Source organism: Paenibacillus luteus, assembly GCF_006542765.1.
Classification (GTDB): Bacteria; Bacillota; Bacilli; order Paenibacillales; family Paenibacillaceae; genus Pristimantibacillus; species Pristimantibacillus luteus.
Genome location: NZ_SKCD01000020.1, coordinates 1 through 115,343 on the forward strand (window position 1 = coordinate 1; position 115,343 = coordinate 115,343).

Below are 115,343 nucleotides of genomic sequence, written 5' to 3' on the forward strand. Positions count from 1 at the left end.
TGACTGTCTTTTCTTTATACTCATCACTAAACCGCTGCCTGCTCTCACCCATACTAGACACCTCTTCCTCTTTGTTGTTTATTATCTGCATTCTCTTATGAGGTGTCCACTTTTTATTCTAGCTGCAATATGCGCTTACAGAGCGAAAGCAGGGGGTGCATGGAGCTGGAGAGTGCCTGTAAGCGCATATAGGTTCTTACAGCGGGCGAAGCATATGCTAGAGCGTAATTCACAACTGGGCGTGAGCTGTATGTGCGAGGGAGACAAGCTCTTTTTCCCGTTACGGATAAAAGAGGGGATGGAAGTGCGTGCAAAACGATTCAGAATGGAGAGGTTCTGCAAAAGTAAGGTGAATTTGCTTCCGGTATAAGGCATTCTTATCAAACTTATCATTTTTTTGAAATTAAGTATTGACAGTATACAGGGAGCGCTGGTAAGATTCTTCCATAACCAACTAATCGGGTAGGATTAATGGTTTCCGACCGGACGAACCGGAGTAAACACTTATCACGAAGAAACGCGGCAGATTAACGTCAGGATCATACTCGCAAGTGTTTCTGTAAGCCTGTAAAAATTAAAAGGGGTGTATGAAATGTTGAAAAAAGTGACTCATTTTCGTTCGGTAGTTATCCTATTTGCTTTAGTGCTGGTACTCGCTGCTTGCGGTCAAGGCGGCAACAACGCTGCTAACAAAGAAACGAACAAACCCGCTAACGAGGGTGCGGCAACGAACACGGCAGCGACGCAGGAGCCGGCAAAGGAAGAGCCTAAGCCGCCAGTTGAACTGCTAAATGTATCGTATGACCCGACTCGTGAGCTTTACGTAGCTTATAACGAAGCGTTCTCGAAGCATTGGAAAGCTGAAACCGGCCAAGAAGTGACGATCAAACAATCGCATGGCGGTTCCGGCAAGCAAGGTCGCGCAGTCATCGACGGTTTGAAAGCCGATGTTGTAACGCTAGCACTTGGTTATGACATTGATGCGATCGTAGAGCCGGGCTTGATTAATGCAGACTGGCAATCTAAATTCGAGCATAACAGCTCCCCGTATACATCGACAATCGTGTTCCTTGTTCGCAAAGGAAATCCGAAGGGCATTAAAGACTGGAATGATTTGATCAAGGATAAGGTTGAGGTCATTACGCCTAACCCGAAAACATCCGGCGGCGCACGTTGGAATTACCTCGCTGCATGGGGCTACGCTTTAAAGCAAAATGGCAACGATGAAGCAAAAGCGCAAGAGTTTGTTACTGAATTGTTCAAACACGTACCGGTGCTGGATTCCGGCGCACGCGGTTCAACGACTACATTCGTAGAACGCGGGATCGGCGATGTATTGCTGGCATGGGAAAATGAAGCATTCCTATCCATCAATGAGCTTGGACCAGATAAATTCGAAATTGTATACCCATCGTTGAGCATTTTGGCGGAGCCTCCGGTTGCTGTAGTTGACAAGGTAGTTGATGACCGTGGAACTCGTGAAGTGGCAGAAGCTTACCTGAAATACCTGTACTCGGAGGAAGGCCAGGAGATTGCGGCTAAAAACTACTACCGTCCCATCTCCGAGACTGTAGCAGCCAAATATACGGAACAGTTCAAAACTCTTGAGTTGCTTACAATCGACAAAGACTTTGGCGGCTGGAAAGAAGCACAAACCAAACACTTTGCAGATGGCGGAGTGTTCGACAAAATTTATACGCCAGGCTCATAATGCAGGAATTGAACAAGATTGGAGCTGACTTCACATGAAAGGTTCCAAGTCCCGTAACGTACTTCCGGGTTTTGGTTTATCGCTGGGATTCACATTGTTCTACCTGAGCATCATCGTCCTGATTCCGCTGGCTGCCGTTTTCTTCAAAACGGCAGAGCTCAGCTGGTCCGAGTTCTGGAGCACGGTTACGAATGCGCGTGTCGTGGCTTCCTATCGGATCAGCTTCTTTACCGCCTTTTTTGCAGGGCTGGTCAATGCGGTATTTGGTCTGTTGATCGCATGGGTATTGGTGCGTTACCGTTTTCCTGGCAAGAAGATCATTGATAGTCTAGTCGATTTGCCATTTGCTCTCCCAACTGCGGTAGCAGGCATTGCGTTAACGGCCATTTATGCGCCGAATGGATGGGTAGGTTCTCTCTTGGCACCGCTAGGCGTGAAAGTGGCTTATTCACCTATTGGAATCACGATCGCACTTATATTTATCGGTCTTCCCTTTGTTGTTCGCACGGTGCAGCCTGTGCTGCAGGACATGGAGAAAGAGACAGAAGAGGCGGCAGTCATGCTGGGCGCTTATCGGCTGCGCACGTTTTGGAAGGTCATTTTGCCTGAGCTGATGCCAGCTCTCTTAACAGGCTTTGCCTTGGCATTTGCGAGGGGCATTGGCGAGTATGGATCTGTGGTGTTCATATCCGGCAATATGCCGCTCAAGACGGAGATTACGCCTTTGCTCATTATGACAAAGCTGGAGCAATACGATTATGCGGGTGCTACGGCCATCGCTCTTGTTATGCTGGTGGTTTCCTTCTTGATGCTGCTAGTCATTAATTTACTGCAGTGGCGAATGAATCGCCGCACAGTATCGGACTAAGAAGGGGGCATATCCACTATGGCTGGTGCAGTAACCGTTCATACAAATGAAGAAGCATCCAAACGGCCGAAGCATATTACAGAGTCAGCACCTGTCAAATGGCTGCTGATCGGGATTGCTGTACTATTTCTCGCGCTGATTGTTTTGCTGCCGCTGGCATCGGTATTCGTTGAGGCGTTCAAGAAGGGCGTAGGCGTATACATAGATTCCATCACGGAGCCAGATGCTCTATCTGCCCTTAAGCTTACGCTTATCGTTGCCTTGATCGCCGTTCCCGTGAATACGATCTTTGGCGTGGCTGCAGCATGGGCGATCAGTAAGTTCCGTTTTCGGGGCAAAAATATTTTAATTACGCTTATCGACTTGCCATTTGCCGTGTCACCAGTTATCTCGGGCTTAATTTACGTGCTGCTATTCGGCGCACAAGGCTTTCTCGGTCCGTGGCTGGATGAGCGCGGCATTCAAATTATATTCGCAGTACCGGGTATCGTCCTCGCGACGGTATTCGTCACAGTACCTTTCGTAGCCCGCGAGCTTATTCCGCTTATGCAGGCGCAGGGCGTTCAGGAAGAGGAAGCAGCCGCGAGCTTGGGAGCGAAGGGGTGGCAAATTTTTTGGAAAGTGACCCTGCCTAATATTAAATGGGGACTGTTATATGGCGTCATTTTATGTAATGCACGCGCAATGGGAGAGTTCGGTGCGGTCTCCGTCGTTTCCGGCCATATTCGTGGCGAGACGAATACGCTGCCGCTCCATATTGAAATTTTGTATAATGAGTATCAATTTTCAGCTTCATTTGCAGTTGCTTCGCTGCTAGTCATGCTGGCAGTCGTCACGTTGATCGTAAAAAGCATTGTGGAATGGAAGTCGGGTCAGCAAAAGCCTGTAGAAAAAACAGTATGAATTAATGTTAATAATGGAGGGGTTGCCCGTGGCAAAACCATTAGAAGTGGATCAACAATGGCTGGAACGAATTGCAGAGCAAGTCAGTGGTCTACATTATGGAAACGTGACGATCACCGTTCATGACGGCAGAATCGTTCAGATCGACCGGACCGAGAGAACCCGCTATGACGGGTCTGCTCAGAAACAGCAGGATCCGCCTGAGTTCAAGAAGCAAGCTCAGCAGCGTGAGTCTCTGCCACATGGCGAGCAGCTCCGTATCGTTCAGTAGTTAGTCTATTCATTACTCGAGTAAAAAGGTGTGCGCAATGGTTTCACGGCATACAGCAAGCCATACAGCAAGCCGCACCTCCATGCCTGTTCAGGCATGGGGGTGTTTTTATTTGCGATTACCCGTGGTTTATTGCTTTCTATCATTGCACAATGCTGCTTTGTTTTCTAGAATGGAGGAAAGAAGCTGAGAAGCAAACAAGGAGAATGACAATGCCCGATTGGTCTTATCAGACATTATTTCGTCCTTTATTATTCAGGCTTCCAGCCCGGCTGAGCAGGAATCTGACCTTAAAGGCTATTGGCTCATTAAGCAAAATACCAGGCGGAGCCTTCGTTATCCGCACCTTCGGCCATATGGAGCCATCGCCGCTGCTGGAGCGGAATTTAGCGGGAATTACGGTCCATTCACCAATTGGATTGTCTGGAGGCCTTGATCCGCAAGGAATAGCCCATCGCGCTTTGGCGCAGTTTGGAATCGGTTTCATCGAGCATGGCCCGATTACGGTGGATGAGATCCAGAATGATAAACCCATTCGCAATGATCGCTTAAATGAAATGATAACCTATCCAGATTACTTCGAAAATGACGGCGTGGAACGCTTCGCTGCACGAATCGCCAAGCCCAATCATCGCTTGCCACAGCTGGCGCGCATTTCACCGATGCCGGGAGCCGCGCCAGTGCAAGCTCTTCGCGAGCTTGAGCGCATGATGGCGAAGCTGAGCCAGGCGGGGGCTGCCGGTTTTTATATTGATGTGCTGCATGGAGAGCAGCGCTTAGACGATGCCGTTGCTATTCTTCGGGGCTTGTCTGAGGTTTTTGCCACAGGCAGGTACCGAGAGTTCCCTCTATTTTTATATATCCCCTCCGGGCTTGCCGATGAGCAACTGCATGAGCTGATTAAGATAACAGGTGAAGATATGTGGAGCGGCATCGTGATCGGAGAGGGAGTAGGCTTGGGAGCAGGGGAAGGCTCTGCCACCATGACTGGGAAGGCTTCAAAGGTCGATACGTTGTCCAAAATCAAGCTGATCCGAAGCCACTTCAATCCAAATTGGCTGATCAAGGCAGGCGGAGGCGTGCATGAACCGCAGGATGCTCTTGACCTGCTGCATGCGGGAGCGGATACGCTTATGCTTCATAGCGGCCTTGTCTATGCCGGGCCGGGCCTTCCTAAACGGATCAATGAAGCGATTATCTATGAGCAAGTCAGAAGGATGCCTGAGCCGGCGGTACCGTCGTTTTGGAAGCATTGGGGCTGGATGTGCCTGCTGGGCATCGGAATGATTATCGGCGGCATTCTATCCTGGATCATAGCGGCTACTACGGTGCTGCTCCCGTATGATTTATCTTTTATTGATATGACGTTGGATGAGCTTCACCTAACGAACCATAATCTGCTGCATTTTATGTCGCATGACCGGATCACGCTCTCGGGCACAATGATTTCCATAGGCATCATTTACTTCATGCTGGCTTGGCACGGTCTAAGGCTTGGTCTGCACTGGGCGAGGACCGCGCTGCTTACTTCCGGCATCGTCGGTTTTTTAAGTTTTTTCTTATATCTCGGTTATGGGTACTTTGATCCGCTGCATGCAGCCGCAGCTGCTGTGCTGCTTCCGATGTTTTTGCTCTCGATGCGCAGCAATCCAGATCGGCCATCTCGGCAGCCTGTCAACCTAACGAATGATTCCGTTTGGCGCCATGCGATGTGGGGGCAGCTTTGCTTAGTCGTACTGGGGTTTGCGTTAGCAGCAGGAGGCATGACCATTTCGGGCGTAGGTATTACGAATGTATTCGTACAGACGGATCTCGTGTATTTGGACACCTCGCATACGCAGATTAATGATGCAAATACGAAGCTTATCCCGCTTATTGCCCATGATCGGGCAGGCTTTGGCGGCGCGCTTCTATGCGATGCGCTCGCCATACTCATCATCGCCTTATGGGGCATTCAACAAGGGGCAAGGTGGCTATGGTGGACATTGCTGCTTGGCGGCATCCCCGGCTTTTACGCAGGGCTAAGCGTCCATCTCTCTATTGGCTATATCGACTTCTGGCATTTATCGCCCGCATTTTTTGCGCTGCTGCTTTATGTGCTTGGCCTTCTATTCTTGTATCCTTATTTGATGAGAAGCCCGAGGGCCGGTAAGGGAAATGATATCTAAAGTCGAAGTAAAGAGTGACACCTTCCGATGCTTGAGTTGGAGAAAATTATGTTACTGCACTAAGCTGAACTAAAGTTTCTCGTTTGGTCGTTGCGCGAGTGGATCATTTGAAGGAGTCGCGGTTGCAGCCAGATTCTTAGATTGACTAAGACATATAGAGGTAAGAATCCGGCTGCTATTGCGAAAACTTCGTTTCTCTAGAACATTCCATACAATCCGCTCGCTTCGCATATTCTTCATAGCTTTCGTTCAACTTATTCTTATCTCCAAGTCCCATCCAAAACCGCAGCCAAATCCTGCCTATTTGGAGCCGCTGGGTTAGATTAGATCTATTTTTTAGATCTATTTTATCTGTTTCGGCTACTTACGCCAGAATAGATCTATAAATTAGATCTATTTCCCAAAACCGCAGCCAAATCCTGCCTATGTGGAGCCGCTTTGCTAGATTAGATTACTTTTTAGAGCTATTTCATCCATTTCAGCTTTTTCCGCCAGAATAGATCTAAAAATTAGATCTATTTCCCCAAACGCAGTCAAATCCCGGCTTTACGGAGCCGCTGGGTTAGATTAGTTCTACTTTTAAGCTCTATTTCATCTGTTTTAGCTAATTTTGTTGAATTTACGAGACAAGTGATGAGCAGGGAAATCGAAACAGCAGACCATCAGAGTCTGAAAAACGGCAGAGATTACAAAATACAAAAAAACGCCGGTAATACAATCGCGATTACGACGAGATATCCAACAACTGCTATTGAAGACAGTAATACGATATACGATTTTTTTGAATAAATATCCAAAAATTAATGAACTATCATTGATGAACGACAGTACGTCCATAGGTGCTCTTCTTTTAGAATCTCATGGAGTCTACAATCATTAGTTGAACTTATCTAGCAGGCAACAAAAAAAGGAGCAGCACGCTGCTCCTTTCTTTCTTACGAAATGACGAATTTTACGATTACAGCAATGGCGAAAATAACGGTCATAAAACCGAGCATGCCACCAAAGCCGAATACGACGTCCATCAAGTCATGGCGAGGCTCTTCGTTAAAATGCTCGCGCGGGTCTCTAACGTTTTCCATCGTTGACGTCCTCCTTGAAAAAGACCGATTGCTTCAATTACAACCTAAAGCGGTCGTCTTTATGTAGTATCGGTTTATTCAACTTATCTTAGTATACCCAAACAGCCAAAGAGTTGTAAAGCGGTTACCGGTGACAATTGTAAAACAAAATGGCGTCCATTTATGCTAAAATGTGTACAGAATCTTTAGGCAGTCGGAGGCGAGAGCATGGATCAACAACAAACGGATCGGGAGCTGGCGGAGCAGCAGCTTGCAGTGGCAAAAGAAACGATACGGAACAAGCTAGCTTTGCTCCCCGACCAATCAGGCTGTTACCTCATGAAAAACAGCGAAGGCGTCATTATATACGTAGGCAAGGCGAAGGTGCTTAAGAATCGCGTGCGTTCGTATTTCAACGGCAGCCACAACGGGAAAACGCAGCGGCTCGTATCGGAAATCCGGGATTTCGAATTTATCGTTACGTCCAGCAATATGGAAGCACTCATTCTTGAATGCAATTTAATTAAACAATATCATCCCAGATATAATGTCCTGCTCAAGGACGACAAAACCTTTCCTTATATTAAAATAACGAACGAGAAACATCCGAAGCTCGAAGTTACGAGACGGATCATCAAGGATAAAGGAAAATACTTCGGCCCTTATCCGAACGCCTACGCGGCCCAGCAGACGAAGAAGCTGCTGGACCGCTTGTATCCGCTGCGCAAGTGCAAGACGCTGCCGGATAAAGTGTGCTTATATTATCATCTTGGACAGTGCATCGCGCCATGCGAATTCGAAGTGGAGCAGTCGGAGTACGACCGAATGACCCAGGAAATTTCGCGTTTCTTAAACGGCGGGCAGGATGTGGTCAAAATCGAGCTGCAGCGCAAAATGGAAGAGGCGGCAGAGAAGCTGGAGTTCGAGCGGGCTAAGGAGCTTCGTGACCAACTGATTGCCATCGACGCGGTGATGGAGAAGCAGAAGATTACGATGTCGGATGCGCTCGACCGGGATATTTTCGGCTTTGCCGTCGACAAGGGCTGGATGTGCGTTCAAATTCTGTATATGCGGCAAGGCAAGCTTATTGAACGCCACGGAACAACCTTCCCGTATTATGGCGAGGCTTATGACGACTTCATGACATTCGTCACCCAATATTACAGCGACAACCCGGCACTGCCGAAGCAAATTTTGCTGCCGATCCCACCTGAGCTCGAGCAGCTTGAGGCCGAAGGCAAGGCGGCGGAGGATGAGGCGGCAGCGTCGCATGCAGACGATGTCATTGCTTCCCTGCACAGCTGGCTGAAGGTTAAGGTGCTGATGCCGCAGCGCGGCCGCAAGAGCGAGGTCGTAACGATGGCGACGAACAATGCGAAGGTCATGCTGGACGAGAAATTCCGGCTGATTGAGCGGGATGAGGAGCGGAGCGTTAAGGCTTCGGAGTCATTGGCCGACTGGCTGGGGCTTGAGCAGGTTCGGCGGATCGAAGCGTTCGATAACTCGAACATTCAGGGGACGAACCCTGTCTCTGCGATGGTCGTTTTCACTGATGGCAAGCCGGACCGCAAGGAATACCGCAAATACAAGGTGAAGACGGTAAAGGGACCGGATGATTACGAGACGATGCGCGAGGTCATACGGCGCCGTTACGAGCGTGTGTTGAAGGAAGAGCTGGCCGCTCCGGACCTGATCGTCGTCGATGGCGGGAAAGGGCAAATATCGGCGGCACTGGACGTGCTGGAGAACGAGCTGGGTCTGTACATTCCGGTTTGCGGCCTAGTCAAGGATGCCAAGCACAAAACGGCACAGCTCATGACCGGCGACCCTGCCGAGATCGTTCCGCTGCCGCGCGACAGCCAGGAGTTCTATTTGCTGCAGCGCATTCAAGACGAGGTGCATCGCTTCGCGATTACGTTCCACCGGGAGCAGCGGGGCAAGTCGATGGTTGAATCGAGGCTTGACTCGATTCCGGGTATCGGAGAAAAACGCCGGAAGCTGCTGCTGAAGCATTTTGGCTCGGTCAAAAAAATAAAAGAGGCCTCAGTCGAAGACTTTCGGCCTCTATCTATTGGGGATAAATTAGCTTCGCAAATTATAGCTTCTCTAGCTGAGGAGCCGTCGTAACCGGCGGCTTCTTTTCTTTTTTGGCGCTAAAATATTTGAGGACGAAGGCAATAAGCACCGGCAGTACCGAGAAGACGATTGCCGAAATGATATTCTCCGCCTTCCCGATCGTGAGCAAGGATATGCCGACGGCTACGCTGTTGAAGATCGCATGCGTGAACATCGATGTAATGAAGCCGTATCTGACAAAGATAAAGCTGAATGCGAGCCCGATAATCATCAGCTCAATCAACCGGGTTGATGACGGGTAGAACGGATACATGACGTGCCCAAGCGCCCAGAACAAGGTTGGCAGCAGGGCTGCGGCGAACGTGTTTTTGAACCATTTGCGGAACAATCCGATGCCGAAGAAACGGAAGACGGCTTCCTCGGAGATCGCAGCAGCCCAAGCGAGCACGGGCATCAGCCACAGAATGCTCATATTGTAAGGCGACTGCGTGACATCCGAAGTGTCCCAAGTGCCAATCGACAGCCTTAAGGCGATAAAGATGATGGCCTGTACGGCGAACAGAATAATTGCGAACATATACGATAATCCCATGCTGCGCCACACGTAATCGCCATAGCCTTTTTGCCCGAAGCGCGGCCATAAGGAGCGTCCCTGCGCCTTCCAGAGCGCATCGCCCGCAATGATAGAGAAGTAAATGGATGCAGCCATCGGAATGGTTAGAAGCACCGTGAAAATAGCCGTAATCGTAGTGGCTTGGCCGGCAATTTCGTTCTCGCCCAGCGAAGCCCGAATGCCATCAAGCACATTCAAGTTCATAATAATGTAGGTAATCAAATAAACGACGGTTAAGATAATTCCGTATTTAAACGAAGTCAATCTTCGGTAGAGCACCGCGTAAATGATCGCAAGTATAAACAGCACAATGCTCATAAAGAAATAGCCGAAGCCGGTCAGGAAGCCTGCGAGCTTATCTTGTTTGGTTACATAGCTGATATAATCATCGGGCGCGATGAAAGCAGGCTTGTACTTGGAAATGATTGTACGCCCGTCTACGCTAAGCGCTTCAATCTCAAGGGAGAGCTTGGCATCCTTGATCGAATAAAGCCCAGACGACTTGCCGAGCCATTCGCCGCTTACGTTTGTTTGTTGTTTCTTGAAGTCGTTAGGACTCAAGCTTTGAGCGGTCAGGAAAGCTTCGATTTGCTTCGTATTGTCCGGAGTATTCAATGCTTCTCCACCGACACGCAAATTCCACGCAACGATTTTTTCGCTTTGCATATGTACGTAAACGAAGCCGCTTCCGCCGCCCACGAACTTCAGATCGACCTGAAAGGTATCGGTGGGAAAGCTCGGGTCATATTTATCGCTATACGTTTTAAGCAATTTGTTTTTAGATAAATAGCCGTTCAAAATTTTATCGGTTTGATGCACGGCTTTGGCCGACTTTACTTCGAGGCCGGTCTGCTTTTGCGCAAAATCGGACGCCCGTTCTTCTGCTGCAGACTTCTCGATGACCTTCGTGTTCATGTCTCCGGAGACGATAGACGCAATCATTGGGCCGATCTCTACCGCCGTATAAATGACGAAGCACGCAATTGCCGCCCATAGAAAACGTTTCCATTCAAAAGGCTTGATAGAATCAATCATTCGTTCACCTCAACTGTCTTTATAATGAGTAGCTTCTTTCCTTACCTTAACATACTAATCCCTGAATTATCCAATGAAAAAGAGCAATTGCTTTCAATAACGAGCGAAATAAAGATGTCCGTCAAGCTTAATGAGGGCTGTATTCTCCCCATGCCCTTTTTTGGTCTAAAATCGTCTTTAACGTGCCAAACCCCTCCTTTATATGTGGACTGCTTTGGGATTATAATCGTTAACGTCATACTAATTGAATAGCAAAGCCGAATTTCCTATGGAAAACGGGGGAACCATAAAGCTGTCAGAAATCGTATAGCCAGAAAGCGCTCTGGTCATTCCGAAGTGACAGCATGGGGTGAATTTTTGCAGCCGGACATCGTCCTGCTGCGAGATAGGGCTGCCTGTCCAGGCCCGAATCCGTCAGCTAACCTCGTAGGCAAACTGGAACAGGACTCATCGCACAGAGCACTTGAGTTTCAGTGCTTTTTTTTATGCTTATATATAACTAGATTGGTAAAGACATAACGGAAAAAGAGGCTAGGGAATGAAGGTTGATTGGAATGTGCTTAAGTGGTCGCCCCCGCGGATATTAGTCAGCGGCTTTGCTCTTATTATATTGCTGGGGGCCTTATTATTATCCATGCCTTTTGCTTCAGCAAACGGCGATCGCCTGCCTTTTCTCGACGCACTGTTTACGGCGACGTCAGCCACCTGCGTGACGGGGCTGGTCGTCGTAGATACCGGAACCTATTTTTCGGTACCGGGCCAAATCATTCTCATGTGCCTGTTCCAACTGGGCGGACTTGGCTTTATGACCATGGCGACGTTGGTGGCACTTGTGCTGCGCAAGAAGATTTCGCTGCGGGAGCGGCTTCTGCTTCAAGAAGCGATGAACCAATCGAGCATGGAAGGCATCGTGCGGTTGATCCGGCGCGTCATTGTTTATTCATTGTCTATTGAGCTCGTGGGCGCTGCGCTATTTGCTTCAAGGTTTGCCTTTGATATGCCGCTCGGCAAAGCGATTTATTTCGGCGCATTCCATGCCGTATCCTTGTTTAATAATGCTGGTTTCGATATTTTTGGCAATTATCTCAGCTTAACGCAGTATGTATCAGATCCAATCGTCAACTTAACCGCCATGCTGCTGATCATTACTGGAGGTTTAGGCTTTGTTGTTATGTCGGACTTGATGGAATATCGCAAAAACCGCAGGCTTTCCCTGCATAGCAAGGTTGTCCTGTCCATGACGGGAACCTTGATTGCACTTGGTACAATCGTCATATTCATCTTTGAGTTTTCTAATTCGAAGACGCTGGGCTCTCTGGATTTTGGAGGCAAGGTGCTCTCTTCTTTCTTTCAATCGGTCACGCCGCGGACCGCGGGGGCGAATACGCTCGACTACACAGGGATAAGGCAAGCGACGATGTTTTTTACGATCATCTTGATGTTTATTGGCGCATCGCCTGGATCGACGGGCGGGGGAATTAAGACAACGACCTTTACGACGTTGGTCGGTGCCGTGTTTGCCATGATTCGCGGACGCGAGGATATCGTGTTTTTCCGGCACAGGCTTGGAAAGGACCGTATTTTTAAAGCACTGACCATTACCCTCATTTCGCTAGGGCTTGTCATTATTGTAACGATGGTCTTATCGATGACGGAAACCCAGCCGTTCATTCATTTATTATTCGAAGCGACCTCGGCATTCGGTACGGTAGGCCTATCGATCGGCGTAACGCCGGAATTAAGCGCGGTTGGTAAAATGGTTATTGCATTAACGATGTTTGCCGGACGGCTCGGTCCTTTGACGCTGGCTTATGCGCTGGGGCCCCGCACAGAAAAAGAATTGTACCGGCATCCCGAAGGCAAAATTACGATTGGATAGGAGATACAGCAGGTGGGAGCAAAAAAGAAGCAATTTGTCATTATCGGGTTAGGGAGATTCGGTTCAAGTTTGGGCCGAGAGTTGATTGAGCTGGGCAATGAGGTACTGGGTATTGATAAGGACGAGGAAGCCGTTCAGGAGATGAGCAGCGTGCTCACCTATGCGGTATCCGCCGATTGTACAGACGAGGAAGCGCTCCGCTCGCTGGGCGTTCGCAATTTCGACTGCGGCGTGGTCGCGATTGGCGACGATATTCAGGCCAGCATCCTGACGACCATCTTGCTCAAGGATTTGGGCGTAAAGCAGGTGGTAGCTAAGGCGATGAGCGAGCTTCACGGGCGCGTCCTTGAGAAAATCGGCGTCGACCGTGTCGTTTATCCGGAGCGGGATATGGGTATCCGCGTGGCGCATCAGCTTGTTTCGCCAAACCTGCTTGATTACATCGAGCTCTCCAAGGAATATACGATTGCGGAGCTTGCGGTTCCGCAATGCCTGAACGGAAAATCTTTGCATGATCTTAATCCTAGGGCTAGATTTGGCTGCAGCATCGTTGCGATCAACAAACCAAGCGGCATTATTATCGCTCCAACAGCAACAGATGTGCTCGCAGAGCGCGACGTGATGGTAGTCATTGGCACAAACGAGCAAATCGAAGAATTCGAGGCAACCGTTATTCGTTAGGCGCATAAGCAGGCGGATTTAGAAGCGTAATATTGGAAATGCTGAGGACAGCGGCCATTTTTAGAAGCTGCTGTCCTTTTTGCCGGGAAAACGTGCGGCGAGTTCGTTGATCCATAGCCTCACCGAAGGGCTGAGCGCCGCTGCATCCGCATGGATAAGCGAGGTCGTGCGCTTCGTATCCTCCAGCTCGCGAATCGGGATAACGGCGAGGTCATTATCCTCAAGAAGCTGCTTGCGCATATAGGAACGTGGCAGCAGCGTCGCAGCTCGGCACGTGTGAAGCAGGCGAAGAATCGCTTCGAACGAATCGATTTCCATCCGGACGTCGGGCTGGAGATGGTATTTGTCAAAGAGTTCGTCCGTAAGCAGCCGGTACCAGGTGCCTTTGGAGAAGAGGATCATCGGCATGCCGGTCAAATCCTGAATGCCGAGCGTCCCTTTGTCCGTAATGACCTGATTGCGCGGCAGCACGAGCGACAGATGGTCCTCGAACAACGGAATGCAGCGCAGCGTCGAATCTTCAATACTGGATGCGACAATGCCGATATCGGCTTTGTTGTCACGTACAAGGGACACGATTTCATGCGTTTTTCCTGTAATGGCTTTGATGTCAATCTCGGGATGGGTAGCGGTCAGCGTTTGAATTAAATCAGGCAAAGTGGTTTGCAGCGTCGTCAGGCTGGCGCCAATCGTGAGCGTCGTATGTCTCGCCATCGTAAACTCCGAAACCGTTTGCAAATATTTGCGGTGAAGCTGGCGCAGCTCCAGCGCATATTCATACGTCATTTGCCCGATACGAGTCAGCTCCAGCCGCTTGCCGATGCGGCGAAACAAAGGGGAGCCGATCTCCTGCTCAAGCTTTGCGATTTTGCGGGATATTGCCGGTTGGGACAAGTTGAGCAGCACAGACGCCTTATTCATGCTGGATTGCTCGACAATTACGGTAAAGACATGCATTTCTTCATTCATGGATGAAGCTCCTTATGTCATTTTGTTATAAGAAATTATAAAAAATAAGCAATTCCATTATAAGCTGAAAAGGAGTAGGATTGAAAGTGTGGCTGATATGTGTCGACTTTTGTTGACGGGGGTACATGCTGGGGTTACAATGTAGAATGATTTGCCAAGCGTAAACTGCTATGTAATGCCATTGGCGGTATAGCGTTCGTTTTGCGCTGAAATATAAGCAATGTATACAGGATAACCGATACATTCTTATATTTTAAAATGAAGCATGTTAGCACTCACAGTTTTGAAAGGAGAAGGAATGACATGAAAGGAAACTCGTATTTCTCGCGCAAGCTTCACTCGCTGCTCGGAATCATTCCGCTCGGCGGCTTTATCGTCGTGCATGGACTGACCAACTACCAGGCGTTTGAACGCGGACCGGAAGGCTTTAGCAACGGTGTACATTTTATCAACAGCTTGCCCGTGATCCCGCTGCTCGAGATTTTCGGCATTTACCTCCCGCTATTGTTTCATGGTATTTACGGCTTGTACGTCGCTTACCAATCGAACACGAATACGGGACGCTTCAAATACGGACGGAACTGGGCGTTTACCGCGCAGCGCGTAACAGGGGTACTTACCTTTGTCTTCGTATTCTGGCACGTATACCAAACTAGGATTCAAGTTTATCTGGGACACATCACACATGAAGAGCTCGGGTCAACGATGAACCTAATCGCCAGCAACCCTACTTATTTCGTTCTTTATGTCATCGGCGTGCTTGCTGCTGTGTTCCACTTCAGCAACGGCCTATGGGCATTCCTGATTAGCTGGGGCATTACGATCGGCCCTAAAGCTCAGCGTATTTCTTCTTACATTTGCATGGGCATTTTTGTTATCGTTTCCGCGCTGTTCATTCTTTCGCTGGTTGCGTTTAGAGGCGATGAATTCAAGGAAGCTGCAAGTGCGGTATTGACACTCACGAATATCGGTTAGTTTGTAGACAAGGAGCGAAGCGTTATGGCTAAAAATAAAATTATCATCGTTGGCGGCGGTCTGGCCGGCTTGATGGCGACCATCAAAGCTGCAGAAGCTGGCGTACACGTTGATCTCTTTTCACTGGTACCAGTCAAACGTTCCCACTCGGTATGTGCGCAGGGCGGCATTAATGGCGCTGTAAACACGAAAGGTGAAGGCGATTCTCCATGGGAGCATTTTGACGATACGGTATACGGCGGGGATTTCCTAGCAAATCAGCCTCCGGTAAAAGCAATGTGCGATGCGGCACCTGGCATCATTCACTTGATGGACCGCATGGGCGTTATGTTCAGCCGTACATCTGAAGGCTTGCTCGACTTCCGTCGCTTTGGCGGCACGAAGCATTCCCGCACAGCATTCGCGGGCGCAACGACTGGCCAACAATTGCTGTATGCACTCGATGAGCAAGTTCGTCGGTGGGAAGCTGCAGGACTAGTCAACAAATACGAGCACTGGGAATTCCTTGGCGCTGTTGTTGACGATGACGGCATTTGCCGCGGCGTTTCGGCGCAGGATTTGCGCACGATGGAAGTACACACGATTCGTGCCGATGCGGTTATCCTTGCATCAGGCGGTCCTGGCATTATTTTCGGAAAAACAACAAACTCGGTTATCAATACGGGAACTGCAGCTAGTGCGGTGTACCAACAAGGCGTAAACTATGCGAATGGCGAGTTTATCCAGATTCACCCGACGGCGATTCCAGGCGATGACAAATTGCGCTTGATGTCTGAATCGGCTCGTGGTGAAGGCGGCAGGATCTGGACATACAAAGACGGCAAGCCATGGTACTTCCTTGAGGAAAAATACCCGGCTTACGGAAACTTGGTTCCGCGTGACATTGCAACGCGCGAAATCTTCAGCGTGTGCGTCGATCAGAAGCTCGGCATCAACCAAGAAAACATGGTTTACCTTGATCTATCTCATAAAGATCCAAAAGAGCTTGATGTTAAGCTTGGCGGTATCATTGAAATTTACGAGAAGTTCATGGGCGACGACCCGCGCAAGATTCCAATGAAAATCTTCCCAGCGGTCCATTATTCCATGGGCGGCATGTGGGTCGATTACAATCAAATGACGAACATTCCTGGTCTGTTTGCAGCCGGTGAGTGTGAGTACCAATACCATGGAGCTAACCGTCTAGGCGCGAACTCCTTGCTGTCCGCTATTTACGGCGGCATGGTCGCTGGACCGAAAGCCGTTGAATACATTAAAGGCTTGAAGAAATCGGCAGAAGACGTTGCTTCCTCTGTATTCGACCGCGAGAACAAGCGTCAAACGGACAAGTACAACAGCATCATCAACATGAACGGCAACGAGAACGCGTATGTCATTCACAAAGAGCTTGGTGAATGGATGACGAACAACATGACCGTTGTACGCTTTAACGACAAGCTGGAGCAAACGATCCACAAGATCAAAGAGCTTAAGCAGCGTTATGCGAAAATCAACATTAACGATTCCGCGCAATGGAACAATGCCAGCGTGGCATTCACGCGCCAGCTTTGGAATATGCTTGAGCTTTCGGAAGCGATGACGCTTGGCGGATTGCTTCGCAACGAGAGCCGCGGAGCCCACTATAAACCGGACTTCCCGGACCGTGACGACGATCATTTTATGAAATCGACGATTGCGAAATGGACGAAAGAAGGTCCGCAAATTTCTTACGAGGATATCGACGTAAGCTTGATCAAGCCTCGTAAACGCGATTACTCGAGCGACAAGAAGAAAGGAGAATAATGATGGCTGAAACGACTGTAGCTACAAAATCGGTTAAGTTTATCATCACACGTCAAGATACTCCTGATTCCAAACCTTATACGGAAGAGTTTGAAGTTCCTTACCGCGCGAATATGAACGTAATCAGCGGCTTGATGGAAATTCAGCGTAATCCGAAGAAGGCTGACGGCGCGAGCACAGCACCAGTATGCTGGGATTCCAACTGCTTGGAAGAAGTATGCGGCGCATGTTCGATGGTCATTAACGGCAAGCCGCGTCAAGCGTGCAGCGCGTTGATCGATAAGCTGGAGCAGCCGATTCGCCTAGAGCCAATGAGCACGTTCCCGGTGGTTCGTGACCTTGTCATTAACCGTGAGCGCATGTTCGGCGCACTGAAGCGCGTTAAAGCATGGATTCCGATCGATGGTACGTATGACCTTGGACCTGGACCGCGGATGGCTGAGACGAAGCGTCAGTGGGCGTACGAGCTTTCCAAATGCATGACTTGCGGCGTTTGCCTTGAGGCTTGCCCGAACGTCAATGACCGCAACAGCTTTATCGGCCCTGCAGCGATATCCCAGGTTCGTTTGTTCAATGCGCACCCTACGGGCGAGATGAACAAAGAAGAACGTCTGGATGCACTCATGACTGATGGAGGCATTGAAGGCTGCGGCAACTCGCAGAACTGTGTTCGTGCATGTCCGAAAGGCATTCCGCTTACGACTTCAATTGCTGCAATCAACAAGGATACGACTAAGCATTTATTCAAAAAATGGCTCGGCATGTAGTGCTAAGCCAGCTTCAAAACCCTCGACTTGTTCGGGGGTTTCTTTTTTTATTTTGTGATATTGATTATTATTATCAATGATAGTGGATGGGCATTCCTTTGTCAATTGGGCTTTAAGCGCTAATGATAAAAATGTTTGCTCGGAGACATGAGATAGGATATGGTTTCTGGCATAGAGATTGAATGAAGCGAATCATAGCATTCAGCATAAATATACCTCTGATCGTACAAATCAAACATGCAGTAGCGAGGCTATATCGAGGCTATGCTGTACATATGCAATAACAATCCACTGTTGAGTGTGAAGGGATGATGATATCCTGCACGTTTGCAGTAGAATGCGTCAATAAAGCGCCTGAGAGTATCGACATGGTCATCTATATTGTATGGAATACAACATAGCAGCAGAATCTGGTGAAAAAGCGGCTCCTATCCTGCGTGTGTACAACATAGCCTGGCTTAGTAGGGAGAATAAGGGGCAAGGTGAAGGTGATCTATGCTGCATAGTATGCAACATAGCAGCAGAATCTGGTGAAGAAGCGGCTCCTATCCTGCGTGTGTACAACATAACCTGGCTAAGTGGGGGAGAGTGAGGGGGAGGGTGAAGGTAAGGGGGAAGACCATTCAGCAAAAGGAGAAAATAAAAAAACCGCCTCAGCGGTTTCTCATTTTACATCCAGTGTTCGCCCCATTTTTGAATGGACTCGATGACAGGCTCTAGCTCCCGTCCTTTGCCAGTCAATTCGTACTCAATACGTACGGGCATCTCAGGGTAAACCTGACGTTTAATAATCGTAATTGATTCCAGTTCTTTCATCCGGTCCGTTAGCATTTTGTCGCTCATTTCGGGAATTTGTTCCTTGATCTCTTTGAACCTCTTCGGTCCTCCAAGCAATACCCGAATAATTCTGCCCGTCCACTTTTTACCTAATATGTCGGCTGCGGCTTCATACTTTGGGCACATTGTCGAATAATCCAACCGTATCACCCCGCTTTTTGTAATCCTATTGTAGCATATGAACGAACTAAAAGTAAGTTCATAACAGTGGGAATACGTGTATTTTTTGAAAAATATATATTTACTATATAAAAGTTAGATTCGTTGCGGTTGTTGATTGTAATCGCTATAAACGAATGATAATCAAACCGGCAAGGGTGCAAGCAAAGGCTGTCCATTGCAAGCCAGTAAGCTTCTCCTTGTAAAAAACAATAGCGCCTGCGGCTACAACAAGGCTGTTCGTTGCGAAGATCGGCGCAGCCAAATTCGCTTGCCCGGTAGCTAGAGCTACCGCATAAAGCTGCAAGCCGCCGTAGGAGAACAGTCCCGCAATAATGCCGAGCCTTAGGCCGGTTCGCTGCGCGGACTTCTCAGCCTTGGTTTTGGATGGGTTCAGGAACCAGCCGAGCGAAAGGGCATAGGCAATAAATAAAATCGGGGCGCTTGGCATGCCGAGTTCTTCGGTTACTTTCAGACCGCCATTGCGAAGGGCGAACATGACAATTGCCACTCCTACAAGAAGGAACCAGCGTTTCTCCGTAATTGTGAGCGGTTCTTTCCTCTTATGGGCGATAAATACAACAGCAAGCAGGAGGAATGTGATACCGACCGCTTCATATGCGCTGAGAGGTTCCCTGTACCACCATGTCGCCAGTGCAATCACTAATATGATATTCATATTGGTAAGCGGAGATGTTAAGCTGGCAGGGCCAAAATGCAAAGCCTTCATAAATAAAGCATTGCCCCAAGCAGATCCAGCTCCGATAATCATGCCTGCGATCCACACCTTCGGATTGCCAAGCATACCGATTGTTCCCTCAAGCGCTGCATGTACGCCAAAACCAAGCGTACCGGATGCGTATAATCCAAGGAGGAGAGTTCGTGTTGAACCGCCGCGCATTTGGGATACTTTCATCCACCAGCCGGCCAGTCCGAACAAAAAAGCGCTGCTGATGGCTGTTATGAGCCACATGGATGTTCATCCCCTCAAATTTGTTACACAAATGAAATAGTTCTGTTATCCTCTCATCACATTATTGGGCTATTATAATAAACAAGACCCCCTTTTTTAATATATCTTTTGGGACCTGCAGCGTGCAGGTCCACTTTTTTTGTCCAGATACTCGCCTATAACGATATCACTACCGGCTGGCGCTTGCGGTAAAACACCCATTGCTTAAAGCCGATCTCCTTCAACCTTTGCTGTACCCGTTCCCAATCATCCCCGACCCGGCTTGGCAGGTGAGCATCCGAACCGAACGTTACATTTACCCCAAAGAATAAAGCACGCTCCAAAATCGCATCCGAAGGATACCAGCCTCCGACGTATTTGGTACTGCCGGACGTATTGATCTCGATCGCAACGCCAGTTTCAGCAATGACCTTAAGCGTTTCGTCAATATCCGAGTCTGCTGGGATATCAGAGAATGCAGGATAGTATCCTTTCATGGCATCGATATGTCCTAAAATTTCGAACATGCCGCTGCGCGCGGATTGTTTAATTAGCTCGTAGTAGCTTTGCTTCACGCTTACATGCTGTGCTTCGTCTAATCCCTTCCAGCGGTTACGGTTGAATATGCTGACCCCGCCAACCTGATGGACCGAACCGATCAGATAATCGAACGGAACACCGTCGTAGGCTTTGCGGTAGCTGTCCAAATGTTCAGGGAAAAAATCGGACTCCATGCCAAGCAGCACTTCGATTTTGCCTGCATATTTTTCCTTCAAGCGAAGCACTTCATTGACGTAGTTGGCAAAGTCGCTTCTGGCCATGGCAATTCCCGGAGACGGCTGATCCTCATCGTGATAAAAATAAGGCGAGTGGTCGGATATGCCAATCACCTGAAGGCCGGCATCAAGCCCGGCAAGTATGTAGTCCTCAATATTTCCGTCGGCATGGCCGCATCTGAGATGATGGGTGTGCAAATCGAATTTCATCGTAATCTCTCCTTTTCTCTCTCTAGATTGTCTTATTCACTGCTGATGAAGTGATGCTCAGGCATGCCTTTAAGATCGCTTAGAAATTGCTGCAGCGCCGTATTGATGTATCGCCCAGATTTATAGACAACACCCACCGGATGGCTAGTTTCCAATTCGTTTACTTTGATCATTTTCAGTGTGCCCATTCGAAGCTCGTTAGCGATAGAAAGCTTGGACACGACGGCGGCGCCCAAATTGATTTCGACCATGCGTTTGACTTCCTCGCTGCTGGATACCTCCATCACAATATTCGGCTGTATATTGTACTTACGGAATATTTTATCGACGAACTTGCGTCCAAGCGTATCGGGAGCGAGCATGATCATTGGGATGTCCTTGAGCGTATCGACGGTTGTATGCGTAAGCCGGCTCATATGGTGAGAAGGCGGGACAACAAGCTCGAACGTATCGTAGTAAAGAACAGAGGAGGTGACATTCGGGTTTTTTTCAGTTAGGTAGGTAATGCCGATATCGACCGATCCATTCTCAACGCTGGCCATGACTTGGGATGAGGGCATGGAATGTATCGTTGTTTTGATTAATGGAAATTGGTTTTGAAAATAAGACATGACGCGGGGCAAAATTTGAATGGCGATGGAGGATGTTGTGCCAAGCAATATATGACCTTGCGGTGTTAGGTTCAAATCGGACAGCTTATGCTTTAATTCCTCAACAATGTTAAGGATTTGCTCTGCGTGCTCCAGAAAAACTTGTCCGTGGTCGGTTAAAGTGACTGGTTGATTACGATCGATAAGGACCGTCTTGAACTCATCCTCCAGACTTTTGATTTGTGCCGATACAGCAGGCTGGGTCAGGTTGAGAAGCTCGCCGGCTTTTCGGAAACTCATCGTCTTGGATATCGTTTGGAGTGTTTCAAGCTGGCTGATGTTCACGTCAATCCCCCTCTCAAAGATACATAATGCTCAAATGCTTATGATACTATTATAATGGATAGCCCTTGGTTCAGCAAAAAAAGGGCCGCCTCCGCTTTAGGCATGATGCCAAGCAGGTGCAGCCCTACAAGCGCTATTCGGAGCAGGCAGCTACAGCCATTCCTTCTTGCGGAAAATAATGAACATGCTTATGCCGAGCAGCAGCATGATGCCGAGCAAAATATAAGACCCCAGCCGCAGATGCAAGCCTGGAATAAAGTCGAAGTTCATCCCATAGATGCCGGTAATAAAGGTGAGCGGCATAAAAATCGTCGTAATTGCGGTAAACACGCGCATGATTTCATTCGCACGGTTGGATACGCTGGATTGGTAGGCCTCGCGCAAGTTGCCCATCAGATCGCGGTACGTATCGAAGGACTCGGCGATTTTCAAAGCATTTTCGTAAATATCGCTGAAATATTTTTGGAGCTGATCGTCGATCAGCTTTAAATCCTTTTTATTAAGCGTTGCAATGACATCGCGCTGCGGGCCGAGCACTTTCTTGAGCCAGAGAATTTCCCCGCGCAAACCGATAATTTCATTCAAATGTGACTTCTTGGTGTGCATCAATATGTCCTCTTCAAGCGCTTCAATACGGTTGTCGATTCGGTCACCGACGAGGAAGTAATTATCCACGACGATGTCGACGAGGTGATAAAGGAAATAATCGGGACGGCTGACTTCCTGTTCCCACAGAACGGGCTTGAGGGAGCGCAGCTCGTTAATTTTTTGCTTTGTAACGGTTATAATAAAGTGGCGGCCGAGAAAAATGTTCAGCGCCCTGAGAAAAATCTCTTCATCATCGAAGCGGATGCTGTTAATAACGATAAAATAATGGCTTTCATAAATTTCAATCTTTGGTCGCTGCTCCTCTTCGCTAAGGCAATCCTCAACAGCTAAGTCATGCATGCTGAACAGCGGTTGCAGTACCGCTAGGTCCTCGACATCGGCATCTATCCAGTAGAAACCTTCTTTCGACGGGACAAGCGTTTCATTAATATCATCAATTGTAGTAAAAATTCCATTGCTAACGAGACGTATTTTCATCCGGAGTCACTCCTTAATTTCAATTAGAGGAAACTGCCGGCTGAATTGGACTTGGCCGGCAGTAACCGTATTCGACTGTTTTCAGGCTTAGGTCTGTCGCCTTCCATGTCCGTTTGCACCCCTTATTCGTGGAATTTGTCGTCATAATTCTTGTCTAGTATACTCCTGCACCAGCTTTACATTCAAGCAAAAAAACTGCGAATTATCGGCTATTTCTTTAGCTTATGCAAATGAACTTCTTGACGCGCTTGACAGAATGCATTAAAGTGGAATTGAAATGTAACCGCGAAAAATTGAATAGACTACTTTCTTATCAAGAGCAGGCGGAGGGACTAGCCCGATGAAGCCCGGCAACCGGCGTATTATACGCACGGTGCTAATTCTTGCGGAGACATTTATGTTTCTGAGAGATGAGAGAGGCGGATGGCTTATTTACTGAGCATACGACCTTTTCTCACAGCAGAAAGGGTCTTTTTCATGTTCAAGCGGTCATACTGCCTAAAGAGGAGTGAAAATCATGCCAATTAAAGTACCCGACAACCTTCCGGCCAAAGAAATTTTAAATCACGAGAACATTTTCGTCATGGATGAGAGCGTCGCTTATCAGCAGGATATCCGGCCGCTCCGCATTGCGATTCTTAATTTAATGCCTACAAAGGAAACCACAGAGACGCAGCTGCTTAGGCTGATTGGGAACACGCCGCTGCAAGTTGAGGTTGTATTGCTGCATCCTAGAACGCATACGTCCAAAAATACATCGGCCGACCATTTGGAATCCTTTTACAAAACGTTCGATGAAATTTCGCATGAGTATTATGACGGGCTCATTATTACGGGCGCCCCGGTTGAGCATATGCCGTTTGATCAGGTCAACTATTGGGAAGAGCTCAAGGAAATCATGGACTGGAGCACAAGGCGCGTAACCTCAACCTTCCATATCTGTTGGGCAGCGCAAGCTGGCCTATACCACCACTACAATGTTCCTAAATATAATTTGGATGACAAAATGTTTGGGGTTTATCCTCATACGATCGAGAAGCGCAACGTGAACTTGCTGCGCGGCTTCGATGAAATGTTTTTTGTACCGCAGTCACGTCACACGGAAGTGCGACGTGAGGATATTGAAACGGTTGAGGAGCTGGATATTTTATCAGAGTCTTCGGATTCAGGCGTGTACATTGTTGCATCAAAGGATGGTCGGCAGATCTTTGTCACCGGCCATTCCGAGTATGACCCAACCTCGCTAAAGTACGAATATGACCGCGACCGGGCTAAAGGGCTTGAAATCGCAGTGCCAAAAAACTATTTTCCAGGCGATAACCCGGCTGGCGCACCGCTGTCCACTTGGCGTGCCCATGCGAATTTGCTGTTTTCGAATTGGCTTAACTACTACGTATATCAACAAACGCCGTTTGATTTGGGCGCAGGCATCTAACCATAGACGAGGGAGTGCGATTTAACCATGAAAATTGAAAGCCATTTAGCTCAAATCGGATCTATTAAAGAGCCTGTAACCGGGGCAGTAAGTTTTCCAATATATCAAGCTACCGCATTCCGCCATCCCAAGCTTGGAGAGAGCACGGGATTTGACTATGCGCGTACAAAAAGTCCGACAAGAGCTGTACTTGAAGAGGCGGCAGCCCAATTGGAGGCTGGCGATGCAGCGTTTGCCTGTAGCTCCGGCATGGCAGCCCTGCAAACGATTTTCGCTCTGTTTAGCCAAGGCGATCATTTGATTGTGTCGCTTGACCTATATGGAGGCACTTATCGTTTGTTGGAGCGGATCATGTCCAGATTTGGCGTTACGGCTTCTTATGTAGATACCAATGACATTGATGCCATGTCCACATTATGGACACCTAATACCAAGGCGGTACTTATCGAAACGCCAACCAACCCACTTATGATGATTACCGATATCGAACGGGTAGCGGCATGGGCAAAATCAAAAGGCTTGCTAACGATTGTTGACAATACGCTTCTGACGCCATTTTTCCAGCGTCCTATCGAGCTTGGAGCAGATATCATCATTCATAGCGCCACTAAATATTTGGGTGGTCACAATGATGTGCTGGCAGGTTTGATCGTAACTAAAGGCAAAGAATTGTCTGACGAAATGGCGTTTCTGCACAACTCGATCGGAGCGGTGCTAGGACCTCAGGATTCATGGCTACTTATGAGAGGGATGAAAACACTGGCTCTGCGCATGGAGCGTCATCAGCATAACGCTACTGCGATTGCTACTTATTTGCTGGAGCACCCAGCTGTCGAGGATGTTTATTACCCAGCGCTTCCGCATCATCCGGGCCATGATATCCAAAGCAAGCAGTCGTCCGGCAATACGGGCATTTTCTCCTTCCGTTTGAAGGACTCACGTTATGTAGAGCCTATTCTACGCCATATTAAGCTTATCGCTTTCGCAGAGAGCCTAGGCGGCGTGGAATCCTTGATGACTTACCCGGCTGTCCAAACTCATGCGGACATTCCGATTGAAATCCGTCAGGCGATTGGCGTAGATGACCGCTTGCTTCGTTTCTCTGTCGGCATCGAGCATGCCGACGATTTAATTCATGATTTGGCGCAAGCGCTGGAAGCAGCCAAACAAGAGATTGGGGAGGTACTGTAAACGATGGGTCACGATAACGACAAAATTGCTCCGCAAGATCGCCGCTTTGCGACTAAACTGATTCACTTTGGTGCTGAAATCGATGAACATACAGGCGCTTCAAGCGTTCCAATATACCAGGCTTCAACGTTCCATCACCATGATATTTTTAATCCGCCGCAATATGATTACAGCCGCTCTGGCAACCCTACTCGCCAAGCGCTGGAGGATTATATTGCACTTCTTGAAGGAGGATCACGAGGCTTCGCATTTGCATCAGGCATGGCTGCCATATCCACGACGTTTCTGCTGCTGTCCGCTGGGGAGCATGTCATCGTAACCGAGGATGTGTATGGCGGAACCTATCGTTTGCTGACTTCGATTCTAGATCGTCTTGGCATTGAGTCCACATTTGTGGACATGACTGATTTTGAAGCGGTCAAAGCGGCGCTTAAGCCGAATACGAAGGCTGTATTTATGGAAACACCTTCAAACCCGACACTTAAAATCACCAACATAGCGGAAACCACTGCTTGGGCGAAAGAGCATGATTTGCTCACTTTGCTCGATAACACGTTCATGACGCCATATCACCAGCGTCCGATCGAGCATGGCGTAGATATCGTACTGCATAGCGCAACGAAGTTCCTTGGCGGACATAGCGACGTACTTGCAGGGCTTGCGGTAACAGCCGATGAAGGGCTTGGCAAGCGGCTGAAGCAGCTTCAGAACGGAATGGGCACTGTGCTTAGCGCGCAGGAGTCGTGGCTGCTGATGCGTGGAATGAAGACGCTCAAGGCGCGTATGGAGTATAGTGAACACAGCGCTCGCAGACTTGCGGAGTGGCTGTCGGAGCACAAGGAAGTTACAGCTGTATATTATCCTGGTTTGGAGAATCATCCAGGCCGTGCTATCCACGAGAAACAGTCGCTTGGTTACGGTGCTGTCGTGTCTTTTGATGTGGGCAGCGGAGAGCGTGCTAAGTCTTTGCTTAGCAAGGTTCAGATTCCACTCGTAGCGGTTAGCTTGGGTGCAGTGGAGAGCATACTCTCGTACCCGGCCATGATGTCACATGCCGCTATGCCGAGAGAAGTGCGTCATGCCCGCGGCATCACTGACGGGCTGGTACGTTACTCAGTTGGGCTTGAAGATATTGAGGATTTGCTTGAGGATCTGGATCAGGCGCTTCGCGGCTAATTAGGACAAAATGAAAGAAAAACACGGGTGGTCTTGCAGACACGCCGTGTTTTTCCTTATTACAGGCCGAGAGGGCAGCATATGGCAAGTGACTTAGGCTGCTCATTTATGTTAGGATAAAGTCATTGAATGTTTACCTAGAATGGAACTAAGGAGGTCTTGCGGAATGGGAACGTTAGACCATATTTTGGATAAAGCGTTGCGCGGCGAGCGAATAGGGCTCGAAGAAGGCATGGAGCTGCTCGCTTCCGATCAGATTGAGAAAATGGGTCATGTTGCAAATCAGATTATGTTAAAACATCATCCGGAGCCAATTACGACGTTTGTCGTTGGGCGGAATGTGAATTATACGAACGTGTGCGATGTATATTGCCGCTTTTGCGCGTTTTACCGCGCACCGGGCTCGAAGGAAGGTTACGTCCTGCCGGATGAAACGATTTTGAGCAAAATTCAGGAGACGGTGGACGTTGGCGGTACCGAGATTTTGATGCAGGGCGGTACGAACCCTAATTTGCCATTTACGTATTATACAGATCTGCTTCGCAAGATTAAGCAGCAATTTCCGGACATTACGATGCACTCGTTCTCACCGGCAGAAATTCAGAAAATGAAGGTTGTATCCGATGGGCTCTCCTTAGATGAAGTGATCAAAGCGCTGCATGAGGCAGGACTCGATTCGTTGCCAGGTGGCGGTGCTGAAATTTTGGATGACCGCACTCGGCGTAAGATTAGCCGGATGAAAGGTTCTTGGACTGACTGGATGGATGTCATGAAGTCAGCTCATCGCCATGGTATGAATACAACGGCGACGATGGTATACGGCCTCGGCGAGACGGTTGAAGAGCGCGCGTTACATATGATGCGCATCCGCGATGCCCAAGATGAATGCATCGCGAACAAATACGATTCGACAGGCTTCTTGGCGTTTATTTCTTGGCCATTCCAGCCGGACAATACGAATTTGAAGCTGGAGAAAGCGAAGCCTGAGGAGTACCTGCGCATCGTGGCTGCCAGCCGGATCATGCTCGATAACATTCCGAATTTCCAATCATCATGGGTAACGATGGGCCCTGAGATGGGTAAGCTGTCGCTGTCTTACGGCTGCAATGACTTCGGAAGCACGATGATTGAGGAGAACGTCGTTTCTGCTGCGGGCACTACGCACAAAGTAAACATTGAACTTATACTTGAACTTATCCGTGAAGTCGGCAAAATTCCTGCACAGCGGGATACGAAATACAACATTTTGAAGATGTACAACGATACCGATAAAGCAGAGCTGGATTTTGTTATGCAAAACTAGAACCGCTTCAGTCGTTAAATCCGCAAATGAAATACGTCTGCAGATCTCCTTTCCATGGAAAGGTACGATCCGCAGGCGTTTTTTTATCTTTATGCTTGTATATGGACAGCTCCCTTACATTCCAATGTCTTCATCGTATATCCCCGTACGCGGCACCATATACTGATAAGGAAAGAAAGGGGTGAGCTCATGGAGCTATATACAGTATCGCTGCCAGCAAGCCTGAAGGCGTCAGCGGGTAAACTAATCCAGCTGTTAACCGATCAAACGAATATTGATTTACATATGGGTTCAGATGAGGCGCAACCAGCCGTCGTTGAAATGATAGCGATATCGGAGCAGGATGTGCAGTGTCAGGCGATATTTCCGCATTTCCAGCTGAAAACGCATGGTCCGGCTACCTATAAAGCAGCAGCTGCGGCCATTGCTGAATTTGTGGTTAGCGAACTGGAACCGGGTATGCTGGCAGCCATCATTCGCAAGAAATATAAGAATCATAATACAAGCGAGACGGCTGCTATTGAGCGGTACTGCCATGACTTGCTGCACGGAAAAGAATGGGACGGCTTAGGCGCGAAATTTCATGACGCTGACCGACTAAGGCGCAAAAATAAAGTGTCGGCAGAGGTCGAGCTTTTTTTAGAGGAAAATACACTGCTTAATATAAATGGCTTCATTCGTTTCCGGTTGGAGCCCTACCGCAAGGAACTGGCCGAGGTTGTTGAATATGCTCTCGATGAGTATGTGCTCGACAAACAATACCAGGAGTTTATCTCCTTGCTGAAATATTTTGTTTTTCTGCAGGACACGAAGCAGCCAATGGTCCATTTGCTGCATAAAGGCGGCCATGACTTCATGCTGTACGATGATGCTTTCGAGCTGTTGGACCCTAATCCACCGGCTGACCGCATTGTAGCAGAAATGCTGGAGACAGAAATGAATATTGAGGATATGGTCATCAGCTCGTTAATTGCCGTATCTCCAAAACATATTACGATTCATACGAGGCAGCAGGATATGCAGGTTATTCGCACCATTGAGACGATTTTTGATCAGAGGGTAACCGTATGCGTACAGTGCGCATCTTGCAGCAGCAGCCTCGATGAGCTTGTACAGCCCTGAGCTGGCGAGGGTCAATATCCTTGACCAAATGAAAGAACGGGGCTATAATTATTTTCATACGAAATCTAATCGGCAATGACAAAGATATGTATCTGCTCATGATGTTTGGTCCAGAGAGAGGAAACAAGGCTGCAATTTCCTTCCACAATGTCTGCAGATATACCCCTTTGAAGCTGTATGGCCTAACCTGTAGTTTGCTCTCGAAGGAGCGGAGCTATGAAAGTAAGCTGTACCGGAAATCTCCGTTAACAGATAATACGAGGACTGCAGCACACTAATGCTAAGCATGCTGTGGCAGTCGAAGTAGGGTGGAACCACGAGCATACAAGCACTCGTCCCTTTTTAGGGATGTGTGCTTTTTTTGTGCGCTTTTTTGCTTGGAACGATGATTTAACGATGTGATTAGAACCAAATTGGAGGATGCAGGAAAATGACAATTCAAATCACTTTGCCTGACGGCGCGGTTAGAGAATATGCTGCAGGCACAACCATTGAAGAAGTAGCGGGTTCGATTAGCACAGGCCTGCGCAAAAACGCGATTGCCGGTAAAATCGACGGTAAGGTCGTAGACGTATACACGCCGATCGAAGGCAATTCGGCTATCGAGATCGTTACACTTGACTCGGCGGACGGCCTAGAGGTATACCGCCATAGTACAGCTCACTTGCTTGCTCAAGCGATTAAGCGCATTTATGGGAATGAAAAAGTGAAGCTGGGCATCGGTCCCGTTATCGAGGACGGCTTCTATTACGATATCGATATGGAACAATCGCTGACGCCTGAGGATCTTATTAAGATCGAGAAGGAAATGGAAAAGATCATTCAGCAAAACTTGGATATTCGCCGCCGGATCGTAAGCCGTGAAGAAGCTTTGGCTATCTTTACTGAACTGGATGACAACCTGAAGCTAGAGCTTATTCGTGACCTGCCTGCGGATTCCGTCATTACGATGTATGATCAGGGCGAGTTTTTTGACTTGTGCCGCGGGCCGCATTTGCCGTCCACTGGCCGCATTAAAGCCTTCAAGCTGCTTAGCGTAGCGGGTGCTTACTGGCGTGGAGATTCCAAAAACAAAATGCTGCAGCGGATTTACGGAACGGCGTTCCCGAAAAAAGCACAGCTTGATGAGCATCTCCATTTCTTGGAGGAAGCGAAGAAACGCGATCACCGGAAGCTTGGCCGCGAGCTGAAAATGTTCACGTTCTCCCGTGAAGTGGGACAAGGCCTTCCATTATGGCTGCCAAACGGCGCAAAGCTACGCAGAACGATGGAGCGTTATATCGTTGATCTTGAGGAAAGCCTCGGCTATGAGCATGTATATACGCCAGTATTGGCTAACGTCGAGCTCTACAAAACGTCCGGTCACTGGGAGCACTACAGCGAGGATATGTTCCCGAAAATGATTATGGACAACGAGGAGCTTGTGCTTCGTCCGATGAACTGTCCGCATCATATGATGGTGTTTAAGAGCGATATGCGCAGTTACCGCGACTTGCCGGTAAGGATTGCCGAGCTTGGTACCATGCACCGTTATGAAATGTCAGGCGCGCTTACTGGTTTGCACCGCGTACGTGCGATGACGCTGAACGACGCTCATATTTTCTGCCGTCCGGATCAAATCAAAGAAGAATTCGCTCGTGTTGTTAATTTGATCCGTAAGGTTTATGAGGATTTCGGCATCAAGGAATACCGTTTCCGCTTGTCTTACCGTGATCCGAAGGATACCGAGAAATATTTCCAAAACGATGAAATGTGGGAGATGTCGCAGCGCATGCTGCGCGAGGTTGTTGAGGAACTGGAGCTTCCGTTCTTCGAAGCGGAAGGCGAGGCGGCGTTTTACGGTCCGAAGCTGGACGTTCAAATTAAAACGGCGCTTGGCAAAGAGGAGACATTGTCCACAGCTCAACTGGACTTCTTGCTTCCAGAGCGCTTCGAGCTTGAGTATGTAGGGGAGGATGGCAAGAAGCATCGCCCTGTTGTCATTCACCGCGGCATCATCAGCACGATGGAACGGATGACAGCGTTCTTGCTTGAGAACTTTGCAGGCGCTTTGCCTCTTTGGCTGTCTCCTGTTCAAGCGAAGGTTATTCCAGTTTCGACTGCATACGAGGGTTATGCTCGCAAAGTGGCTGAGCAATTGCAGCTAGGCGGCATTCGCGTCGAGAGCGATCTGCGCAACGAGAAACTGGGATACAAGATTCGTGAAGCCCAACTGGAGAAAGCGCCTTATATGCTCGTCGTAGGCGAGAATGAGATGCAAGCGGAAGCGGTATCGGTCCGCAAACGCGGAGAAGGCGATCTTGGAGCTATGCCGCTCGCAGAGCTGGTTGAACTGCTTAAGAAGCAAATTTCCGATAAAGAACAATAATAGATCACGCATAAAGCTTGTGCCATCGGGGCATTATTCTTCTGAGGAGGAAGTCATCCGATGGTCACAAGCTTTTTTGATAGGAGAAAAAAAATTACTGCTTTGCTGCTTTTGATTGCACTTGCTTTTGGCATAAATACAGCGAGCCGTCCAGCGCAGGCAGAGGCGGCATCCCCAGAACCCGACAAAACAGCAATTGATGTACTTGCTGGCAACCGTACAGATGCCATGGATTCTGCGGCCGGCATGTCGAAGAAGGCGAAGCCGGATACTGTGGAGGTTATAGCGACCGGCTACACGGCTGGCGTGGAATCGACGGGCAAGCGTCCCGGCCACCCCCAATACGGAATTACCTACTCAGGCGTTAAGGTGCGAAGGGACCAGGTATCTACAATTGCGGCAGATACGAAGCTTTTTCCGATTGGCACCTTGCTCTATATTCCCGGATATGGATATGGCGTTGTGGCCGACACAGGCTCAGCAATAAAGGGAAAGAAAATCGATTTGTATTTTGAAACCATTAAGCAGGTATACGAGCAGTGGGGCAAGCGCACGGTTCAGGTAGAGGTGCTTCGCAGAGGTACGGGAAAGCTTTCACAGGCTTGGCTGAATCAGATCAATTTGGCGATTGAAGCAGGAAAACCGATTCCGCAGACTTATTTGGAATCGTAAAATACTCGTATAATAAACGGCAAGAATGCCATACTATCATTGACACGGGGAGGTGAATACAATGGCTAAAAACAAAAATAATAAAGCCCAAAATAATCAATACAATGCAGAATTCGCTCAAGAATTGAACCAAAACAACGCTGCTGGCAAACAAGCGGCGAACACGGCTCAACAAAAAGCTGAGAAGTAACATTTTTTCCATGTAATGAAAAGAAATAACGGAGGAACCCTTGCGGTTCCTCTTTTCTTTTGCCTAAGGCTGGGATATAATTTAGGGAAATTTTGTATCCGCATGCGAGAGGGGAAAATATCCTGACATGAGTGCCACGTCCCGATGGTTTTCACGCGATAACAAAGCCGGAGCAGCTGGATCTGAAACCGGCGAGCACGCTCGAATGACAATTTTGCTGAATGAATCTGTAGTGATCTCCGATCAACTCCATGCAGCGGTTGACGAGGTGGAGCAAACAACCCGCCATTTAACCGAAATAGCGGATCAATCCGCTTTGCAGGAGCAGAAGCTGCGAACAAATAGCTCGCTTGCGGTAAATCGCATTGAAGAGGCCTTTTCTGCCCTTCAGGAGGTCGCTTCCGCCGCAGAACAAATCAATGATACCTCCGCTCACCTGAATGCTAGGAGCAAGGAAACGAAGGAAGTCGTGCTCGATGTGTGTCGGTCCTTGACAAGCACCGACGAAGTCATGAATGAGCTGAGCCAAAACAATCAGACGATGGAGCAGCATATCAGGCAGCTCATTGAGCAAACCTCTCACATTAATGAAATCAACCAATTTATTCAGGAGATCGTGTCGCAAACCTCACTGCTTGCCTTGAATGCTTCGATTGAAGCGGCGCATGCGGGAGAATATGGACGGGGTTTCTCTGTCGTTGCCCAGCAGATCAAGAAGCTTGCTGAGCAGAGCGGAGAGGCGGTCAAGCGTTCCTCGGCCATCGTGGAGCAAATCGAGCGAGGGGTAACGCAGGTTGTGCATGCGGTGGACGCCGAGAAAAATTCGGTAGAGCGCGGAGTAGCCGAGATGGCAATCAACAAAGATCGTATGGACGTCATATTTGCAAGGATTAACGAGGTAGATGGACTTGTAGAACAGACAAGCATGGCGAGCAAGCAGCAGACCGAGCATATGAGCGAGTCGACAGGGATGCTCAAGGAAGTAGTGGATTCGGTTAATGAAACGCTGCAAAGCGTGGATAGTACGCTCCAAATGACGAAGCTTCAGCGCGAGCAGATCGGCAATTTGAACCGAATCAGCCGAAATCTTCAGAGGTCATCCACGGATTTGTCTGTCGCTATTGATCAAGTGGGAATGAAGAACAATAAGGCGAAGGATGTAAAAGTAAATGCAAGCTCAGTGCAAGAGTGGCTGAAGCAAGCTGCTGTCGATACTCATTTCGTATCTATGGAAGAGAGCTATCATGAATCAAAGCTAAGCTCTATGCTCATAAGCAAGGTGGACGTAGAAGCAATATGGTCGAATCGCCTCGACGGATCTTTTATATTCTCGCTGCCGGAAGCTGGATTACTGAATGCAAAGGGAAGAGATTGGTGGAAAAAAGCGATGTCGGGGCAGGTTTTTCAATCCGAGGTTTACGTATCGGCGATTACCAAGCAGCACTGTGTGACCGTCTCTGTTCCAATACATAATCCTGACGGCAAGGTTATTGGCGTTTTGGGCGCAGATATTTCCATTTCATAAAAAACAGTTTTCAAATGACCCTGGTTTGTTGTATGATAAGACATGTAAGAAATAATAACATGACAAGACAGGTGAAAACTCATGACAGACCCAATCATTCATTCAGGCTTTGTAGTTGCTGCCCATCATCGGAAAGCGGGCGAGGTCTTACCTTTTATAGATGCCTACGTAGCGAAGAAAGAGCAGGAAATTGCTGAAATTGAACAAATGGTTGAGCGTTATGAGAAGAGAAGGATGGCTGAGGAACGCGCCTATCAATCTAAGTCTACTTTAAGAAGAATGCTGTCGGGCAAGAAGCCGGATCATCACTTGGCTGTAGAGTATATCCATTTTGTAAGAAAGCCTATGGAGAAGGTTCGTGCGCTGCGCCTTGAAATAGAAAGCGCCCGCTCGATTAAGAACGTGTCCGCTCCGACGGACATCGTAACGGTATCCTATGAGCTTGCTAGTGAAATGAACAACTAATTTATGTAAGCATCCCACATATGAAAGAACCGTCCAGGCATAGCTGCATGGACGGTTTTTTGTTATAGCGTTATTTGCTATTTTTTAAACGGTCGATGTCCAGGAAGTCATGCTCCTGGCTATATGCTGGAACACCATGAATACCAACGTCAAGACCGATTAGCTCCTCATCTTTAGAGACGCGGACAGGCATTACTTTGCGGATGAGCCACAATGCGCCCCATGTCAGCAAGAAGCCCCATACGCATACGGTAACAAGTCCAAGTGCCTGAACGCCAAGCAACTGAAAGCCGCCGCCGTAAAATAGCCCGTAATAGCCTTTGCCAACGTCAGCGGTTAGTTCAGGAAGGGCGAATAATCCGACAGCTAGTGTACCGATGCTGCCGCTGACGCCATGGACGGCGAAGGCTCCGACCGGATCATCGACTTGCTTGCTCTCCAGCCATTCGGTTACAAGAACCATGGCGATGCCGGATATAGCACCGATGCCAATAGCGGCAATATCGGATACAAATGCGCAGCCGGCCGTTATGCCGACCAGTCCCGCAAGAGAGCCGTTAATGACCATAGGCGGGTCAGCTTTTTTGTAGCGGAACATGGTGAACAGAATACAGGTTGCCCCTCCGGCTGCGGCGGAGAGCATTGTTGTGATGGCGATATGTCCGATTGAGCTGTTGGTGGCACTAAGCGTACTGCCGGCATTGAAGCCGAACCAGCCAAACCAAAGGATAAAGGCGCCGACGGAAGCCAGTGGCAGATTAGAAGGAGGCACGATATTAACTTTGCCATCAGCGCTGAATTTGCCGATTCGCGGCCCGATGAAGATGGCAGCCGCTAGGGCGGAGAAGCCTCCTAGGCCGTGAATAACTGCCGATCCTGCAAAGTCGATCATGCCGAGCGAGCCAAGAAATCCGTTTGCCGACCATACCCAGTGCCCAGCGAGCGGATAAATGAAGCCCGTCATGGCGATGGTGAGCAAAATATAGGCTCTAAAGTTGATGCGTTCAGCTACGGCGCCGGATACGATGGAAATAACGGCAATAACGAACGCACATTGGAATAACCAAAAGGTTTCATGCGTAATATTTAATGCGATGTGAGACAGGTCCCCGTTTATCAGAAAGCCGGTTGTTCCTATGATACCGCCGGCGTCTTGTCCATACATTAGTGCGAATCCAAAAAAATAAAAAACGAGTGCTCCGAAAGCGATGTCCACAAATACCTTCATAATGATGCTGACGGCATTTTTTTGCCTGACAAAACCAGCTTCAAGCAAAGCGAATCCACCTTCCATGAGCAAGATCATGGCTGCTGTCAAGACGACCCAGATCGTATCTAGACCTCTTGACAGTTCGTTAACGTCCATTGCTTCATCCCCTGTCCCTTTTTAGGTGAAAGCGTATACCCGCTTTCTTAAAATATAGGAAAGAATACCATTTCGCTATCCCATCTCTATCTTTCTCGGAATGAAACGCGCTGCGCCGCCAGAGGACGGCGACAGCCGTTTCACCTTCAAATATAAGACTTTTATATGTTACACGCGATAAAGAAGTCTTATATTTCATCGTTAAAGCTCCTTGAGCGTCCAAAGGACGCCGAAGGCGTTTTTGCTTGAAATATAGGAAAGTATATCATTTCGCTATCCCTTCTCTATATTTCTCGGAATGAAACGCACTGCGCCGTCAGAGGACGGCGACAGCCGTTTCACCTTGATCCGTTCATCATTATAAATAGTACAAGTAAACAATGTCAACGCTGTACGTGATGTTTCATGACGTATGTTAGGTTTGAATTGGGTAATATCAACAGTTCCTCGGTCTGGAGACCGATGTGGATTTCAATCGGCCGTCCCTTTTTCTCATGCCTGTTGTCCGGTATACTAAGATTATCAAACGACGATGGAAGCGTAAGGAGCTGGAGCCGCATGAACGGTAATTTCGCAAGCCGGTTATTCACCGGATTGGTAATCATTGCAGTTGGCCTATTGTTTTTGCTAAGGCAAACAGGTCATGTGACCTTTGATATTGGCGATCTTTTCTCTACTTATTGGCCTGTTATTCTTATTATAGTCGGAATCCGCGGCTTGCTTTCAAACCGATCGAACGGTTCAGGCTCAAGCTGGTGGGGAGCGGTCGTTCTGCTGATCGGTTTTGTCTTTCTGGGCCGCAATCTGGAGTTGTTCTCTTGGTCTATAGGAGACATCGTTCCTTATATTTGGCCAGTGGCCGTTATTTTAATCGGAATTAATCTCATCTGGAAACCAAAATCCAAGCGGTATGAGCCGCCTGAGGATGATTGGAAATCATACCGTCCTTTTGCGGAAGATGCATCAGTTCCCCCGGCACCTCCGCTGCATCCTGACCCTACAAAAGAACCGGTCGGCGCGCAGCATCAGGAGGAGAAGCAAGCAGGCGGGAAATCTAACGGCTATGAGGGCATCAATTTAAAGAAGAAGGATTATAAGGAATGGAAGAATCATTATAAGCAGGAATACAAGAAAAACTCGCAGGAGTGGAAACGGAATCACAAAGAGCATGTCGAGTGGTGGAACCATGGCGATTCGAATGTGCAGACCAGATCCGGTTTTATTGGCGATATTCATATCGGCCAGGATTACTGGGATTTGAAGCCGCTGAATATCTCACATTTCATAGGGGACACGGTGCTGGATCTGACGAAAGCACAGGTATCTCCGGGCGAGACAAAAATTAATGTGTCTTCTTTTATCGGAGATGTGAAGGTGTACGTGCCAAATGATTATGAGGTTGGCGTGCAGGTCATTTCAAGCGCGTTTATCGGAGACGTGAAGATATTGGGACAGAAAGAGGGTGGCATGTTCACGAATATTAATATTCAATCGCCTTCCTATCAGGAATCGGACAAAAAAATCAAGCTGATCGTCAGTACGTTTATTGGTGATGTTCGTGTCACGAAGGTAGGGTGACCTCACATGATGGTTCGATTGCTACGGAGCGGGAAATGGGAGCTCATTGGAATGTTTGTCATTGCCTCGGTTACCGCATTTTTTCTCGGAGCGGTGGCCTGGAATGGATTTGCCGCTGATACAGGAAAGACGGAAGTGCGCCTGGTGGCCGCCTCCGTCTTCCTGCTTGTGAGCGCAGCTTTTGGCTATTGGGCAGCGCAGCGTATCGGGCGGCGGATTGATACACTGCATTTGTCGCTCAAGCAGGCCTCCAATGGGAATTTTGGCGTTCGAATCACAGAGAGCGGCCATAACTCGTTTGTTGAGGTATATAGAGAATTCAATGAGCTGGCAGAGCAGATGGAAGACAAGATGAAGTGGCTGCAAATGCGCGGCGAGGAATATGTCATGACCGAGTCCGCTTCCAATGAAGCGGCAGTTCTTGAAGAGCGGAAGCGGCTTGCAAGGGATTTGCATGACACGGTGAGCCAACAGCTTTTTGCAATCCATATGTGCGCTTCGTCGCTTCCAAAGCTTCAGCAGGTCGATCGCGAACGTGCGGATTCCGTGCTTGAGCAGCTTGTGAATATGTCGAACCTAGCACAGAAGCAGATGAGAAATTTCATTGCGCAGCTGCGCCCTATGGAGCTGGAGGGAAGGACATTATATGAAGCGCTCGATAAATGGTTTCCGGATTATTGCCGGCAAAACAACCTTCAAGGAGAGCTCGAGTGGCGGATGAAGGAGCATTTGTCAGAGGCGATGGAGCATCAGTTTTTCCTTATCGTGCAGGAAGCGATGGCTAACGTTGTGAAACATGCGGGAGCATCCGGATGCACGCTTTCAATTGCGGATAATGAACGGCAGGTCGTCATGATTTTGCAGGATGATGGCGTTGGCTTTAAAGCTGATGAGGTCAAGCGTGGTTCTTACGGACTTTCAACGATGCAAGAGCGTGCGCAGAAGCTTGGCGGAGCGGCAGAAATATGGAGCAAGCCCGGAGGCGGGACGAGGGTGAAAGTAACGATACCTAAAATGTTGCGGGGGAGCATGAACCATGAGTGAGGCTGAACTTATAAAAATTATGATCGTGGATGACCATGATATGGTAAGAACGGGGCTTCGCACCTATCTAATGCTGGAGCCAAAATTTGAGGTTATTGCCGAAGCAAGCACCGGACAAGCGGCCATCGATCTGTTGGCAGAGAGTCCTGAGGAGAAACGGCCTCAAATTATACTAATGGATCTGATGATGCCCGGGATGGACGGGATCGAAGCGACGAGAGCGATCGTTGCGAAGTTCCCGACAATGAAAATCGTCATGCTGACCAGTTTTCTGGAGGATGACAAAGTGTATGGCGCAATAGAGGCGGGGGCGGTCAGCTATGTGCTCAAAACCGTGTCTGCGGAAGAGCTTATCTATGCAATTAGCGGAGCGTTCAAGGGTATGCCGGTCATGACTGCCGATGTATCTCAAGCGTTAACGAGAGGCCTAAGGCAGCGCACGGCGCAATCCGGTGATGAGGGACTTACGGAGCGTGAGAAGGAAGTGCTTCTGCTTATTGCGGATGGGCAATCGAACAAAGAGATTGCCGAAGAACTCCATATTAGCATCAAAACGGTAAAAACCCATGTGAGCAATCTATTGATGAAATGCGAGCTGGACGATCGTACGCAGCTTGCCGTCCTCGCTCACCGCAAGGGCTGGGCGAATCGCACATAAAGGAAATGCTGGCAGGGCAGACTAGTTACTAGCGATAACAAGAAATAGCTAATAGCTAGTGTAAAGGGGCAGCTGTCATGATACCGATCACGTCCGTGCTGGAGTCACGGGAGCAACATTTTACGGAGATGAAGGAGCTGCTGGAGACGCAGCAGTTTACGCTGGGCGGCAATTGGGAATACGATGGAGGTTCCTTTGACCGCTCGCTTGATGAGGAACATAAAGTATGGCTTCGCATTCCATTTGAAGTCATCGCCGGTCATATTGATAATGAAGAAGCTGACGATGAAGCTACGATAAAGGTAGGCACGCCCTATGTTCTGAAACATTTATATCGGGAAGGCAACGACCCAGAGGCATCCGTACGCGTGGTCGGCGCATTGTTTGACCAGTTCCAGTCTCCCTCCAATCCAGATGCGGAGGTTGAATCGCAATGGATTGACCGAGCGAAGCAAGCGCTGAATGAGGTTGAACAGCTATTCCCTCACTAAGCGTTTTTTCAAGCATAATTGAGTAAAAAAAACGTGCCAAAATTCCATTTGGTACGTTTTTTTTATTTCTGTTTAAATTCCTTTTAAGTTTGTTTTAAGGTAGAATGTGCATGATAGAACTATATCAAATGAACATGCGCCTACGCACGAGCGGCTATTGGAGCATGATGGAATAATATTCAAGGAGGAGAACGAACATGGACGATCAGAACAAAAAGGACTTTGATGATTTTTTTCGCAAAAACGATGAAGAGCTTGGTGGGGCTGAAAGCAGCGGAAACGAAGTGAAAGCGGACCCGGATCTGACGAAGGAGGCTGCGGACCAATCGGCTAAGCCCTCTTACTACTATTCTTATGGCCCGTTCAAAGCCAATTCGCAGGAAAACGGTGCTTCTTCCTCGTCGGATCATGAGATTGAAAGACCTAAGCTGATTCAGGACCAGCCTTACGGCAATACAGGCAGCTCTGCTTCTTCGTCCTTCAGCCAAGCGCCCGAAGGACAGGATGATTCGTTCAGCGAGCCGGCTCAGCCAGCGCCAAGAGCGCCGCAGCAGTCGCAAATTCGCTCGTTTACGCCATCCCCAGCATCCTCCAAGGGGCCGTGGCAGGTACGTGAGCCTAAACGGACTTCCTTTAAATCGATGTTTATTTCGTTTCTTGCAGGTGTGCTGCTTGTAGGGTCACTGATGTATACGGCCGATATCAACAACTGGTTTACGAAGGAGCAGGCATTGACGGCTAATTCGCAGTCGAGCGGAAGCGGTGCTGGAACTGCGGCTTCAACGGGAACAACTAGCAATGGGGGAGCAGCTACGGTTGCTGCAAGACCGGATAACATTGCGCAGTTGTTCGAAACGGCAAGCCCCGCAGTTGTGAAGATCGAAACTTTCGTCAATACGGCGAAGCGCAGCAATAGCGGAAGCATGCTGGACGACTCGTTCTTCCGTCAATTTTTTGGCGATAGCTACCCAGGTACTCAGCAGCCAGAGAGCGGTCAAAGCGAACAGGGGCAAATGCAGCAATCAGGCATCGGTACCGGATTTTTCTTCGACGCGAGCGGCTACATCTTAACGAATCAGCATGTGATTGGTGAATCGGATCAAATTAAGGTCATCGTTCAAGGCTACGATGAGCCATTCACTGCCGAATTGCTTGGTTCAAGCTATGATTTGGATTTGGCTGTTCTCAAAGTAACAGGAGACAAAGCGTTCCCTACACTTCCGCTAGGAAATTCCGATAACATTAATATCGGCGATTGGGTAGTAGCGATTGGTAACCCATACGGATTCGACCACACGGTAACGGTAGGCGTACTTAGCGCGAAAGAGCGTCCAATCGATATTCAGGATTCGGCGGGAGAGCGTAAATACGAGCACTTGCTGCAAACGGATGCTTCTATCAATCCTGGTAATTCGGGCGGTCCGCTGCTGAATGTAAACGGCGAGGTTGTAGGCATTAATACGGCGGTCAGCTCGCAGGCACAGGGCATTGGCTTTGCCATTCCGACAAGCACGATCCAAGAAGTATTGGAGAACTTGAAAAACAATAAGGATATTCCTAAGCCGGCAGTACCGTTCATCGGAGCTGAGCTGAGAGATGTTACCGAGGATATCGCGAAGCAGCTGGGCATGGATAAGGTTGAAGGCTCGATTGTTCAAAATGTATACTATAATTCACCTGCTTATCTTGGCGGCTTGCAGCAGTTTGATGTCATTACAGGCATCGATGGCAAGAAATATGCGAATACGCAAGGGTTAATTGATGGAATTAAAGAAAAAGCGGTCGGTGACAAGATCCAATTAAACGTTATTCGTAAAGGCAGCGCCGTGAATGTCGAGGTTGAAATCGGCGACAAAAATACGTTTAATGCCGGATAAGGCGTACCATTAGTAAGACCAGTATGAAAAAAACGCAGAGAGACAGCAGGCTCTGCGTTTTTTGTTGCAAATCGAGGGGGACAAGCAGATGAGACAGCATATTGTAGTGGTAGATGACGATGATAAAATTATTTCATTATTAAGAAGAAGCCTGGCTTTTGAGGGCTATGAGGTAACGACAGCATCCAATGGCATGGAGGGGCTTAAGGTGCTCCTTAAGACAGAGCCCGATTTACTTATCCTTGATGTGATGATGCCGCAGGTGGACGGCTGGGAAGTGTGCAGGCGCGTTCGCGAGAGCGGCAGCACGGTTCCGATCATGATGCTCACGGCGAAGGATGATGTCATCGACCGGGTGAAAGGCCTTGACCTTGGCGCTGATGACTATCTTGTGAAGCCATTTGCGTTGGAGGAGCTGCTTGCCAGAGCGCGCGCATTGCTGCGCCGCAAATCGGATAAGATTGAGCAATCAAGCAATCAGCTGCTGTACGAGGATTTGATCCTTGATATGGATGCCCGTGAAGCTATACGATCCGGACGCCGGATCGAACTGACGTCTAAGGAGTATGACTTGCTGCTCCTGTTTATGCAAAATCCTCGCCGCGTGCTTACGCGCGATGCGATCATGGAAAAAATTTGGGGCTATGACTTCAGCGGGGAATCTAACGTGCTTGAGGTCTACATCGCGATGCTGCGCCAAAAGGTAGAGGACGGAGGCAAAAATCGGCTTATCCAGACGGTTCGCGGCACCGGCTACGTGCTTCGCGGAGAGGCAGGTTAAGCATATGTCTATTCGGCTTAGGCTAACGCTTTGGTATTCGGGCTTGCTTGCGGTTACTTTATTGGTGTTTGGCGTGACGATTTATTTATTTATCAATTGGAATACGTACACAGATTTAAAGGAACAGCTTAAAGTACAGGATCGTAATATTGTAGTCACGGGCGGAACAAATTTTTTGGATCAACTTGATCTTGATCTGGATAGCAGACAATCAAGAATTGAAGAAAAAGATATGTATATTCAAATTGTTAATTATAGAGAAGGTGCTATCAAGCAATCATACAATTTGAGGGAACTGGACTTAGTGCTTCCTTATGCGGAAGCATCAACAAATCCTGAAAAAGGTATTATCAAATTACAAGTGGAAATTAATAAAAAAAAATATAATATGCTTGTTCATCAACGTCCACTCTATTTGAATAACGGAACATTAGTAGGCCTTCTTCAAGTAGGTGCTATTCCGTATAATGAAGAGAAATTTTTGCATGGTGTTCAAACGATACTTACTTTTTCATCTATTATTGTTGTCTTGATCGCCTTCACCGTAGGCCTCTTTATTGCGCGCCAAGCGCTTCGTCCGATTGAGCGCGTGATTCGCTCTACCGAGCAAATCGAGAATGGTGCTGACCTCAGCGTACGGATTCCGGCGATGGGACCGAAGGATGAAATTGGCAGGCTTGTCAGTACGCTTAACGTCATGCTGGCCCGGCTAGAGATGGCTTATAACGAGCTGGATGAGGCTTACAAAGCGCAGCGCCGATTCGTATCCGATGCCTCGCATGAGCTGCGGACGCCGCTCACGACCATTCGCGGCAATATTGAGCTGCTGGAGCGGATGTGGACGAAGGTGAGGGAGACCAATGAGAACTCCAGCACGGGGGAATGGCTGCCGCTCGATCTGGATCGCTGGGAAATGTCCAAAGAATCGATGAGCGATATTTCGGCTGAAGCAACGCGCATGAGCACGCTGGTCAATGATTTGCTAGCGCTTGCGAGAGCCGATGCGGGCTATACGATGGAGAAAACGCCGCTTGATCTTCTTCCGCTTACGGAAGAGGTAGTCCGTAGAGCGCATCTGCTTCCCCGTACGGCTGCTTGGAACGTTGGCGATCTGTCGGCGCTAGAAGAAGTTCGCGTTAATGCCAACCACAATTATTTGCAGCAGCTGTTGTTTATTTTTATTGAGAATGCCTTTAAGTATACGCAAGAGGGTTCGATCGAGCTTAGTGCGATCCGGAAGGGAAATCAGATCGGCTTCGTTGTGGAGGATACCGGAATCGGGATGAATCCCGAGGAAATTCCGCATATCTTCGATCGGTTTTACCGTGCGGACGAATCCAGAGGCGTGACCGTGGGAACCGGGCTTGGATTATCGATTGCCAAATGGATTATTGATGAGCATCAAGGCTCTGTAGAAGTGACCACGCGTGAGGGGCATGGGACGAAGTTTACGATCTGGCTGCCAATAACCTTTTCTGACGCGTCTCATTCGTCTATAATAGTAGCAACGGATGAAATGAAGGAACTATGATTATGACGCATATCCGGTCAGAAAGCAGGTGCAAGGAATGGAAATCGTTAGAATATCACCGCGTGGCTATTGCTATGGCGTCGTCGATGCGATGGTGCTGGCTTTGCAGACGGTCAAAAACCTGGAGCTGCCCCGCCCTATCTATATATTAGGCATGATTGTTCATAATGCCCACGTCACGGAGGCTTTCGAGAAGGAAGGCGTAATTACGCTTGATGGCGCCAACCGTCTTGATATTTTGGATCAAATAGAGCAAGGTACCGTTATTTTCACGGCTCATGGCGTATCCCCTGAGGTGCGTGAGCGCGCTCGTGAGAAGGGCTTGTCAGTGGTTGACGCTACATGTCCGGACGTAACAAGAACCCATGATTTGATCCGCGCCAAATCAGCGGAAGGCTATCATATTATTTATATTGGCAAGAAGGGCCATCCGGAACCAGAGGGTGCAATCGGCGTTGCGCCAGAGCAGGTTCATTTGATTGAACGTGAAGAGGAGATTGCTTCGCTTAGCATCCCGGAAGGGAAAATTTTGATTACAAACCAAACGACGATGTCGCAATGGGATATTCGGCATATTATTAGCCAACTGCAAGAACGCTATCCGACAGCAGAGGTGCATAACGAGATTTGCCTTGCGACACAGGTTCGCCAAGAGGCCGTCGCTGAGCAGGCTGGCGAAGCTCAGCTCTGTATCGTTGTCGGCGATCCACGCAGCAACAACTCGAACAGGCTTGCCCAGGTTTCTGAGGAAATTGCTGGCGTGAGAGCTTATCGTGTTTCCGATGTATCAGAAATTGAGCAGGAGTGGCTAAAAGGAGTCGATCGGGTAGCCGTAACATCCGGTGCTTCGACACCAACACCGCTGACGAAAGAGGTCATTACCTATTTGGAGCAATATGACCACAACAATCCTGATACTTGGGAAATCCGTCGCACGGTGAATATGAATAAGCTGCTTCCGAATGTTCGGGTCAAGTCGGTAAGCACGGATTCCGCTACTGCAACAGCAGTGAAACCGGAATAATTGAGGATGAGTCGTAGGAGGGGAAAATGTAGGTTTGCATGAGAGTAGAATCATGCGGAATATGTTTTCCCTTTTTTTTTGGCAAATGGGTTGACGAGATACGTCTCTTCTTGTATATTTACTTTAGTGATTAAAAGCATAAAAGCTACGAAGCATGAAAGCTATAAAGCGTATAAGCGTTGAAGCGCGAATGAAAGCGTGGACGGATGCTTGAAATTCAAGCCTTGCACTACATGAATAAGCCTTGCATCACATAAACAAGCCTATGCTTATGAAGTAAGCAGGGCATTACAAAAAACTATTAGGAGTGATCCCTATGATCGTTATTACGAATGCTAGTATTGCTGATGAGCGGATTAATGAAATTGTTGCCCATATCGAAAGAGCCGGCGTTCAAGCCCATGTATCCAAAGGCACGGACCGTACGGTAATCGGAATCATTGGCCAAGCTGAGCCTACGCTTGCAGAGCATTTGCGCCAGATGAAGGGCGTTGAGAATGTAATTAAAATTTCTAAATCCTATAAGCTTGCAAGCCGTGACTTCCATCCCGACGATACCGTTATCGATATTAAAGGCGTAAAGATCGGCGGAAGCAACCTCGTTATTATGGGTGGCCCGTGCGCGGTTGAAACACCGGAGCAAATCGATGAGATTGCCCGCTTGGTGAAAGCGGCTGGCGGCCAGGTATTGCGCGGAGGCGCGTTTAAACCGCGCACAGGGCCGTACAGCTTCCAAGGTGTAGGCGTAGAAGGTTTAGTCATGATGGCGGAAGCAGGGAAGAAGCATGGGCTTCTGACGATCACGGAGGTCATGACGCCGGAGTATGTCGATGTATGTGCGGAATATGCGGATATTCTTCAGGTTGGCACTCGCAACATGCAAAACTTCGATTTGCTGCGCAAGCTGGGCACGATCCAGACGCCTGTTTTGCTAAAACGCGGATTCAGCTCTACGTATGATGAATTCCTAAATGCTGCGGAATACATCCTTGCCGGCGGAAACCCGAATGTTATGCTTTGCGAGCGGGGAATCCGAACGTTTGAGACGTACACGCGCAACACGCTTGATTTGTCAGCTATTCCTGTACTGCAGTCGCTCAGCCATTTGCCAGTCATATCCGATCCAAGCCACGGCACGGGACGCCGCGAGCTGGTTGAGCCGATGTCCAAGGCATCGGTAGCGGCCGGTGCGAACGGCTTGATCGTTGAAATGCATACGGACCCGGACAACTCGATGACAGGAGACGGGGTACAATCGTTGTTCCCTGATCAATTCGCCAACCTGCTGAAGGACCTTGAACAGCTTGCTCCAATCGTTGGCAAACAGTTCGATACGCCTAAAGCGCCAGCCGAAGCCTTCAAAGAGTGGAAAATCTAATCAAGCTAACATCAAAGAGCCCAGCCATCGAGAGATGGCTGGGCTCTTTTTTTTCATTTGGCAGCATGGCCATGTAATAGCTTACATGGAAAAAACCGCTAAAGCTTAGATATGCAAGGGCTGCGGGGTTTTCTCCCTTCCTTTATAGGCGGAATTGTGAACAACTGTTCAAACTTGTAAGTATAGCTTACATAGCTACAAAAAATACCTTACATAGCTATTGACGGAGATTGAAGGCTAGTTTTATAATAACGACATGGATTTGGAGCAATAATTGAACAATACCTGTTCAACACTACGCTAATGTTCGGAAATGGAGGAAATTATTAATGTCAGTTCAAAACGTATTGGACAATATTAAAGAAAACAGCATTATGTTTGTAGATTTCCGCTTCGTGGATCTTCTAGGTCATGCACACCACATCACGCTGCCAGCAGCTGAGGTTGACGCAGATACTTTCGTAAACGGGGTAGCTTTTGACGGTTCTTCCATCCACGGTTTCCGTGGTATCGAGAATTCCGATATGGTTATGATTCCAGATACAGAATCGGTATTTATCGATCCTTTCACAGACCACCCTACACTGAACATTATGTGTAATATTCATACACCTGAAGGCGAACGCTATGACCGCGATCCGCGCAGCATCGCTCAGAAGGCTGAAGAGTTTCTTCAAACGACTGGCGTTGGTACGACAGCATTTTTCGCGCCTGAGCCTGAATTCTTTATCTTCGACGAAGTTCGCTATGAAAGCTCCATGAATGCATCTTCCTATGTTGTTGAATCGGAAGAAGCAGGCTGGAACACGAACCGCAAAGAAGAAGGCGGCAACCTTGGTTCCAAAATACCGGTAAAAGGCGGTTACGTTCCAGTAGCGCCTGTTGATTCCCAACAAGATATCCGCAGCGAAATGGTTCGCCTTTTGCAAGAATCGGGTCTTCGCGTTGAGCGTCATCACCATGAAGTAGCGACAGCGGGTCAAGCAGAAATCAACTTCCGCTTCGATACGTTGACTAAAACAGCAGACAACCTGATGAAATTCAAATATATCATTCATAACACGGCTCGCCAATACGGCAAAACAGCAACATTCATGCCTAAGCCGCTTTTCGGCGACAACGGTAGCGGTATGCACGTTCATACTTCGATCTTTAATGGCGACGAGCCTTTGTTCTACGATAAAGGCGCGTATGCTAACCTTAGCGAAATGGCAATGCACTACATTGGCGGCGTGCTTTACCACGCACCGGCTCTAATCGCGATCACAAACCCGAGCACGAACTCGTTCAAACGTCTTGTGCCTGGTTACGAAGCTCCAGTTAACCTTGTATTCTCTAAAGGTAACCGTTCGGCAGCGATCCGTATTCCAATCGCAGCTGTAACACCTAAGGGCTGTCGTATTGAGTTCCGTACACCGGATAACACAGCTAACCCTTACCTAGCATTCGCAGCGATGCTGCTTGCTGGTCTTGACGGAATTAAGCGCAAGCTTGATCCAGTCGCTCTAGGCTATGGTCCTTTCGACAAAAACATTTATGAATTGCCGGAAGAAGAGAAAAAAGAAATTCGCAGTGTACCTGGTACGCTTGACGAAGCGCTTAACGCTCTTGAAGCAGATTCCGATTTCTTGACAGAAAGCGGCGTGTTCACGAAAGATTTCATCGACAACTACGTAGCGATCAAACGTCAAGAAGCGAAAGCTGTTGCGATCCGCATTCATCCGCACGAGTTCAGCCTTTACTACGATTGCTAATCCGATCGTTAAGAAATAAAAGAAACGGGTCCCTTGGGACCCGTTTCTTTTGCAAATATAAGAATGGATAAGATTGTTAGCTTACAAAGGGCTTATATTTCACCGTCAAAGCTACTTCAGCGTCTAAAGGACGCTGAAGGCATTTTTGCTTGGTATTGTAAACAAATGATGAACGAAATCCGAATGTTTAATGTTAATTTTTAGACATACGTTCGACTTTTTGTCGTTAAGTATGCGAAATACACTTGATGCGAACCTTCAAAATTGCTATCATAACCATAGCATATATAAAGAAACAGAGGTGGGTATCCAAGATGACACGAGCATTTAACTTTAATGCAGGACCAGCCGCAATACCGCTTGAGGTGCTCAAGCAAGCCCAGGAGCAATTTGTTGATTATCAGGGCGCAGGAATGTCGATCATGGAAATGTCTCACCGCAGCAAACTGTATGAAGCGGTAAATAATGATTCGCAAGCTTTGCTGCGCGAATTGTTCGGAGTGCCGGACAATTATGATGTGCTTTTGCTGCAAGGCGGTGCAAGTACGCAATTCGCTTTGCTTCCATTGAATCTTTTGCAGCCTGGCAAGCCGGGCGCTTATGTCATGACAGGCGCGTGGGCGGATAAGGCGTTGAAGGAAGCCAAGCTTATTGGTGAAACCGTAATCGCTGCTTCGACCGAAGCTGACAAGTTTATGCGTATGCCGACATCGTCTGAGATTCAAGTGCCTAGCAATGCTTCATACGTTCATCTTACATCGAATGAAACGATCGGCGGAACACAATTCCAGGAGTTCCCGGATACCGGAGACGTGCCGCTTATTGTCGATATGTCGAGCGATATCTTAAGCAGACCGGTGGATGTGAGCAAGTTCGGCGTGATTTATGCCGGCGCCCAGAAAAACCTAGGACCATCAGGTGTAACGGTGGTCATCATTCGTAAAGATCTTGTCGAAAACGGTTCGAAAACGATTCCTTCCATGTTCCGTTACAGCACGCATGCGAAGAGCGGATCGCTTTATAATACACCGCCATCTTTCTCGGTTTATATGATGAAATTGGTTCTCGAGTGGATCAAAGACAAGGGTGGCGTTGCTCAGCTAGAGCAATTCAACCGCGACAAAACGAAGCTGATCTACGATGCTATCGATCAAAGCAGCGGTTTCTACATCGGCTGCGCACAGCCGCAAAGCCGCTCGCTGATGAACATTACGTTCCGTATTCAAACGGAAGAGCTGGAGAACCTGTTCATTAAGGAATCGGAGAAGGAAGGTTTTGTCGGTTTGAAGGGACATCGCGATGTTGGCGGCTTAAGAGCTTCGACTTACAACGCCGTGCCGCTTGAGAGCTGCCAAGCGCTTCAGCAATTTATGGTGGACTTCCAGAAACGCAACGGTTAAATGATTGCTTTGTTCGTTTTCTTGCCATAAACGAAGTGGTTTGCAAATAAAAACCGCCCTTGCCTTCTAAAGTAGAAGGAGGGCGGTTTTTCGCGTGCTGTATTCGAGCGGTGTCTTACTTGATCGATTATGCTTGTGCGACTGAGCTTTCAGCTATATGGGGACCATTCAGTTTATAGCCAACATTACGGACGGTCATAATATATTCCGGTGTCCGGGCGTTTTTCTCAATTTTATCCCGCAAATGGCTAATATGAACGTCGACGATTCGGGTATCGCCAAGAAAGTGATAATCCCATACCCCGTGCAGCAGCTGTTGGCGGCTAAGCACTTTCCCTTTGTGACGGCAGAGGAACAAGAGCAGCTCAAACTCCTTTGGCGTGAGCTCGACGGGCTTCCCGTCAATGAATACTTCCCGCTGCTCGACCTTGACGTTCAGGCGGCCAATATCAAAGGCGGTGTCGTCTGCACTGCCGGGCAGTGACTGCACACGGCGGAATATGGCTTGAATGCGTGACACAAGCTCCTGAGGGCTGAAGGGCTTCGTCATATAGTCATCTGCGCCGTTATCTAGCCCAGCAATCTTATCGGTAACGTCTTGTAGAGCGGTCAACATAACGATGGGTACAGCATTGCTTTGCTTGCGAAGCTCACGGCAAACTTGAATGCCATCCATTTTTGGAAGCATAAGGTCAAGAACGATTAAATCGGGGCGAAAAGGTTTCAGCATGTCGAATACGGCTTCACCGTCACCTACGCAGCGAACATCATAGCCTGCCAGTTTTAAGTTGAATTCTATCAGCATCGATATGGATGGCTCATCATCAACGACCAAAATCTTTTTCCGCATGGTTCAGCTCTCCTTCATGTGTTTCCGCCTATTATGTTTCCTATTATGAAGGTGAAAATTATGCTTGAGATTAACGGTACGTAAAGTGGGTGTAAAAATATTCGCTATTTTCGTGTATAATAGGCAAAATGAGAGGTGAGATAGAAAGCCATGCCATTTCATATCGTTTTGGTGGAACCGGAAATTCCGGCAAACACAGGTAATATTTCGCGCACCTGTGCTGCAACCGGTACAATTTTGCATTTAGTAAGACCGCTCGGCTTTGATACGGATGACCGTACCTTGAAGCGGGCTGGGCTCGATTACTGGCATTCTGTCCATATTGAGTATCATGATTCTTTTGAAGAAGTGCTTGCCAGCTATCCGGAAGGCCGTTTTTTTTATGCCAGCACGAAAGCCCGGCATTCTTATTCACAATTCGAGTATAAGGACGGAGACTTTTTCGTGTTCGGCAAAGAGACGAAAGGGCTGCCTCAGGAGCTCATAGACGCTAATTTGGAAAGCTGCATTAAAATGCCGATGACCGATACGGTGCGATCACTTAATTTATCCAATTCAGCGGCTATCGTTATTTATGAGGCGCTCAGGCAAAATGATTTTCCGGGACTAAAGTGATAATTTATGATTTTTTTAACTTTTATTGGTATTTTATCGCCGGAAAACAAAAATTTAATTGCAGGATATTAAGAATTTATGAATGAATGAAGGAAATGCGGAAGTACCATCGAAACACTATAACGCAGAGGTTTCTCAAAAACGACTTGCGAAACCAGACACAGAAGAGGTGAAAGTGATGAAACCAGCAGGTGTAGTAAGGAAAGTGGATCAACTCGGCCGTATTGTACTTCCAAAATCATTACGTAAACGTTATTTGATGAACGAGGGCGATCCCGTGGAAATTTTCGTCCAAGGTGACCATATTATTTTGGAGCGTTACCGTCCAAAATGCGTGTTTTGCGGCTCTATGGTTGAGGTACGTGATTTCAAGGATCGTTATGTATGTGGCGTTTGTATGGAAGAAATGGCAGAGCTGCAGCGCTAGTCAGCGCTAAGGCCTGCTATTTTAACGAAATGAAGCTTCCCGAAATGAGCAAATGCGCTCGGCGGGAAGCTTCGTTTGTTTCATGATAGTAGGAAGCAGGCGACAACGGCCATGCTTCCTTTCTGTTAATGGTATACGGACGAATGCCTAAGACAGGATTCAGCCGTATACATTCACCATAAGCTGGCGGCTGCGAGCTTACAGGCCTTGCGTCTTGTCGTCATTGTAGGAGCTAGTGAGCATCGCCGTAATGAACAATGCAAGCACGGTCATGACAATAATAAAGTTCATCTGTGGGACACCTCCAAATAAGCTGTCTTTATTATAACCAACGACGGCAAAAAAGAAAACTTTAAAAGTTGTGAACACATTGTTAACATAGAGAGTATGAGCATAGCGGGCATATAAGCTCGCGAGGAGGAGCGTACAATATGAATTATCGTTTTTCATCCAGAGTATCACAGTTAAAATCGTCAGCCGTTAGGGATATTCTGAAGCTGACACAAGGAAAGGATATGATTTCGTTTGCGGGAGGGCTCCCGGCAGAGGAACTTTTTCCGGTGCAAGCGATTCGTGAAGCGGCAGACCGCGCATTTACGGCAGGGACTGGGGCGCTGCAATATGGCCTTACGGAAGGCTACCTGCCGCTTCGGGAGCAGTTATGCGAGCGTATGGCCGCAAAGCAAATGCTTGTGAATCCGGACCAAATGATTCTAACGACGGGATCGCAGCAAGCGATCGATTTGCTCGTGGGCGTGCTTACGGAGCCAGGCGATACGATCTTAGTCGAGAAGCCTACCTATTTGGCCAGCCTGCAGGTGTTTGCTCTGCATGGTCTAAAGGTAGTTGCTGCGGAGAGCGATGAAGACGGCATTATTCCTGAAGAGGCAGAGCGGCTTATTCGCGAGCATCGGCCGAAGCTGCTTTACGCGGTGCCGACCTTCGGGAATCCGACCGGACGCGTATGGAGCCTGGAGCGCAGGAAGAAGCTTCTTGCGCTTTGCAAGCAAAATGATATGCCGATCATTGAGGATGATCCGTATGGCGATATCAAATTTGACGAGGGTGAACAATTCCCTACGCTGTTTTCCCTGGAGGGTCAGGCTGAGGGCGGAGCCGTATTCTATACGAGTACCTTCTCCAAAACGGTTGCGCCTGCGCTGCGTTCGGGTTGGGCAATTGGGGACAGCACCGTTATTGGGATGGTAGCTAAAGCAAAGCAAGCCGCTGATCTTCACTCCAGCGCAATCGATCAGCAAATTTTGAGCCAATTGCTGAAGGGCTTTGATTTGGACAGCCATATCCGGCTTATATCCAAATCCTATGGAGAGCGTATGGTGGAGATGCATGAGCTGTTGAAGCGCGAAGCGCTTCAAGACGTGACGTGGGTGAAGCCTAAGGGAGGCATGTTCCTGTGGCTAGAGCTGCCGGATGGACTTGATGCGGAGGCACTGCTGCGCTGTGCGGTTCAGAAGGGCATGGCTTTCGTACCGGGAAGCTCCTTCTACGGCGATCATCCGCAGCGAAACACCGCCAGATTGAACTATACCTATAATACAGGTGCGCGCACAGAGCAGGGCGTGAAACGGTTTGTGGAAGCGCTGGGCGAGTTTACGGCGCGGAGCTAAGCGAGGCTGTCCAATCGGCAATGACATCCCCGTATTGGGCAAGCGCAGCTGCCCCATCTGGGCGCAGGCTGTATTTGCCCCGACCAATGCGGTCGAACCAGCCGTAATAATTGTTGCGCATGGTTTCGCCGCTGCGGCTGTAGCCCGTGATTGCTGCTACTTCGCGCGGGGCAAGTGGGCCGTAGTTGTGAAGCACATAAGCGCAGCGCAGAGCCTTCTCGCGGTATGCGGTAACCAGCTTGCGTCCGGTGCTGCCGCCTACGTTGTAGTCACCGCTGCGCTCCCTAAATTCGGTAAGCAGCTGGGACTGTTTTTTCCTTCTGACCCCGCGCTGAGGGGGATCACCTGCCTGACATAGCAGCTCGATGACCGGCGGCTTGGTTTTATAGAACGTAACCGTCATAAATCCAAGCCCCAGCATCCGGCACAGCTCGGTCAAATCGCCAAACCGTTGGTTGTGAGCGCCGCTTTTTTTACGGTTTCGTTCCACGGCAAGCACGACATGGTTATTTATGCGGAGACGTTCAACCCCTTGCAACAGCAAGGCAAGGTTGAACGTTTTTTTCATTTCTACAATAACGGTATCGGCTTGTTCGGGATGAATAGCCACTAAATCACAGTGGAGAACTTCGCTTTTTACCGTATAGCCGAGCTGCTCGTAGTATTTTTTGATTGGATGATAAAGCTCCTCTTCTCGCGCAACTGCCACTTCAGATTACTCCTTCCCATTTCCGCTTTACGATGCTTTTGTTCCCATTATAGCAAAGGATTCCATAAGCTTGTCGTAATTTGATGGATGATGGACAAAAATAGTGTGCAATTATCTTCCCGAATAAGCATAGGATTGTTATATCTCAATAAAAGTTGGCACCACTCGATAGAGCGTCTAGAGACAAATCCCGGGCGTCGAATGATTAGTGGAATGCGGAAGCGATGGGAGGAGGCACGGTATGGACATTTTCAAGCGAATATCGGAGTATCAGGCTGAGAGCGAGAAGCTTGCTTGGACAGGAACATTCAAGGAGTACATTGAATTGCTGAGGAAGGACCCGTCCCCGGCCATGACAGCACATTCACGCGTTTATGAAATGATTGAATCTCATGGGGTGCAAGACGTTGGGGGTCAAAAGCAGTATAAATTTTTTGACCAGGAGATCTTTGGGCTCGATCGTGCGATTGAGAAGCTGGTGGAAGAGTATTTCCATTCATCGGCTCGCAGGCTTGAGGTCCGCAAGCGGATTCTTCTATTGATGGGACCCGTCAGCGGGGGCAAGTCAACCATTGTGACGATGCTCAAAAAAGGGCTGGAGCGTTTCTCCAGAACGGAGCGAGGAGCCGTTTATGCGATTAAAGGCTGCCCGATGCATGAGGACCCCTCGCATCTCATTCCCCATGAGCTTCGTTCTGATATTGAGAAGGAGCTTGGCGTTCGAATTGAAGGCAACCTGTGCCCATCGTGCCAAATGAGGCTGCAAACGGAATATGCCGGCGATATTGAGAATGTGCTCGTGGAACGCGTATTTATTTCAGAGGATAATCGAGTCGGGATTGGTACATTCAGTCCATCTGACCCTAAATCGCAGGACATTGCCGACTTGACAGGCAGCATCGATTTCTCGACGATTACCGAATTCGGCTCTGAATCAGATCCACGCGCCTATCGGTTTGATGGTGAGCTGAATAAAGCCAACCGCGGGTTGATGGAGTTTCAGGAAATGCTGAAGTGTGACGAGAAGTTTCTGTGGAACCTGCTTTCATTGACGCAGGAAGGCAACTTTAAGGCCGGAAGATTCGCTTTAATATCCGCTGATGAGCTGATTATCGCTCACACGAATGAATCCGAGTACAAATCGTTTATCAGCAATAAGAAAAACGAAGCTCTTCATTCCAGAATGATCGTAATGCCGGTACCCTACAACCTCAAAGTATCTGATGAGGAGAAAATCTACAAGAAGCTGATCGCACAGAGTGACATGCGCCATATTCATATTGCTCCGCATGCACTGCGGGCGGCGGCGATCTTCTCCATTCTTACGAGGCTCAAGGAGACGAAGAAGCAGGGCATGGATCTGGTGAAGAAGATGCGGATGTACGACGGTGAAGAAATAGAGGGCTTCAAGGAAGCGGACTTGAAGGAGATGCAAAATGAATACCTAGAGGAAGGGATGACGGGCATCGATCCCCGCTATGTCATTAACCGGATCTCTAGCGCCTTGATCAAGCAGGATACACAATGCATTAATGCGCTTGACGTACTGCGTGCACTTAAGGAAGGACTTGATAGCCACCCTTCCATCACGAAAGAAGAACGTGAGCGGTACTTAAATTTCATTTCGGTTGCGCGCAAGGAATATGATTTATTAGCGAAGAAGGAAATTCAAAAGGCGTTTGTCTATTCATATGAGGAATCTGCCCGCACGCTGTTTGAAAACTATTTGGACAATATCGAATCCTACTGCAATTGGGCTAAAATCAAAGATCCGCTGACGGGCGAGGAGATGGACCCGGATGAGCGTCTCATGCGCTCGATTGAAGAGCAAATTGGCGTATCTGAAAATGCGAAAAAAGCATTCCGCGAGGAAATTCTGATTCGCATATCGTCGTACTCGCGCAAAGGGAAAAAATTTGATTTTACGAGCCATGAGCGGCTGCGTGAAGCCGTTGAGAAGAAGCTGTTCGCAGACTTGAAGGATATCGTGAAGATTACGACCTCTACGAAGACGCCGGACGAGAGCCAATTGAAACGGATCAATGAGGTCACAAAGCGGCTTATGGACGATCACAAATATTGCTCTGTCTGCTCCAACGAGCTGCTTCGTTATGTGGGCAGCCTGCTTAATCGTTAATTTCCCGGCTTGGGTATTGGAAAAGCTGATAGACAATCGTCTATCGGCTTTTCTGTAATGCTCCCAGGTTTAAAATAAATTTATCAGGACCATACTGATTTGTGTATGTTTTCCGATATAATAGGTGGTAGTGGATGACTATTACACCGAAGGAGTCGGACGAGTTGATTAATGTATCAGCAGAACGCAAGAAACAGCTTGAGTATACAGGCATTACGGATCAGGATTTGATTCTTCTGGCACAATATAAGCCTATTTTTCAAAAAATCGTCGATGAAGTCGTTGACCGTTTTTATGATAGCATCGGGCAGCAGCAGGAGCTCGTTGCTTTGATTTCGAAGTTCAGCACAATTGAACGCCTGAAGGAAACACAGAGGTGGTACTACATATCGCTGACCGAGGGGGTCATCGATCAAGCGTATATTGATAATCGAATAAAGATTGGCGCCGTCCATTCCAATATCGGATTGACAACGGATTGGTATCTGGGTGCTTATATGACATATTTGGATATTTCAACATTAGTGCTTCAACGCGTTATTCCCGAGCACTGGCAGGAAGTCGTGCATGTATTGACGAAATTGTTTAATCTGGATTCCCAGTTCGTTCTCGAAGCTTACAATCAGCATGAGCAGTTGAGAATCCAAGAGCTTGCAGACAATCGTTCAGCGATGCTGACTACGGTTACCGGCGCGGTTCAGGAGCTTGCGTCGCTTATGTTTGAATTGGACGAGGGGGCGCAATCTATTGCGGCTACCGCAATTTCAACCTCGCAATCGCAGGATAAGACGCATACACTATTGGGAGAGCTTCGCGAGGAGCTTGACGGCATTAATGAAATGGGTACGTTGATTCGCGGGCTTTCGGACCAGACACATCTGCTCGGACTGAATGCCGCTATTGAAGCAGCAAGAGCCGGCGAGCATGGACGCGGATTCGAGGTTGTTGCGAATGAAGTACGCAAACTGGCCACTTCCTCTCGAAATGCGCTTGAAGGGATACAGTCGAAGCTTGAAGAGATTGACAAGAAACTGTCTGCTGTTCGCCAAGAATCCGAACAAACCTCAGTGGAAGCGCGCAATCAGGCCGCCCGTTCCCAAGAATTGGCCTCATTTGTGCATATGGTCGATAAGGTTACCAAAGATTTACAGAAATTAAACCAATCCTAGTATCATACGCAGCTCAGAAAAAGCAGGAATTCTCTCAACCGAGGGTTCCTGCTTTCGCGTTATATAAGTTGACACAATTTTCAGTTTTTAGTATGATAATCCTAACATTAAGATGCAATTCTGTTATAAATGTTAAGTTTTTTGACATAATTATAACATATTTGATCGAATGTTCACCCAGCTCGTACCAAATTGGTGCAGCGCCCATCATGAAGGAGGCGGTTGTCATGTCGACGGCCAAACAGTCGCAATCGCAATATTATGATTCTCAAACCTTTTACGATGAGATGTTCGAAAAGGATTTTTCCGTTCGGGCTCATTATGACAGCGTCCATCGTTTATTTGGGAGAATCAAACCGGCAGAGCTTGCGATTCGTCAAAATGCGATTAACCAAAGGATGATGGAGGAGGGCATCACGTTTACGCTTTACAGCGAGGCGCAAAACGAGCCTTTGGAGAGGACGATTCCGTTCGATTATATTCCTCGTGTCATTCCGAGGCATGAATGGGAAGTTGTTGACCGGGGAGTGAGACAGCGGATCCGCGCATTGAACGCTTTCATTCATGATGTTTACCATGGTCAGAAGATCGTGGCAGACGGCATCATTCCTCGGAGGATGATTGTGTCGAATACTTATTTTCGTCCAGAAATGGCTGGTCTACATGTACCTGGCGGTGTATATATTACAGCATCGGGCATTGATTTAATCCGCGACGAAAAAGGCAGGTACTACGTGCTGGAGGACAATTTGCGTTCGCCCTCAGGATTCTCTTACTTATTTAAAGGCAGGACGCTGATGAGCGAGCTCTTCCACGACCTTTATTTGTCTAGCTCGGTTCAAAGCATAGATCGGAGCTTGAACTGCTTCCTTAGTTCGCTCCGTGCCCTTTCCCCTAACGGCAAACGTGATCCGTTAATCGTTCTGCTTACGCCAGGCGCTTTCAACTCCGCTTATTACGAGCATACTTTCTTGGCGCAGCAAATGGGCATTCATCTTGTGGAAGGCAGGGATCTTGTTTACAAGGACCACAAAATTTATTTGCGTGATTTACGCGGCCTTCGCCAGGTGGATGTGATCTATCGCCGCATTGACGATGATTTTCTTGATCCACTTGCCTTCCAGCCAGATTCGGTGTTAGGCGTTCCCGGCTTGATGAATGCTTACCGTGCAGGCAACGTTGCGATAGCCAATGCGCCAGGCACCGGTGTAGCTGACGACAAAGCGGTTTATGCATACGTCCCAGATATGATCCGTTACTATTTGGGTGAAGAGCCGCTCCTCCACAATGTGCCTACCTATATTTTATCGCGCAAGGAAGAGCGTGAATATGTGCTTGAACATCTAGATCAGCTCGTGGTGAAGGAAACCTCCCTCTCGGGCGGCTACGGTATGCTAATCGGCCCAAGTGCTACAAAAAGCGAAATTCAGGCGTTTGCTGAAGCGATCAAACGCGAGCCGGAACGCTACATCGCGCAAACGACGATGAAGCTCTCGCGCGCGCCGGTCATGGTGGATGGGGGCATGACGCCCCGCCATATTGATTTGCGAGCCTTTGCATTGATGGGAGAAGAGACGCATGTCATTCCGGGAGGTTTAACGCGTGTAGCCATGCAGGAGGGCTCACTCGTGGTCAATTCTTCACAGGGCGGCGGAGTCAAGGATACGTGGGTCCTTAATCGATAAATAATTTGGAGGGAATGCGATGCTGAACCGCAATGCAGAGGCATTATTTTGGATTGGTCGTTATATGGAGCGTGCTGAAAATCATGCCAGGCTCATTGATGTTCACTATCATTTGCAGGTAGATGAGGATACGACTGGTGCGGAGGGAAAACAGGGAACCGAAACGACCGAGTCCTATTCCAAATGGGCGAGAATCGTTGATGCGCTGGGCAGCCGCGAGGCCTATGAACAGCAGTACGGCAGCTATAACGAGAGGGATGTGTTGTTCTACACCACGCTTGATCGCGATAATGCGAATTCGCTGGTCTCCTGTGTTAGCCATGCCCGCGGCAACCTGCGTACGCTGCGTGAGAAGGTGCCGAGTGAAATGTGGGACGCAACGAATGGGTTTTATTTATGGCTGCGCGAGAAACAACCGGATGACCTGCTGCGCGAATCCCCGCATATCTTTTTTGGGCGGATCAAGGAATGGACAGCGTTGTTTCAAGGCGTCAGCCAATCAGTCATGCCAAGGGAAAACGAATGGCATTTTATTGAGTGCGGCCGGTTTCTAGAACGTTCAGAGAATACGCTGCGCATTATCAAAGCGGTCGGAAACGCAGCCAGCGGAGAAGGGTTCAACAACGCCAATGCTTACTCCTATTTGCAGGCTGTACTGCGCTCTGTTAGCGGCTATCAAGCGTTTCGCCGTTATTATGCGGATGGCATTTCGGTGGAATCGATTATTGAATTTGTTGTCCTCAATGACGCATTTCCACGCTCCCTCCATTTCGCGCTGCATTCCTTGGATGACCATATGCGGGATATCGAGCTGCAGGACAAACAGCTGCGGACAGCACATGAGCGTGTGCTTCGTCAGGTTGGAAAGGTGAAGGCAGACCTCGCTTGCTTGGAACGAGAAGATATGGTCATTGACCGGAGCGGGACTATCGTGGCGCATCTGCTTGATGCTTGCCAACAGCTTGGGATGGCGTTTGCGAAAACCTTTTTTCGCATGGGGGAGGCAAGCGCATGAAGCTGAGCATTTCTCATGTGACGCAATACGAATACGCAGAGACGGTTACGGACAGTGTCAATGAAATTAGGCTCACACCTAGCACTAATGAACGGCAATCTTGCTATCAACAAGCCATTTCTATTGAGCCTAATGCTTCATTATTTACGTATGAGGATTATTTCGGCAATCGAGTCCATGCCTTCTCCGTCAACGGTCCTCACAAGCGGCTGACCATTCGAACTCAAATGACGGTAGTCACGAAGCAGGCGCCTTCTTCAGAGGAGCGGGCGCAGTATTTGAGCAAGCGACCTGTTGGGCAGGCGTGGGGCTGGTTGAGAACGGAGGATGCGGCAAACCGATTTACGGAGTTCTTGCTTACGACGGAATATACGGCCGTGACCGAAGAGGTTGAGCGCTTCGCCCGTGAGATTGACGAGTCAAGCGGGACGGGGCCTTCCAGTGTGTTGGACTGGCTTAGTGCACTATCAACGAAAATTCGTACGGAGTTCATTTATGATCCTGAAGCGACGGACGTGAAGACGCGGGCATCGGATATGTTTCTTAGTAAAAGGGGCGTATGCCAGGACTTTGCGCATCTGATGATTGCCAGCTGTAGAGCCTTCGGCATTCCTTCGAGATACGTAAGCGGTTATCACTTTGTTGGTGATTTGCAGGGAGGCAGCGCAGACTTTGAACAGGCTTCCCACGCCTGGGTAGAAGCATTCGTGCCTGGACTCGGCTGGTGCAGCTTTGACCCGACAAATATGGATCCCGTGGGTGAGCGCTACGTAAAACTTGGGCACGGACGTGATTATAAGGACATTGTGCCCGTAAAGGGTGTCTACCGAGGTACTGGCGAGCAAATCCTGCATGTGACGGTCGACGTACGCAATGTTGAGGATTGAGAATGGAATAGTTGAGCATCCAAAGGACAGTGAGTCGCGAACAGCGACTTGCTGTTTTTTTGCGTAAAATATAGTCTTGCTCCCTTTAGCAGAAGGAGTCCCATTTAAAGCTACTTTTACCACGTATCAATGCTTTGGCAATGCAGAACTTAACACTACGATACATTGGGTTTTCTTTTGTGTTTATGATTTCATGCAGAAGGGAGCGTAGAGCCGATATGAATGCTGTTTACCGAGCAGGGCTTGTTCTTTGTTTGTTTTGCCTTTTGATTGTCAGTGCCTCAAGCGTTTCAGCAACAACAACTTCCTTTGATTATAAGGATAGGGTAGCCGTATTGATGTACCATCATGTTCACGACAAAGATACGAGCTCTTCGACCATTTCCCCTATGCAGTTTCGGGACCAGCTCGTTTTTTTGAGAAGCAGGGGTTATCAATTTATAACTTTGGAGCAATTGCGACGTTTTTTGGCAGGCGGAAAAGTGCCGAACAATGCCGTTCTGCTTACCTTTGATGATGGGTATAAAAGTTTTCATACATTTGCATACCCCATATTAAAGGATCTTGAGATACCAGCTGTCAATTTCTCAATAACGGATTATTTTAAGAAGAAATCGCCTCAAATTCCTCATTTATCTTACCAGGAAATTAAGGAAATGATGGGTCACTCCCCAGCGATTGACATTCAGTGTCATACAAATCAATTGCATAGAAAAATAGGAGAGAAAAGTGCTTTCACTTATATCGACAAAAAGATGGGCTTAAAAAAAGGTGAATTGACTCTTCAATCCTTGGTTTATGATGATACTTCTGCTTGCTTGAAGGTACTAAAGGGTGCCGGAGTTGCAAAACCCGATGCCATTAGCTATCCCTTTGGCATTTATTCGCGGGACTCGTTTCCTGTCTTGCTTAAATCAGGGGTGCGTTATGGCTTTACTACAAAACCTGCATTGATAAAAAAAGGAATGAATATGCTGGAGTTACCTCGAATAAATGCGGGCAGCCCGGGCATCACTCCGATGCAGCTCCATGCTGCCATAAAAAAAGCGAGGCACTTGCGCATCAGAAGATAATATCTTTTTCCATGTATGATTGACCTTGTTTAGCACACCTTATAAGCATCAAACAGGAGGTGCTTTGAAGTGAAAAAACAATTAAAACCCGTTATAACATCTTTAATGGTTGTAGCAATTGGCTTTTCCATGTCCGCGTGTAGTCAAAACCATACCGTGAAGCAGCAATCCATGAAAGCCAAAAACGAAATGCATCGCATTGAATCCAAAGCGGTGCCATATGGTACCAATATGACGGATCGTCGAATGAATGAGATGGATTACCGTACACGTAATTCGACGTATAACGGCATGGACAATATGACTGGCAATAACCGTACGTACAACAATATGAACAATGGTACTGGCGTGGATAATATGATGGAAAATCGAATGGGCAACTCTACCTATAACCGAATGCACGGCATGAATACGAAGCAAAGCGCCGATCAATTGGCTAGCCGCGCAAGAAGTGTCAGCGGAGTGAAAATGGCAACTGTTGTTGTGCATAACAATGAAGCGATCGTAGGCCTTGATATTGATAATAAAGGTAAAAAAGCAATCATTGAGAAGCAGGTTTATGCTGCTTTAAAGGGACAATATCCAGCTTATAGCATTCATGTGACCTCTGATCATGGGATGCATCAAAAAATTCAAAAGATGAACGCCGGAATGACAGGCGCCCATCCGATTAAAACGTTAGCCAATGATGTTGCGATTATGATTCGTGACATTGGCAATGCGGTAACCGCTCCGCTCCGTTAAACATCTCTATGGACTGGCAGCTCAATCTGGGCTGCCAGTCCATCATGCTTTTACATATCGTTATGCGGCTGGGAGGAATATCGTTGATCATGATGAGACGGAGTGTGCTTCTGCTGTTCATAGCCTTATTGTTGGCGGGTTTTGGCGTTCCCGTGAAAAAAGACCGTTTTTTTTACGAGCAACGGGGAGAGATCGTTTGGGAGGTTCCAACCGACGACAAGAAAATTGCTTTAACCTTTGATGATGGTCCATTTCCTAAAACGACGGATATGATTTTGGATTTATTGAAGAAATACAATGCAAAGGCAACCTTTTTTGTGCTTGGCAACAAGGTTGAGCGTTATCCGGAGACGATCAAGCGGGAAATTGCCGAAGGGCATGAGGTAGCCAATCATACGTTTAATCATGTGTACTTTCAGCGATCGATCAGTCAAGCGACAATCAGGGATGAAATTGTAAAAACGGAAAATGCGCTGGAGGCGTTGACGGGGAAAAAACCGCAGTTATTTCGGCCTCCCGGAGGCTTTTATAATGAGCATTCCATTGAAATAGCCAAAACGCTAGGGTATACAACGATCATGTGGTCCTGGCATCAGGATACGAATGATTGGAAGAGCCCCGGCGTAAACAAGATTGTTAACAAAGTGCTGAATAATGCGCGAAACGGCGATATCGTATTGCTGCATGATTATATACCGGGATCGATGCAGACGGTTAAAGCATTGGACAAAATTTTGGATGAGCTAAGCAAGCGAGGGTATGAATTCGTGACGGTAACGGAACTCATGAATACCATGATGGATGTTCCGACACATTAATAAGCTCAGAGTAGAGCTTGTAATGCAATAGCGATAGACGAAGGGAGCTCTCAGATGCGAGCTCTCTATTGGCATATCCGATTTTGAAAAAATTCATATAGACGATTTTTAGGCATGCTATGGACAAATTATAGGATATTTCGTGTTTTGGCTAAGGGGCTTGACCTCGTTCTGGCCTTGCAGTAATAATTAGCGATATGATTCGTATTTGATTATATTATCGTGATGGAGATGAGCTCCTTGACTTTCCTGAGAAAACTTTCGATTCGCTCCCAGCTCTTAATACTGGCTGCATCCTCTATTGCTGTTATCCTGATTATCATCTTGCATACGTATTCGATGATGTCCGGGATGATTACGAAAAACCATGAAGAATATGTGAGGCAGACCGTCACGGAAATTCATAAAAACGTGATTTCCAACAAAGACGTAGTTAATCGGCTCATGCAAAATATATCCTACAATGAAGAGGTGCAGAGCTTTCTCGTTGAGCAAAACCCATTGCGCCGTTATGAGATGTTCAAAAAATTAAGCCAGCTCATCACGAATCAAAAGGAGCTGAAGGATGGCGTCCTCGATATCGTTATTTCTGGAAATAATGGCGGCTGGGTCGATATTAACGGTGGCAATCCCTATGTGGCGCCGTTGATAAGCAAGCTGCCCAAAACAAAATTTAATGCTTATTATGTTGGGATGCAGACGTTTGGCGGCTCATATGGCTCGGCTGAAGGGCTTATATTCGCGACATCAATTACGTATATGCAGCCTGGAGAATTGTTTAATACGAATGTGGGCACGCTCTTTTTTATCATCAGTCCGAAAGCGCTTGCAGGTGAAGAGGAATATGCCATGAAAAATACGAGCACGCAAATTTATTTGTTGGACCGCGATCACAAAATTATTACAAGCAATACAGAAAACAAGATCGGAACGGCTTTGCCAGAGGATCTCAACATTAGCGGGCAAAGCAATGACCAGCAAACGGTGCTGTGGAAAAATAAATCCTACGTCATGCAAACCGACAACTTGCCTGATATTGATGGCGTTATCCTTAGCATGGCGCCGAAGGATGAATTGCTGCGTGACCTAAGAAAGATTCGTGAGGTAGAACTTACGATTCTAGGCATTTGCCTGCTTCTGCTGGCTGTTCCGTTTACATTTATTATTAACAATATTTTGCGGCCGCTCAAAAAAATGATGTTTTTCATGACGAATGTCAAGCGAGGAACGCTGATTGAATTTCAAAAGAGAATTTCGCTGCATGGTTATCTTGAAATCAATGTGCTGGCCACACAATTTAATCAAATGCTCGATGAGATCGAGCAGTTGACCCAGCGCCTGCTCGAAGCAAACAGCAGGGTCTATGGCAGCGAGCTGGAGAAGAAGAAGGCGGAGCTGGCTTTTTTGAGAAGCCAAATCAACCCTCATTTTCTCTACAACACGCTGGAGGCAATTACAGGTATCGCAGTTGTGGAGAAGCAAACGAAAATCAAGACGATGACCAGGTCCTTATCGAATATTTTTCGGTACAGCATCAAGGGTGCAGATGTTGTACAACTGCGCGATGAGGTAAGAATGATAGAGTCGTTCATTCAAATACAACAAATCCGCTTTGCGGAGCGGTTTTCCGTTGAATATGATTTCTCGGAGGAAGCGATGTCCTATCGCATTCCAAAAATGATTCTTCAGCCGCTCGTTGAAAATGCGATTTACCATGGCTTCGAACCGACGCTGAAGGTAGGGAAGCTTTCCATGCGAGCGTGTGTGGATGAGGAAAACGCTCTTCACATCGTGATTGAGGATAACGGTGTGGGCATAGGAGCTGGGCGACTGGAACATATTCGCCGCATGTTATCCGAAAATTCCTCAGCGCCGGCAGCAGACGAAAATATGAAGAGCATCGGGCTTGGCAACGTAAATAACCGGATTAAGCTGATTTACGGGAACGAATACGGGATTCAGATCGATAGTGTGGAAGGTCAGGGTACGAAAGTTCAGCTTAAGCTGGCGGAGAGGAAGGATCTAGATGCATAAAGTATTTCTTGTGGACGATGAGAGCTGGGTTGTGGAAAGCTTGAAGGATTTAGTAGATTGGAGCAGCCTTGGCTTTGAAGTAATAGGACAAGCGTATAGCGGCATTGCTGCACTAGAGGCAATCGGGCAATGCAGGCCGGATGTTGTTTTTACGGATATACGAATGCCTGAAATGAATGGGCTGGAGCTGATCCAGCGGGGCAAGTCCTTCCCGTTTTCGATGCAATTTGTTATTGTAAGCGGCTATGCGGAATTTGCTTACGCGCAGAAAGCGATTAGCCAAGGGGCGTTTGCTTACTGCCTGAAGCCTTTCGATGAAGTGGAGATATCCAGCGTTCTGGCTAGACTGAACAAGCAATTGAATTTGTCAAAAGGCTCTTTCGAACGCACGCTTCTTCATCTGATTGACGAGCCAGGCCCTAAGAACGAGCTCATTAGCGATAAGCTGAAAAAAGACGGCGTGCTGGAGCGTGACGGAGATTCGTTGGTTGCTGTTATTTCGGTTGGTCCAGAAGAGCTGCCGGCGCAATCGCTTAGAGTAACCCGCATGAAAATCGGCTCTTCCAAAACAGCTTATCTGATGAATGCCCATCTAGCGGATGCGGTTAGATTAGAATGGGAAAAGAACAGGCAAGGGGCGATAAAGGGACTTGGGATTAGTGATCCGTTCAACGATTTAAATGAGATTAAGCAGGCGATTGAAGCTGCGGATGTGCTTGCCCATCAGTTTTTTATAAACGGTAAGGCTGCATGTGTGGGCAGTGCAGATCCATTCACTAGCGGCCCTGAGCTTAACGAATGGCTTTTGCAGGTCAGCTCTGCCATTCAGGAACGGGATTTGGTAGCGGCCCAGCAAGCCATGGACAAGATTGGGGTATTGTTTCATGAGGGGACGTTAACAATAAAGCATGCGCTTAAGGTTTATAATATGACGGTTTCATTCTTATTCGAACTCGGAGAGACTGAGAGCATGCTGTACAGCTACGAGCAGCTGGTGAAATCATATAAGGATCTGCCTAGCATGCTGAGAGAGCTGAAGTCGCTGATCAACAAGTATGTAAGCAGCGCAGCTGGCTCGTCTGTCGAAACAAAAAATCCGACCGTAAATTCCATTCTGAACTATGTGGCTTTAAACTTTCGCAAGGATATCTCTCTGCAAGACCTATCGGAGCAATTTTTCATGAATCCCAGCTATATTAGCCAATTGTTCAAAAAAGAGGTCGGCGAAACCTTTACCGCTCATATCGCCAAGCTGCGGATTGCTTATGCCTGCGAGCTGCTGGAGAGCGGAGCAGGCACGATTCAAGAGATTGCCGAAAAAATCGGCTATCATGACTATTTTTATTTTACGCGGATGTTCAAAAAAATGATGGGAAAAACACCTACACAATATCGCGAGAAACCGCATTCTTTTTAAAATATGGACGATTTATATCATCGCTATGGATTATTTAAAGAAAACTTTCCATGAAGGTTTTCTTTTTTTGTGGAGAGGGTTGAATTTGCAGAAAGAACGAATAGATTGCGTCCATGTACGCTCCTTGGCTGGCAAGCGATAATAGAGCAAGAAGGTGACAACGCTTACAAGGAGGTTTTACAATCATGAATTTATTAGGGAAGGAAATGTACAAACATCGCTTCTTGTATATTTTGCTCCTCCCTACGTTGCTCTTTTATGTATTGTTTCAATACGTTCCCATGTATGGAGTGCTCCTCGCATTTAAGGAGTATCACATCAGGGAAGGAATACTGAGTAGTCCGTGGGTAGGATTGGCGAACTTTCGGGAGCTCGTGAACCAAAGCGATTTTTGGCAAGCGTTTACGAATACGATTATTATCAGCTGCGGACGGATCATCTTTGAATTTCCGACAGCGATCATTCTGGCATTGCTAATCAATGAGGTTACGAAAGAGAAATTTAAAAAGTTTTATCAGACCGTATATACCTTCCCACACTTTATCTCGTGGGTGATCATAAGCGGCATTATGTTCAACTTTTTAAGCGAATCCGGTGTTCTCAATCAGATTATCGCCTCCTTTGGCTTTGACAAGCAGACGTTTATGACCGATCCGGGCTTGTTCCGCCCGATTTTGTTTCTATCCAGCATGTGGAAGGAAATTGGCTGGAGCGCGATTATTTATTTGGCAGCGATTGCAGGCATCAATCCCGAGCTGTACGAAGCGGCTCGCATTGATGGAGCCAACCGGTTCCAGCAACTGATGGCTGTTACGTGGCCTTCCATTCGGGGAACGGCGGCGATACTCATGATTCTGGCTGTAGGCAATGCGATGAACGGGGGGTTTGAGCAGGTGTTCAACCTCTACAATCCAGGCGTATATGAAACAGGCGATATCATTGATACGTATCTGTACCGTTCTGCCTTCGGAGATGGGTTGAGCTTTGGAGTCACGACAGCGGTTGGCTTGTTTAAAGCCGTCTTGAACTTTATCTTACTGTACTCCGCGAACTTTATGGTGAAGCGGCTTGGCGGGGAGGGATTGGTATAATGGCAGCACAAACGGTGAAACGACGCAAAAAAATTAGCATGCCGGATGTGATCATCCATACGATCTTGATTCTGCTTACCATTTGCACGATTTTTCCTTTCTATAACGTGGTTTTGATGTCATTCAGTGATTCGGTAGCCATCTCGAAGCAAATCGTATATTTGATTCCTACGGCTTTTGATTTTTCGGCTTACAGCTACATTTTGCATGAGCCGCGTTTCCTCAACGCTTTTCTCGTCACGATCTTTGTGACGGTTGTCGGAACGCTAATTAATATGCTAGTTACGCTTACGGGTGCTTACGTGCTTTCAAAAAGCGGCTTCCCAGGGCGCAAAGCGGTGATGTCAGGCATTTTGTTCACGATGTTTTTCAACGGCGGGCTTATTCCTTTCTATCTGACCATGAAGAACTATGGCTTGATTAACAATTTGTTCGTTATGATTCTGCCGGTCGCCGTGAATACTTTTTATATGATGATCTGTATCGCTTTCTTCCGCACGCTGCCGGTAGCGCTTGAGGAATCGGCGAAAATCGATGGCGCGAACGAGATTCAAATCTTGTACAAGGTTATTTTGCCCATCTCCAAGCCGATGATTGCGACGATCGCTTTGTTTTATGCGGTAGACCGCTGGAATGAATGGTGGTTCGGCGTATTGTTCATGACGGACGTCAATTTGCTGCCGCTGCAGGCGCTGCTTAGAGAGCTGCTTACTAACTATCAACAGCTGCTTACGAGCATTAGCGTAAGCTCGGTTGTCTCGTCCAGCTCGGCTCTTCAGCCGGAAATGCTCAAAATGGCGGTTCTGGTCGTTAGTGCTTTACCAATCGTATGCTTGTATCCCTTCTTACAGAAGTATTTTACGAAGGGCGTTATGATTGGCTCGATCAAAGGGTAGTAGAAGCTTCATGCTTTTATTATATAAATGTACAGGGGGAACGGAAAAATGAAGAAAACAAACAAAGTTGTCTCATTGACGTTATTAAGCGCATTATTCATCTCAGCTTTATCCGGATGCGGATCCGCTAACCATGCGCCTGAAGCCAGCAATAACACGGCATCGCCAACGGCTGAGGTGTCAGACAATCCGTACAAGGACCATATGGATATCTCTATTTCCTAGTGGGGAATTGGCGTAGGCTTCCAGCAGAAGGATGAAATATTGCAGCAAGTGGAGAAGGAATTTAACGTCACCCTAAAGCCGATGGATATTGGCTGGGACAACTATAAGCAGAAGGCTCAGGTATGGGCTGCTGCCGGCCAGCTTCCTGATATTATTACAAACAGCATTACGAATGACAGCCCGGCCACATATAATGAATGGGTAAATCAAGAACTAATCCATGCACTTCCCGATGACCTCAGCGCCTATCCGAATTTGGAGCAGGTCGCCAAGGCTAAGGGTGTAGACGGCATCCGGCGCGATGGAAAGCTGTATGCGATTCCGCGCATGACCTTCCCGCTTGAACGGGCGGAAGCGGTATGGGCGGTTGACCGTGCGATCTTTGTCCGCAAGGATTGGATGGAGAAGCTGGGCATTGAGGACCCGAAAAACTTCGAGGAATTCAACGCCATGCTGAAAGCGTTTGTAGAGAAGGACCCGGATGGCAACAACAAAAATGACACGACAGGCATTGTCATGAATACGCTTGGTTACTTCAAATCCGTATTTGTTCCTACGTTCCCACAAATGGGCAATCAGGGCTGGGTAGAAGAGGACGGCAAATGGATTCCGTTCTACGCTTCGAAGAAAATGGACGAGGTAGTCGTTCAAGCCCGCCAAATGTACAAAGACCACACGCTCGACCCGGATTTCGCGGTTGCCAAAGCCGGCGAAGGCAATCAGAAGTTCTACCAAAACAAAGCGGGTGCGTTTGCATTCAAAACGGACGGCATTTTGGGAGCCACGGGCATCAAATCGGAATGGGAGAAAAATAATCCTGGGCTGAACTTCTTTGATCATGTGAAAATTTTACACCTGTGGCCAGGTGCGGACGGTACGGTATACCGTCAAGTCAACAGCCCATGGTGGTCAGAAACCATGATCAACGTAGATGTGGATGACAAGAAGCTTGACCGCATTTTGAGAATGTATGACTGGCTGCTGTCTGACAAAGGAAAAGAGTTGTTCGATTACGGCATTGAGGGCAAGGATTACACGAAGGATGGCGACAAATATGTCATTACCCGTGCGAAAGAAGAAAACGGCCAGTTTATTGATTTGAAAAAACAATATCCTTCAATGGACATTATTTCGCAATTGGCTGCTTGGAGAAATGCAAGCGCAATCGAAGATAGCGAATCCAATCGCGCAGCTCATGGAGATGCAGCTATACAGTTCATTCAAGATGAAATAAAATGGCAAATGGACAATGCTAAGCCAATGCCAACCGCTTTCGAATTTTTCACAATGACTACGCCTGCGAAAGACAAGCTGTCTGCGATCAATTTCGATGATGACTTCACAAAGATGATCCTCGGCAAGGATGACCCGGTCAAAACCTGGAGAGCTACGGTGAAAGGTTATGACAGCAAAGGTCTTCAGCAAGCGATTACGGAAGTAACGGCAGAAATGGCCAAACAAAAATAAGAAACAAAACGAAGGAAATGTTCTGTCGGAAACGGCAGGGCATTTCCTGTGTTTCTGAAGAAAAGAGAGGAGTACAAAGATGGCTATGCAGCAAATGGAAAACGGTGAGACGCTGGCTGTTCTACAGCTTGGTGATTTTGGCGGCAGGCCTGATTCAGGGGCGGATGCTATGCCTGCCATGCAGCGGGCAATTGAAGCGGCTGCTCAAATTCAGGGGCCAGTCGTACTGGAGTGCGCTTCAGGGCGGTATGATTTTTTTCCTGCACAGGCGACGAGAAAGCCTTATTACATTTCAAACACGACCAGTGAAGTGGAAAATCAGGATGTGACGAAAACGATCGGTCTATTTATGAAAGGGATGCGAGAGTTTACGCTTGATGGCAAAGGTTCGTTATTCCTATATCATGGCAAGCAAACGATGTTTCTGTTAGATGAATGCGAGGATATTGAAATCCGCAACGTCAATGTGGATTATGAGCAGCCGACCGTCGTGGAAATGACTGTGGCAGAAGCGGGATCGAATTATCTCGTGCTTGCTGTACATCCTTCCTATCGCTATGAGATCACAGAAAACAAGTTAGCTTGGGTAGCCGATCATTGGCGTTTCCTTGAAGGCCCGATGCAGGAGCTGGACCTGAAGGAAAACCGCACTTGGCGTATTGATAATGTATTGGAGAATGCGGTGAAAGTGGAGGAACTGGAGCCCAGGCGGTTGAAGGTTCATTTGAATCATTCGCCGAATCAAGCGGTCAGCAATATTTTGCAGACTCGCGACGGAATCAGGGACCAGGTTGGCGCCTTTATTAACAGAAGCTGCGACGTTCGGTTTACGAATGTTGGCATGCATTTTATGCACGGCCTCGGGATCGTATGTCAGTTCAGCGAGAACCTCACGTTTGAGCGTATGAATATGACGCCGCGCAAGGAAACGGGGCGTACGGTTACAGCGTTTGCTGATTTTATCCATGTCTCAGGCTGCCGTGGGCTCATTAAAGTAAATGACAGCCAATTCAGCGGCGGGCATGATGATCCGATTAACGTTCATGGCACTTATTTGCGCATCGTGGAGCAGCTTGCCCCTAATCAGGTAAAGGTGAAGTTTATGCATCATCAAACCTATGGCTTCGAGGCTTTTTTTGCCGGAGATGAGGTTGAATTCGTAAGAGGCGAATCGTTGATTGCCTACCATAGCAGCAAAGTGATTTCTGCCGAGCTTGTGAATCCGCGGGAAATGCTGCTTACGCTGGAGCATATGGTACCGGAGGGCATCAAGTACGAAGATGTCATTGAGAATGTGACCTGGACTCCCGAAATGGAAATCACCGGAAATGCGTTTGAACGAGTGCCGACACGAGGGGTTTTGGCAACGACACGGCGCAAAGTGGAGATCGCGCATAACCGGTTCGAGAAAATGACGATGAGTGCGGTCTTCATCGCAGCCGATGCCGAGAGCTGGTATGAATCCGGCCGCGTGCAGCAGGTTTCGATTCATGACAATACGTTTATAAAATGCGGAAATGAGCAGCATCCGAATATTTTTATTGCCCCAGAAAATAGGCAGGTTAGCCCGGAGCATCCGGTTCATAGCAACATCTTCATTGAAAATAATAAATTCGAAACAGAAAATGCGATAGTGCTTTCTGCTAAAAGTACGTGTAATATAGGCATTATGAACAATGAAATTGTAGCTGTGGGCGATCAAAACGAGTTTCGCGCGCTTCAGGACGTTGTTCGCTTTGAGGCGTGTACCGATATTTCGCTTGCAGGCAATTCATTGATCAGAGAAACCTGATATGATGGAGGACTGGATAAGAGAATGACAAGCATCGAGAGAGTACATGTCGTGTTTAAAACCCATTTGGACATTGGCTTTACCCATTTGGCGCAGTATGTGGCTAAGCAATATCGTGAGGAATATATCCCAAAGGCGATTGAGCTGGCTGAGAAGCTGGAGGCGGAAGGCGGCCGAGAGCGCTTCATCTGGACAACGGGTTCGTGGTTGATCCGTCATTATTTGAACCATGCGACGGAAGAGCAGAAGGCCCGGATGGAGAAGGCGATTAAGAGCGGGCACATTGCGTGGCACGGGCTGCCGTTCACGACCCATACGGAAGTGATGGATGCCGAGCTGTTCCGCTTTGGCTTGTCGATCAGCCAAGAGCTTGATAAGGAATACGGGAAGCATACGATCGCTTCGAAAATGACGGATGTTCCTGGACATACGCTGGGCATGATTCCGATTATGCAGCAATATGGGATTCAATATATGCATATCGGCGTTAATCCGGCATCGAAGCGCCCAAGCGTGCCTCGCCTGTTCCGCTGGCAAGCGGAAGACGGCTCAGAGCTTATCGTGAACTATGCCGGCAATTATGGCGAGGTGCTGGAAATTGAAGGCTTGCACGACGTCCTTGTATTTGCCCATACCGGCGATAATTGCGGTCCGCCAAGCGTGGAGGATATCCGCCATCAGTTCGATGCGATTCAGCAGCAGTACCCGAATGCACAAATTATGGCTTCCACCATGGATGCATTCGTAGCTAAGCTGCTTGAGGTGCGTGACCGTCTGCCGATCGTACGGGAAGAAATTGGAGACACCTGGATTCACGGCGCTGGAACAGATCCGATGAAGCTGGCAAAGCTGCGTGAGCTTAGCCGTCTGAGAACCGAATGGGTCAAACAGGGCCGCATGACGGAAGAAAGCAAGGAATACAAGGATATGAGCGAAGCGATGCTGCTCGTTGCTGAGCATACATGGGGCCTTGACGTGAAGAAGTGGCTGCCTGATTTCCGCCATTACGCCAAACCGGATTTCCAAGCCGCGCGTCAGCGTGACGAGGTCGACGTGAATGATATGCCTGCCAAGTTTGCTTATATCGGTGCTTTTGCGATGGATGAATTCGACAAGCACTCGAGCAGTCTGTTCGAAGGGGAGCAGAGCAAGCGTACGTATTCGCTGATTGAGCAATCATGGGCTGAACAGCGGAGCTATACGGATCAAGCGATTTCCGGGCTAGAGGAAGACAAGCAAGCGGAGGCTTTGGAAGCATTTGAGCAGCTGATTCCAGTTCCGGCTAATGTAAGCGGCTACGAAACCTTCGAGCCACTTCAGCGTTTCCGCAGCGGCGGGTACGAGCTGGCATTCGGCGAGAATGGCGCGCTTTCGTTCCTAAAGGATGATAATGGGAAGGTCTGGGTCGATGAGAGCCATGCTTTCGGTGCTTATGCTTATGAGACATTTGGAACGGACAATTACGGCGAATACTTCAGAACGTATATGGAAGGCCTGCCCGTCACGCACCCTTGGTCCGATGCGGATTTCAGCAAGCCGGGCTTTGAATTCGTTAGGCCGCTTCCGAGCCACCAGCTCTTTAGTCCCGTAGTTACCGGGCGGTTTGTCAAAAAAGGCGCCTCCGAGGATCGTTATTTGCTTAAGCTTCGCATGCCTGCTTTGGCTCATGAGACGTACGGTGCTCCAAAGACGCTTGAAGTGGAATATACGGTTCATCAAACGAGTGGTACAATTGCGGTTAGCCTGCAATGGTTTGGCAAGGATGCGAATCGCCTTCCCGAAGCCAGCTGGTTTGGCTGCGGCTTGAAGGTTGACAACGCCAACCTGTGGACCATGGACAAGCTGGGTGCCGATGTTTCCCCGCTTAGCGTCGTTTGTGATGGCAACCGAAATCTTCATGCAGTCGGACAAGGGGTATCCTATAGCGGAGCGGATGGCTCTGCTGTTATTGAAACGAAAGACGCAGCGCTTGTAGCGCCTGGTCAAAAAAGGCTTCTGCAATTCGATAATACGTTTGTGTCGCTTGATCAAGGCTGGCATTTCAATCTGCATAACAATATTTGGGGCACCAACTTCCCGATGTGGTATGGAGAAGATGCAAAATTTCGTTTCGAGCTGAAGCTCAAATCCAACCTAAAATAAACCGGTTTAATTTTGGGCATTTCGCTTGCAAGATTAAGCGCTTCACTTCATAATAAGAAGCAATAACAATTCGGGATGAACAAAGAGAGGTGCAAACATGAAGCTGCAATACAAGAAACCTGCATCCATATGGACAGAAGCACTGCCAATCGGCAACGGACGGCTAGGCGCGATGATCTTCGGAGGCGTGGAGAAAGAGCGGATCGCGCTTAACGAGGATACGTTATGGTCGGGTTATCCGAAGGATTGGAACAATCCAGGGGCCAAGGAGGCGCTGCCGCGCGTCCGCAAGCTGATCAAGGAAGGGCGGTATGCGGAGGCGGACCAGGAAACGAAACAAATGATGGGTCCGTATACGCAATCCTATCTTCCCTTCGGTGATCTGCATTTATCCTTTGAGCATGGCAATAAATACGAGGATTACCGCAGAGAGCTTGATTTGGCAAATGGCTTGTCCAGCGTAGAATACCGCGTCGGCGATATTACCTACAAAAGGGAGCTTCTCGCCTCGCATCCGGATCAGCTTATTGTGCTTTGGCTTGAAGCAAGTGAGCCCGGAGCGATCAATGTCCATGCAAGGCTCGATAGCCCGCTGCGTTACCGGACTGAAGCAAATGGGCAGTGCTATATTCTGAAGGGGACGGCACCGGAGCATGTTGCCCCTAGCTATTTTAAAGATAGCAACCCTATCGTATACGGCAGCGGCTCCGAATCGGAGGCGATGACCTTTGAAGGTGTGCTTGCCGCTCATTCGGAGGATGGCATGATTACTGCGGATGCAGATGGACTTCATGTGTATGGCGGTACGCGGGTTTGTATTTGTTTTAGCGCGGCAACCAGCTTTAACGGCTATAACCGCCTTCCCGGAAGTCAGGGAAAAGATGAGTCAGCGGCAGCGGCTGCCCCGATAGACCAAGGGCTTCAGAAATCGTATGAGCAGCTTAAGGCTTCGCATTTATCCGATTACCATTCGCTTTTCAATCGGGTTTCCCTTCGTCTTGGCGAGGCTTTGGCGCCAGTCGATATGTCAACAGATAACCGGATTACGGAATATGGAGCAGCGGACCCTGGCTTGGTCGAATTGCTCTTTCATTATGGTCGCTATTTGATGATTTCCAGCTCGCGCGGGGGTACCAAACCGGCAAATTTGCAAGGCATTTGGAATGAATCGACAAGGCCGCCTTGGAGCAGCAACTGGACGCTGAATATTAATGCGGAAATGAATTACTGGCCTGTGGAAACGTGCAATTTGGCCGAATGCCATCAGCCGCTGCTTGATTTTATAGGAGAGCTTTCCGTTAACGGTGCCGTTACGGCAAGCACGAATTATGGCACTCGCGGCTGGACGGCGCATCATAACGCGGATATTTGGGCGCAAACCTCTCCTGTAGGAGATTACGGAGACGGCGATCCTGCTTGGGCGTATTGGCCGATGGGTGGCGTATGGCTGACTCAGCATCTTTGGGAGCATTTTGCGTTTGGCAAGGACGAGGCGTATTTGCGCAATCATGCCTATCCGATTATGAAGGAAGCGGCATTGTTTTGTCTCGATTGGCTGATTGATGACGGACAGGGCCATCTAGTGACTTCTCCATCCACCACGCCTGAGCATAAATTCCGGACAAAGGACGGGGTATTCGGAGTGAGCGAAGCGACAACGATGGATTTGTCGTTGATTTGGGATCTGTTCACGAACTGTTTGGAGGCTGCGGAACGCCTTGGCGTTGATGAAGAGTTTAGGGCGGGGCTGATGGCGGCTAGAGCTAACCTCCTTCCGCTGCAGATCGGAAGTTATGGGCAACTGCAGGAATGGTCGCAGGATTTCGAGGATGAGGATGTGCATCACCGTCATGTGTCTCATTTGTTCGGCGTGTATCCGGGCCGGCAATTAACGGCTGGCCAAACGCCAGAGCTGTTCGAAGCAGCCAAGCAATCGCTGCTTCGGCGCGGCGATGAAGGGACGGGCTGGAGTTTGGGTTGGAAGGTTGGCCTATGGGCGCGGTTCCGCGACGGGAATCATGCGCTTCGGCTTCTGGACCAATCGCTTCGACTAGTGAAGGAGAACGAAGCGGAGCTGTATGATCATGGCGGCGTATACGGCAATTTATTCGGCGCTCATCCTCCTTTTCAAATCGACGGTAACTTCGCAGCAACGGCAGGCATTGCTGAAATGCTGCTGCAATCCCATCTGACGTATCTGGAACTGCTGCCAGCGCTTCCGGATGCATGGTTGACCGGCGAAATCAAAGGTCTGCGGGCACGCGGCGGATTCGAAGTAAGCATCCGATGGGACAATGGGAAGCTCGTGGAAGCGGAAATCGTGTCGCTGAGCGATGAGAGTTGTTCCGTGTGGGTAGAGTCCTCATGGGCAATTGAAGCTTCTGATGACAGTGTTGTTCACTGCAGCGGTTGTGATGCAGGCGTAGTTCAGTTTGAGACAAAGACGGGGGAAACCTTCCGGATTGTGAATAGAGAAATTAGAAAATAACAAAGTGTCCAAGAGACGGTACGCTAAATAAGGGGGAGACAGCTGCATGAGTGAGAAAAAACTGATTCTGTTTTTGGATAGCGGCGATACCATTATTGATGAATCGACGGAAGTTAGGGATGAGTCAGGCATCGTCATAAGCGCTAATGTCATCCCTGGTGCTGACGTTATGTTAAAGAGCCTGTACGATAGCGGTTATACGCTCGTACTGGTTGCTGATGGAGAAGCGCAGTCCTTCAAAAATATGTTTATCCAGCTTGGGATTTACGATTATTTTACCGCTATGATCTATTCAGAAAATATAAAAGCGCTAAAACCGAGCGCTCGCATGTTTAAAGCGGCGGCTGGTGCGATTGAGCTTCCGGAAGCGGAGTTTGGACGCGTCGCCATGGTAGGCAACAATTTGAGCCGCGATGTGAAGGGGGCCAATGCGTTGGGCATCACGAGCGTTTTTCTTAGCTGGACGCCACGGTATCCTCATGAGCCTGCCGATGAGAGTGAGCGCCCGGACTATTCAATAGCCGAGCCGCTGGCTTTGATTGCGCTTGCTGATCAATTGAATGAAGCGCTCGGGAAGTGAAAAATATAAATAGAGCAAAGCCGACCTCGTTGGAGGTCGGCTTTTTCTTTTTTTTGATAGAAATGTTCGTATGCCTACAAATAAGCGTAATTGTTCGCTCTTGAGAGGATAGATGTACGGTAAACGTCGCAGATGTCCCTATTCAATCGGCGACTATTTTAGCTATGATCAAAACTGTAGTAAGCGCAATCATTATACTAGCTATTATATAGACTACCGTGGGAGGCAGAACATTGAATACACTGGGTAGAGTACGCAAACATTCGATTACTTATGATCGTCCGGCACCGGCTTTTTTTGAAGGAGCATTGCTTGGCAACGGGGGACTAGGAGCGGTCGTGACGACGCGACCCGATGCGATCGTTATTCACTTCGGACATAACAATGTGTGGGACATACGCATAGCGGAAAATCATCAGGATCAAATCGGCACTTTTGAACAATTGTTCGCGAAGCTGAAGGAAGTGCCGGAAAGCTATGCCTCATTGAGCGATGAAGCTTGGTACCGCGATTACGTAGCCATGACCAGCGAAAATTATAACTTCCCGTATCCACGTCCGATGCCTTGCGGCTCTCTGCTGTTAGGCTTTGACCGGCGTAGAGCCGAAGTGCTGGGGCATTCGCTCCAAATGGAAAATGGGCTTTGCGAGGTTTATTTTCAGCTTGAGGACGCTGTTGCTGCCGTGCAAATATTTGTTGATCAGCAGGCAGATCGTTTATGGATAAGGATGAAGGAAAATGGTCAGGCACACGCGGTGGGATCGCTCTTTAATCGCATCAAGCTGATTCCTGATTCCAACACGCCAGAGGAGCTGCCTGCGCTGGTGAGCGAGGTTGATCCAACGGGCAATCGGCTTTCATTTCGGCAAACGCTTCCTTTCTCAAATGAACGGGAAGAGATGGAAGCAGGGCATTCGAAAGACCGCGCCTTCCGCCTGACGGCAAACGCCTCATCGACGGCTTCCTTCAGTGAAAGCAGAAATCCGCTGGAGGCAAAGCTGGACGCTGGTAATGACTTTGTCCTGCGAATTGACTTGGAAGAAGGAAGCGATGCATCGATTGCGAAGCGGCTGCTGCCAGCCGATCCTCCAGATCAGATGGCTGCTTATGAAGCGTTTGTCCGCACTTGCGAGAATTGGAGTGATTATTGGTCACGTTCGGGCGTAGCGCTGGCGGATGAGTTTTTGGAACAAATTTGGTATCGTAATTTGTATTTCTTTCACTGCTCCGTGAAGCCGGATGCGACCTGCCCCGGCATCTTTGCGAATTGGAGCTATGGCAAGATCGGTTCGGAGTGGCATGGAGACTACCATATGAACTACAATACCCAGCAGCCATTTTGGGTAGCGTTCTCCAGTAATCATGTCGACAAGCATTTGGCATATGTGAATATGGTCCATCATGTGCTCCCTGTCAGCCGCAAATGGGCTAAGGAATATTACGGGCTAAGAGGCGCCTATTATCCGCATTCCGCCTATCCGGTCGAGATGAATGTCATGCCGTATCCCGTGCCGCATTGGGGCTGGGAAATATGCGAAACGCCATGGACCGTTCAGAGCCTTTGGTGGCATTACTTATATACGATGGACAAAACGTTCCTTGTGGATCGTGCCTTTACACCGATGAAGGAAGCGGTATTGTTCATGGTGGATTATATGAAGCGACCGGAGGCGCACGGCGAGCAATGGGGAGATGACCGCTATCATATTTTTCCGACGGTCGTGCCGGAGCTTTATGAGCTGACACCTGGCTTCAAGAAAAACAGCGATTGCCTCGTCGATCTGACGTTGACGAAGTTTTTGTTTCTCGCATTCGAGAAAGCATGCGCGGAGCTTGAATGCAGCGGGGAGGAGGCAGAGCTGCTTGCTGAGGTGAACGAGGTTCTCGCAAGGTTCCCGGATTACCCAACCGCGGATTCACAGCGTGGGAAAGTGTTTGTGTCTGTCCCCGGCGAGGATGCGGAGGTCATCTACAACGTGCCAAATGGAATCACGACTGTATTTCCAGGGGAAGAGCATGGCTTGCACTCCCCGCCGGAGGAGTACGCTATCGCATTGAACTCTTACCGAAACCACAGGAATGAAGGCGGAAACGAGCTTGTCTTTTATCATTTGGCGGGAGCCCGTTTAGGGCAGTTGGATCTGGAACGCTTCAAGCGGCAGATTGCTTATTGCATGCTTCCCAATGGAACCTGCACGGATAAATTGCTGGAAGCGGGAGGCCGCTATTCCGACACGACAGCATTTGACTACATGGCGCCAATGGGCATCTGGTTTGAAAACTTTGCGCTGCCAGCCGTCATTAATGAATGCTTGATGCAAAGCTATAACGGAGTTATCCGCCTCTTCCCAAACTGGTCCTTGCGGGAGCCGTCAGAGTTCACGACGCTGCGGGCCGTCGGTGGTTTTCTGGTCAGCGCAGCAGCATCGGAAGGAGAAGTCGAGTGGTTGGAAATTTCAAGCGAAGCGGGCGCGAAGCTGAGCTTGTACAACCCTTGGCCGGGCAGAGAGGTGAAATGCAGCGGAATTGGCGGAGATCGCAGCTTCTCTGGCGAGATCATCGCGCTGGATACGGTGAAGGGTGAGGTGCTGCGCTTCGAGCTGTACTGATCATGCGCGGTGTGAGCAACCTTTAGGGTCACGCTTGCAGTCGGAGCCCCAGTCGAGTTCGCTGTTACAGACTCAGGTAGTCACAGTCTCAAAGCGGTAGCAGCAGCAGAAGCAGTCAAAGTCACAGTTTCAGTGCGTAAACTAACCCTCAATTCTGTTGAATTAGAGCCTTTTGAGAAAAAAACTAAATTGATAGCATAAACTATTATCGTAAAAGAACCTTCTATCTCACCGAAAGGTGTTGATGAAGGTTCTTTGCTTTTAAGACATATTTTCTGTTGAATATGTGATAGGGCGCTGCTTTGAACTGCCCTGCCTTTGCAATTCGAATAGCAGGTTTCGATAGTATTGAGGTGATCTTCTCGTGTGAAATGAAACGGAGATTAAATGGAATTTCTCCTGCTAAAATAGCCTTATTGGATTGGAATAGAAAATAGATGGGATTTGTCCCATTAATCTAGCTGTTTTTATTGAATTCCGAATGAATTCTTGGAATTAACAGGAAAAAACATTTGTAAATATCAAAATCAACTGGAATCCTGAAGATTAGAGGGAGAAATTCCATCTAAACCAAATAGAGAGTAGCGGTAACTAAAAGGTGAACCGAGCGAACAAAGAAAAAAATGAGAATCAGACGTACCTAGCGAAACCGAGTGAAATCTGAGGGGGAACTTAAAGCTGTAGAGTGATCTTAGATTGCCTTAAATATCGAAGTGGCAAGATGATTTACATACCCCAAAAAAATCAAAGGAATACCCTAAGGAGTCTAGGGTGAATAATTGAATTCAGCTTTATATAATGAATAAGCAATAGTCTATTTGCGTTGATAACGTTGGACAGGCGTATTCACCAGAGGTTCTCATGTCGGTTCCTTCGGCTATTCATCCAAGCATGTCATACAAAAAGCAGGGGTATTATGCATAAAATCATAGCTATACCTTTCAAGCCGCTGCCCAGGAAGTTGTTATGGCTTTCTATTTTTTTGCTTATAGGTATGGCAACTCTTATATTTCCGGCATTACATTTGTCAGAAGCCAAGTTATTTCCTGGGCTGGTTTATTTTGTTATGATGGTCTCTCTGCAGTTTGCTTTATATGGCGCGGAGGGAGCCCGTTCGGAGAGGATGCAGCGTAACAGAGCAGAGAACAGCGCGAGAGCATCGGATTCCGTATCTGTTTGGAGAAAGCTTTCCGGTTGGCTAGGGCTCGCTTTCGTTATTTATTTAGTCTTGTATGCAGCCGTTCTTGGTTATATTGGGTTCGCATACCGCAACATATCGCTTGAAGGCTTGCAGGTTTCTTTCATCTACACGTTATTATGCTGGTGTATTCCGTTCTTCTATTCTGCCATTTTGGGCTATGTCATTTATAGCTGGCTTCCTTCCTATTATGGGTACTGCTTAATCATAGTCGTCTGGTTCTTGACTATGCCTTACCATTCAATTCTGGGTCTCATTCCGAAAAAGGTTGCCGGTTGGGTGGTGAATGGGGACCCTAACATTAGTGAAGTTTTTTCGTCACAGCTGCTGGAGGGCATAGAGGTAAACAACGGCTATTACGCGCAGCGGATGTTTATGTTTCTTATTCTGATTTCTCTATACTTGATGGTGAGCTATAAACGCAGCATGCAAATAAACGGTGCAGCAGCAGTATTGCTGATTATAGCAATGATGGTACCAATGGTCTCTCCTTTTGTTCCTTATATAGAAGGAAAAGAAGAGCCGCAGCTTGCCGTTTTTCGCCTGCCGGCCGATGCGGATGAGGTTCAGAGCAATTATACGATCTCCAAGTATGTCCTTCATATTCGTCATGGCAGAAGCAATCACGACCTTCGCTATACGGTGGATATGAACATTGTTGCGAATTCTAATCGAATCCAAATGGCGCTTTTAAAAGATTTTCAAATCCGTTCAGCCAGGCTGGATCAGATTCCGTTAATCGCGGAGCAGCGGGATCAAATGGTGATGCTTGATTTGCCTGAGAAGCAGGGGGTCCTGCATATGGAAATCGAGACCCGTTCGTATCATCCCGTTGGACCAACGACTGCGCAATTGGTGGCAACATCGCCTTGGTATCCGATGAATCCGCTTGAGGCAGAGAATCCGTATGAAAAAGCGACCAAAGAGCAATATGATATCTATTGGAGCTCACCTGCACCTAATGAAATTCGCAGCAATTTGAAGCAGAAATCCAGTTTACATTGGAGCGGAGAAGCGTATGGTCCGACTTTGTTAATGGGGCGGTTCAAAGAGAAAAGGAAGTTGGTCTATCCCCATTACAAAACGGTTGGACAAGCGAGCGGCATCAAGCAAAGAATAGAGAGCTTTGTTTATGATCAGAATGCCAAATATCGAACGTCGATAAAGCTTCCGTCCAATCTTTATTATGTATCTGCCTTTCGAGGCGTGCAGGCGAACCCGGACGAAGCATATATTTCCGCTGAGGCTAATTCGTATGAGGATATTGATCGGATATTTTATAGAAAAATGGATCAAACGAAACAAAAGCCATGATTGAAGGTCAACAATGACCTTAATCATGGCTTTCTTTTTGCTGTGTTCCCTATTAAGTATGGACGATTCCTTTGGCCCGCGCATCTTTCAGCCACTGCGGATACTCATTGAACAATCGATCGTAAAGATCCTCATCACTGACCCGATCCAAATCATCCAGCGCAAAAAAATCAGCGTTATCGAGCACGCGGCCTCTTAAATCGTCTAGCTGGCGCAGCACTCCGAAATCCGCATTGCCGAGGCCGACAAACTGCCAAAATAAATTTTGGCCGGAGCTGTCAATGAGGAGCTTGGAAATTTTCTGGGTCTCATAAATGCCGCCGTCACTGAAAAAGACAATGTAGGTAGGCATGCCGGAAGGCTCTTCCTTCGTATATTTCTTAATAATATCCGCCATGACCACTGGTTCATTGTTGCCTGCGCCTAGCCCTCCAAATAAGCGAGGGGCTGGATAGGTGTTTTTTACGTAATTTTCATATTCATTTTCGTTAACGCTCTTCATTCGCTGGCTCTTGGATGCAAAGAACCACACATCCATCATGCCGTCGTCATCCATGCTGGCGGCTACCGCTAGTACCCTCTCGAAAGCGCGCTGCACGACGCCGCTCTCGTAGAGTCCATACATAGATCCTGATGCATCGAAAATAACAGCGACTCTAGCTTTTTCTTGCTCGATATTTTTTTTGCGAAGGGAGATGGCAACCTTTTGCTTCAGCAAATCAATTTTATTCAAATTGATCTTAGCTGGTGCGCTACTTGCCACCTCGGATCGTGAAGCTTCAATGACAGAGGTTGCGCTTGTTTTTGCCTGACTGGCTTGAGACGCCTCGGCTGCAGGTGCTGGGCTGCTGCTTTCTTCTTCTGCGACATTGACGCCATGAGCCTCCGCAAGCGGTTTTAAACCGCCATGGAAGCCCCGGCCAACTGCGCGAAGCTTGAAGCCGCTTGAATGCCGGTACAGCTCGGCTAGTACAAGGGAGGTTTCGGCATTGCCTTCGGTTATGTTATAGACGACCTCGTTGACCGATGTTTCCGCTGCGATCCGGCAACCTGCCACATCGGCGAACGTTCCCGGCCCATCAAGGGTAATTGCAAATACGCATTTTTGAATAGGGGATGATTGCAGGGCCGAAAGATTAATGATGAATTCGCTGTTCAGTTTATCCTTTGGAACAAATTGTACGATGCGTCCGGGATCAGCGGGTTGATTATAGAAAACAAAATAATCATCCGAGGATACTTTGCCGTCAGAACCTACCATAAAGCAGCTCACGTCAAGCTCTGCCGGCGAATGCTTGCACGAAACGGCAACTTTCACCGTAGTCGCCTCGCCGAGTGGGGCATTCGCACCCGTAATTAAATTAATCGTAGATGAACTCATACATTCACTCTCCTTGTCTCATCATGAGATTTGAAGGGATAACCTGTATATTATGGAAACCCTACAACGTAATGGTTGCATTATAGCATAGGAATCCGTAGAGAACTATTTTCATAGAGACTGGAAGCTTTAAGCTTGATAGGCAAATCTTTGAGCCGTTTCACCTTGTTGATTTAAAAATGCTGAATTTTGGATAGGACGGACTAGTTAACTAGGATACTAGGGAGCAGCGATGGACAAAATGATAAGCTTCCCTCGTCTATATGTTAACTAACATAACATAAAATGATTTTTATTGTGATTTTAACAAAATGAGTCCATACTTTTTTGTAAATAACACAAAGACATAGCAATATTTTTGTAATATAATATGACACAAGAAGAGAAAGGGTCGAAAACGAGTTAATAAATATAACATAAAGGAATCAGCTTACGATCGATCTTGCCGATGAGCTTGGAAGGGGAATAAAGGATGCAGATTACAGCAACGCCTTACAGTTGGCCTTATGACGGAGCCATTGATCCTGTGAAAACCGCGTTAGTTATTATTGATATGCAGATTGATTTTTGCGGCAAAGGCGGATATGTAGAACAGATGGGGTATGACCTTTCATTGACGGCTAGGACCATCCAACCGATTAAGGAGCTTTTGCATCGCGTGCGGCAAATTGACGGATTTCATGTCATTCACACGAGAGAGGGCCATAAGCCGGATCTCTCCGACCTGCCAGCAAATAAACGATGGCGCAGCAAGCAGATTGGCGCGGAGATAGGCTCCGTGGGACCTGCCGGACGCATCTTGGTCCGGGGAGAGCCAGGCTGGCAAATCATTGAGGAGCTAGCTCCTATAGAGGGGGAAGCGATCATAGACAAGCCCGGCAAGGGCAGCTTTTATGCAACGGATCTGGATTTGATTTTGAAAAACAAAGGCATCACCCACTTAATTTTGACGGGAATTACAACAGACGTGTGTGTGCATACGACGATGCGCGAAGCGAATGACAGAGGGTATGAATGTCTGATCCTTGAGGATTGCACGGGCGCAACCGCCCCTGAAAACCATCATGCAGCGCTCAATATGGTCAAAATGCAAGGCGGCGTGTTCGGCAGCGTAAGCAGCTCCGCGGAAGTCATGAAAGCAATCGCCCAGTATTAAGCAAGCGAAAAAATAGAAATAGATAAACCAACAACATCGGAGGAAACCATATGTGGAAATTATCCAGAAAATCATTGATTATCGTCATGTCAGCACTTTTACTTGTCTTATCGGCTTGCGGGTCTAACAGCAAATCCAATTCGGAAACAGCAGGTGGAGAAACGGGAGAGCTGAAAAAAGTCGTCTTGCGATTGAAATGGGTTCACCAAGCCCAGTTTGCCGGATTTTATACAGCGGTAGAGAAAGGCTTTTACAAGGAAGCGGGCTTGGATGTTGAAATCAGACCGGGCGGCGCGGACTTCCCATCCGTACAAATGATTGCTTCGGGAACCGAGCATTTCGGGGTAACTGGCGCGGATCAAATCTTGATGGCAAGGGAAAAGGGAGTTCCAGTTACGGCACTTTCGACCATTTACCGGAAAACGCCTTTTGTATTGTTTAGCTTGAAGGAATCCGGCATTACGAAGATGGAAGACTTGGTTGGCCAAAAGATTGGCGTCAAGCTAGGTGGCAATGAAGAATTAACTTACCGTGCGATGGTGAAAAATGCAGGAATAGACGGCTCTAAGGTAGAAGAGATGCCGGCCAAATATGACCTGAGTCCGCTGCTCAGCGGCCAAGTGAAAGCATGGCCTGGTTATGTTATCAATGAAGTGCTTGCTGTGCAGGAGCTAGGTAATGAAGTGAACATCATTCAACCAAGCGATTACGATATTAATTTTTATGCTGATACTTTGTTTACCACTGAGGACATTATCAAACGTGATCCAGAAATGGTGAAAAGCTTTGTTCAAGCTTCTATGAAGGGCTGGAGCTATGCTATCGAGAATCCGGAAGAAGCGGCTGAATTTGGCCTGAAATACGGTGATAAGCTGACGCTTGACCACGAGGTTAGCATGATGAAGGCAAGCATTCCATTACTTGAGCCAGAAAATTTGCCACTTGGCAAAATGGATACCGAAGCATGGGATGTACTGCAAAAAAACCTGATCGAACTGGATTTTCTGAAGAAGGAACAAAAGCTTGACGATGTATTTACGAACGAATTTATCGAATAGGGTGTGATTTTATGCTAACAACGGCCAGTGATCTGGGGAAAGAAGCTTCAAAGCTGCAGAATCAAACCACAACCATTTCTTCCAAGAGCGAAATCGCGGTTACATTAAAAAATTGTTCCCTATCCTTTGGCGATGTGCAGGTGCTGAACAACGTGTCGCTTGATATTTACAAAAATGAGTTCGTCTCGATTCTTGGTCCCAGCGGCTGCGGCAAATCAACGCTTTTGCGCTTAATGCTTGATTTGCTCCAGCCGAATGCGGGAGGGGAGATCATCTATCCGTCGAAGGATCTCTCCCTCGGCATGGTGTTCCAAAAGCCGGTCTTGATGCCGTGGCTGACAGCGATTCAAAACATCGCCCTGCCGCTTACGATCGGTGAGAAGAAATTCACGAAGAAGGAAGCGAAAGAGAAAGCGGAGGGGGCGCTGCGGCTGGTTGGTCTGCAGGACTTCATGAATCACTTTCCGCACCAGCTCAGTGGGGGAATGCAGCAAAGAATCGCAATCGCCCGTGCGCTGGCTGCTGATCCAACGGTACTGCTCATGGATGAACCTTTTGGCGCACTGGACGAATTTACGAGAGAGAAACTGAACTTTGAGCTGTTGCGCCTATGGGAGAGTCCCGAAACGAGCCTCAGCACGGTGGTCATGGTTACCCACTCCATCCAAGAATCCGTGCTCATGTCCAATCGCGTCATCATGATGTCGCCAAGACCTGCAGGTGTGGATGATATTATTCCGGTTCCGCTGCCATCTCCTAGAGAGGTTGGCATGGAGGAGCTTCCCGCCTTCCATCAGACGGTCAAGGAATTAAGAAAGCGGGTCAAACATCTATGAAAACGAAAATAAAAGACGCGTTGTACCCTGTCGGATTCGCCATTGGTTTTCTCATGATCTGGGAGCTTGCGGTACGCCTAATGGACATACCGATCTATTTGCTCCCTTCGCCTACGGATATTATAGCCGTCATCGACAGCTCGCTGTGGTCGCATATGCTGGTCACGCTGCTGGAAGCCTTAACGGGCTTTGTATTCGCTAATATTCTCGGACTTATTACCGCCGTTATATTTGTTCATTCCAAACCAATCGAGAAGGGCGTTTTTCCGCTGGCGATTGCGCTGAAAACAACGCCGCTTGTCGCTCTGGCACCGCTTCTGGTCGTTTGGATGGGGACGGGCTATTCCTCCAAGGTAGTAGCCTCGATGCTCATCTGTTTCTTCCCGATTCTCGTTAACAGCGTGAAAGGCCTGAAAGCAATCGAGCATGAAGCATGGGAGCTGTTCTCCACCTATAAAGGCACAAAAGCAGAGATTTTCTGGAAGCTGAGGCTACCAACGAGTCTGCCCTACGTGTTCTCTGCTCTGAAAATCTCAACCTCGCTGGCGATTGTCGGCGCGATCGTTGGTGAATTCGTAGGCGCAAATAAAGGACTCGGCTATGTCGTATTGGTATCTTCTTACCATATGGATACGCCGGTGATGTTCTCCGCTATTATCGCTTCGGCCTTATGCGGCCTTGTTCTCTTCTGGGGAATTAGCCAGCTGGAGAGAAAAATTATTTTCTGGCAAAGGACGGATGACCTATGATGAATTGCTCCGTGATACGCGTTCCTAGCCGGTCGCCAAATGATGTGGCCGCACTAGAAAAATATATCGAGCAAGGAAAGATTGCTCCGCAGGATGTGATCGCCGTACTCGGCAAAACCGAAGGCAACGGCTGCGTGAACGATTTTACGCGAGGCTATGCGGTGATGGCTTTAAAAAACTTTTTTGCTAATTATCAAAAAGAGACGACTTCCCCGATCTCCTACGTGATGTCGGGAGGAACCGAAGGCATATTAAGTCCTCACTTCACGGTAATTAGCCGCAAGGGAGCACTTAGCAAGGATTCAGTGAAGCAAGAGCGGAAATCGCTGGCGATTGGCGTTGCGAGAACAGCCGATTTCCTGCCGGAGGAGCTTGGCCGACTTGCTCAAGTGGATGAGGTGGCGGCCGCGGTAAAACATGCGATTGAGGAAGCCGGCATCGCGTCTGCGGCAGACGTGCATTTTGTCCAGATCAAGTGTCCGCTGCTAACGGCGGAGCAGGTTCAAGATGCCTATGGCAGATCCAAAAGCACCGTTACGGAAGATACGTACAAGTCGATGGGCTACTCGCGGGGCGCATCGGCGCTCGGCGCAGCGGTCGCCCTCGGAGAGGTTGATCGGGAGGCGCTGCAGGAAACGGATATTTGCGGGACCTGGGAGCTGTTCAGCAACGTCGCTTCAACCTCCGCAGGCAGCGAGCTTTCGTACTGCGAAGTGATTGTCTTCGGCAACTCCGCCTATGCGGAAGGGCCCTATTTCATAGCGCATGACGTCATGAAGGACGCGATTGACGCGGCTTCTCTGAGGCGATTGCTGGATGCGCACTCGGATTGCGAAATGGTACAGGTGCTGGCTAAGGCGGAGGCCGATCCAACGGGCTATGTCAGAGGCAGCCGCCACACGATGCTGGATGATTCGGATATTAATCATACGAGGCATGCCCGCGCGGTCGTCGGTGGCGTACTCGCTTCCGTATGCGGCGATCCGATGATTTACGTATCGGGCGGGGCAGAGCATCAAGGCCCTTCAGGCGGCGGGCCGGTAGCCGTCATCTTTAAACGCAGCGAATAAACGGAATAAACCATACAACAATATAATAGCGATTAATGGAGGAATGCCATCATGATCACAGCGAAAAAAACAGAGGTATTAATCGGAGAAAATATGCCATGGGGGCTTATGCCGGACCATATTCATTTGTATCACCGTGAGATTGTATCCGCGGCGCAGGCGGATCAGATGGGTTTTCAGACCAGCTCCGTTTTGTGGGAGAAAATCGGCGTTGGCGGGCAGGTATTGCCGCATTACCATGACGTTGCCGAAATCATCTACATTACGGTTGGCAAGGTAAAGCTGCTCTGCAATGGCGAATGGCAAAGCTATAAAGCAGGCGATACGTTCCATGTGCCGGCAGGCGTCGTGCACTCGGTTGCGAATGACGACGATCAGCCGACGGAGCAAATTAGCATCTTCTTGCCGGTAGGGGAAGATACGCCGGTCAACTCGTTTTTTAACACGACGCTTGTGGAAGATGTGTATTCCACGAAATTGAAATAGGCAGGCGGGATATGCGATGGCAGATAACAATAAGGCAGGATTCACGTGCAGTGATGTTTTGCTGATCCCCGACTTTAAGGAAGCTGTCGTCTTGGCTGGCGCTAATGGCATGCAGCGAATCATTAACCGCGTCAACGTGATGGAAGTGCCGGATGTTATCGACTGGGTAAGGCCTGGGGAGTTTCTCATTACGAGCGGCTTCCCGTTCCGGGACCAGCCGGACGCCATTTCGGATATCATTCCTCAATTAGTAGAGAAGGGGGTTTCGGCCCTCGGCATAAAGACCAAACGGTTTATCGATAAGATTCCTGCCCGTGCGCTGGAGCTGGCCGATCAGCTCGATTTTCCGATCTTCGAGCTGCCGTCCGCGACCGTATTCTCGGATGTCGTCCGGGATATTATGGAGCGTGTGCTGGTGCAGGAGGCGAGGGAGCTGTCGCTTCTGCAAAGCCGCTTCCAGAAGCTATCGCAGCAGCTTTTGTACGGAAAAGGAATAGAGGAGTTTTTGCAGACGCTGGATGGGATATTGAATAACCCGATTATTTTGCTGGATGATTCTGACCATGTGTTTCTCTCGCCTCAGGCTGAGCTTCTGGAGCAGGCGGATAATGCAATGCTTTGGGCGCATCTGCGGGAGGAGACTAATCTGGGTGTGAGCTTTATTACGCTCGGAGAGCGCCGTATCCGCGTGTATGTATCAGCGGTCAATGACAAGCAGTATGATAAATGCCTGCTTATTCTTCTGGAATGGAATCAAGAGCATTCCGTTGTCGATCGGTTGACGATCGACCGCGTTGGCGTATTGGTGGGGCTTGAGATGATCAATGCCAATGCGAGGCGTGAAGTGGAGCTCAAATACGTCGATCAGTTCGTCCAGGATTGGGTGACAGGGCGAATCGTCACGATTGAGGATCTGAAGCTAAGAGCGGAGGCATGCGGGTGCCCGCTCGGGGACGAGCGGCCGCGATATGTCGCGCTGGTACGTTTTCTGAACGGCAAACCAAGCATCAAGCAAATGCAGCAAGCCATTAAACGGCTGAGAACAAAATCCATAAGCGAGGACCTGCAGGCAACGATACTGGAAGGCGAGCTGATCGTTCTTTTTCCAGAAGCGATGCAGGGTCAGCGGAACACGGCATTCGAAAGGATTGCTGCGGATATGAAGGCGGTTTTTGCAGCAGAGAGCTATTCTCTTTGTATCGGCAACCGGGTCGATAAAGCCGACAGGGTCTATGAGAGCTATAGCGATGCCAAAAAAATTCATTATATTAGCACGATTTGCGATTACCGCGAGCCGTATGTCGATTACAAGAAGCTGGGCGTATTCCAGCTGCTTTACCATCTTCCGGACACGGAGGAGGTTAAGGATTACCGCAATCATTATATTATGCCTCTGCTCGCGTATGATGTGAAGCACAACTCGCAATTATTTGAGACGCTGAAGATTTATTTTAAACATAACCGAAATGTGAAAAAGACGTCAGCGGAGCTGTTCACCCATTATAATACAGTCGCTTACCGGGTGGAGCGGGTGTGCGATCTACTGGGCATCAGCTTGGATAATGGCGATGATATTTTGCAGCTGCATCTAGCGGTAAAGCTGAATGAGATGCGGCCGGCATAAATGGCAGGATGGCAAAGGAGGAGAAGCATATGAGCAGGCTGAATATTCCGCGCGAGCTTACGGTTGCGTGGCTGCGCGAGAGGTATGGGAGCGACAGCCTTACGCCTGAACAGGTCATAGAAGAAATCATTCATCGCGCTCGCGAAGACGAGGCGCTGAATATTTGGATTACGCCTCCGGCGTTGGAGCGGATTAAGCCTTACTTGGACCGGCTGCAAACGCTGGATTCATCCTTGCCGCTGTGGGGCGTGCCATTTGCCATTAAAGACAATATTGATTTGGCGGGTACGCCTACAACGGCAGGCTGTACCGAATATGCGTATCTGCCTGCTGAGAATGCAACAGTTGTCGAGCGTTTGCTTGCTGCCGGTGCCATTCCAGTCGGCAAAACCAATCTAGACCAGTTTGCTACTGGGCTTGTTGGAACAAGAAGCCCTTATGGCGAGACGCATAACGCACTGCAAGGCGATTGGATTAGCGGAGGCTCCAGCTCAGGATCTGCCGTCGCGGTGGCGCGGGGCCATGCGGCTTTTGCGCTGGGCACCGATACCGCTGGCTCCGGGCGGGTCCCGGCCGCGCTTAATCGGCTTGTTGGCTATAAGCCGAGCTTAGGAGCTTGGCCTACCAAAGGCGTCGTACCCGCTTGCGCCAGCCTCGATTGCGTGACTGTTTTTGCCCACAATGCAGAAGATGCATGGACAGTCGATGATCAAGTGCGCGGGCATGAGCAATCAGATCCTTGGTCACGCAGCGTTCCCCGCTTGCAAGCGAAGCTTCCGGATAAACTATATTTGCCGTTGAAGCCGCTGGACTTCTATGGGCCGCTGGCTGCCGAATACAGCAAAGCATGGGATAACGCAGTGGAGAGAATCAAAGCGCTGCCGATTCCGATTGAATACATCGATTATGAATTGTTCGCGCAGGCGGCTGCTCTATTATACGATGGTCCATGGGTTGCCGAACGGTGGGCAAGCGTAGGGGCGTTTGTGGAGGAGCATCCGGGCGTTGCTTTCCCTGTAACCGAGCAGATCCTGCGCTCGGGCGGATCCGGCAAGCATGATGCGGCTTCTGTATTTAAAGCGATGCATCAGCTGCAGGAGCTGCGCATGAACAGCAATGAGCTTATGCAAGGTGCAGTTCTTGTTATGCCGACCTGCGGAGGAACATGGACAAGGGCGCAGGTGGCGAGCGATCCGATTGCCACGAATTCGGATATGGGACGTTATACGAATCATTGCAATCTGCTCGATCTGTGCGCAGTGGCAATCCCTGCGGGGGATGCCGCGCCGGAAATGCCTTTTGGCATTACACTATTCGCGCTTTCGGAAAGCGAGCATTTGGTGCAGGGGGCTGGTGCAACGTTTCTAGAAGCGGAGCTGCCGCAGCCGAAAGCAGCAACAAGCGATAAAATGATGGTCGCCGTTTGCGGTTTGCATATGAGAGGGTATCCGCTCGAGAAGCAGATGCTGGCGTTTGGCAGCCGTTTCGTACGTGAGACGCATACTGCGGCGAAGTATCAAATGGTGAAGCTGCCAACCGTGCCGGCTAAGCCTGGCTTGCTGAAGAAGCAGGACGGCGGCCGCTCGATCGAGCTGGAAGTATGGGAAATGCCTGTCGCTTCTTTCGGCGCCTTCGCAGTGCTTATTCCGGCGCCGCTCGGCATCGGCAAAGTGGAGCTGGCGGATGGGTCAGAGGTTTCCGGCTTTATATGCGAGGGCTACGCGGAAGCGGATGCCGAGGATATTACCGCTTATGGCGGCTGGAGGCATATAAGGTAAAAAGGAAGAAGGCTAGCCGGCTTGTTGCGGGCTAGCCTTCTTTGTTCCTACAGTTCACTGATATCATGCTCGATCGTATGGTTCCAGCCGTTGCCCATTCTCCAAGTTACTTCCACATTTCTGCTTGAAACCGTGCGAACGATGCCTCTTTTAAGCGGCCTTGGATTTCCTCGAACCCTCACTTTGTTAAGGTGGTTCTAGACAAAGAGCTACATCATCGTACTTGGTTTGTATACAAAATAAAAAAGATGGATGTGTATATGGACGAGCGATATTCTAATGGAAACATTGAAATAAGAACATGATGCTTTCAAGAATATGGATATAATTTCAGGTGAGTGAAACCAAACCGAAAATCACCACCTGAATGTAATTACGTCATATGTTTTTTTCCATGCACCAGTAAAAAATCATAACCTAACAGCCTCTTTGGACGATAAGCTACCGCTTTGCGCCTCGCAATAACGACTGCTGCTTAACAATTACTGAACAAAGCCATATAAGCTTGTAAGTTATTCCGTTTCAATTTATCATAAAGTGCACATGAGCACTTTCGGAGAGGGGAATTTCCCCAGTGAAGCTAATGATAATATTGAAACCATCGAAGCTAGTAAAGTTAGTGAATCAATTAAAGCTAGTAAAGGTATGGAAACTATGGAAGGACCCATTTGCAACGTGGCTACTGCTGATTACGCTGGCGGGAGCTCTGTTTATTGCTTGGCAGATCGGGCAACACAAGGAGGCTCCTGCCATTGAGAATGGCATACTGGATTTGGCGGGTTGGGATTGGGAAGCGAACCGTATCTTTCCGCTTGATGGGGAATGGTCCTTCTTTCCCAACCAATTATTGACGCCGGAGGATACGAAGCACGAGGCTGCGGCGTTGCCTACCATTCCGGTACCAGGCAATTGGGATGGCTGGCATGGCGGAAGCGACATAAAGATGCAGGGACACGGTTACGGTACTTATCGTCTGCTGCTCCGCAACGTTCCAACCAACCAGACGCTGGCGATCGGCAAGCCTTATGTTCGCTTTGCGGACAAGCTATATGTAGATGGCCAGTTTCTGGGTTCTTCAGGGCAAACAGGTATTACTAAACAAGACTATGAGCCGCGCAATGTTCCTTACACCGCATATTTTCGCCCTTTAAGCAGCGAGGTGGAAATTTTGCTGCAGGTGGCTAATTATGATTTTCGCAGTGGGGGGATTTTTGAGTCGGTTGAGCTAGGAATTGGGAAGGACTTGGAACTTCGTGGTCAATTGCGCGCGGGGTTCGAATTGATGTGCGTCATGATGCTGCTGCTTTTTGGGTTATTGTTTCTGTTCTTGTCCTTTCGGTTTGACCGTAATCCATTGATGCTCTTGCTTTCAGCGTTTTCATTCTGTTTCAGCATAAGTGTCATTACGAATGGGGAACGGCTGTTTCTGATGCTTTTCCCGGATATTCCCTTTGAACTGGCATTCAAAATCAAATATATTTCGGTTTATATGGGCCCGGCCCTGTTGTTTTTTATTTCATGGAGGTTGGCCTCCGTAACGTGGCTGCGCAAGTTTTTGCTATTATCGGTTTGGATTCTATCAACATACTGCGTCGCTATTATTTTTCTGCCTTTTTCTATCTATTCTAATTTTCAGGAAGCTTTATATGGCTACGTTTACCTCGCCTGCGCGACGCTTACGGTTATGCTATTCTACTCTTATTTGAAGAAGCGGTTTGGCTCACTGGATACGCGCCAATTTCAAATATTATTGGCAACCGTGTGGTTATGTTTGATGGGAAGTTCCGTCGTTATCTTGAGCAATATGCATCTTATCCCCCCTACGATGACGAATTTGACTAGTCTGCTGTTGCTATTATTTATCTCGTTTTTTCTTGCTTACCAATACATTGGCGTTTACCGCTCGATGAGAAAACTGACAGATCGGCTGCAAATCGCAGACCGTATGAAAGACGAGTTTTTGCTCGTTACATCACATGAGCTGAATACGCCTCTAAACGGTATTATCAATATGTCCGACTCGCTGCTGGCGGCATTGCCCACAAGTTTACGGCAAATGGAGGCAGAAGAGAAGCTCTACCGCATTCGAAATATCGCCTATCGGATGTCGAATATGGTTAAGGATATTATGGATGCTGCCCAAATGAAGGAAGGCAGTCTGAAGGTGGTAAGCCGGACGGTTGATCTAGGCATGAGTATCTCGGTTGTTATTGAAGTTTTTGATTTTTTGGCAAAAGGGAAAAACACGCGTTTTATTCATCAGATCAATCCCGAAGCAAGATTTGTATGGGCTGATGAAAACCGTCTTTTGCAGGTGCTTATTCATGTCATTCATCATCTATTAAAAAATCAGAGCGGTAAGATTATATTTATTGAGAGCGAGTGGGACAAGGAGTGTGTTCGGGTTATTTTCCGGCAAAAGGCAGCCGAACTATTGGCGGAAGAAGAAGCACGGCAAGCACCTTGGGAGGAAGATGCCTATGAGGGCTTTGAAATGGGAATGTCAATGGCTGGGGAATTGCTCAAGCTGATGGGTGGGCAAATTGCGATAGATGAAGTGGCCGATTCGGTCACGATCTCGCTGCAGCATGCTGATGTAGAGCAGAGTGGGTGGTCTGTGCCACTGCATATTCCGAAGAAAGAGCCTCCTTACAAGCCACGCCTGAAAGCAGGGGATCGACCGGGAAATGATGCGGAATCCAGCATTATGATCGCCTCGGCGAATTCGGTTGATTTGGAGCATTTGTATGGCATGCTTACAATGGAAGGTTACCAAACTAGCGGTGCTGGGGAGAATGGAGAAGTTTATTCGCGTATTATGACTGAACGCCCTGATTTGGTTATCGTGGATGCTCTGCTGCCAAATTCGAACGGTTATGAGCTATGCAGGCAAATTCGCCGCCGTTTTAACCATGCTGAGCTGCCAATTCTATTGATTAGTACCCGAAATACACCTGCTGATATTGAAGCGGGAATTTCTGCGGGCGGCAGCGATTTTATTACGCGTCCTTTCGATGCAGGAGAAATCCGGGTACGGATTCATACGCTGCTTTCCATGAAGCAGCTGGTTAAGGATGCTGCGCGGAGCGAAATGGCTTTTTTGCGATCTCAAATCAAACCCCACTTTTTATATAATACGCTTAGCACGATTATGTCGCTATGTTACACAGACGGGCCTCGGGCAGGCGAGCTCCTTAGTATTTTCAGCCGGTATCTCAGAATAATTTTTCATCAGGATAATACGGAGGACACCGTTTTGCTCAGCAATGAGATGGAGCTGATTAATGCATATGTCGGGATCGAGCGTGAACGGTTTGGGAGCCGGTTAAACATCGAGTTTGATGTGGATGAGAGTCTGAATGGCATACGCATTATTCCTCTGACGATTGAGCCGCTCGTGGAAAATGCGATAAGGCATGGCGTATCCAAAAAGGTGAAAGGCGGCACGGTGCGCTTATCGATTCAACAGGAAAACGGTTTGGTAAAGGTTGAGGTTGCAGATGACGGAGTGGGGATGGCCAAAGGGCAGGTACAGGCGATGCTTGGGCCTGACTCGCCAGAGCAAGGAGTTGGCTTCCGAAATATCAGAAGGCGCGTGGAGCATCTTACTGGAAAATCACCAGTGGTGGAAAGTGAGCCTGGCGTTGGAACGAAGGTGACCATTTGGCTGCCCATCTCGTATTTGAACTATTAAAAGCTGCTAGGGGGAGCAATATGATTACAGCGTTTATCGTGGATGACGAGGAGCATGCGTTGAATATACTAGAGCTGTTCCTTGTCAAAACGGGCAAGGTTCAGGTTATCGGCAGGTCAAGCAACGCTTTTGATGCGATAACCGCATTTGGGCATATGCAACCGGATGTGTGGTTTCTAGACATTGATATGCCTGAAATGAATGGAATTGAGCTTGCAGACCGGATTCGCATAAAATATCCTAACGCTGAGATCGTATATGTTACCGCTTATAATCAGTATGCCGTCAAAGCATTTGAGCATGCTGCTATGGATTATTTACTAAAACCGCTGGAAATCAACCGTTTGGCGATTACGATTGACCGCTTGAGCCGGAAATTAGAGGGCACCAAACCTACAAGCAATACAGATGACGAACAGCTCCCGGTTAAGTTGAAAATTCGGATGCTCGGAACTTTACAGGTTTTTACGGAGAGCGGCGCGAGTCTGAAATGGAGGACGACAAAGGAAAAAGAGCTGCTTGCTTTCTTAGCGCTGCAAGGATTTGTTCCAGTTCATCGTGACCGAATTCTTGACAAATTGTGGCCCGATGACCCTTATCAGAATGCCAAGGTTTACTTTCATACCTGCGTTAGTTTGCTCCGGAAACATTTTAAAGAGCTTGGCGTTAGCCATGTTTTGAACTATGAGAATGAGAAATATATGTTGGACGCAGCTCAAGTTGATGTTGATGTTGAACAGTTTAAAAATGGATTGAAGCGATGGAAAAACGAGGAGGAAGCTGCGCTAGAAGAACTGGAGCAATTAATGGAGCTGTATCGGTTTAACTTTTTGCAGGATGAGGATTATCCCTGGGCCGTTCAAGAAAGCATTCAGATGGAGAAAATGGCTATGCAATGGTTTGTTTGGCTAGTGAAGCTTTACATCGAAAAGGAAGACTGCTATAAAGCGATCGAAACGGCTGAACGCGCGATACAGCTAGCTCCTTGCGAAGAGCCTTTATACCGCCTGCTTATGCAAGCGTATGTAAAGCTAGGCAATCATTCACAAGTGCAACGGGTATATTTTCTGCTCGTGGAAAGGCTGGCAGAGCTTCGTATCCGTCCGGCAGAAGAAACTAGGTTGCTTTATGAGCAGATAAAAGAAAACTAAACTCACGATTAAGAATAAGGTAATTAATAGAATGGCTATTTAGTCGGGATAGGATGAACTAAGGTAACAGATAACCTGTAGGCATATCATAAGTTGGCAATGGAGGGCTTCCCAAATGCCAAAGTCTCTAGGGGTTTTCTCTTACTTTTGAGCTAAATAAATGCTAAGCCAAATGATGCGGCGATACAGAATGAGCTTTCAAATATACGACCTGATGTACCTTGGGAGGCTACAAACCAGGCGGCTGTCCATCTTTGGTATCAAAATGTCTTTGGTTATCCTGTTGCTCCTTTGGAATCGACCGAGGCAGCAATTTACACATGGCCTGAAACTGCTACCAGTGTCGGGGTCAAACTCCTTCCAAATGATGATCTACAGATTTGTGCTCCGTGAGTCACATTTCATTTTCGTGAATGACTAAGACTTTACTCTCATTTTCGCGTAGTACCTTGTAGTTTAGAAGGATTTTCCTCCATTGCTGTCGAAATTTCGTAGAACAAGTTTTTGAAATGGAGGAAAGTCAGCTTTGAGATTACGAAATCAACTAATTGGTGGAACCGTCGCATTTGCTTTATTATCCGGAGGCGCAGATGCTGCATATGCCTCTATTCAGAATTTGGCTGCTGGGAAAGCGCTAAGCACAGGAGCTCAACAATATGCACAAAGCAAATCAGCTGTTGCCAATATTGTAGATATTACGAATTTACGCAAAGGGCCAGGGCTGGATTATGATATTGTCGCCAGGGCAAAGGCAGGGGATTCCTTCCCCATTGTCAGCTCGAAAGGGGATTGGTATCAAGTTTCCCTTTCGGGGGGCAGCACGGCCTATGTTGCGAATTGGGTCGTGGAAACCGTTGGAGCGAGTAGTGGTCAAACTTCTTCAAATAACGGCCAAAAGCCGGACAGTGGCAAACCGTCGGGCAGCAATCAGGATAAAGAAGTCATCGTGAACATTGTGGACACCACTAATTTGCGCAAAGGACCAGGGCTGGATTATGAGATTGTTACCAAAGCGAGGGCAGGCGAATCGTTTCCGGTCGTTTCTATCAAAGGAGACTGGTATCAAGTCTCGCTGCCCAGCGGAGGAACCGCTTACGTCGCGAATTGGGTCGTAAATACAGGGGTCGCCAGCCAAAGTGGAAGCAAGGTATACATTTACCATACGCATAACCGCGAGTCTTGGAAAAATGTATCCAGCGGCTCGAAGGGCTCTTCCGTTGATGATCCGAAGGTGAACATTACGCTGGTTGGCAAGCAGATTGCGCAAAGCCTCCAGAAGAAGGGAATCCCCACGATGGTGGAGGAGACGGACTTTACAGCAAGGCTGAACGAGCAGAAATTAAGCTATACGCAATCTTATAACGAATCGCGCAAAGCGGTCGATAAAGCGATGAAATCCCATCCTTCCTTGTCTTATTTCTTCGATATCCACCGGGATGCGGATGTTCCGCGCAGCAAAACAACGGTTACCATTAACGGGAAAACGTATGCGCGCATTATGTTCGTCATTGGAGACGCCAATCCTACGTACAAGGAAAACAAAAAGTTTGCTGATGCGTTGAATGAGCTATTGAATAAGAAGTATCCAGGCATATCGAGAGGCGTTCTGACCAAAAGCGCCCATCAAGGGAACGCTGAATACAACCAATCCGTATCTAACGGAAGCTTGCTGCTCGAATTCGGAGGCATTAACAATACGCTGCAAGAAAACCTCCAAACCGCAGAAGCTTTTGCTGATGTGTTCGCGGAGTATTATAAACAAATTAAGTGAATTGCCTAGCACTCTTATTTATGATATATGAAAGAAAAAGCCAAAATAGGCAAGGCCCTTAAGGGCCTTGCCTATTTTGGCTTTTTTCTGCGCTGTTTTTGAAATATTGATCTTATTCATAAGAGAGCTTCTTGACGATCATTTCACTAATAAAAGGTTCTATTAAAGTGTGATCTTCATGCAGCCATTTTTCGTGGAAAAGCTGAAGCTTCATCGCTTGATAGAAATCCAGCAGCGCCTGCTTTAAGCTTATGTTGTGCTGCAAAAGCAGCTTGGGATCTAATAATCTTCGTAATACGACATCCAACTGGATCAGGATGATCTCCGCGTTCATCTGGTGAAATAGGCCAAGCTCCATGCCTCTATTCAGATAGTCGACCATGTTCATTTGACAACGCTCTACCGCCTGTGACAGCGCTGCCGATAAATCGGGATAAGTGGTATTTAGATCTTGTAGAAGGATATCGCTTAAATAGAAGGCCATTTTGAACGATTGCTTGAACACCTTGGCAAATGATTCGCCATAAATCCTTAACTCTTCCTGAGAAGGAATCGTTTCATTTGTGGGTATGAGTTGATTCGGTTCTATCTCGAACATAAGCGATTCAGTATAGTTTACGCATTTCTCGACTAAACATTCTATAATGTCATCCTTGGAAGCAAAGTATTTATACATGGTTGCTTTGCTGATATCCATATATTTGGCGGCATCGTCCATTTTAATCGCACTGAAGCCGTGTTTTTGAACATACGGTATTAGTTTGAGTATGAGCTTTACCTTGGTTGATTTTTTTTTCTCCCATATCTGGTCAATTTCACAATCTTTCATACGGCTACGCCTCCTGCCTGCATAATCTAGTATAGCGCAATTTAAGATTATATTAAACCAAACTATACAAACTAAACTTTTTTTATCTTTTTAGTTTACTTTGTTTAACGAATATGCTATCTTCTTTTCAGGAAAACAAAAAATTCACTTGAAGGAGATCGCTATATGTCTACACAATCTGGAGTTCCCTCGTTAACTCCTACTCCATCTTTACGCGGACTCGTTGCACCGTTGATTGCCATTATTATTGGGCTGTTCATGGTGATTTTAGATACCACGGCCGTAAATGTAGCCATTCCTGTACTTACAGCCGACTTCAACAGCTCGCTAAGCGTTATCCAGTGGACGATTACCGGATACGCCCTTGCCCAAGCAGCAGTAATCCCATTGGCCGGTTGGATGTCAGACCGGGTTGGAGCGAAGCGCGTGTTTATCATTTCGATTATTTTGTTCACCGTGGGCTCGATCCTATGTGCTTTTGCCACGACAGCAGAACAGCTGATCTTCTTTAGGGTGCTGCAAGGGCTAGGCGGGGGCATGGTGATGCCAATTGCCTTTGCCATGACGTACCGGCTCAGTCCACCTGAAAAAGTAGGCATGATTATGGGTTTTATGGGGGTACCGGTTTTACTTGCGCCTGCGCTAGGACCGATCGTATCCGGTTATTTGGTTGACTATGTGAGCTGGCAATGGATTTTTCTAATCAATGTTCCCATTGGCATTATCGGCGTTGTGTTGTGCTTGATAGTGCTGCCGAATTTTGCGAAGAAGGTTTCCGCTTCATTGGATTTTTGGGGAATTATGCTGGCACCGCTTGCGTTTGGGGGTCTCTCCTATGGGCTTAGCGAAGGAGGAACCAGCTGGACTTCCGCAAAAACGATCATCGGTATTTCCGTTGGCGTGGTAGCCCTTATATTATTTACTATCGTCGAGCTTACTCGGAAAAAAGAGCCCTTGCTGGAGCTTAGGGTTTTCCGTTCAGCACAGTTCACCAGAGGGATACTCGTGCAGTGGATCTTGCAATTTGCCATGTTTGGCGTAATCTTCACCGTACCGTATTTCATGCAGCAATTAATGGGGATGAGCGCGTTCGAAGCGGGCTTATGGACGCTTCCTCAAGCGGTTGCCGCAGGAATTATGATGCCGCTCGGAGGCCGTTTATTCGACCGTATCGGTGCAAGACCATTAGTGATCTTAGGATTAACCTTTGTGGCTATCGGTGCTTTTCTCATCTCTTTCATTGATCCGAGCAATACCCCATGGTTATTTTTCGTCCCACGTGTGCTGCTGGGTATGGGAATGGGCTTGTCGATGCTTTCCTTAAACACTCATTTGATTCAAACGGCGCCAAGAGACCTAGTCGGGCGAGTCACCTCGTTAACGAGCGCGGCTCAGCAAGTGGTGACTTCATTCGCGGTAGCTGGGCTTACGACGTTCCTTGTCAGCCGAACAAACCATTTCGTTAGCAAAGGCGAGGCTCCACTGCCGGACGCGATGACACACGCCTTTCATAACACCTATCTATTGCTAGCTGTGTTGGCTGCGGCAGGGGTGCTGCTGGCGACCACTCTCAAACGCTCTGCGGCAGAAAGTACAGCAACCCAGACCCACGTTGTCGATGAAGGCTCAATACTATCTTAACCGCGTGATGAACTATCCATTTAATAGAAGTTTCCGATTACAAGAAACAAAAAACCGGCGAGCCTTAGGCTCGGCCGTTTTTTTGCGTATGAAATGCAAATTGAATCATGTCTTAACAGAAGCTTAATCCGTTTGTGTTGGCCTGCTATTAAGTAAGGGAGCGTTAATAAAAGGTTTCATTACAGTTAAGGCGTTTCTGATACAATGGAGTCATAGGCCTCTATGTCGTTTCTGATAAACTGGATTAGGCACGAAGGCTAAACGAACGTGAGACATGATCAACGGGAGGATTAATTATGTTTGAATGGATTCAGCAATCGGAAGGGATATGGCAGTATATCGTTTTATTTTTACTCGCGGCAGCGCCGTGGCTGGATGTTTTTCTTGTCGTACCGCTTGGCATCGTGGCGGGTATGTCTCCAGTTGCTGTGGCAATAACTGGTTTTGCAGGAAACTTTCTAATGATATTGCTTCTGGGTGTCTTCTTTAATCAATTCACTAGCTGGAGAGAGAAGCGTAGGTTGAAGAAGGGCATTACCGCTCCATCGAAGAAAGAGACCCGGGCTAGGCAAGTGTGGGACCGCTATGGCCTTCCCGGACTGGCACTGCTTGCTCCCGTTATTGTTGGTACGGATATCGCCGCTTTGCTGGCGTTGACATTTGGTTCTTCGCGAACACGGGTCATTCAATGGATGGCGATCAGTCTTGCCATATGGACGATTGCGATGGCGCTCGGCTCCGTTTACGGATTTGGCTATATGAATTTGATATAATCTATTTAGAACTAAGTAAATAATGGAGCGAATTGCTTGGTATCTCGCACAGGATGGAAACGAGCGTGACAAACCCGACCGGATCAGGTCGGGGTTTTTGTGCTGAAAAAATGAATTCGCAACCGATAAAATCTTTTCCCGTATTTAAAATATAAAATGGTTCTGATGAATTCTTAACAGCTAATGGAGAAACCTCATCCTCCCATAAAGTCTATCCCAAAAACCACAATAGAAGTTGAGGTCATACACCGTATGAATGACGAATTTACAATTCATGCCGATACCTGTTATCGGCTGGCTGAGCAGAAGGCCACTCGCTACTTTGCTACGCTTTATGAGCAAATGAAGGAAAAGAGGTATGTGCCTGCCCTGTCCGAGGATATCCACCTGTGGAAACGAAACCATATTCATCGCCAATCATGGTTATCCTTTTTCTCGCGAGGAAAGCAAACGGCAGCTGCCGGGGACTATCATCGCTATATCCAGTGGCTGAACCATACAGGCAAATTGGACGATTATTTGGATCGAAGCGTTTCCTATATCTACATGAGAGACCTAGGAAAGGCTATAGATTCTCCCGATACGCAAGCTAGAATTCAGCGTGTAGCTGCGGACATCAAGCATCGCTTAAGTCCATCCCCTTCAAACAGGGAGAACCAGCCAGAGTTTATGAGTTTAGCAGGACTGTATCGGTGGGCTCAGACGGAAGGCGTTGAAACGGCAGTCATATGGGTGATCAATAAGCTTAAGGAAGTATCGGTACATCTTCCGAAGGAGATGAATGCCGAGCATGCGCAGCGAAAGTTGATTAAGATCATTATTGGAGTGGTTCTGCATGCGATTGAAGAAATGAGCGATGAACGATCGCCTGCGGAACGTGCCCGGAGACTGGATGAAGCCATCAGGCTCGGTTATTCCTATGGTCTGACTTATCCGTTCATTGACGATCTACTAGATGCGAGGGTTTTAACCCTACAAGAGAAAACACAATATTCAACGATTATACGAGCTGCGCTGCTCACGGGATCGGTACCGGAATTAGGCGAGTGGACGGGATCTAATCAGGCGTTGATTCAATTCGTACACGCAGAGCTTGTAGAAGCTTTTAATTATATTAAGTCTCAGCAAGGGCTGGAGACAGAGCAGCTGTTTTTCGAGCAGACCTATGTTTTTTTTCACTCGCAGGAATTGGACCGAGCCAAGGAGCTTAGCCATGCCGGCTACACAAACGAAGAGTTGTACATCCCAATTATTTTAAAGTCTGCTTCATCTCGATTAATCGCACGTTCCGTGCTTCGGGCTTCCATGGACGAGGACTTTGAGAAGCGAACCTTCTTTTATGGCATCTACAATCAACTGGCCGACGATTTTGCGGATATGTTTGACGATAGGGATGACGGGGCGGTTACTCCTTACACCTATTATCTCGCCCATCGTGAGCAGCGTCCGGATCTCATTAATCCCTTTGAACTATATTGGACGGTTATTTTTTATCTAATTCATAACGTATATTATTCCAATGCAAAGGCTCGTGAGGTGATTCTGAATCGTGCGATCAACGGTCTAAAGCGTTGTAAAGAACGTCTTGGAGTCGAAAAATACAACCAGACTATGAATATATTTGCTTGCGGAAGCCCAGCGTTTAATCGACTAATCCAACAGATGGTTCAAAAAGCCGATGATGTGGATTTCTTGGATAAGCTGTTTCGGGACCAACTGGTCACCTTTCTTAAAGAAGAACGGAAAGAGAAAGAAAATTTCTTGGAGACCATAAAAATAGCCCGTGAGCAGATCAATAATACGCTGCGAATTGCCAAGTCTGAAGGAATGCCGCCGATGAAAGAGACGCTGATCGATGCGGCAAATTACAGTCTTGAAGGGGATGGGAAGCGTCTGCGTCCCATCTTGACCTGGGTCATGGGGGTGCAAGAATATGGACTGCAAGCAACCGCGATCGTCCCTTTATTGAGATCCTTGGAGTATATGCATACGGCCTCTCTGATTTTCGATGATTTGCCGTCCCAAGATAATGCTGCTACACGGAGAGGTCGTCCAACGCTGCATCAGGTGCATAATAATGCGACTGCAGAAATAACGGGTCTATTATTGATCCAGAAAGCGATTCAGGAACAAGCGTCACTAGAACCGTTCAATGCGAAAACCGTGCTAGCCTTGATTAAATATTCAGCCGAAAAGGCAGAGGATATGTGTATGGGGCAGGCGATGGATTTGAATTCCAAAGGAAAAGCATTGACATTAGAGCAATTGAATACGATCTGCTTCTACAAAACGGGAATCGCTTTTGAGGCTGCATTGGTTATGCCAGCCATATTAGTCGAGGTTAGCGAGACGGAAATCGCAGTTTTGAAGACCTTCGCATACCATGCAGGCATTGCCTTTCAGATTAAGGATGATTTGCTTGATTTGGAGGGGGATGAGCGTTTGCTTGGCAAACCCGTGGGCAAGGATGTGGCAAACAATACTTCTACTTTCGTAACCATCCTCGGGAAGGACGGCGCGAGCAAAGCGATGTGGGAGCACTATTGTATCGCCATGGAAACACTGAAAGAGATGCCACGCCGCACTGCATTTCTAAACCACTTATTGAGTTATATCGTTAACCGGGACCGTTAGGCGGATATGGAAGGGATCAATTCTTTCTACTCAAAGCTGCATTGGCATGATGTACTGGAAAGCAAGCCGCAGAACCGGTTGTTACTCAATGACTAATGGCAGAGCCCCCCGTAACGATTCACGTTGCGGGGGATATTTGTAGTATAGATAAATCAGATGACACAGCAGCAGCTGGCGGAGAAAGCAAGCGTGGCCAGGCAAACTTTGATAACTTCAAGCCGTATGAATAGCTGGAATTTCTCCCTCTATTCTAAAGGATTTCAGCTTTTCTTGGCGATTAGCTGGAACTCCTCCTACTATTTCCATCTATTTCATATACCAAACGAATCATGTTATTTTTAACAGGAGAAATTCCATCTAAGTAAGATAAACGTACGAATGCCCCCACAAACGTCCCCACAAACACCTCGGAAAAGTGCCTAAGACAACTTCATATCATATGATGACGACAAACCGATGATTTAATTTTTTAAACGGCAAGTTTCTATAATAGGACATGCTGCTGTCCAGTATAACGTCGTATAGTGAGAATACTGCAGAATCTTATAGTAGAGGATAACTGCGTAGGGGAGAAATTAGTTTTACATTTTAATAAAAAGAAGAGGCGTACGATGAAAAATATGAGCTTTAGTGAAGCGGTTGATCGCTCTGTACAGATTAGAAAGCTGTACCATCAATTGGAACGGAAGCATCACGAAAAAGAATGGACGGTAGAAGAGGATGCTCTGGCTTTTCTGACGGATGCCGGTTTGGTCGGTCGTTTGACGATGTCTCAACAAGGGCGCTGGACGATGAAGGGAGAGATCATGCCCGAATTAGAGCATAAGCTCGGCGAATGTGTATGGTGGTTAATTATTTTGTCAGAACGCATGAATATCGATATCGCGGATGCATTGGACAATTTCTTATCCAAAACTGAAAAAAAGCTGCAAGCATAATCTATTATTCTATGAAAATTTTTATTAAATGATTGTGTTAATTTTCAAAGAGTAGTGTTTTTCTATATGAATGCCGCTCCGCAATAACCTCTTTTTTATTAATTGGTTAGTAGTCTACTAGGTTGCTAGGTATACGTCCGTTCAACAATAAGCATCTCAGCGTAGGATGATTCAAATCCCAAGGAGGTGCTGTGTTGAGTTGTTTAGCAAATAAGCATAAAAAAAGATGCCATAAAAAAGTTGTAGTCGTATGTAAACCAAAGTGTATTAAAAAGAAAGATTGTATTAAAAAGAAAGATCACCATCAAAAGAAAAATGTGATTATAAAAAAGAAAATCGTAAAGGTAACCTGCCCGCGTCCCGTTGTTAAGGTCACACCGGTGCCTGGGCCTGCGGGTCCACAAGGCGCACAAGGACCAACGGGTCTTCAAGGAGTAGCAGGGCCTCAAGGAGTAGCAGGACCTCAAGGGGCAGTAGGGCCTCAAGGAACAGCAGGCGCTCAAGGCGTGGCAGGACCTCAAGGACCAGTAGGACCGCAAGGAGCAACAGGAGCACAAGGACCTGCGGGAGGCATAGCCGATTTTGCTTTCCTCTGCAGCGACGAAGAGCAGACCATTGAAGCAGCACCGGCTCCAGGTGGCCAAGGTGGGGCGGTAACGTTTAATAACTCTCTTATCAATGCAACAGCTCTTTCATTCGCTCCTCCATCCAATATTGTGATTAATACGGCTGGTACTTACAATATTAGCTGGGAAGTATTCCCTACAGCTGGCAATAGTGCGTTTGGATTGTTTTTTGATCCGGCGGGTGCAGCGCCTGCAGCGTTGGTTCCTTGCAGCAATTACGGTTCGGGAGCAGGGAACAACCCTTACCAAGGCCAAGTTGTGGCCCAATTATCTGCTGGCGGTATTTTGACATTAAATCGCATCGATAACACAGGTGCACAGACGTTGCAAAATGACATTGGCGGGGGTACGCCAACCATTAGTGCTTCTATCGTCATTGAGAAGTTAGCCTAGTTCAGGCTGACTCTCCAAGAACATTGAATAGATTTTCTTTTTTTGAAATAGAGCATAGGATAGGAAAGAGAAAATAAAATAGCATCTATAAGGGACTGAGGAGAGAGAAGCTCTAGTCTCTTTTTTTTTGCCCATGTATGAATTTAAAACGCTAGAATCGTTATCTTATAGGAGACTTAGAAAAGCGAAGATACGTCGATACGCTGGAAGCTAAAGCATGGAAATTTCTTGTATTGCTTTGGCAAGGAATGGAGATAATTGAAACAAACGAATGTCAGGGGGAGCAACCATGAGGAAGGATACAACGAGCCAGGAAGGGAGAGTCCTGCAGGAGGATTTTTCCATAGAGGACATTGTAGCCGCGTTAGGCAATCCGCCCGATCTCATTCATCACCATTTTGCGAATAACCGTGATATTAAAGGGCATTGCCTGTTTATTGAAACCCTTGTGGACAAAAATAAAATCGAAGATACCATTCTGAGGTTTATTTCGGAAGGTATTGGATCGCTGCAAATAGGGATGGACACCGTTGAGTATTTGAGATACAAAATTCCTATTGCTTCGACTTCAAGCATTTCAGATCTGCATGCCTGCTTGGAGGCTCTTTTGGATGGAAGATGCTTATTAATCATTGATCATTGCAACGAGATTCTACAGCTGGATGTAGCTATGTCCTATCACCGTTCCATTGATAAGCCCGAGACGGAAGCGACTGTTCGAGGTCCTCATGAGGCTTATAATGAAGACTTGGCCACGAGTATTGGACTATTGCGCAAAAGAATCCGCACTACCGATTTGCGATTTGAACAATTTATTGTCGGCACAAAAACGGAAACAAGGGTCGTTATTGTGTATCTGCATGATCTTGCGCCTGATGATGTCCTGCAGCAGTTCCGCAGCAGAATTAAGGCGATAGACACCGATAGCATATTGGATACATCCTATGTGGAGGATTTGATTGGGGATAAAACCTACTTTCCGATCCCTTTGATGATGAAATCAGAAAGACCCGACGTTACGGCATCTCATCTCTTAGAAGGGCGAGTAGTCGTTTTGGTGGATTGCAGCCCGCTGGCGCTGATTGGGCCTGTTACTTTTTTTCAATTTTTTTCATCGCCTGAGGACTATTACCAAAGACCGGACATCGCCACCTTTATGCTTTGGATTAGGTTTTTTTCCTTTTTATTGGCCATTTTTGTTCCTGCGCTCTACATAGCCGTTACGACCTACCAGCAAGGTCTGCTGCCTCCTTCCCTATTGGTGAGCATTGCGGCTCAGCGAGAAGGCGTGCCTTTTCCATCCTATGTGGAAGCTTTTTTAATGGCCGGCATTTTCGAGGTTTTGCGGGAGGCTGGCTTACGCATGCCACGGATTGCTGGCCAAGCGATATCGATTGTCGGTGCGCTTGTTCTAGGCGAAGCCGCCGTTCAGGCAGGCCTAGTATCTGCAGCTATGGTTATTGTCGTTGCTGTGACTGCAATTGCGAGCTTCGTTGCGCCTAATTACAATTTCGGCTTATCGCAAAGGTTTCTCCAGTATTCCTACATGGTTCTAGCCAGCTTCTTAGGCTTGTTCGGCATATTGTGCGGAGCTTTATTTACGATCGTACATTTCGCTTCCTTAAGATCCTTTGGCATTCCGTTCTTCGCCCCATTGGCACCTACGGTCATCTCGGATTGGAAGGATATACTGATGCGGGTGCCGCGTTCCAAGCTAAAGGCGTATCCCCGGATGAACAGGACGAAACGGAAAAATAGATTTTAAACGAGAACACGAAGGGTGGCTCTCATGAAGGGTAATCAGCAGGCGTGGAAAATGAAAGTATGCTGCAGTTTGGTTATGTGCTTCTGCTTAACCGCATGCTGGGATTTAGTGGAGGTTAATCAGATGGCTATCGTGAATTTTATCGGAATGGACATTAATTCGGAAGAGGGGGGAAGTACGTTTTATTACCATATCGTAAATCCTTCGGGAATTGCCGCGCAAAAAACTTCCGGGATCAATGCGCCTGTCTATACGTTCCGCGTAAGCTCAAAGCTTGCCACAGAGGTTCCGTCAAAGCTGCTCGACAGCATTCCGAAGCGGCCGTTTTTCGACCATTCCGAAGCGATGGTGGTAACGGAAAGAGCAGCGAGAAAAGGAATCGTGGATCAGCTGAATTTTATGGAGAAGCAGCGGGATCGGCAATCTACCATTAATATGCTAGTAACGGATTCGCCCTTATCCGATTTTATGCAAATCTACACCACGCTTGAAAGATTGCCAGGCAATAATGTGCGTACCATTATTGAAAATCAGTCCATGGAATCCGGAGAAGCGAGCTACCGCTCGCGAATAAAAGATGTGGTTGAAAATCTAGATACCAATACATTGATCGTATTGCCGCTTGTTAGCGTCTCCGGTTCACGCGAGAGTTCGACTACTCAAAGATACGAGCATATGGACGCTAATGAAGGAATCTTTATTCTAAGAGGGGGGGCCCTAATTAAACAGGGGGCTATGATTGGAAAATTATCCGCCTACGAAATGCCATTTTACAATTTGCTGAACGGTGAAATAAAGATGCTTCATCAAATCGTCCATTTAAATGAGGGACATGTTGATCTTTGGCTGAAGGATATTTTAGTCAAAAAGAATTTAGTTCAAAAATCCGGTCATCTGGTTATCAACATTCAAATTAAAGCTAAAGTCCATATCGATGGCAATACGCAAGAGACGAAATTAACAGCTGATAACTTAGATCTGATTATAACTCAGCTCAGTAAACAGGTCGTAGAAAGATCCAATCAATTGTATGAGAAAACGAAAGCAAAGCATTGGGATATTATGGGCATTGAGGAGATGATAAGCCGCAAGCGCGGGAGCACCCGGAAGAAGGCCATGGAGGGCAAGGGGAAATGGGAACAAACTGAGCTTGCCGTATCTGTACATTTTGTCATCCAAACCTTCGGCAATACGTTAGATCCTTATAAATCAGGTGATGGCGATGGTTAAAGAGCACATTAGTGGATGGCAATTTTATTTGTTAACGGTGAACTATGCCTTAGGAACTGCCTTTTTTATACGGCCGGGCAGCGTGATTTCCTCAACCAAACAAGACGGATGGATCATTCCATTGGTTGCGGGTGCTTTTGCCATTGTGATTGCTTGTTTATGGTTGCTATTGTCTAATGCAAATCCGGAATTAAGTATCGTACAAATCGCTCTAGCTGCTGCAGGCAAACCGATCGGCGGGTTGATCGCGATCGTTTACATTTGGTATTTTATACAAACGGCAAGCTGGGTGACCCGCAATCTTGGTGATTTTATGAAGACCATTCTCATGCCAAATACGCCCATATCGGTATTTCATATCATGTTTTTGGTCATTGCTTGTTATGCTGTCATCAGAGGAGTCGAGACGATAGCAAGAACGAGTGAGTTTCTTACGCCATTTGTGCTGCTTGTCTTATTTGTGATTTATATTTCTGCACTTAATGAATGGAACTGGGAACGATTTGAGCCTATGTTTCAGGCCTCGTTTACGAAATTGATCAAAGACTCAGCGCCGGTCATCGGTTTTCCCTATCTGGAGACGGTAACCATCATGATGCTTGCCCCGTATGTCAAAACAAGGCTCAAGTCAAGCTTGCTGCTAGGTCTCGCCACGGCAACGCTATTATTAAGCGGAATTGTTTTTGTGACTATTGGTGTGCTAGGCGCAGCACGCAGCTCGCATCTTCTGTATCCTCTGTATACCATTGTAGAGGAGCTTCGGATCGCGGAATTCATTGAACATTTGGAATCTACGATCGTTATCGTTTGGTTGATTTGGATTTTTCTCAAACTTTGCATTGCCTATTATTGCGCAGTGGAGGGCATTCGTCAGCTGTTTCAAATGAAGGAGAGAACGTGGATCGCTATTCCGCTTGTTCTTCTTATATCCGGTATCGCGATATCGTTAAATGATAACGTAGTTGAGAACATTGACTGGGACCGAAAATATATTTTCGCGTATTCCTGTTTGTTTGGTATCGTTTTGCCCTTGCTGCTCCTTGTTTTATCTTGGATTCGACAGCGTGGGCGAAAGGGAAAGGAGGTATCGCCATGATCAGGTTTATTATACTATTTTCACTTGCTTTTACATGTGTTATTGTATTTTTCATTCATCGAAAAAAACCTTTCAAGGAAGTAAGCGTCTTTGTGGTGATCTCTCTTTTTTCATTAATCATTTGGATCGATGTGAGGGTGGAGCATCAATTCAATCCCAATCTGTGGATTAGCTGGATGTTTGATTGGGCTGGATTTTAGAAAGATTTTAGGGTGCGAGATGGAACACTGAATAGTCGAATTCAAGCTCCAAGTGGTTGATCAATCAACCATAAAGACCGCCTTTATTAGAGGCGGTCTTTATGGTTACAAGTGAGTAATTAATTGATTTATGAATTGTTCCAAGTATTGCTGGTCAATCTCGTCAAACCGATCTAGCGATGGACTATCAATATCGAGGACGCCGAACAAATCGCCGTTAATGATGATGGGAATAACGATTTCTGATCGCGACGCGGAGTCGCAAGCAATATGTTCCGGGAATTTATGAACATCATCAACTCTGACCGTCTTTCTTTCGGTAGCAGTTTTTCCACATATGCCTCGGTGTAAGGGGATGCGGAAGCAAGCCGGGAGGCCTTGAAATGGCCCTAGCACAAGTTCATCATTTTTGAACAGGTAAAACCCAACCCAGTTGATATCATCTAAAAATTGATTAAGCAGCGCCGAAGCATTGGAAAGGTTTGCAATCACGTCGGACTCCCCTTCGAGCAATGCTTCAAGCTGGCGGATGACTAACTCATAATTTTGCTCTTTTGATCCTTTGTAACGTTCTGGCTGAAACATAATCGGGCTCCTTAAGCGTGAGTGGTAGATGTCTAGAGATGCTTTGCTGTTCAACATAGTTTAACATATCAAAGTTCTTTTTCGTAATTAGTCTCCGGGTGGAAGTTGAACACTTTGTTACGAGCAGAGGATCTGGCAGCTGCTTTTGAAACAAGTGTGAGAACCATTTACAGGGATATTCAAGCTTTGAGTGAAGCAGGCGTACCCGTGATAGGAGCGCCAGGCCAAGGGTACTCCTTAATGGAAGGATATTTCCTGCCGCCAGTTAGTTTTACGGTGGAAGAAGCAGTAGTAGAAACGAAGCGGAAAAAATGTTTAAACGCTACTGACATGATGGTGTCAGTAGCGTTTTTGTATAGTTAGTTAAAACGAAAACTAATGGAGCATTAAAGCACGGATCGGTTCGTTGAGCGTCGCAGGTTTTTTGATGAAAAAAAAGGGGGATTCGAAGGGTGAATTTGGATGAAATAAGCGAGCAAAGCCGCTTTTGGATTGGCGTCGTGTCCGCATCACATGTGAAGATTGGAGAACGGGAAGGATTCGCGCAGCTCTGTCACGGCAAGTCAGCACATTTACGAAAGATGCGCGCAGGCGATTGGTTGATTTACTATTCCCCACGAACAGATATGTCGGTGGGGTCTCCGCTCCAAGCATTCACTGCGATCGGGGAAGTGATTGATGATAAAGTTTACGAATATCGGATGTCTGAATCATTTGTGCCGTTCCGCAGAAATATTAGCTATATCCCATGTCAGGAAACTAAGATTAGAGATTTGCTGGAACAGCTTAGCTTCACGCGCGGGAACCGAAATTGGGGCTATTCCTTCCGTTACGGTCATTTTGAGATTGAACGGGAGGACTTTCTGACGATTGCGGGTGCGATGCTGAGTAATGAGGGGATAGGAAGTTGCCTCTCAGGAACATGAGGAAATCGGCTGCGACCATGCCCACTCGTTCTGGAGGATGGAAGCCATTTCCGCGACCAAAGTTGAAACAAAGGCCATCCAGATGATGATCTGGTTGGCCTTTGCTTGTGATGAATATCCAAGTTTTTGAGAAACTAAATTAGTGAGCTTTACGAGGGTTAGCCTTGATGTCAGCTGCGCCTTCCTGTGCCTTCAGCTGTGCAAGAAGCTTATCTCCTTCGACGTCCAGGTTCGGCAGCAGGCGGTCTAACCATTTTGGCAGCCACCATGCTTTGTCTCCGAAGATGGCCATGACTGCTGGGACGAGGGCCATACGGACGAAGAAGGCGTCAATCAGGATGCCGATCGCCAGCGCAAAGCCAATCTGCTTGATCATAATATCATGAGCGAAGATAAACCCAGCGAACACGGAAACCATAATAATCGCTGCGGCTACGACGACGCGGCTAGCTTGATCGTAGCCGTGAATGACGCTTTCCTTGCCATGATGCCCATGAACATATGATTCGCGCATCGAGCTGACAAGGAACACTTGATAATCCATCGCGAGCCCGTATAGGATACCGGTAACCATAATCGGCATGAAGCTGAGCAGCGGGCCACCCGTATCGAAGCCGAATAGGTCATGTACCCATCCCCATTGGAATACAGCTGTTGTTATCCCGAAAGTGGCGAGTATGCTGAGAAGGAAACCAACCGTCGCTTTGACAGGTACGATGATTGAACGGAATACGAGCAGCAAAATAATGATGGAAAGAATGACGATAATGACGACGTAGAGTGGGAACACCTCAGCCAGCTTCGACGACATGTCGATGTTGATCGCGGTAAATCCGGTAACGCCAATTTTAACGTCATGAGACTGCGCCATGCTGGAGTCGTTGGCGCGAAGCTCTTGTACCAAATCTTTCGTCTCTTTGTCTGTTGGTCCTGTCTTCGGGATGAGGCTAATAATAGCCATATCACCGGTTTTGTTAACGCCCATAGGCGTTACTACTGAAACGTTCTCATGCTGCTGAAGCTCCTGAACTAGTCCACCTAGCGTCTCCATCGTTATGGCGCCTGAAGAATCTTGCGGCTCTGCAACTAGAAGCAGCGGTCCGTTGAAGCCCTCGCCGAAACCGTCTGAAATCGCATCGTAGCTCTGTCTTGCTGTTGTATCAAAGTTTGCTGTCGCACCCGATGGGATGCCCATTTCCATCTTTGCAGCCGGGACCGCAGCTGCACCGAGAATAACGATGACGGCAACTACGATAACCCAGCGGCCTTTTACGACTCCCGTTACCCAGCGGTGCGCGAATCCATTTGAATTTTTGTTGGTTTGGCTGCTGCTCTTAGTGCGAGCTTTGGCTGAGCAAATGCGTTCACCGACGAGACCGAGTAAAGCCGGCAGCAGGGTCAGCGCGACTAACACATTGGCAAGAACGGCTAAAGCGGCTACAAGCGCCATTGCGGACAAGAAGCCAATACCGATAACGACCATGCCGCATAATGCAATAATAACAGTCAAGCCGGCAAAAAATACGGCACTGCCTGCGGTGCCGACCGCTCTGCTCGCGGCTTCCCGGGCACTAAGTCCCTGTTCAAGAATCATGCGGCGCTGACGGTTGACGATGAACAGGGAGTAATCAATACCGACGGCTAGCCCGACCATAAGCGCAAGAACAGGCGTGAGATCGGTCATATGGAACACGTTCGAGAAGGCAAAAGCTCCTCCTACGCTTACTCCTACTCCGATAAGCGCGGTCAGAAGCGGCAATCCTGCAGCAACAACTGAACCGAGTGTCATGAAGAGCACGACGGCGGCGACGGCAATGCCGATGGCTTCCGTCGAGCCAATTGCAGGCTTAGTAGAGAGCGAGTCGCTCGGCAAGGCAGTAATTCCGGTCTTCTCGACAGTCATAACTGCATCGATTACCGAATCTGGGACCCACTCGGGCAAGGACATTTGCTGAACTGTGAATTGAAATTGGAACAAGGCGACGCTGCTGTCCGAAGCGATCATAACGCCTGGAACAGGTACGCCGTCCACCATCATCGGGCCGTAAGGAGGCAATTCGCCTGCCGCTTCTTGCGTAGACCCAGTAGCTGCTTCGCCTTGTGCTGACTGGTTGCCTTGCGCAGCAGCAGCGTCGCTCATTGAGGCTCCGGCTTGTGCAGCGAGTTCAATCGGATTAATCACATACTCAAGTTTATATACCTCGTTAACGGCTTCGCTAATTGAGGCCAAACGCTCCGGCGTATCCAGACTCTCGCCCTTTGGTGCCGTAAACACGATGCTGGCTTGTCCGCCCGAAGCTTCGGGGAGCTCTGCCGTCAGCTGATCTAATACCTTTTGCGATTCCGTGCCCTCGATTTTCATATCGGAAGTAACATGGATGCCGTTGATTCCTAGAACGGTGAGAACAATTCCGAGGATCGCGATCCAACTGACAATGAAATACCATGGTTTGGTATAGGCTGATTTGCCCAATCTGTACAGAAAAGTTGACATACGTTAATAATTCTCCTTTGTATGTGGGAATAACGTGAGGATGTGAGCTAGAAACCGTTTCGTAAGTAACCAAACATATTGTCTAAATAATGATCGAGCGTAACAGCCTCTTGGGTTTCAGATGCTGTCTGGCCTGGAAGCAGTACGTTTAGGCTGCCGTCAAGCAATGGCAGGACAGCCCCGTATACAGCACCGACGAGAAGATGGGTGTACCCTTCGGGATAATGTCCATGGGATAACATGCTTAATGTCTCTTGGGCGGAAATTTGCAAACGGCGCAGTCCGCTGAGGATGTATGGCTCAAGTGACGGGTACTGCTTCGAGAGCAATACAAGCTGTTGTAATTTTACGAAATGCTCTGCTGTCAGCTGCATCTTCATCAAATTGTACAGAATCTCAAGCGGGG

Annotated in this window: 95 protein-coding genes, 1 pseudogene and 2 riboswitches (1 of these 98 running past the window's edge); of the genes and pseudogenes, 79 read left to right on the forward strand and 17 right to left on the reverse strand. The window is 47.9% G+C overall.

The genetic code is table 11. The annotated features are described in order from the left end of the window. Positions 1 to 592 precede the first annotated feature (592 nt). From E0496_RS15735 to E0496_RS35615, 6 genes are all read left to right on the forward strand, one after another. A complete protein-coding gene (locus E0496_RS15735; protein WP_141502752.1) occupies positions 593 to 1,711 on the forward strand; it encodes a sulfate ABC transporter substrate-binding protein in 1,119 nt (372 codons plus the stop codon). 34 nt (positions 1,712 to 1,745) lie between these two features. Then, positions 1,746 to 2,579: a sulfate ABC transporter permease subunit CysT gene (gene cysT, locus E0496_RS15740; RefSeq protein ID WP_139990505.1), complete on the forward strand. Its 834-nt coding sequence runs from the start codon at positions 1,746 to 1,748 to the stop codon at positions 2,577 to 2,579. Between the two features lie 18 nt (positions 2,580 to 2,597). Continuing rightward, positions 2,598 to 3,482, forward strand: a complete 885-nt coding sequence (gene cysW, locus E0496_RS15745) for a sulfate ABC transporter permease subunit CysW (protein WP_139990504.1) — start codon at positions 2,598 to 2,600, stop codon at positions 3,480 to 3,482. A 28-nt stretch (positions 3,483 to 3,510) separates the two neighbouring features. Next, on the forward strand, positions 3,511 to 3,753 hold the full coding sequence (locus E0496_RS15750; RefSeq protein ID WP_141502753.1) for a YezD family protein: 243 nt from the start codon (positions 3,511 to 3,513) through the stop codon (positions 3,751 to 3,753). A 206-nt stretch (positions 3,754 to 3,959) separates the two neighbouring features. After that, a complete protein-coding gene (locus E0496_RS15755; protein WP_241674824.1) occupies positions 3,960 to 5,921 on the forward strand; it encodes a dihydroorotate dehydrogenase in 1,962 nt (653 codons plus the stop codon). Between the two features lie 633 nt (positions 5,922 to 6,554). Beyond that, positions 6,555 to 6,710, forward strand: coding sequence for a hypothetical protein (locus E0496_RS35615; protein WP_161601441.1), 156 nt, complete (start codon positions 6,555 to 6,557; stop codon positions 6,708 to 6,710). Positions 6,711 to 6,856: 146 nt separating this feature from the next. On the opposite strand, the gene E0496_RS15760 is transcribed toward E0496_RS35615, so the two are convergent. Further along, complete coding sequence (locus E0496_RS15760) at positions 6,857 to 7,003, reverse strand: YqzM family protein (RefSeq protein ID WP_141502755.1); 147 nt, start codon at positions 7,001 to 7,003, stop codon at positions 6,857 to 6,859. 207 nt (positions 7,004 to 7,210) lie between these two features. Here E0496_RS15760 and uvrC point away from each other — a divergent pair, with 207 nt between their 5' ends. Next, positions 7,211 to 9,109 (forward strand): excinuclease ABC subunit UvrC, encoded by a 1,899-nt coding sequence (gene uvrC / locus E0496_RS15765; protein WP_141502756.1) that lies wholly within the window; start codon positions 7,211 to 7,213, stop codon positions 9,107 to 9,109. On the opposite strand, the gene E0496_RS15770 is transcribed toward uvrC, so the two are convergent. After that, complete coding sequence (locus E0496_RS15770) at positions 9,078 to 10,706, reverse strand: CPBP family intramembrane glutamic endopeptidase (RefSeq protein WP_141502757.1); 1,629 nt, start codon at positions 10,704 to 10,706, stop codon at positions 9,078 to 9,080. The two genes, uvrC and E0496_RS15770, sit on opposite strands and share 32 nt — an antisense overlap. A 245-nt stretch (positions 10,707 to 10,951) precedes the next feature. Continuing rightward, positions 10,952 to 11,154: riboswitch (cyclic di-AMP (ydaO/yuaA leader) on the forward strand. Positions 11,155 to 11,244: 90 nt separating this feature from the next. Between E0496_RS15770 and E0496_RS15775 the strand changes: the two genes are divergently transcribed. Further along, positions 11,245 to 12,585 carry a TrkH family potassium uptake protein gene (locus E0496_RS15775; protein ID WP_141502758.1) on the forward strand — a complete coding sequence of 447 codons (1,341 nt, stop codon included), beginning with the start codon at positions 11,245 to 11,247 and terminating at the stop codon, positions 12,583 to 12,585. Between the two features lie 12 nt (positions 12,586 to 12,597). Continuing rightward, positions 12,598 to 13,266, forward strand: coding sequence for a potassium channel family protein (locus E0496_RS15780; RefSeq protein WP_141502759.1), 669 nt, complete (start codon positions 12,598 to 12,600; stop codon positions 13,264 to 13,266). A 60-nt stretch (positions 13,267 to 13,326) separates the two neighbouring features. On the opposite strand, the gene E0496_RS15785 is transcribed toward E0496_RS15780, so the two are convergent. Continuing rightward, on the reverse strand, positions 13,327 to 14,235 hold the full coding sequence (locus tag E0496_RS15785) for a LysR family transcriptional regulator (RefSeq protein WP_139996431.1): 909 nt from the start codon (positions 14,233 to 14,235) through the stop codon (positions 13,327 to 13,329). Positions 14,236 to 14,538: 303 nt separating this feature from the next. On the opposite strand from E0496_RS15785, the gene E0496_RS15790 reads away from it, so the two are divergent. Genes E0496_RS15790 through sdhB form a run of 3 tightly spaced genes read left to right on the forward strand, consistent with a single transcriptional unit; the run spans position 14,539 to position 17,759 of the window. Then, positions 14,539 to 15,210 (forward strand): succinate dehydrogenase cytochrome b558 subunit, encoded by a 672-nt coding sequence (locus tag E0496_RS15790; protein WP_139996432.1) that lies wholly within the window; start codon positions 14,539 to 14,541, stop codon positions 15,208 to 15,210. Positions 15,211 to 15,234: 24 nt separating this feature from the next. Further along, positions 15,235 to 16,992: a succinate dehydrogenase flavoprotein subunit gene (sdhA, locus tag E0496_RS15795; protein WP_139996433.1), complete on the forward strand. Its 1,758-nt coding sequence runs from the start codon at positions 15,235 to 15,237 to the stop codon at positions 16,990 to 16,992. A gap of 2 nt (positions 16,993 to 16,994) precedes the next feature. Then, positions 16,995 to 17,759 (forward strand): succinate dehydrogenase iron-sulfur subunit, encoded by a 765-nt coding sequence (gene sdhB, locus E0496_RS15800; RefSeq protein WP_139996434.1) that lies wholly within the window; start codon positions 16,995 to 16,997, stop codon positions 17,757 to 17,759. A gap of 669 nt (positions 17,760 to 18,428) precedes the next feature. Here sdhB and E0496_RS15805 read toward each other — a convergent pair. The 5 genes from E0496_RS15805 to corA form a co-directional block, all read right to left on the reverse strand. After that, positions 18,429 to 18,737, reverse strand: a complete 309-nt coding sequence (locus tag E0496_RS15805; protein WP_141502760.1) for a winged helix-turn-helix transcriptional regulator — start codon at positions 18,735 to 18,737, stop codon at positions 18,429 to 18,431. A 145-nt stretch (positions 18,738 to 18,882) separates the two neighbouring features. After that, on the reverse strand, positions 18,883 to 19,728 hold the full coding sequence (locus E0496_RS15810; protein ID WP_141502761.1) for a DMT family transporter: 846 nt from the start codon (positions 19,726 to 19,728) through the stop codon (positions 18,883 to 18,885). Positions 19,729 to 19,883: 155 nt separating this feature from the next. Then, a complete protein-coding gene (locus E0496_RS15815) occupies positions 19,884 to 20,693 on the reverse strand; it encodes a histidinol-phosphatase (RefSeq protein ID WP_141502762.1) in 810 nt (269 codons plus the stop codon). A gap of 32 nt (positions 20,694 to 20,725) precedes the next feature. After that, positions 20,726 to 21,628 (reverse strand): LysR family transcriptional regulator, encoded by a 903-nt coding sequence (locus tag E0496_RS15820; RefSeq protein ID WP_139996438.1) that lies wholly within the window; start codon positions 21,626 to 21,628, stop codon positions 20,726 to 20,728. 150 nt (positions 21,629 to 21,778) lie between these two features. Continuing rightward, a complete protein-coding gene (corA, locus tag E0496_RS15825; RefSeq protein ID WP_141502763.1) occupies positions 21,779 to 22,714 on the reverse strand; it encodes a magnesium/cobalt transporter CorA in 936 nt (311 codons plus the stop codon). Positions 22,715 to 23,021: 307 nt separating this feature from the next. Beyond that, positions 23,022 to 23,131: riboswitch (SAM riboswitch) on the forward strand. A 100-nt stretch (positions 23,132 to 23,231) separates the two neighbouring features. Here corA and metA point away from each other — a divergent pair. The 10 genes from metA to E0496_RS15870 all read left to right on the forward strand — a co-directional run bounded on the left by metA (position 23,232) and on the right by E0496_RS15870 (position 34,161). Further along, positions 23,232 to 24,149, forward strand: coding sequence for a homoserine O-acetyltransferase MetA (gene metA, locus E0496_RS15830; RefSeq protein WP_141502764.1), 918 nt, complete (start codon positions 23,232 to 23,234; stop codon positions 24,147 to 24,149). Positions 24,150 to 24,176: 27 nt separating this feature from the next. Further along, positions 24,177 to 25,340 carry an aminotransferase class I/II-fold pyridoxal phosphate-dependent enzyme gene (locus E0496_RS15835; protein ID WP_141502765.1) on the forward strand — a complete coding sequence of 388 codons (1,164 nt, stop codon included), beginning with the start codon at positions 24,177 to 24,179 and terminating at the stop codon, positions 25,338 to 25,340. 3 nt (positions 25,341 to 25,343) lie between these two features. Continuing rightward, the gene (locus E0496_RS15840) at positions 25,344 to 26,516 is read left to right on the forward strand and encodes a trans-sulfuration enzyme family protein (protein ID WP_141502766.1); all 1,173 of its coding nucleotides are present in this window, start codon (positions 25,344 to 25,346) and stop codon (positions 26,514 to 26,516) included. 166 nt (positions 26,517 to 26,682) lie between these two features. Continuing rightward, positions 26,683 to 27,819 (forward strand): cyclic dehypoxanthinyl futalosine synthase, encoded by a 1,137-nt coding sequence (gene mqnC / locus E0496_RS15845; protein ID WP_139996443.1) that lies wholly within the window; start codon positions 26,683 to 26,685, stop codon positions 27,817 to 27,819. Positions 27,820 to 28,008: 189 nt separating this feature from the next. Beyond that, the gene (locus E0496_RS15850) at positions 28,009 to 28,941 is read left to right on the forward strand and encodes a putative sporulation protein YtxC (protein ID WP_161601442.1); all 933 of its coding nucleotides are present in this window, start codon (positions 28,009 to 28,011) and stop codon (positions 28,939 to 28,941) included. A 430-nt stretch (positions 28,942 to 29,371) separates the two neighbouring features. After that, positions 29,372 to 31,309: a threonine--tRNA ligase gene (thrS, locus tag E0496_RS15855; RefSeq protein WP_141502768.1), complete on the forward strand. Its 1,938-nt coding sequence runs from the start codon at positions 29,372 to 29,374 to the stop codon at positions 31,307 to 31,309. Between the two features lie 60 nt (positions 31,310 to 31,369). Beyond that, positions 31,370 to 31,981, forward strand: coding sequence for a 3D domain-containing protein (locus E0496_RS15860; protein WP_277755856.1), 612 nt, complete (start codon positions 31,370 to 31,372; stop codon positions 31,979 to 31,981). A 61-nt stretch (positions 31,982 to 32,042) separates the two neighbouring features. Further along, a complete protein-coding gene (locus E0496_RS36885; RefSeq protein ID WP_277755857.1) occupies positions 32,043 to 32,171 on the forward strand; it encodes a hypothetical protein in 129 nt (42 codons plus the stop codon). Positions 32,172 to 32,298: 127 nt separating this feature from the next. Further along, the gene (locus E0496_RS15865) at positions 32,299 to 33,696 is read left to right on the forward strand and encodes a methyl-accepting chemotaxis protein (protein WP_141502769.1); all 1,398 of its coding nucleotides are present in this window, start codon (positions 32,299 to 32,301) and stop codon (positions 33,694 to 33,696) included. Between the two features lie 81 nt (positions 33,697 to 33,777). Then, positions 33,778 to 34,161: a hypothetical protein gene (locus tag E0496_RS15870; protein WP_139996447.1), complete on the forward strand. Its 384-nt coding sequence runs from the start codon at positions 33,778 to 33,780 to the stop codon at positions 34,159 to 34,161. 70 nt (positions 34,162 to 34,231) lie between these two features. Here E0496_RS15870 and E0496_RS15875 read toward each other — a convergent pair whose 3' ends face one another. Further along, a complete protein-coding gene (locus tag E0496_RS15875; RefSeq protein ID WP_141502770.1) occupies positions 34,232 to 35,527 on the reverse strand; it encodes an ammonium transporter in 1,296 nt (431 codons plus the stop codon). A gap of 558 nt (positions 35,528 to 36,085) precedes the next feature. Between E0496_RS15875 and liaF the strand changes: the two genes are divergently transcribed. From liaF to serC, 11 genes are all read left to right on the forward strand, one after another. Further along, positions 36,086 to 37,105 carry a cell wall-active antibiotics response protein LiaF gene (gene liaF / locus E0496_RS15880; protein WP_141502771.1) on the forward strand — a complete coding sequence of 340 codons (1,020 nt, stop codon included), beginning with the start codon at positions 36,086 to 36,088 and terminating at the stop codon, positions 37,103 to 37,105. 9 nt (positions 37,106 to 37,114) lie between these two features. Continuing rightward, positions 37,115 to 38,149: a sensor histidine kinase gene (locus E0496_RS15885; protein WP_338325859.1), complete on the forward strand. Its 1,035-nt coding sequence runs from the start codon at positions 37,115 to 37,117 to the stop codon at positions 38,147 to 38,149. Beyond that, positions 38,142 to 38,807, forward strand: a complete 666-nt coding sequence (locus E0496_RS15890) for a response regulator (protein ID WP_141502773.1) — start codon at positions 38,142 to 38,144, stop codon at positions 38,805 to 38,807. Before E0496_RS15885 ends, E0496_RS15890 begins: the two co-directional genes overlap by 8 nt. Positions 38,808 to 38,884: 77 nt before the next feature. Then, complete coding sequence (locus E0496_RS15895) at positions 38,885 to 39,298, forward strand: YugN family protein (protein WP_141502774.1); 414 nt, start codon at positions 38,885 to 38,887, stop codon at positions 39,296 to 39,298. Positions 39,299 to 39,495: 197 nt separating this feature from the next. Further along, positions 39,496 to 41,175 carry a S1C family serine protease gene (locus E0496_RS15900; protein WP_141502775.1) on the forward strand — a complete coding sequence of 560 codons (1,680 nt, stop codon included), beginning with the start codon at positions 39,496 to 39,498 and terminating at the stop codon, positions 41,173 to 41,175. A gap of 88 nt (positions 41,176 to 41,263) precedes the next feature. After that, the gene (locus tag E0496_RS15905) at positions 41,264 to 41,956 is read left to right on the forward strand and encodes a response regulator transcription factor (protein WP_139996454.1); all 693 of its coding nucleotides are present in this window, start codon (positions 41,264 to 41,266) and stop codon (positions 41,954 to 41,956) included. A gap of 4 nt (positions 41,957 to 41,960) precedes the next feature. Then, positions 41,961 to 43,487, forward strand: coding sequence for a sensor histidine kinase (locus E0496_RS15910; RefSeq protein ID WP_141502776.1), 1,527 nt, complete (start codon positions 41,961 to 41,963; stop codon positions 43,485 to 43,487). A gap of 37 nt (positions 43,488 to 43,524) precedes the next feature. Continuing rightward, positions 43,525 to 44,511, forward strand: a complete 987-nt coding sequence (locus tag E0496_RS15915) for a 4-hydroxy-3-methylbut-2-enyl diphosphate reductase (RefSeq protein ID WP_141502777.1) — start codon at positions 43,525 to 43,527, stop codon at positions 44,509 to 44,511. Between the two features lie 316 nt (positions 44,512 to 44,827). After that, the gene (aroF, locus tag E0496_RS15920) at positions 44,828 to 45,889 is read left to right on the forward strand and encodes a 3-deoxy-7-phosphoheptulonate synthase (protein ID WP_139996457.1); all 1,062 of its coding nucleotides are present in this window, start codon (positions 44,828 to 44,830) and stop codon (positions 45,887 to 45,889) included. Positions 45,890 to 46,218: 329 nt separating this feature from the next. After that, a complete protein-coding gene (gene glnA, locus E0496_RS15925) occupies positions 46,219 to 47,643 on the forward strand; it encodes a type I glutamate--ammonia ligase (protein ID WP_141502778.1) in 1,425 nt (474 codons plus the stop codon). Between the two features lie 314 nt (positions 47,644 to 47,957). Then, positions 47,958 to 49,043, forward strand: coding sequence for a 3-phosphoserine/phosphohydroxythreonine transaminase (gene serC / locus E0496_RS15930; RefSeq protein ID WP_141502779.1), 1,086 nt, complete (start codon positions 47,958 to 47,960; stop codon positions 49,041 to 49,043). A gap of 127 nt (positions 49,044 to 49,170) precedes the next feature. Here the strand turns inward: serC and E0496_RS15935 are convergent, their stop codons facing one another. After that, entirely contained in the window at positions 49,171 to 49,893 is a 723-nt protein-coding gene (locus E0496_RS15935) for a response regulator transcription factor (RefSeq protein WP_141502780.1), read from the reverse strand. A 150-nt stretch (positions 49,894 to 50,043) separates the two neighbouring features. Between E0496_RS15935 and trmL the strand changes: the two genes are divergently transcribed. The 3 genes from trmL (at position 50,044) to E0496_RS15950 (ending at position 52,563) form a co-directional block, all read left to right on the forward strand. Further along, on the forward strand, positions 50,044 to 50,508 hold the full coding sequence (gene trmL / locus E0496_RS15940) for a tRNA (uridine(34)/cytosine(34)/5-carboxymethylaminomethyluridine(34)-2'-O)-methyltransferase TrmL (RefSeq protein WP_139996461.1): 465 nt from the start codon (positions 50,044 to 50,046) through the stop codon (positions 50,506 to 50,508). Between the two features lie 178 nt (positions 50,509 to 50,686). Beyond that, positions 50,687 to 50,935, forward strand: a complete 249-nt coding sequence (locus tag E0496_RS15945) for an AbrB/MazE/SpoVT family DNA-binding domain-containing protein (RefSeq protein WP_139996462.1) — start codon at positions 50,687 to 50,689, stop codon at positions 50,933 to 50,935. A 431-nt stretch (positions 50,936 to 51,366) separates the two neighbouring features. Beyond that, a complete protein-coding gene (locus tag E0496_RS15950; RefSeq protein ID WP_141502781.1) occupies positions 51,367 to 52,563 on the forward strand; it encodes an aminotransferase-like domain-containing protein in 1,197 nt (398 codons plus the stop codon). Here the strand turns inward: E0496_RS15950 and E0496_RS15955 are convergent. Further along, positions 52,547 to 53,272: a DUF2161 family putative PD-(D/E)XK-type phosphodiesterase gene (locus E0496_RS15955; protein ID WP_141502782.1), complete on the reverse strand. Its 726-nt coding sequence runs from the start codon at positions 53,270 to 53,272 to the stop codon at positions 52,547 to 52,549. The two genes, E0496_RS15950 and E0496_RS15955, sit on opposite strands and share 17 nt — an antisense overlap. Positions 53,273 to 53,513: 241 nt before the next feature. Here E0496_RS15955 and E0496_RS15960 point away from each other — a divergent pair, with 241 nt between their 5' ends. The 20 genes from E0496_RS15960 to E0496_RS16050 all read left to right on the forward strand — a co-directional run bounded on the left by E0496_RS15960 (position 53,514) and on the right by E0496_RS16050 (position 82,053). Beyond that, positions 53,514 to 55,409, forward strand: a complete 1,896-nt coding sequence (locus E0496_RS15960) for a PrkA family serine protein kinase (protein ID WP_141502783.1) — start codon at positions 53,514 to 53,516, stop codon at positions 55,407 to 55,409. Between the two features lie 134 nt (positions 55,410 to 55,543). Beyond that, positions 55,544 to 56,578, forward strand: a complete 1,035-nt coding sequence (locus E0496_RS15965; protein ID WP_206669784.1) for a globin-coupled sensor protein — start codon at positions 55,544 to 55,546, stop codon at positions 56,576 to 56,578. A gap of 227 nt (positions 56,579 to 56,805) precedes the next feature. Next, on the forward strand, positions 56,806 to 58,263 hold the full coding sequence (locus tag E0496_RS15970) for a circularly permuted type 2 ATP-grasp protein (RefSeq protein ID WP_141502784.1): 1,458 nt from the start codon (positions 56,806 to 56,808) through the stop codon (positions 58,261 to 58,263). A 19-nt stretch (positions 58,264 to 58,282) separates the two neighbouring features. Next, the gene (locus E0496_RS15975; RefSeq protein ID WP_141502785.1) at positions 58,283 to 59,278 is read left to right on the forward strand and encodes an alpha-E domain-containing protein; all 996 of its coding nucleotides are present in this window, start codon (positions 58,283 to 58,285) and stop codon (positions 59,276 to 59,278) included. After that, positions 59,275 to 60,165, forward strand: coding sequence for a transglutaminase family protein (locus E0496_RS15980; protein WP_141502786.1), 891 nt, complete (start codon positions 59,275 to 59,277; stop codon positions 60,163 to 60,165). The genes E0496_RS15975 and E0496_RS15980 overlap by 4 nt, the downstream gene beginning before the upstream one ends. Before the next feature lie 218 nt (positions 60,166 to 60,383). Further along, entirely contained in the window at positions 60,384 to 61,238 is an 855-nt protein-coding gene (locus E0496_RS15985) for a polysaccharide deacetylase family protein (RefSeq protein WP_161601443.1), read from the forward strand. 69 nt (positions 61,239 to 61,307) lie between these two features. Next, the gene (locus tag E0496_RS15990; protein WP_141502788.1) at positions 61,308 to 61,982 is read left to right on the forward strand and encodes a YhcN/YlaJ family sporulation lipoprotein; all 675 of its coding nucleotides are present in this window, start codon (positions 61,308 to 61,310) and stop codon (positions 61,980 to 61,982) included. A 92-nt stretch (positions 61,983 to 62,074) separates the two neighbouring features. Next, positions 62,075 to 62,800 (forward strand): polysaccharide deacetylase family protein, encoded by a 726-nt coding sequence (locus E0496_RS15995; RefSeq protein ID WP_141502826.1) that lies wholly within the window; start codon positions 62,075 to 62,077, stop codon positions 62,798 to 62,800. Positions 62,801 to 63,040: 240 nt separating this feature from the next. Next, complete coding sequence (locus tag E0496_RS16000; RefSeq protein WP_161601444.1) at positions 63,041 to 64,834, forward strand: sensor histidine kinase; 1,794 nt, start codon at positions 63,041 to 63,043, stop codon at positions 64,832 to 64,834. Further along, on the forward strand, positions 64,827 to 66,251 hold the full coding sequence (locus E0496_RS16005; RefSeq protein WP_141502790.1) for a response regulator: 1,425 nt from the start codon (positions 64,827 to 64,829) through the stop codon (positions 66,249 to 66,251). Before E0496_RS16000 ends, E0496_RS16005 begins: the two co-directional genes overlap by 8 nt. A gap of 185 nt (positions 66,252 to 66,436) precedes the next feature. Continuing rightward, the gene (locus E0496_RS16010; RefSeq protein WP_139996473.1) at positions 66,437 to 67,342 is read left to right on the forward strand and encodes an ABC transporter permease; all 906 of its coding nucleotides are present in this window, start codon (positions 66,437 to 66,439) and stop codon (positions 67,340 to 67,342) included. Further along, positions 67,342 to 68,238, forward strand: a complete 897-nt coding sequence (locus E0496_RS16015) for a carbohydrate ABC transporter permease (protein ID WP_141502792.1) — start codon at positions 67,342 to 67,344, stop codon at positions 68,236 to 68,238. Before E0496_RS16010 ends, E0496_RS16015 begins: the two co-directional genes overlap by 1 nt. A 48-nt stretch (positions 68,239 to 68,286) precedes the next feature. Beyond that, entirely contained in the window at positions 68,287 to 68,463 is a 177-nt protein-coding gene (locus E0496_RS35620; protein WP_161601445.1) for a hypothetical protein, read from the forward strand. Positions 68,464 to 68,502: 39 nt separating this feature from the next. Further along, on the forward strand, positions 68,503 to 69,930 hold the full coding sequence (locus E0496_RS16020) for a type 2 periplasmic-binding domain-containing protein (RefSeq protein WP_141502793.1): 1,428 nt from the start codon (positions 68,503 to 68,505) through the stop codon (positions 69,928 to 69,930). Positions 69,931 to 70,009: 79 nt separating this feature from the next. Continuing rightward, on the forward strand, positions 70,010 to 71,722 hold the full coding sequence (locus tag E0496_RS16025; protein ID WP_141502794.1) for an alpha-1,3-galactosidase-related protein: 1,713 nt from the start codon (positions 70,010 to 70,012) through the stop codon (positions 71,720 to 71,722). A 24-nt stretch (positions 71,723 to 71,746) separates the two neighbouring features. Next, on the forward strand, positions 71,747 to 73,864 hold the full coding sequence (locus E0496_RS16030; RefSeq protein WP_141502795.1) for a DUF5054 domain-containing protein: 2,118 nt from the start codon (positions 71,747 to 71,749) through the stop codon (positions 73,862 to 73,864). Between the two features lie 97 nt (positions 73,865 to 73,961). Further along, positions 73,962 to 76,352: a glycoside hydrolase family 95 protein gene (locus tag E0496_RS16035; RefSeq protein ID WP_141502796.1), complete on the forward strand. Its 2,391-nt coding sequence runs from the start codon at positions 73,962 to 73,964 to the stop codon at positions 76,350 to 76,352. A 46-nt stretch (positions 76,353 to 76,398) separates the two neighbouring features. After that, positions 76,399 to 76,932: an HAD family hydrolase gene (locus tag E0496_RS16040; protein ID WP_141502797.1), complete on the forward strand. Its 534-nt coding sequence runs from the start codon at positions 76,399 to 76,401 to the stop codon at positions 76,930 to 76,932. Between the two features lie 233 nt (positions 76,933 to 77,165). Further along, positions 77,166 to 79,541, forward strand: a complete 2,376-nt coding sequence (locus tag E0496_RS16045) for a glycosyl hydrolase family 95 catalytic domain-containing protein (protein WP_161601446.1) — start codon at positions 77,166 to 77,168, stop codon at positions 79,539 to 79,541. A gap of 1,024 nt (positions 79,542 to 80,565) precedes the next feature. After that, a complete protein-coding gene (locus E0496_RS16050; protein WP_206669785.1) occupies positions 80,566 to 82,053 on the forward strand; it encodes a hypothetical protein in 1,488 nt (495 codons plus the stop codon). A gap of 52 nt (positions 82,054 to 82,105) precedes the next feature. On the opposite strand, the gene E0496_RS16055 is transcribed toward E0496_RS16050, so the two are convergent. Then, positions 82,106 to 83,434: a vWA domain-containing protein gene (locus E0496_RS16055; RefSeq protein ID WP_141502800.1), complete on the reverse strand. Its 1,329-nt coding sequence runs from the start codon at positions 83,432 to 83,434 to the stop codon at positions 82,106 to 82,108. A gap of 472 nt (positions 83,435 to 83,906) precedes the next feature. Here E0496_RS16055 and biuH point away from each other — a divergent pair, with 472 nt between their 5' ends. From biuH to atzF, 8 genes are read left to right on the forward strand one after another with little or no spacing between them, the layout of a single operon-like run. Continuing rightward, on the forward strand, positions 83,907 to 84,590 hold the full coding sequence (gene biuH / locus E0496_RS16060) for a biuret amidohydrolase (RefSeq protein ID WP_141502801.1): 684 nt from the start codon (positions 83,907 to 83,909) through the stop codon (positions 84,588 to 84,590). Between the two features lie 50 nt (positions 84,591 to 84,640). Then, a complete protein-coding gene (locus E0496_RS16065; RefSeq protein WP_141502802.1) occupies positions 84,641 to 85,648 on the forward strand; it encodes an ABC transporter substrate-binding protein in 1,008 nt (335 codons plus the stop codon). An 11-nt stretch (positions 85,649 to 85,659) separates the two neighbouring features. Then, positions 85,660 to 86,484 carry an ABC transporter ATP-binding protein gene (locus E0496_RS16070; RefSeq protein WP_141502803.1) on the forward strand — a complete coding sequence of 275 codons (825 nt, stop codon included), beginning with the start codon at positions 85,660 to 85,662 and terminating at the stop codon, positions 86,482 to 86,484. After that, positions 86,481 to 87,233, forward strand: a complete 753-nt coding sequence (locus E0496_RS16075) for an ABC transporter permease (protein ID WP_141502804.1) — start codon at positions 86,481 to 86,483, stop codon at positions 87,231 to 87,233. Before E0496_RS16070 ends, E0496_RS16075 begins: the two co-directional genes overlap by 4 nt. Further along, on the forward strand, positions 87,233 to 88,303 hold the full coding sequence (gene atzD / locus E0496_RS16080; protein WP_277755858.1) for a cyanuric acid amidohydrolase: 1,071 nt from the start codon (positions 87,233 to 87,235) through the stop codon (positions 88,301 to 88,303). Before E0496_RS16075 ends, atzD begins: the two co-directional genes overlap by 1 nt. 51 nt (positions 88,304 to 88,354) lie before the next feature. Next, complete coding sequence (locus E0496_RS16085) at positions 88,355 to 88,789, forward strand: cupin domain-containing protein (protein WP_139996488.1); 435 nt, start codon at positions 88,355 to 88,357, stop codon at positions 88,787 to 88,789. A 16-nt stretch (positions 88,790 to 88,805) separates the two neighbouring features. Beyond that, positions 88,806 to 90,413: a PucR family transcriptional regulator gene (locus E0496_RS16090; RefSeq protein ID WP_141502806.1), complete on the forward strand. Its 1,608-nt coding sequence runs from the start codon at positions 88,806 to 88,808 to the stop codon at positions 90,411 to 90,413. Positions 90,414 to 90,442: 29 nt separating this feature from the next. After that, positions 90,443 to 92,191, forward strand: a complete 1,749-nt coding sequence (gene atzF, locus E0496_RS16095) for an allophanate hydrolase (RefSeq protein ID WP_141502807.1) — start codon at positions 90,443 to 90,445, stop codon at positions 92,189 to 92,191. A 47-nt stretch (positions 92,192 to 92,238) separates the two neighbouring features. On the opposite strand, the gene E0496_RS36890 is transcribed toward atzF, so the two are convergent. Continuing rightward, positions 92,239 to 92,373: a hypothetical protein gene (locus E0496_RS36890; protein ID WP_277755859.1), complete on the reverse strand. Its 135-nt coding sequence runs from the start codon at positions 92,371 to 92,373 to the stop codon at positions 92,239 to 92,241. Between the two features lie 401 nt (positions 92,374 to 92,774). Between E0496_RS36890 and E0496_RS16100 the strand changes: the two genes are divergently transcribed. The 4 genes from E0496_RS16100 (at position 92,775) to spoIIP (ending at position 98,807) form a co-directional block, all read left to right on the forward strand. Continuing rightward, the gene (locus tag E0496_RS16100) at positions 92,775 to 95,885 is read left to right on the forward strand and encodes a hybrid sensor histidine kinase/response regulator (protein WP_241674829.1); all 3,111 of its coding nucleotides are present in this window, start codon (positions 92,775 to 92,777) and stop codon (positions 95,883 to 95,885) included. Positions 95,886 to 95,905: 20 nt separating this feature from the next. Next, complete coding sequence (locus tag E0496_RS16105) at positions 95,906 to 97,036, forward strand: response regulator (protein ID WP_141502809.1); 1,131 nt, start codon at positions 95,906 to 95,908, stop codon at positions 97,034 to 97,036. A gap of 183 nt (positions 97,037 to 97,219) precedes the next feature. Continuing rightward, positions 97,220 to 97,429 carry a nucleotidyltransferase family protein gene (locus E0496_RS16110; RefSeq protein WP_338325861.1) on the forward strand — a complete coding sequence of 70 codons (210 nt, stop codon included), beginning with the start codon at positions 97,220 to 97,222 and terminating at the stop codon, positions 97,427 to 97,429. Between the two features lie 133 nt (positions 97,430 to 97,562). Then, entirely contained in the window at positions 97,563 to 98,807 is a 1,245-nt protein-coding gene (gene spoIIP / locus E0496_RS16115) for a stage II sporulation protein P (RefSeq protein WP_141502810.1), read from the forward strand. A 112-nt stretch (positions 98,808 to 98,919) separates the two neighbouring features. On the opposite strand, the gene E0496_RS16120 is transcribed toward spoIIP, so the two are convergent. Further along, positions 98,920 to 99,636: a TetR/AcrR family transcriptional regulator gene (locus tag E0496_RS16120; protein WP_141502811.1), complete on the reverse strand. Its 717-nt coding sequence runs from the start codon at positions 99,634 to 99,636 to the stop codon at positions 98,920 to 98,922. A 165-nt stretch (positions 99,637 to 99,801) separates the two neighbouring features. Between E0496_RS16120 and E0496_RS16125 the strand changes: the two genes are divergently transcribed. The 9 genes from E0496_RS16125 (at position 99,802) to E0496_RS16160 (ending at position 110,732) form a co-directional block, all read left to right on the forward strand. After that, positions 99,802 to 101,277 (forward strand): DHA2 family efflux MFS transporter permease subunit, encoded by a 1,476-nt coding sequence (locus tag E0496_RS16125; RefSeq protein WP_141502812.1) that lies wholly within the window; start codon positions 99,802 to 99,804, stop codon positions 101,275 to 101,277. 296 nt (positions 101,278 to 101,573) lie between these two features. After that, complete coding sequence (locus E0496_RS16130) at positions 101,574 to 102,050, forward strand: small multi-drug export protein (protein WP_141502813.1); 477 nt, start codon at positions 101,574 to 101,576, stop codon at positions 102,048 to 102,050. 252 nt (positions 102,051 to 102,302) lie between these two features. Beyond that, a complete protein-coding gene (locus E0496_RS16135; RefSeq protein WP_175598071.1) occupies positions 102,303 to 104,684 on the forward strand; it encodes a polyprenyl synthetase family protein in 2,382 nt (793 codons plus the stop codon). Positions 104,685 to 104,779: 95 nt separating this feature from the next. After that, positions 104,780 to 104,914 carry a hypothetical protein gene (locus E0496_RS36895; RefSeq protein ID WP_277755860.1) on the forward strand — a complete coding sequence of 45 codons (135 nt, stop codon included), beginning with the start codon at positions 104,780 to 104,782 and terminating at the stop codon, positions 104,912 to 104,914. 381 nt (positions 104,915 to 105,295) lie between these two features. Further along, on the forward strand, positions 105,296 to 105,622 hold the full coding sequence (locus tag E0496_RS16140) for a nucleoside triphosphate pyrophosphohydrolase family protein (protein WP_141502814.1): 327 nt from the start codon (positions 105,296 to 105,298) through the stop codon (positions 105,620 to 105,622). Positions 105,623 to 105,939: 317 nt separating this feature from the next. Beyond that, positions 105,940 to 106,641: a collagen-like protein gene (locus E0496_RS16145; protein WP_241674825.1), complete on the forward strand. Its 702-nt coding sequence runs from the start codon at positions 105,940 to 105,942 to the stop codon at positions 106,639 to 106,641. A gap of 289 nt (positions 106,642 to 106,930) precedes the next feature. Beyond that, positions 106,931 to 108,406 carry a spore germination protein gene (locus E0496_RS16150; protein ID WP_141502816.1) on the forward strand — a complete coding sequence of 492 codons (1,476 nt, stop codon included), beginning with the start codon at positions 106,931 to 106,933 and terminating at the stop codon, positions 108,404 to 108,406. Between the two features lie 51 nt (positions 108,407 to 108,457). Next, positions 108,458 to 109,636, forward strand: a complete 1,179-nt coding sequence (locus tag E0496_RS16155) for a Ger(x)C family spore germination protein (protein WP_277755861.1) — start codon at positions 108,458 to 108,460, stop codon at positions 109,634 to 109,636. Further along, entirely contained in the window at positions 109,623 to 110,732 is a 1,110-nt protein-coding gene (locus E0496_RS16160; protein WP_241674826.1) for a GerAB/ArcD/ProY family transporter, read from the forward strand. Before E0496_RS16155 ends, E0496_RS16160 begins: the two co-directional genes overlap by 14 nt. 305 nt (positions 110,733 to 111,037) lie before the next feature. Here E0496_RS16160 and E0496_RS16165 read toward each other — a convergent pair whose 3' ends face one another. Next, complete coding sequence (locus E0496_RS16165) at positions 111,038 to 111,517, reverse strand: GAF domain-containing protein (RefSeq protein WP_141502819.1); 480 nt, start codon at positions 111,515 to 111,517, stop codon at positions 111,038 to 111,040. 105 nt (positions 111,518 to 111,622) lie between these two features. Here E0496_RS16165 and E0496_RS16170 point away from each other — a divergent pair. Both E0496_RS16170 and E0496_RS16175 read left to right on the forward strand, forming a co-directional pair. Next, positions 111,623 to 111,808: pseudogene (locus E0496_RS16170) on the forward strand (helix-turn-helix transcriptional regulator); the annotation flags it as partial. 161 nt (positions 111,809 to 111,969) lie between these two features. Beyond that, positions 111,970 to 112,443, forward strand: coding sequence for an EVE domain-containing protein (locus tag E0496_RS16175; RefSeq protein ID WP_141502820.1), 474 nt, complete (start codon positions 111,970 to 111,972; stop codon positions 112,441 to 112,443). Between the two features lie 139 nt (positions 112,444 to 112,582). Here the strand turns inward: E0496_RS16175 and E0496_RS16180 are convergent, their stop codons facing one another. Then, complete coding sequence (locus E0496_RS16180; protein ID WP_141502821.1) at positions 112,583 to 114,937, reverse strand: MMPL family transporter; 2,355 nt, start codon at positions 114,935 to 114,937, stop codon at positions 112,583 to 112,585. 47 nt (positions 114,938 to 114,984) lie between these two features. Further along, positions 114,985 to 115,343, reverse strand: the 3' portion of a protein-coding gene (locus E0496_RS16185; RefSeq protein ID WP_141502829.1) for a TetR/AcrR family transcriptional regulator. Its footprint extends 256 nt past the window's final position; 359 of the gene's 615 nt are visible here — the last part of the coding sequence; its start codon lies off the right edge, out of view; the stop codon is at positions 114,985 to 114,987.

Coding starts and splice junctions, on each gene's coding strand:
- E0496_RS15735 (WP_141502752.1), top strand. CDS start 593: ATGTTGAAAAAAGTGACTCATTTTCGTTCGGTAGTTATCCTATTTGCT.
- cysT (WP_139990505.1), top strand. CDS start 1,746: ATGAAAGGTTCCAAGTCCCGTAACGTACTTCCGGGTTTTGGTTTATCG.
- cysW (WP_139990504.1), top strand. CDS start 2,598: ATGGCTGGTGCAGTAACCGTTCATACAAATGAAGAAGCATCCAAACGG.
- E0496_RS15755 (WP_241674824.1), top strand. CDS start 3,960: ATGACAATGCCCGATTGGTCTTATCAGACATTATTTCGTCCTTTATTA.
- E0496_RS35615 (WP_161601441.1), top strand. CDS start 6,555: ATGAGCAGGGAAATCGAAACAGCAGACCATCAGAGTCTGAAAAACGGC.
- E0496_RS15760 (WP_141502755.1), bottom strand. CDS start 7,003: ATGGAAAACGTTAGAGACCCGCGCGAGCATTTTAACGAAGAGCCTCGC.
- uvrC (WP_141502756.1), top strand. CDS start 7,211: ATGGATCAACAACAAACGGATCGGGAGCTGGCGGAGCAGCAGCTTGCA.
- E0496_RS15770 (WP_141502757.1), bottom strand. CDS start 10,706: ATGATTGATTCTATCAAGCCTTTTGAATGGAAACGTTTTCTATGGGCG.
- E0496_RS15775 (WP_141502758.1), top strand. CDS start 11,245: ATGAAGGTTGATTGGAATGTGCTTAAGTGGTCGCCCCCGCGGATATTA.
- E0496_RS15785 (WP_139996431.1), bottom strand. CDS start 14,235: ATGAATGAAGAAATGCATGTCTTTACCGTAATTGTCGAGCAATCCAGC.
- E0496_RS15790 (WP_139996432.1), top strand. CDS start 14,539: ATGAAAGGAAACTCGTATTTCTCGCGCAAGCTTCACTCGCTGCTCGGA.
- sdhA (WP_139996433.1), top strand. CDS start 15,235: ATGGCTAAAAATAAAATTATCATCGTTGGCGGCGGTCTGGCCGGCTTG.
- sdhB (WP_139996434.1), top strand. CDS start 16,995: ATGGCTGAAACGACTGTAGCTACAAAATCGGTTAAGTTTATCATCACA.
- E0496_RS15810 (WP_141502761.1), bottom strand. CDS start 19,728: ATGTGGCTCATAACAGCCATCAGCAGCGCTTTTTTGTTCGGACTGGCC.
- E0496_RS15815 (WP_141502762.1), bottom strand. CDS start 20,693: ATGAAATTCGATTTGCACACCCATCATCTCAGATGCGGCCATGCCGAC.
- corA (WP_141502763.1), bottom strand. CDS start 22,714: ATGAAAATACGTCTCGTTAGCAATGGAATTTTTACTACAATTGATGAT.
- metA (WP_141502764.1), top strand. CDS start 23,232: ATGCCAATTAAAGTACCCGACAACCTTCCGGCCAAAGAAATTTTAAAT.
- E0496_RS15835 (WP_141502765.1), top strand. CDS start 24,177: ATGAAAATTGAAAGCCATTTAGCTCAAATCGGATCTATTAAAGAGCCT.
- E0496_RS15840 (WP_141502766.1), top strand. CDS start 25,344: ATGGGTCACGATAACGACAAAATTGCTCCGCAAGATCGCCGCTTTGCG.
- mqnC (WP_139996443.1), top strand. CDS start 26,683: ATGGGAACGTTAGACCATATTTTGGATAAAGCGTTGCGCGGCGAGCGA.
- E0496_RS15850 (WP_161601442.1), top strand. CDS start 28,009: ATGGAGCTATATACAGTATCGCTGCCAGCAAGCCTGAAGGCGTCAGCG.
- thrS (WP_141502768.1), top strand. CDS start 29,372: ATGACAATTCAAATCACTTTGCCTGACGGCGCGGTTAGAGAATATGCT.
- E0496_RS15860 (WP_277755856.1), top strand. CDS start 31,370: ATGGTCACAAGCTTTTTTGATAGGAGAAAAAAAATTACTGCTTTGCTG.
- E0496_RS36885 (WP_277755857.1), top strand. CDS start 32,043: ATGGCTAAAAACAAAAATAATAAAGCCCAAAATAATCAATACAATGCA.
- E0496_RS15865 (WP_141502769.1), top strand. CDS start 32,299: ATGAGTGCCACGTCCCGATGGTTTTCACGCGATAACAAAGCCGGAGCA.
- E0496_RS15870 (WP_139996447.1), top strand. CDS start 33,778: ATGACAGACCCAATCATTCATTCAGGCTTTGTAGTTGCTGCCCATCAT.
- E0496_RS15875 (WP_141502770.1), bottom strand. CDS start 35,527: ATGGACGTTAACGAACTGTCAAGAGGTCTAGATACGATCTGGGTCGTC.
- liaF (WP_141502771.1), top strand. CDS start 36,086: ATGAACGGTAATTTCGCAAGCCGGTTATTCACCGGATTGGTAATCATT.
- E0496_RS15885 (WP_338325859.1), top strand. CDS start 37,115: ATGGTTCGATTGCTACGGAGCGGGAAATGGGAGCTCATTGGAATGTTT.
- E0496_RS15890 (WP_141502773.1), top strand. CDS start 38,142: ATGAGTGAGGCTGAACTTATAAAAATTATGATCGTGGATGACCATGAT.
- E0496_RS15895 (WP_141502774.1), top strand. CDS start 38,885: ATGATACCGATCACGTCCGTGCTGGAGTCACGGGAGCAACATTTTACG.
- E0496_RS15900 (WP_141502775.1), top strand. CDS start 39,496: ATGGACGATCAGAACAAAAAGGACTTTGATGATTTTTTTCGCAAAAAC.
- E0496_RS15905 (WP_139996454.1), top strand. CDS start 41,264: ATGAGACAGCATATTGTAGTGGTAGATGACGATGATAAAATTATTTCA.
- E0496_RS15910 (WP_141502776.1), top strand. CDS start 41,961: ATGTCTATTCGGCTTAGGCTAACGCTTTGGTATTCGGGCTTGCTTGCG.
- E0496_RS15915 (WP_141502777.1), top strand. CDS start 43,525: ATGGAAATCGTTAGAATATCACCGCGTGGCTATTGCTATGGCGTCGTC.
- aroF (WP_139996457.1), top strand. CDS start 44,828: ATGATCGTTATTACGAATGCTAGTATTGCTGATGAGCGGATTAATGAA.
- glnA (WP_141502778.1), top strand. CDS start 46,219: ATGTCAGTTCAAAACGTATTGGACAATATTAAAGAAAACAGCATTATG.
- serC (WP_141502779.1), top strand. CDS start 47,958: ATGACACGAGCATTTAACTTTAATGCAGGACCAGCCGCAATACCGCTT.
- E0496_RS15935 (WP_141502780.1), bottom strand. CDS start 49,893: ATGCGGAAAAAGATTTTGGTCGTTGATGATGAGCCATCCATATCGATG.
- trmL (WP_139996461.1), top strand. CDS start 50,044: ATGCCATTTCATATCGTTTTGGTGGAACCGGAAATTCCGGCAAACACA.
- E0496_RS15945 (WP_139996462.1), top strand. CDS start 50,687: ATGAAACCAGCAGGTGTAGTAAGGAAAGTGGATCAACTCGGCCGTATT.
- E0496_RS15950 (WP_141502781.1), top strand. CDS start 51,367: ATGAATTATCGTTTTTCATCCAGAGTATCACAGTTAAAATCGTCAGCC.
- E0496_RS15960 (WP_141502783.1), top strand. CDS start 53,514: ATGGACATTTTCAAGCGAATATCGGAGTATCAGGCTGAGAGCGAGAAG.
- E0496_RS15965 (WP_206669784.1), top strand. CDS start 55,544: ATGACTATTACACCGAAGGAGTCGGACGAGTTGATTAATGTATCAGCA.
- E0496_RS15970 (WP_141502784.1), top strand. CDS start 56,806: ATGTCGACGGCCAAACAGTCGCAATCGCAATATTATGATTCTCAAACC.
- E0496_RS15975 (WP_141502785.1), top strand. CDS start 58,283: ATGCTGAACCGCAATGCAGAGGCATTATTTTGGATTGGTCGTTATATG.
- E0496_RS15980 (WP_141502786.1), top strand. CDS start 59,275: ATGAAGCTGAGCATTTCTCATGTGACGCAATACGAATACGCAGAGACG.
- E0496_RS15985 (WP_161601443.1), top strand. CDS start 60,384: ATGAATGCTGTTTACCGAGCAGGGCTTGTTCTTTGTTTGTTTTGCCTT.
- E0496_RS15995 (WP_141502826.1), top strand. CDS start 62,075: ATGAGACGGAGTGTGCTTCTGCTGTTCATAGCCTTATTGTTGGCGGGT.
- E0496_RS16005 (WP_141502790.1), top strand. CDS start 64,827: ATGCATAAAGTATTTCTTGTGGACGATGAGAGCTGGGTTGTGGAAAGC.
- E0496_RS16010 (WP_139996473.1), top strand. CDS start 66,437: ATGAATTTATTAGGGAAGGAAATGTACAAACATCGCTTCTTGTATATT.
- E0496_RS16015 (WP_141502792.1), top strand. CDS start 67,342: ATGGCAGCACAAACGGTGAAACGACGCAAAAAAATTAGCATGCCGGAT.
- E0496_RS35620 (WP_161601445.1), top strand. CDS start 68,287: ATGAAGAAAACAAACAAAGTTGTCTCATTGACGTTATTAAGCGCATTA.
- E0496_RS16025 (WP_141502794.1), top strand. CDS start 70,010: ATGGCTATGCAGCAAATGGAAAACGGTGAGACGCTGGCTGTTCTACAG.
- E0496_RS16030 (WP_141502795.1), top strand. CDS start 71,747: ATGACAAGCATCGAGAGAGTACATGTCGTGTTTAAAACCCATTTGGAC.
- E0496_RS16035 (WP_141502796.1), top strand. CDS start 73,962: ATGAAGCTGCAATACAAGAAACCTGCATCCATATGGACAGAAGCACTG.
- E0496_RS16040 (WP_141502797.1), top strand. CDS start 76,399: ATGAGTGAGAAAAAACTGATTCTGTTTTTGGATAGCGGCGATACCATT.
- E0496_RS16055 (WP_141502800.1), bottom strand. CDS start 83,434: ATGAGTTCATCTACGATTAATTTAATTACGGGTGCGAATGCCCCACTC.
- biuH (WP_141502801.1), top strand. CDS start 83,907: ATGCAGATTACAGCAACGCCTTACAGTTGGCCTTATGACGGAGCCATT.
- E0496_RS16065 (WP_141502802.1), top strand. CDS start 84,641: ATGTGGAAATTATCCAGAAAATCATTGATTATCGTCATGTCAGCACTT.
- E0496_RS16070 (WP_141502803.1), top strand. CDS start 85,660: ATGCTAACAACGGCCAGTGATCTGGGGAAAGAAGCTTCAAAGCTGCAG.
- E0496_RS16075 (WP_141502804.1), top strand. CDS start 86,481: ATGAAAACGAAAATAAAAGACGCGTTGTACCCTGTCGGATTCGCCATT.
- atzD (WP_277755858.1), top strand. CDS start 87,233: ATGAATTGCTCCGTGATACGCGTTCCTAGCCGGTCGCCAAATGATGTG.
- E0496_RS16085 (WP_139996488.1), top strand. CDS start 88,355: ATGATCACAGCGAAAAAAACAGAGGTATTAATCGGAGAAAATATGCCA.
- E0496_RS16090 (WP_141502806.1), top strand. CDS start 88,806: ATGGCAGATAACAATAAGGCAGGATTCACGTGCAGTGATGTTTTGCTG.
- atzF (WP_141502807.1), top strand. CDS start 90,443: ATGAGCAGGCTGAATATTCCGCGCGAGCTTACGGTTGCGTGGCTGCGC.
- E0496_RS16100 (WP_241674829.1), top strand. CDS start 92,775: ATGATAATATTGAAACCATCGAAGCTAGTAAAGTTAGTGAATCAATTA.
- E0496_RS16105 (WP_141502809.1), top strand. CDS start 95,906: ATGATTACAGCGTTTATCGTGGATGACGAGGAGCATGCGTTGAATATA.
- E0496_RS16120 (WP_141502811.1), bottom strand. CDS start 99,636: ATGAAAGATTGTGAAATTGACCAGATATGGGAGAAAAAAAAATCAACC.
- E0496_RS16125 (WP_141502812.1), top strand. CDS start 99,802: ATGTCTACACAATCTGGAGTTCCCTCGTTAACTCCTACTCCATCTTTA.
- E0496_RS16130 (WP_141502813.1), top strand. CDS start 101,574: ATGTTTGAATGGATTCAGCAATCGGAAGGGATATGGCAGTATATCGTT.
- E0496_RS16135 (WP_175598071.1), top strand. CDS start 102,303: ATGAATGACGAATTTACAATTCATGCCGATACCTGTTATCGGCTGGCT.
- E0496_RS36895 (WP_277755860.1), top strand. CDS start 104,780: ATGGCAGAGCCCCCCGTAACGATTCACGTTGCGGGGGATATTTGTAGT.
- E0496_RS16140 (WP_141502814.1), top strand. CDS start 105,296: ATGAAAAATATGAGCTTTAGTGAAGCGGTTGATCGCTCTGTACAGATT.
- E0496_RS16150 (WP_141502816.1), top strand. CDS start 106,931: ATGAGGAAGGATACAACGAGCCAGGAAGGGAGAGTCCTGCAGGAGGAT.
- E0496_RS16155 (WP_277755861.1), top strand. CDS start 108,458: ATGAAAGTATGCTGCAGTTTGGTTATGTGCTTCTGCTTAACCGCATGC.
- E0496_RS16160 (WP_241674826.1), top strand. CDS start 109,623: ATGGCGATGGTTAAAGAGCACATTAGTGGATGGCAATTTTATTTGTTA.
- E0496_RS16165 (WP_141502819.1), bottom strand. CDS start 111,517: ATGTTTCAGCCAGAACGTTACAAAGGATCAAAAGAGCAAAATTATGAG.
- E0496_RS16180 (WP_141502821.1), bottom strand. CDS start 114,937: ATGTCAACTTTTCTGTACAGATTGGGCAAATCAGCCTATACCAAACCA.